The organism is Enterobacter sp. 168J2 (assembly GCF_034107265.1).
GTDB classification, from domain to species: domain Bacteria; phylum Pseudomonadota; class Gammaproteobacteria; order Enterobacterales; family Enterobacteriaceae; genus Enterobacter; species Enterobacter nematophilus.
The window spans coordinates 1-115343 of record NZ_JAWNEB010000004.1; the positions used below are offsets into that span (position 1 = coordinate 1).

105 protein-coding genes and 6 tRNA genes (1 of these 111 running past the window's edge) are annotated in these 115343 nt (G+C 55.3%); 64 read left to right on the plus strand and 47 right to left on the minus strand.

What is annotated here, in order from left to right; translation table 11 throughout:
- Nucleotides 1-18 precede the first annotated feature (18 nt).
- From USG84_RS12375 to USG84_RS12385, 3 genes are read right to left on the minus strand one after another with little or no spacing between them, the layout of a single operon-like run.
- Nucleotides 19-216 carry a YpfN family protein gene (locus tag USG84_RS12375; RefSeq protein ID WP_013098222.1) on the minus strand — a complete coding sequence of 66 codons (198 nt, stop codon included), beginning with the start codon at nucleotides 214-216 and terminating at the stop codon, nucleotides 19-21.
- Between the two features lie 24 nt (nucleotides 217-240).
- On the minus strand, nucleotides 241-1368 hold the full coding sequence (dapE, locus tag USG84_RS12380; protein ID WP_061097436.1) for a succinyl-diaminopimelate desuccinylase: 1128 nt from the start codon (nucleotides 1366-1368) through the stop codon (nucleotides 241-243).
- Nucleotides 1369-1371: 3 nt separating this feature from the next.
- Nucleotides 1372-1728, minus strand: a complete 357-nt coding sequence (locus tag USG84_RS12385; protein WP_045261161.1) for an ArsC family reductase — start codon at nucleotides 1726-1728, stop codon at nucleotides 1372-1374.
- A gap of 387 nt (nucleotides 1729-2115) precedes the next feature.
- Here USG84_RS12385 and ypfM point away from each other — a divergent pair, with 387 nt between their 5' ends.
- A complete protein-coding gene (ypfM, locus tag USG84_RS12390) occupies nucleotides 2116-2175 on the plus strand; it encodes a protein YpfM (RefSeq protein WP_015572204.1) in 60 nt (19 codons plus the stop codon).
- A 108-nt stretch (nucleotides 2176-2283) separates the two neighbouring features.
- On the opposite strand, the gene acrD is transcribed toward ypfM, so the two are convergent.
- Both acrD and narQ read right to left on the minus strand, forming a co-directional pair.
- The gene (acrD, locus tag USG84_RS12395; RefSeq protein ID WP_061097437.1) at nucleotides 2284-5397 is read right to left on the minus strand and encodes a multidrug efflux RND transporter permease AcrD; all 3114 of its coding nucleotides are present in this window, start codon (nucleotides 5395-5397) and stop codon (nucleotides 2284-2286) included.
- 142 nt (nucleotides 5398-5539) lie between these two features.
- Complete coding sequence (gene narQ / locus USG84_RS12400; protein WP_151414126.1) at nucleotides 5540-7234, minus strand: nitrate/nitrite two-component system sensor histidine kinase NarQ; 1695 nt, start codon at nucleotides 7232-7234, stop codon at nucleotides 5540-5542.
- A 233-nt stretch (nucleotides 7235-7467) separates the two neighbouring features.
- On the opposite strand from narQ, the gene nudK reads away from it, so the two are divergent.
- Together nudK and USG84_RS12410 are read left to right on the plus strand one after the other, a co-directional pair.
- Nucleotides 7468-8058, plus strand: a complete 591-nt coding sequence (nudK, locus tag USG84_RS12405; RefSeq protein WP_061097438.1) for a GDP-mannose pyrophosphatase NudK — start codon at nucleotides 7468-7470, stop codon at nucleotides 8056-8058.
- A 109-nt stretch (nucleotides 8059-8167) separates the two neighbouring features.
- Entirely contained in the window at nucleotides 8168-9211 is a 1044-nt protein-coding gene (locus USG84_RS12410; protein WP_253542925.1) for a DUF1176 domain-containing protein, read from the plus strand.
- Nucleotides 9212-9289: 78 nt separating this feature from the next.
- Here the strand turns inward: USG84_RS12410 and tkt are convergent, their stop codons facing one another.
- Nucleotides 9290-11278, minus strand: coding sequence for a transketolase (gene tkt, locus USG84_RS12415; protein WP_061097440.1), 1989 nt, complete (start codon nucleotides 11276-11278; stop codon nucleotides 9290-9292).
- A 19-nt stretch (nucleotides 11279-11297) separates the two neighbouring features.
- A complete protein-coding gene (tal, locus tag USG84_RS12420) occupies nucleotides 11298-12248 on the minus strand; it encodes a transaldolase (RefSeq protein WP_028014009.1) in 951 nt (316 codons plus the stop codon).
- A 289-nt stretch (nucleotides 12249-12537) separates the two neighbouring features.
- On the opposite strand from tal, the gene maeB reads away from it, so the two are divergent.
- Entirely contained in the window at nucleotides 12538-14817 is a 2280-nt protein-coding gene (maeB, locus tag USG84_RS12425) for an NADP-dependent oxaloacetate-decarboxylating malate dehydrogenase (RefSeq protein WP_061097441.1), read from the plus strand.
- Nucleotides 14818-14881: 64 nt separating this feature from the next.
- On the opposite strand, the gene hemF is transcribed toward maeB, so the two are convergent.
- Nucleotides 14882-15781 carry an oxygen-dependent coproporphyrinogen oxidase gene (gene hemF, locus USG84_RS12430; RefSeq protein ID WP_061097442.1) on the minus strand — a complete coding sequence of 300 codons (900 nt, stop codon included), beginning with the start codon at nucleotides 15779-15781 and terminating at the stop codon, nucleotides 14882-14884.
- The gene (amiA, locus tag USG84_RS12435) at nucleotides 15781-16656 is read right to left on the minus strand and encodes an N-acetylmuramoyl-L-alanine amidase AmiA (RefSeq protein WP_061097443.1); all 876 of its coding nucleotides are present in this window, start codon (nucleotides 16654-16656) and stop codon (nucleotides 15781-15783) included. Before amiA ends, hemF begins: the two co-directional genes overlap by 1 nt.
- Before the next feature lie 212 nt (nucleotides 16657-16868).
- Between amiA and USG84_RS12440 the strand changes: the two genes are divergently transcribed.
- The 10 genes from USG84_RS12440 (at nucleotide 16869) to pdxK (ending at nucleotide 25161) form a co-directional block, all read left to right on the plus strand.
- A complete protein-coding gene (locus USG84_RS12440) occupies nucleotides 16869-17294 on the plus strand; it encodes a GNAT family acetyltransferase (protein WP_003861292.1) in 426 nt (141 codons plus the stop codon).
- Nucleotides 17281-17730 (plus strand): DUF2919 domain-containing protein, encoded by a 450-nt coding sequence (locus USG84_RS12445; protein ID WP_151414086.1) that lies wholly within the window; start codon nucleotides 17281-17283, stop codon nucleotides 17728-17730. The genes USG84_RS12440 and USG84_RS12445 overlap by 14 nt, the downstream gene beginning before the upstream one ends.
- Before the next feature lie 63 nt (nucleotides 17731-17793).
- Entirely contained in the window at nucleotides 17794-18369 is a 576-nt protein-coding gene (locus tag USG84_RS12450; RefSeq protein WP_151414085.1) for an RpoE-regulated lipoprotein, read from the plus strand.
- A gap of 92 nt (nucleotides 18370-18461) precedes the next feature.
- Nucleotides 18462-19361, plus strand: a complete 900-nt coding sequence (locus USG84_RS12455; protein ID WP_061097447.1) for a Dyp-type peroxidase — start codon at nucleotides 18462-18464, stop codon at nucleotides 19359-19361.
- A gap of 173 nt (nucleotides 19362-19534) precedes the next feature.
- On the plus strand, nucleotides 19535-20548 hold the full coding sequence (locus tag USG84_RS12460) for a sulfate ABC transporter substrate-binding protein (protein WP_151414084.1): 1014 nt from the start codon (nucleotides 19535-19537) through the stop codon (nucleotides 20546-20548).
- Nucleotides 20548-21381 (plus strand): sulfate/thiosulfate ABC transporter permease CysT, encoded by an 834-nt coding sequence (gene cysT, locus USG84_RS12465; protein ID WP_061097449.1) that lies wholly within the window; start codon nucleotides 20548-20550, stop codon nucleotides 21379-21381. The genes USG84_RS12460 and cysT overlap by 1 nt, the downstream gene beginning before the upstream one ends.
- A complete protein-coding gene (gene cysW / locus USG84_RS12470; protein ID WP_151414083.1) occupies nucleotides 21381-22256 on the plus strand; it encodes a sulfate/thiosulfate ABC transporter permease CysW in 876 nt (291 codons plus the stop codon). The genes cysT and cysW overlap by 1 nt, the downstream gene beginning before the upstream one ends.
- Nucleotides 22246-23340, plus strand: coding sequence for a sulfate/thiosulfate ABC transporter ATP-binding protein CysA (gene cysA / locus USG84_RS12475; protein WP_253542924.1), 1095 nt, complete (start codon nucleotides 22246-22248; stop codon nucleotides 23338-23340). The genes cysW and cysA overlap by 11 nt, the downstream gene beginning before the upstream one ends.
- A gap of 67 nt (nucleotides 23341-23407) precedes the next feature.
- The gene (gene cysM, locus USG84_RS12480) at nucleotides 23408-24319 is read left to right on the plus strand and encodes a cysteine synthase CysM (protein ID WP_151414082.1); all 912 of its coding nucleotides are present in this window, start codon (nucleotides 23408-23410) and stop codon (nucleotides 24317-24319) included.
- Nucleotides 24320-24324: 5 nt separating this feature from the next.
- On the plus strand, nucleotides 24325-25161 hold the full coding sequence (pdxK, locus tag USG84_RS12485) for a pyridoxine/pyridoxal/pyridoxamine kinase (protein WP_151414081.1): 837 nt from the start codon (nucleotides 24325-24327) through the stop codon (nucleotides 25159-25161).
- A gap of 44 nt (nucleotides 25162-25205) precedes the next feature.
- Here the strand turns inward: pdxK and crr are convergent, their stop codons facing one another.
- The 5 genes from crr to cysZ all read right to left on the minus strand — a co-directional run bounded on the left by crr (nucleotide 25206) and on the right by cysZ (nucleotide 29999).
- Nucleotides 25206-25715 (minus strand): PTS glucose transporter subunit IIA, encoded by a 510-nt coding sequence (gene crr, locus USG84_RS12490; RefSeq protein ID WP_003861316.1) that lies wholly within the window; start codon nucleotides 25713-25715, stop codon nucleotides 25206-25208.
- 40 nt (nucleotides 25716-25755) lie between these two features.
- Entirely contained in the window at nucleotides 25756-27483 is a 1728-nt protein-coding gene (ptsI, locus tag USG84_RS12495) for a phosphoenolpyruvate-protein phosphotransferase PtsI (protein ID WP_008501604.1), read from the minus strand.
- 44 nt (nucleotides 27484-27527) lie between these two features.
- Complete coding sequence (gene ptsH / locus USG84_RS12500; protein ID WP_000487600.1) at nucleotides 27528-27785, minus strand: phosphocarrier protein Hpr; 258 nt, start codon at nucleotides 27783-27785, stop codon at nucleotides 27528-27530.
- A 317-nt stretch (nucleotides 27786-28102) separates the two neighbouring features.
- Entirely contained in the window at nucleotides 28103-29074 is a 972-nt protein-coding gene (gene cysK, locus USG84_RS12505; RefSeq protein ID WP_008501603.1) for a cysteine synthase A, read from the minus strand.
- A 163-nt stretch (nucleotides 29075-29237) separates the two neighbouring features.
- Nucleotides 29238-29999, minus strand: a complete 762-nt coding sequence (gene cysZ, locus USG84_RS12510) for a sulfate transporter CysZ (RefSeq protein WP_061097455.1) — start codon at nucleotides 29997-29999, stop codon at nucleotides 29238-29240.
- A 230-nt stretch (nucleotides 30000-30229) separates the two neighbouring features.
- On the opposite strand from cysZ, the gene zipA reads away from it, so the two are divergent.
- From zipA to USG84_RS12525, 3 genes are all read left to right on the plus strand, one after another.
- Nucleotides 30230-31213 carry a cell division protein ZipA gene (gene zipA, locus USG84_RS12515; RefSeq protein ID WP_151414080.1) on the plus strand — a complete coding sequence of 328 codons (984 nt, stop codon included), beginning with the start codon at nucleotides 30230-30232 and terminating at the stop codon, nucleotides 31211-31213.
- A 69-nt stretch (nucleotides 31214-31282) separates the two neighbouring features.
- Nucleotides 31283-33298, plus strand: a complete 2016-nt coding sequence (ligA, locus tag USG84_RS12520; protein ID WP_253542923.1) for an NAD-dependent DNA ligase LigA — start codon at nucleotides 31283-31285, stop codon at nucleotides 33296-33298.
- 1 nt (nucleotide 33299) lies between these two features.
- On the plus strand, nucleotides 33300-33515 hold the full coding sequence (locus tag USG84_RS12525) for a DUF3820 family protein (RefSeq protein ID WP_003861328.1): 216 nt from the start codon (nucleotides 33300-33302) through the stop codon (nucleotides 33513-33515).
- Here the strand turns inward: USG84_RS12525 and USG84_RS12530 are convergent.
- Nucleotides 33512-34507 (minus strand): bile acid:sodium symporter family protein, encoded by a 996-nt coding sequence (locus tag USG84_RS12530; protein WP_151414079.1) that lies wholly within the window; start codon nucleotides 34505-34507, stop codon nucleotides 33512-33514. The two genes, USG84_RS12525 and USG84_RS12530, sit on opposite strands and share 4 nt — an antisense overlap.
- Before the next feature lie 89 nt (nucleotides 34508-34596).
- On the opposite strand from USG84_RS12530, the gene USG84_RS12535 reads away from it, so the two are divergent.
- Nucleotides 34597-35532, plus strand: coding sequence for a LysR family transcriptional regulator (locus tag USG84_RS12535; protein ID WP_320738293.1), 936 nt, complete (start codon nucleotides 34597-34599; stop codon nucleotides 35530-35532).
- Here the strand turns inward: USG84_RS12535 and USG84_RS12540 are convergent.
- The 4 genes from USG84_RS12540 to USG84_RS12555 all read right to left on the minus strand — a co-directional run bounded on the left by USG84_RS12540 (nucleotide 35529) and on the right by USG84_RS12555 (nucleotide 36298).
- The gene (locus USG84_RS12540) at nucleotides 35529-35870 is read right to left on the minus strand and encodes a FlxA-like family protein (protein WP_061097460.1); all 342 of its coding nucleotides are present in this window, start codon (nucleotides 35868-35870) and stop codon (nucleotides 35529-35531) included. The two genes, USG84_RS12535 and USG84_RS12540, sit on opposite strands and share 4 nt — an antisense overlap.
- A gap of 155 nt (nucleotides 35871-36025) precedes the next feature.
- A tRNA-Lys gene (locus USG84_RS12545) sits at nucleotides 36026-36101 on the minus strand.
- A gap of 4 nt (nucleotides 36102-36105) precedes the next feature.
- Nucleotides 36106-36181 (minus strand) — tRNA-Val (locus tag USG84_RS12550).
- A 41-nt stretch (nucleotides 36182-36222) separates the two neighbouring features.
- Nucleotides 36223-36298, minus strand: a tRNA-Val gene (locus USG84_RS12555).
- Between the two features lie 258 nt (nucleotides 36299-36556).
- Here USG84_RS12555 and gltX point away from each other — a divergent pair.
- Nucleotides 36557-37972: a glutamate--tRNA ligase gene (gltX, locus tag USG84_RS12560; protein ID WP_061097461.1), complete on the plus strand. Its 1416-nt coding sequence runs from the start codon at nucleotides 36557-36559 to the stop codon at nucleotides 37970-37972.
- Between the two features lie 52 nt (nucleotides 37973-38024).
- On the opposite strand, the gene USG84_RS12565 is transcribed toward gltX, so the two are convergent.
- Nucleotides 38025-38408, minus strand: coding sequence for a YfeC-like transcriptional regulator (locus USG84_RS12565; RefSeq protein WP_151414078.1), 384 nt, complete (start codon nucleotides 38406-38408; stop codon nucleotides 38025-38027).
- 1 nt (nucleotide 38409) lies between these two features.
- Nucleotides 38410-38772: a YfeC-like transcriptional regulator gene (locus USG84_RS12570; protein WP_151414077.1), complete on the minus strand. Its 363-nt coding sequence runs from the start codon at nucleotides 38770-38772 to the stop codon at nucleotides 38410-38412.
- Between the two features lie 217 nt (nucleotides 38773-38989).
- Here USG84_RS12570 and USG84_RS12575 point away from each other — a divergent pair.
- The 3 genes from USG84_RS12575 (at nucleotide 38990) to USG84_RS12585 (ending at nucleotide 41586) form a co-directional block, all read left to right on the plus strand.
- Nucleotides 38990-39065 (plus strand) — tRNA-Ala (locus USG84_RS12575).
- A 41-nt stretch (nucleotides 39066-39106) separates the two neighbouring features.
- Nucleotides 39107-39182 (plus strand) — tRNA-Ala (locus tag USG84_RS12580).
- A gap of 214 nt (nucleotides 39183-39396) precedes the next feature.
- The gene (locus tag USG84_RS12585; RefSeq protein ID WP_253542917.1) at nucleotides 39397-41586 is read left to right on the plus strand and encodes an EAL domain-containing protein; all 2190 of its coding nucleotides are present in this window, start codon (nucleotides 39397-39399) and stop codon (nucleotides 41584-41586) included.
- A gap of 33 nt (nucleotides 41587-41619) precedes the next feature.
- On the opposite strand, the gene USG84_RS12590 is transcribed toward USG84_RS12585, so the two are convergent.
- Both USG84_RS12590 and USG84_RS12595 read right to left on the minus strand, forming a co-directional pair.
- On the minus strand, nucleotides 41620-42948 hold the full coding sequence (locus tag USG84_RS12590; RefSeq protein ID WP_320738294.1) for an IS4 family transposase: 1329 nt from the start codon (nucleotides 42946-42948) through the stop codon (nucleotides 41620-41622).
- Between the two features lie 120 nt (nucleotides 42949-43068).
- Nucleotides 43069-44256 carry a NupC/NupG family nucleoside CNT transporter gene (locus USG84_RS12595; protein ID WP_061097466.1) on the minus strand — a complete coding sequence of 396 codons (1188 nt, stop codon included), beginning with the start codon at nucleotides 44254-44256 and terminating at the stop codon, nucleotides 43069-43071.
- A 346-nt stretch (nucleotides 44257-44602) separates the two neighbouring features.
- On the opposite strand from USG84_RS12595, the gene USG84_RS12600 reads away from it, so the two are divergent.
- Nucleotides 44603-45841, plus strand: coding sequence for an Nramp family divalent metal transporter (locus USG84_RS12600; protein WP_253542909.1), 1239 nt, complete (start codon nucleotides 44603-44605; stop codon nucleotides 45839-45841).
- 32 nt (nucleotides 45842-45873) lie between these two features.
- Here USG84_RS12600 and USG84_RS12605 read toward each other — a convergent pair whose 3' ends face one another.
- Nucleotides 45874-46224: a DUF2502 domain-containing protein gene (locus USG84_RS12605; protein ID WP_061097468.1), complete on the minus strand. Its 351-nt coding sequence runs from the start codon at nucleotides 46222-46224 to the stop codon at nucleotides 45874-45876.
- 127 nt (nucleotides 46225-46351) lie between these two features.
- Nucleotides 46352-47350, minus strand: a complete 999-nt coding sequence (mgrA, locus tag USG84_RS12610) for an L-glyceraldehyde 3-phosphate reductase (RefSeq protein WP_253542907.1) — start codon at nucleotides 47348-47350, stop codon at nucleotides 46352-46354.
- A 185-nt stretch (nucleotides 47351-47535) separates the two neighbouring features.
- Between mgrA and ipdC the strand changes: the two genes are divergently transcribed.
- A complete protein-coding gene (gene ipdC, locus USG84_RS12615; RefSeq protein WP_151412987.1) occupies nucleotides 47536-49194 on the plus strand; it encodes an indolepyruvate decarboxylase in 1659 nt (552 codons plus the stop codon).
- On the opposite strand, the gene USG84_RS12620 is transcribed toward ipdC, so the two are convergent.
- Complete coding sequence (locus USG84_RS12620; RefSeq protein WP_061097471.1) at nucleotides 49195-50430, minus strand: ion channel protein; 1236 nt, start codon at nucleotides 50428-50430, stop codon at nucleotides 49195-49197.
- Between the two features lie 205 nt (nucleotides 50431-50635).
- On the opposite strand from USG84_RS12620, the gene glk reads away from it, so the two are divergent.
- Nucleotides 50636-51601: a glucokinase gene (gene glk / locus USG84_RS12625; RefSeq protein WP_253542906.1), complete on the plus strand. Its 966-nt coding sequence runs from the start codon at nucleotides 50636-50638 to the stop codon at nucleotides 51599-51601.
- A gap of 38 nt (nucleotides 51602-51639) precedes the next feature.
- Here glk and USG84_RS12630 read toward each other — a convergent pair whose 3' ends face one another.
- Nucleotides 51640-52371, minus strand: a complete 732-nt coding sequence (locus USG84_RS12630) for a LytR/AlgR family response regulator transcription factor (RefSeq protein ID WP_151412986.1) — start codon at nucleotides 52369-52371, stop codon at nucleotides 51640-51642.
- Between the two features lies 1 nt (nucleotide 52372).
- Nucleotides 52373-54079 carry a LytS/YhcK type 5TM receptor domain-containing protein gene (locus USG84_RS12635; RefSeq protein ID WP_253542905.1) on the minus strand — a complete coding sequence of 569 codons (1707 nt, stop codon included), beginning with the start codon at nucleotides 54077-54079 and terminating at the stop codon, nucleotides 52373-52375.
- Nucleotides 54080-54465: 386 nt separating this feature from the next.
- Between USG84_RS12635 and alaC the strand changes: the two genes are divergently transcribed.
- Nucleotides 54466-55704 carry an alanine transaminase gene (gene alaC, locus USG84_RS12640; RefSeq protein WP_320738295.1) on the plus strand — a complete coding sequence of 413 codons (1239 nt, stop codon included), beginning with the start codon at nucleotides 54466-54468 and terminating at the stop codon, nucleotides 55702-55704.
- 54 nt (nucleotides 55705-55758) lie between these two features.
- Here alaC and ypdK read toward each other — a convergent pair whose 3' ends face one another.
- Together ypdK and lpxP are read right to left on the minus strand one after the other, a co-directional pair.
- Nucleotides 55759-55830 (minus strand): membrane protein YpdK, encoded by a 72-nt coding sequence (gene ypdK / locus USG84_RS12645; protein WP_099458937.1) that lies wholly within the window; start codon nucleotides 55828-55830, stop codon nucleotides 55759-55761.
- A 357-nt stretch (nucleotides 55831-56187) separates the two neighbouring features.
- A complete protein-coding gene (gene lpxP, locus USG84_RS12650) occupies nucleotides 56188-57144 on the minus strand; it encodes a kdo(2)-lipid IV(A) palmitoleoyltransferase (RefSeq protein ID WP_414146790.1) in 957 nt (318 codons plus the stop codon).
- A 751-nt stretch (nucleotides 57145-57895) separates the two neighbouring features.
- On the opposite strand from lpxP, the gene tssB reads away from it, so the two are divergent.
- The 25 genes from tssB to USG84_RS12775 all read left to right on the plus strand — a co-directional run bounded on the left by tssB (nucleotide 57896) and on the right by USG84_RS12775 (nucleotide 86931).
- Entirely contained in the window at nucleotides 57896-58393 is a 498-nt protein-coding gene (gene tssB, locus USG84_RS12655; RefSeq protein ID WP_061097476.1) for a type VI secretion system contractile sheath small subunit, read from the plus strand.
- A gap of 32 nt (nucleotides 58394-58425) precedes the next feature.
- Nucleotides 58426-59970 (plus strand): type VI secretion system contractile sheath large subunit, encoded by a 1545-nt coding sequence (tssC, locus tag USG84_RS12660; protein WP_061097477.1) that lies wholly within the window; start codon nucleotides 58426-58428, stop codon nucleotides 59968-59970.
- A 17-nt stretch (nucleotides 59971-59987) separates the two neighbouring features.
- Nucleotides 59988-61328, plus strand: coding sequence for a type VI secretion system baseplate subunit TssK (tssK, locus tag USG84_RS12665; protein ID WP_151412984.1), 1341 nt, complete (start codon nucleotides 59988-59990; stop codon nucleotides 61326-61328).
- The gene (gene tssL / locus USG84_RS12670; RefSeq protein WP_151412983.1) at nucleotides 61325-62014 is read left to right on the plus strand and encodes a type VI secretion system protein TssL, short form; all 690 of its coding nucleotides are present in this window, start codon (nucleotides 61325-61327) and stop codon (nucleotides 62012-62014) included. Before tssK ends, tssL begins: the two co-directional genes overlap by 4 nt.
- Nucleotides 62011-63723, plus strand: a complete 1713-nt coding sequence (locus USG84_RS12675; RefSeq protein WP_151412982.1) for an OmpA family protein — start codon at nucleotides 62011-62013, stop codon at nucleotides 63721-63723. Before tssL ends, USG84_RS12675 begins: the two co-directional genes overlap by 4 nt.
- Before the next feature lie 4 nt (nucleotides 63724-63727).
- Nucleotides 63728-64219 (plus strand): type VI secretion system effector Hcp, encoded by a 492-nt coding sequence (gene hcp, locus USG84_RS12680; protein WP_151412981.1) that lies wholly within the window; start codon nucleotides 63728-63730, stop codon nucleotides 64217-64219.
- Nucleotides 64220-64389: 170 nt separating this feature from the next.
- Nucleotides 64390-67044 carry a type VI secretion system ATPase TssH gene (tssH, locus tag USG84_RS12685; RefSeq protein WP_253543504.1) on the plus strand — a complete coding sequence of 885 codons (2655 nt, stop codon included), beginning with the start codon at nucleotides 64390-64392 and terminating at the stop codon, nucleotides 67042-67044.
- Nucleotides 67041-69419 carry a type VI secretion system tip protein VgrG gene (locus USG84_RS12690; protein WP_320738296.1) on the plus strand — a complete coding sequence of 793 codons (2379 nt, stop codon included), beginning with the start codon at nucleotides 67041-67043 and terminating at the stop codon, nucleotides 69417-69419. Before tssH ends, USG84_RS12690 begins: the two co-directional genes overlap by 4 nt.
- Nucleotides 69420-70205 carry a DUF4123 domain-containing protein gene (locus tag USG84_RS12695; RefSeq protein ID WP_151412980.1) on the plus strand — a complete coding sequence of 262 codons (786 nt, stop codon included), beginning with the start codon at nucleotides 69420-69422 and terminating at the stop codon, nucleotides 70203-70205. It begins immediately after the preceding gene.
- A 56-nt stretch (nucleotides 70206-70261) separates the two neighbouring features.
- A complete protein-coding gene (locus USG84_RS12700; protein WP_253542898.1) occupies nucleotides 70262-70795 on the plus strand; it encodes a DUF3304 domain-containing protein in 534 nt (177 codons plus the stop codon).
- Nucleotides 70783-70932, plus strand: coding sequence for a hypothetical protein (locus USG84_RS12705; RefSeq protein ID WP_320738297.1), 150 nt, complete (start codon nucleotides 70783-70785; stop codon nucleotides 70930-70932). Before USG84_RS12700 ends, USG84_RS12705 begins: the two co-directional genes overlap by 13 nt.
- Nucleotides 70933-71027: 95 nt before the next feature.
- Entirely contained in the window at nucleotides 71028-71558 is a 531-nt protein-coding gene (locus USG84_RS12710) for a DUF3304 domain-containing protein (protein WP_253542893.1), read from the plus strand.
- Complete coding sequence (locus USG84_RS12715) at nucleotides 71546-71695, plus strand: hypothetical protein (RefSeq protein ID WP_266178651.1); 150 nt, start codon at nucleotides 71546-71548, stop codon at nucleotides 71693-71695. The genes USG84_RS12710 and USG84_RS12715 overlap by 13 nt, the downstream gene beginning before the upstream one ends.
- Nucleotides 71696-71790: 95 nt before the next feature.
- Nucleotides 71791-72321 carry a DUF3304 domain-containing protein gene (locus USG84_RS12720; RefSeq protein ID WP_151412978.1) on the plus strand — a complete coding sequence of 177 codons (531 nt, stop codon included), beginning with the start codon at nucleotides 71791-71793 and terminating at the stop codon, nucleotides 72319-72321.
- Nucleotides 72309-74756 carry a DUF2235 domain-containing protein gene (locus tag USG84_RS12725; RefSeq protein ID WP_320738298.1) on the plus strand — a complete coding sequence of 816 codons (2448 nt, stop codon included), beginning with the start codon at nucleotides 72309-72311 and terminating at the stop codon, nucleotides 74754-74756. Before USG84_RS12720 ends, USG84_RS12725 begins: the two co-directional genes overlap by 13 nt.
- A gap of 18 nt (nucleotides 74757-74774) precedes the next feature.
- Nucleotides 74775-75032 (plus strand): PAAR domain-containing protein, encoded by a 258-nt coding sequence (locus USG84_RS12730; RefSeq protein ID WP_151412977.1) that lies wholly within the window; start codon nucleotides 74775-74777, stop codon nucleotides 75030-75032.
- On the plus strand, nucleotides 75029-76168 hold the full coding sequence (locus USG84_RS12735; RefSeq protein ID WP_253542887.1) for a hypothetical protein: 1140 nt from the start codon (nucleotides 75029-75031) through the stop codon (nucleotides 76166-76168). The genes USG84_RS12730 and USG84_RS12735 overlap by 4 nt, the downstream gene beginning before the upstream one ends.
- On the plus strand, nucleotides 76152-79592 hold the full coding sequence (locus USG84_RS12740; RefSeq protein WP_253542885.1) for an ImcF-related family protein: 3441 nt from the start codon (nucleotides 76152-76154) through the stop codon (nucleotides 79590-79592). The genes USG84_RS12735 and USG84_RS12740 overlap by 17 nt, the downstream gene beginning before the upstream one ends.
- Complete coding sequence (tssA, locus tag USG84_RS12745) at nucleotides 79589-81190, plus strand: type VI secretion system protein TssA (RefSeq protein WP_151412976.1); 1602 nt, start codon at nucleotides 79589-79591, stop codon at nucleotides 81188-81190. Before USG84_RS12740 ends, tssA begins: the two co-directional genes overlap by 4 nt.
- 41 nt (nucleotides 81191-81231) lie before the next feature.
- A complete protein-coding gene (gene tssF / locus USG84_RS12750; protein WP_151412975.1) occupies nucleotides 81232-82986 on the plus strand; it encodes a type VI secretion system baseplate subunit TssF in 1755 nt (584 codons plus the stop codon).
- Complete coding sequence (gene tssG, locus USG84_RS12755; RefSeq protein WP_253542881.1) at nucleotides 82950-84035, plus strand: type VI secretion system baseplate subunit TssG; 1086 nt, start codon at nucleotides 82950-82952, stop codon at nucleotides 84033-84035. The genes tssF and tssG overlap by 37 nt, the downstream gene beginning before the upstream one ends.
- Entirely contained in the window at nucleotides 84013-84558 is a 546-nt protein-coding gene (tssJ, locus tag USG84_RS12760) for a type VI secretion system lipoprotein TssJ (RefSeq protein WP_151412974.1), read from the plus strand. Before tssG ends, tssJ begins: the two co-directional genes overlap by 23 nt.
- Nucleotides 84558-85013 carry a type VI secretion system baseplate subunit TssE gene (gene tssE, locus USG84_RS12765; protein WP_151412973.1) on the plus strand — a complete coding sequence of 152 codons (456 nt, stop codon included), beginning with the start codon at nucleotides 84558-84560 and terminating at the stop codon, nucleotides 85011-85013. Before tssJ ends, tssE begins: the two co-directional genes overlap by 1 nt.
- A 14-nt stretch (nucleotides 85014-85027) precedes the next feature.
- Complete coding sequence (locus tag USG84_RS12770; protein ID WP_151412972.1) at nucleotides 85028-85498, plus strand: hypothetical protein; 471 nt, start codon at nucleotides 85028-85030, stop codon at nucleotides 85496-85498.
- A 104-nt stretch (nucleotides 85499-85602) separates the two neighbouring features.
- Nucleotides 85603-86931, plus strand: coding sequence for a VasL domain-containing protein (locus USG84_RS12775; RefSeq protein ID WP_253542880.1), 1329 nt, complete (start codon nucleotides 85603-85605; stop codon nucleotides 86929-86931).
- Nucleotides 86932-87474: 543 nt separating this feature from the next.
- Here the strand turns inward: USG84_RS12775 and USG84_RS12780 are convergent.
- The 9 genes from USG84_RS12780 to USG84_RS12820 all read right to left on the minus strand — a co-directional run bounded on the left by USG84_RS12780 (nucleotide 87475) and on the right by USG84_RS12820 (nucleotide 95868).
- Nucleotides 87475-88914, minus strand: a complete 1440-nt coding sequence (locus USG84_RS12780; protein ID WP_151412971.1) for a toll/interleukin-1 receptor domain-containing protein — start codon at nucleotides 88912-88914, stop codon at nucleotides 87475-87477.
- 652 nt (nucleotides 88915-89566) lie between these two features.
- Entirely contained in the window at nucleotides 89567-90379 is an 813-nt protein-coding gene (locus USG84_RS12785; RefSeq protein WP_125358061.1) for a hypothetical protein, read from the minus strand.
- Between the two features lie 19 nt (nucleotides 90380-90398).
- The gene (locus USG84_RS12790) at nucleotides 90399-90671 is read right to left on the minus strand and encodes an ogr/Delta-like zinc finger family protein (protein ID WP_048958009.1); all 273 of its coding nucleotides are present in this window, start codon (nucleotides 90669-90671) and stop codon (nucleotides 90399-90401) included.
- Entirely contained in the window at nucleotides 90671-91432 is a 762-nt protein-coding gene (locus tag USG84_RS12795; protein WP_125358063.1) for a septation initiation protein, read from the minus strand. Before USG84_RS12795 ends, USG84_RS12790 begins: the two co-directional genes overlap by 1 nt.
- 401 nt (nucleotides 91433-91833) lie before the next feature.
- Nucleotides 91834-94506 carry a DUF927 domain-containing protein gene (locus tag USG84_RS12800; protein WP_320738299.1) on the minus strand — a complete coding sequence of 891 codons (2673 nt, stop codon included), beginning with the start codon at nucleotides 94504-94506 and terminating at the stop codon, nucleotides 91834-91836.
- Nucleotides 94503-94886 carry a DUF5375 family protein gene (locus USG84_RS12805; RefSeq protein WP_125358067.1) on the minus strand — a complete coding sequence of 128 codons (384 nt, stop codon included), beginning with the start codon at nucleotides 94884-94886 and terminating at the stop codon, nucleotides 94503-94505. The genes USG84_RS12800 and USG84_RS12805 overlap by 4 nt, the downstream gene beginning before the upstream one ends.
- Entirely contained in the window at nucleotides 94883-95167 is a 285-nt protein-coding gene (locus USG84_RS12810; RefSeq protein WP_048958069.1) for a hypothetical protein, read from the minus strand. Before USG84_RS12810 ends, USG84_RS12805 begins: the two co-directional genes overlap by 4 nt.
- Nucleotides 95168-95198: 31 nt before the next feature.
- Nucleotides 95199-95558 carry a hypothetical protein gene (locus USG84_RS12815; RefSeq protein ID WP_125358069.1) on the minus strand — a complete coding sequence of 120 codons (360 nt, stop codon included), beginning with the start codon at nucleotides 95556-95558 and terminating at the stop codon, nucleotides 95199-95201.
- Nucleotides 95551-95868: a host cell division inhibitor Icd-like protein gene (locus USG84_RS12820; RefSeq protein WP_320738300.1), complete on the minus strand. Its 318-nt coding sequence runs from the start codon at nucleotides 95866-95868 to the stop codon at nucleotides 95551-95553. The genes USG84_RS12815 and USG84_RS12820 overlap by 8 nt, the downstream gene beginning before the upstream one ends.
- A gap of 46 nt (nucleotides 95869-95914) precedes the next feature.
- Here USG84_RS12820 and USG84_RS12825 point away from each other — a divergent pair, with 46 nt between their 5' ends.
- Entirely contained in the window at nucleotides 95915-96100 is a 186-nt protein-coding gene (locus USG84_RS12825; RefSeq protein WP_048958014.1) for a YlcI/YnfO family protein, read from the plus strand.
- Nucleotides 96101-96309: 209 nt separating this feature from the next.
- On the opposite strand, the gene USG84_RS12830 is transcribed toward USG84_RS12825, so the two are convergent.
- The 5 genes from USG84_RS12830 to USG84_RS12850 form a co-directional block, all read right to left on the minus strand.
- Complete coding sequence (locus USG84_RS12830) at nucleotides 96310-96504, minus strand: helix-turn-helix transcriptional regulator (protein ID WP_151412969.1); 195 nt, start codon at nucleotides 96502-96504, stop codon at nucleotides 96310-96312.
- Nucleotides 96505-96608: 104 nt separating this feature from the next.
- Nucleotides 96609-97487 carry a hypothetical protein gene (locus USG84_RS12835; RefSeq protein WP_151412968.1) on the minus strand — a complete coding sequence of 293 codons (879 nt, stop codon included), beginning with the start codon at nucleotides 97485-97487 and terminating at the stop codon, nucleotides 96609-96611.
- Nucleotides 97477-98778 carry a tyrosine-type recombinase/integrase gene (locus USG84_RS12840; RefSeq protein ID WP_205914952.1) on the minus strand — a complete coding sequence of 434 codons (1302 nt, stop codon included), beginning with the start codon at nucleotides 98776-98778 and terminating at the stop codon, nucleotides 97477-97479. The genes USG84_RS12835 and USG84_RS12840 overlap by 11 nt, the downstream gene beginning before the upstream one ends.
- Nucleotides 98779-98968: 190 nt before the next feature.
- Nucleotides 98969-99040: transfer RNA gene (locus USG84_RS12845), tRNA-Arg, on the minus strand.
- A gap of 75 nt (nucleotides 99041-99115) precedes the next feature.
- A complete protein-coding gene (locus USG84_RS12850) occupies nucleotides 99116-100045 on the minus strand; it encodes a formate/nitrite transporter family protein (protein WP_253542879.1) in 930 nt (309 codons plus the stop codon).
- Between the two features lie 315 nt (nucleotides 100046-100360).
- Here USG84_RS12850 and mlaA point away from each other — a divergent pair, with 315 nt between their 5' ends.
- Entirely contained in the window at nucleotides 100361-101113 is a 753-nt protein-coding gene (gene mlaA / locus USG84_RS12855; protein ID WP_061097503.1) for a phospholipid-binding lipoprotein MlaA, read from the plus strand.
- A gap of 44 nt (nucleotides 101114-101157) precedes the next feature.
- Here the strand turns inward: mlaA and fadL are convergent, their stop codons facing one another.
- Nucleotides 101158-102438 (minus strand): long-chain fatty acid transporter FadL, encoded by a 1281-nt coding sequence (gene fadL, locus USG84_RS12860; RefSeq protein ID WP_061097506.1) that lies wholly within the window; start codon nucleotides 102436-102438, stop codon nucleotides 101158-101160.
- 372 nt (nucleotides 102439-102810) lie between these two features.
- Here fadL and USG84_RS12865 point away from each other — a divergent pair, with 372 nt between their 5' ends.
- From USG84_RS12865 to sixA, 4 genes are all read left to right on the plus strand, one after another.
- Nucleotides 102811-103095, plus strand: coding sequence for a YfcZ/YiiS family protein (locus USG84_RS12865; protein WP_028013973.1), 285 nt, complete (start codon nucleotides 102811-102813; stop codon nucleotides 103093-103095).
- 237 nt (nucleotides 103096-103332) lie between these two features.
- On the plus strand, nucleotides 103333-104643 hold the full coding sequence (gene fadI, locus USG84_RS12870) for an acetyl-CoA C-acyltransferase FadI (protein ID WP_061097508.1): 1311 nt from the start codon (nucleotides 103333-103335) through the stop codon (nucleotides 104641-104643).
- Nucleotides 104643-106790 carry a fatty acid oxidation complex subunit alpha FadJ gene (gene fadJ / locus USG84_RS12875; protein WP_151412967.1) on the plus strand — a complete coding sequence of 716 codons (2148 nt, stop codon included), beginning with the start codon at nucleotides 104643-104645 and terminating at the stop codon, nucleotides 106788-106790. The genes fadI and fadJ overlap by 1 nt, the downstream gene beginning before the upstream one ends.
- 209 nt (nucleotides 106791-106999) lie before the next feature.
- Nucleotides 107000-107485: a phosphohistidine phosphatase SixA gene (gene sixA, locus USG84_RS12880; RefSeq protein WP_003861375.1), complete on the plus strand. Its 486-nt coding sequence runs from the start codon at nucleotides 107000-107002 to the stop codon at nucleotides 107483-107485.
- Nucleotides 107486-107531: 46 nt separating this feature from the next.
- Here the strand turns inward: sixA and smrB are convergent, their stop codons facing one another.
- On the minus strand, nucleotides 107532-108083 hold the full coding sequence (smrB, locus tag USG84_RS12885; RefSeq protein ID WP_008502613.1) for an endonuclease SmrB: 552 nt from the start codon (nucleotides 108081-108083) through the stop codon (nucleotides 107532-107534).
- A 145-nt stretch (nucleotides 108084-108228) separates the two neighbouring features.
- Here smrB and prmB point away from each other — a divergent pair, with 145 nt between their 5' ends.
- From prmB to USG84_RS12915, 6 genes are read left to right on the plus strand one after another with little or no spacing between them, the layout of a single operon-like run.
- Nucleotides 108229-109161, plus strand: a complete 933-nt coding sequence (gene prmB, locus USG84_RS12890) for a 50S ribosomal protein L3 N(5)-glutamine methyltransferase (protein ID WP_253542878.1) — start codon at nucleotides 108229-108231, stop codon at nucleotides 109159-109161.
- Between the two features lie 60 nt (nucleotides 109162-109221).
- On the plus strand, nucleotides 109222-110307 hold the full coding sequence (gene aroC, locus USG84_RS12895; RefSeq protein ID WP_061097511.1) for a chorismate synthase: 1086 nt from the start codon (nucleotides 109222-109224) through the stop codon (nucleotides 110305-110307).
- 2 nt (nucleotides 110308-110309) lie between these two features.
- Nucleotides 110310-111134 carry a penicillin-insensitive murein endopeptidase gene (gene mepA / locus USG84_RS12900; protein ID WP_253542876.1) on the plus strand — a complete coding sequence of 275 codons (825 nt, stop codon included), beginning with the start codon at nucleotides 110310-110312 and terminating at the stop codon, nucleotides 111132-111134.
- On the plus strand, nucleotides 111134-111943 hold the full coding sequence (locus USG84_RS12905; RefSeq protein ID WP_061097513.1) for a sulfite exporter TauE/SafE family protein: 810 nt from the start codon (nucleotides 111134-111136) through the stop codon (nucleotides 111941-111943). Before mepA ends, USG84_RS12905 begins: the two co-directional genes overlap by 1 nt.
- Complete coding sequence (locus tag USG84_RS12910; protein WP_253542874.1) at nucleotides 111943-112488, plus strand: elongation factor P hydroxylase; 546 nt, start codon at nucleotides 111943-111945, stop codon at nucleotides 112486-112488. Before USG84_RS12905 ends, USG84_RS12910 begins: the two co-directional genes overlap by 1 nt.
- Before the next feature lie 13 nt (nucleotides 112489-112501).
- The gene (locus USG84_RS12915; protein ID WP_028013966.1) at nucleotides 112502-112777 is read left to right on the plus strand and encodes a YfcL family protein; all 276 of its coding nucleotides are present in this window, start codon (nucleotides 112502-112504) and stop codon (nucleotides 112775-112777) included.
- A 62-nt stretch (nucleotides 112778-112839) separates the two neighbouring features.
- Here USG84_RS12915 and mnmC read toward each other — a convergent pair whose 3' ends face one another.
- Nucleotides 112840-114837: a bifunctional tRNA (5-methylaminomethyl-2-thiouridine)(34)-methyltransferase MnmD/FAD-dependent 5-carboxymethylaminomethyl-2-thiouridine(34) oxidoreductase MnmC gene (gene mnmC, locus USG84_RS12920; RefSeq protein ID WP_253542873.1), complete on the minus strand. Its 1998-nt coding sequence runs from the start codon at nucleotides 114835-114837 to the stop codon at nucleotides 112840-112842.
- Nucleotides 114838-114995: 158 nt separating this feature from the next.
- Here mnmC and fabB point away from each other — a divergent pair, with 158 nt between their 5' ends.
- Nucleotides 114996-115343, plus strand: partial view of a beta-ketoacyl-ACP synthase I gene (fabB, locus tag USG84_RS12925; RefSeq protein ID WP_014832795.1) — the start only. 870 nt of this gene lie beyond the right edge of the window; 348 of the gene's 1218 nt are visible here — the first part of the coding sequence; it begins with the start codon at nucleotides 114996-114998; its stop codon lies off the right edge, out of view.

The window sequence follows — 115343 nt, forward strand, 5'->3', positions numbered from 1 at the left end:
GGGCCGGGGGTGAGGGGATTACTTCTTCTGGTCTTTCTTCGGCCAGTCGTCGTCATCGTCCCACTTGTCGTTAAAATCACGGTGCGGCGGGAGATCCGGCTTATTCGCGAGAAACTTTTTGTGGTCCACGCGCTTAAGGTCTTTAATCACGTTCAGCAGTACGCCGACCAGAAATACCAGCACCAGAATCCACCAGTACTTTGCAAGCCAATCCATTCGCTATTCCTCTCTGAGCGTTCGTCAGGCGACGAGTTGCTCCATAATACGTTGATACATGCGGGCCAGCAGTTGTAAATCGGCTGCGTTCACACACTCGTTGATTTTGTGAATCGTCGCGTTAACCGGACCCAGTTCGACAACCTGTGCACCCATGCGGGCGATAAAGCGTCCGTCTGAGGTGCCGCCCGTCGTCAGCAGCTGCGGCTTAATTTCATTATAGTGCTCAATGGCGTTCACCACCGCATCCACCAGCTTGCCGCGCTGCGTCAGGAACGGCTGGCCGGAAAGCCACCAGTCCACGGTGTAGCGCAGGCTGTATTTTTCCAGCAGAGCGACAACGCGCGCTTTGATCGTCTCGTCGGTCAGTTCGGTGCTGAAGCGGAAGTTGAACTGGACGAAAAGATCTCCCGGGATGACGTTGTTGCTGCCGGTTCCGGCCTTGACGTTCGCAATCTGCATGCTGGTCGGCGGGAAGAACTCGTTGCCTTTATCCCACTCGATGCCCACCAGTTCGTTCAGCATTGGCGCAGCGCGGTGGACCGGATTATCGGCCAGATGCGGGTAGGCCACGTGCCCCTGAACCCCATGTATGGTCAGGTTACAGGTCAGCGAGCCGCGGCGACCGTTTTTGACGACATCACCCACCACTTCGGTACTGGACGGCTCGCCGACCAGACAGTAGTCAAGACGCTCGTTGCGCGCCATCAGCGCCTCAACGACCTTCACGGTACCGTTATGGGCGCTGGCTTCTTCGTCGGAGGTGATCAAGAACGCGAGACGGTTTTTGTGATTCGGATGCTGAGCCACAAAGCGCTCTGCCGCCACCACCATCGCCGCCAGCGAGCCTTTCATGTCTGCCGCACCGCGGCCGAAGAGCATGCCGTCGCGGATGGTTGGCTCAAACGGCGGGTTAATCCAGCGATCGGCGTCACCTGCGGGAACAACGTCAGTGTGCCCGGCAAAGGCCAGCGTTTCGCCCTGGCCCCGCCACGCCCAGAAGTTCTGGGTGTCGCCAAAATCCATGCGCTCAACGGTAAAACCGATAGCGCGCAGGCGCTCAATCATTAATGCCTGACAACCTGCGTCGTCCGGGCTAAGGGAGGGACGGCGAATAAGCTGTTGAGTCAGCTCAATGACCGGGCATGACATACACTACACCTCAACGAAAAAGTCAGAATAAAGGGTTTCACTGAAACCCAGCAGCATAGGCTGACCTGGCTTGCAGAGCAATGGGCGTTTGATAATTGCCGGCATATCGAGCATCAGCTTTGCCGCGCTGTCGGCGTCAACGATGCTGGCGCGCACGGATTCGTCCAGCTTGCGCCAGGTGGTGCCGCGGGTGTTCAGCAGCGCCTCCCAGCCCAGTTCGTTAATGGCGGTATGCAGAAATTCTGCATCAAGCCCGTCGGCACGGTAATCGTGGAAGCGGTACTCGACGTTATTGGTTTCCAGCCAGCGGCGCGCTTTTTTGATGGTGTCGCAATTTTTAATGCCGTACATCACAACCATGTTGAATCCTTTTGCTCTTATGGCGATTAAATGTTCAGTAAATTCGAAGATATATCTTTAAGCGGAATATAACACATTCAGGAATCGTCTGGATTCACGCTTCTTCTTAATTCAACTCACACTTGTACGCTGAATATACTTTCACCATTTAAGCATAGATGTCCACCGGGTTTAAATTCCCAATAAACTCAGCGCGTAAAATAAAACTCAGCCGTTCGCAGGGTTATTTCAAAATATTGCTGGCCGTCACACAAAATTTAAGCCCCTCCGTTCATATTTATCATAAATCCCCAACGGTGGCGGGGTACAATCACAGCGATTGGTTAAACGGTCTTCACAATGATGATACGTTTTCGTAGAATGCGCATAATAATAAGAGAGGTTGTTATGATTGAACGTGAACTGGGGAACTGGAAAGATTTTATCGAAGGCATGCTTCGTAAATGACATTCAGTAAGAATTGCAAGAGCACTAAAATAAGTAAAATAACCATAGTGTGAATTAATCACACAATAAAAAGGCGGCCGAGTAAGCCGCCTTTTTTATGGCTGCGGGTTATTCCTGACGCTCCCGGAGCGGGAAGCGACGACGCACCAGCACAAAGAACAGCGGCACAAAATAAATCGCCAGGATGGTGGCCGAAATCATCCCCCCCATGACGCCGGTACCCACCGCATGCTGGCTGCTTGAGCCTGCACCCGTGCTGGTCGCCATCGGCAGTACGCCAAAAATAAACGCCAGCGAGGTCATCAGGATCGGACGTAAGCGCTGGCGGCAGGCGTGCAGCGTGGCGGCCATCAGCTCATGGCCTTTGGCATTCATCTCGTTGGCAAACTCAACGATCAGAATGGCGTTTTTCGCCGACAGGCCGATCACCGTAAGTAGCCCCACCTGGAAGTAAACGTCATTCTCCAGGCCGCGCATCCAGGTCGCCAGCAGCGCACCGATAACCCCAAGCGGCACCACCAGCATGACCGAGAATGGAACCGACCAGCTCTCATACAGCGCGGCAAGGCAGAGGAAGACCACCAGCAAAGAAAGCGCATAGAGGGCAGGGGCCTGCGCGCCGGAGAGGCGCTCCTGGTAAGACATGGCCGTCCATTCCAGACCAAACCCGGCGGGCAGCTGCTGCACCAATTTTTCCATGGTGTCCATGGCGGTACCGGTGCTGACGCCCGGCGCGGCTTCCCCGACGATTTCAACTGCCGAATAGCCGTTATAGCGCTCCAGGCGCGGCGAACCGCTCTCCCAGCGCGACGTGGCAAAGGCGGAGAAGGGGACCATCCCGCCGGAGTTATTGCGTACAAACCAGCGGTTAATATCATCCGGCAACATGCGGAACGGCGCGGCTGCCTGGACATACACTTTTTTCACGCGGCCGCGATCCATAAAGTCATTGACGTAGCTTGAGCCCCATGCGGTTTGCAGGGTGTCGTTGATATCGTCGATCGAGACGCCCAGCGCCTGCGCCTTACGCTGGTCGATATCCACCTGAAGCTGCGGGCTGTCGTCAAGACCGTTGTGACGAACGCGGGTCAGGCCGGGATCTTTCCCTGCAAGTTCCAGCAGCTTGTCGCGCGCGGCCATCAGCGCCGAGTGGCCCGCGCCGGCGTGATCCTGCAGCTCCATATCAAACCCGGCGGAACTGCCCAGGCCGCTGATCGCGGGCGGGCTGCTGGCAAAGACGCGCGCCTCTTTAATGCGTGCAAACGCTTTGGTTGCCCGTTCGATGATGGCGAACGAGGTTCCCGTTCTGGCGTCGCGTTCGTCCCAGTCTTTCAGGCGGACAAACATGCGGGCGACGTTCTGCCCGTTCCCGCCCGGGCCGGAGCCGACGGTAGAGAAGACCGAGACAACGTTATCTTTCTCTTTGGTGAAGAAGTACTGCTCAACGTTCTGAACCACCTTCAGCGTCTGCTGCTGCGTGGAGCCGCTCGGGAGCTGCACCGAGGTGATGAACATCCCCCGGTCCTCCTGCGGCAGGAACGAGGTGGGAAGATGCAGGAACAGCCACACCATGCCGCCCAGCAGCACAACGTAAATCATCATCCAGCGCAGGCTGCGGTGCAGCACTTTACCGACGGCAGATTCATACCGCTCGGCATTGCGGTTGAACATACGGTTAAACCAGCCGAAGAACCCTTTCTGGCCGTGATGTTCCCCTTTGTGCAGCGGCTTGAGGAGGGTGGCACAGAGCGCGGGGGTGAGGATCAGCGCCACCAGCACGGAGAGCACCATTGCCGAGACGATGGTGATTGAGAACTGACGGTAAATCGCCCCGGTTGTACCGCCAAAGAAGGCCATCGGGATAAAGACCGCCGACAGCACCATCGCGATACCGACTAACGCCCCCTGAATTTGTCCCATTGATTTGCGCGTCGCCTGACGCGGGGAAAGCCCCTCTTCGCTCATGATGCGCTCAACGTTTTCGACCACCACGATGGCATCGTCCACAAGCAGGCCAATCGCCAGCACCATGGCAAACATCGTCAGGGTGTTGATGCTGTAGCCGAACGCGTAAAGCACCGCAAAGGTGCCCAGCAGCACCACCGGGACGGCAATGGTGGGGATCAGCGTGGCGCGGAAGTTTTGCAGGAACAGGTACATGACCAGGAACACCAGGGCGATCGCTTCCAGCAGGGTTTTGACCACGTCCTCAATCGAGGCTTTAACGAAGGAGGTGGTTTCATAGGCGACTTTGTACTCCAGCCCGTGCGGGAAATACTGCGACAGCTCGTCCAGGCGGTCTAATACCAGCTTCGCCGTCGCCATTTCGTTTGCGCCGGAGGCCAGCTTGATCCCCAGACCGGAGGCCGGGTTGCCGTTAAAGCGGCTCAGGTAATCGTATTTCTCCGCACCCATTTCCACCGTAGCGACGTCGCCCAGACGCACTTCCGAGCCGTCCTGATTCACGCGCAGGGTGATGTTGCGGAACTGGTCCGGGGTCTGAAGCAGAGATTGCGAATTAATGGTGGCGTTCAGGGCCTGTTTATCGACGGAAGGCGTTCCCCCCAGTTGCCCTACGGCGATTTGGGCGTTCTGGGCTTTGATGGCGTCCGTTACGTCGGTTGCCGTCATCTGATAGCTGTTCAGCTTGTTGGGATCCAGCCAGATACGCATCGAGTACTGTGAGCCGTAGGCGTCGATATCCCCCACGCCGTTAATACGGCTGAGCGGGTCCTGAATATTACTGGCGACGTAGTCCGCAATGTCCTGTTTATCCATTGAGCCATCGGTGGAGACAAACGCGATGGTCAGAATATTGGTATCACCGGTTTTACGCACGGTGACGCCCTGGTTCTGCACGGCCTGGGGCAGCTTACGCATGGCCGACTGCAGCTGGTTTTGTACCTGCTGCACCGCTTCGTCCGGGTCGGTGCCCGCCTCAAAGCTCAGGGTAACCGTGGCCTGTCCCGTGGCGCTGCTTTGGGAGGACATGTACATCAGATTATCCAGACCCGTCATGTTCTGCTCGATAACCTGCGTCACGGTATTTTCCAGCGTTTGTGCGGAGGCGCCGGGGTAGTTTGCTGTGATACGCACGTTAGGCGGTGCCAGATCGGGGTATTGCTCAACGGGAAGAGAAGTAATCGCCAGGACACCTGTCAGACACAACAGGATGGCAAGCACCCAGGCAAAAATGGGGCGATCGATGAAAAAATTCGCCATGAAAGTGTGACCTCGTTTTGCTGCACGTCATTATTGTTTATTGCCCGCATCACTTTAGCGGTAAGGCCCAGGCCAAACGTGGAGAAATAAAGGAGATAATGTAAATTATCATGCGCTTTTCCCTGCGCTTCCCCCTTTACCGTTATTTACCTGTTAACGGCGCGGGGGCGGGGAACGTCACGCTGACCTGCGTGCCGCCGTTTTGCGGCTGCGAGAAGTTCAGTACTCCGCCGAGCCGCTGCGCGCGTTCTCGCATAATGTTCAGCCCGTAGTGTCCCGGCGGCTCGCTGGCCTCGCCAATCCCGATGCCGTTGTCGCGAATGCTGACGCTGTGCGTGCCGTCCACGGCGGTCACGCAGCTGACGGCGATCTCGCTGGCCTGCGCGTGCTTAATCGCATTCAGGACGGCTTCCCGCACAATCTGCAGCAAATGCACCTGCTTCTGCGCGTCAAGCGCCAGGGAGGAGAGGCGGCAGTCGAGGTGCAGCTTCGCCTGCGTCTGGCTCTGCAGGGCATCGAGGGACTCCTGAAGCGCCGCGGGTAAATTCGCATGGTTTAGCGTCAGGCGGAAGGTGGTCAGCAGCTCGCGCAGCTGCTGCCAGGCGTTGTTCAGCTCGCGGGAGAAGTCGGTGATGATCGTCTGCGCGGGGGCATTTTCCGCCGGCACGGCGTGCTTAAGCAGCGTGAGCTGGATCCGCAGATAGGAAAGCACCTGCGCCAGCGAATCGTGCAGCTCGCGGGCGATGGTGGCGCGCTCCTCCATCAGCAGCAGCTGCTGGTAATGCTTCTGCGCCTGGTTAAAGTACAGCCCGCGTCCGAGCATGGTCGCCACGCTTCTCATCAGCGGAAGCGGAACGCTGCCCGTCTCGCTTTGCCAGCGCAGCTCGCCGTAGAGGGTGTCCTGCATCAGCACCGGCAGGGTTTGCAGGGAAATGCCGTTCACCTCTGTTCCTTCACACAGCCGCCAGTCGTCGCTGGTGCGTAGCTCCAGGTAATTCATCTGCGTGTATTCATGCACAATCTGCAAGATATGCCGGAAGCACAGGCTGTCTATCTGCCCGGTATTGAGCGCCTGGGAGCATTTGAACAGCATGTCGAGCTGCTGGTGGGCTTCATGCAAATGCCGCGTCTTTTCCGCGACGGAGGCTTCGAGCGACCGATAGAGCGTATGTAGCTCGCCCGACATATGGTTGAAGGCGCGGGAGAGCTGGCCCAGCTCGTTGGGGAGCGCGGTGTCCGGCGCCGGAGTGGTAAATTCCCCTCGCTCAATCCGTTCGCTGGCGGCCACCAGGTTGTTCAGCGGCAACACCACCTGGCGGCGGATGCGCCGCAGGGTAAACAGCGTCAGGAGCAGGATACCGATCGCGCCAGCCAGAGAGAGGAGGGTCACCGTCTGGATTTTATTTTCGGTGTAGTGCTGGAGGGCGAGCACAAAGGCATCAATGCGGCCGACAAAATCCTCAATGTGAGCGTCATACCATGCGCTGTCGCCGCGGGCGATGTGCTTGTCCATGTCCAGCCAGGCAACATGCAGCTGCTGATAGCGCGCCTTGACGTTGTCCGGGACGTACCAGCGGTTCAGCTTCTCCAGGGAAGGCGCGCTTAACGTTCGCTGCCAGTTCTCGCGATGCGCCATAAGGGAGGGGCTGTTGCGCTGCATCTCGTAGCCGAGGCGGTAGCTCTGCATGCGCAGCGAACCCGCAATGTTGATAGCTTCGGCGTCACGCTGGCTGCTCGCAAGCGTCAGCAGGGCGACGGTGCTGGTCAGTACGGACAGGGCAATAATCGAAAAGAAAGCCCAGGCAAGGCTTCCGGAAACGGGGCGTTTAACGGTCACGGAACGGATCTCTGCATAAAATGGCTCAGCCACAGGTCACGGGCAGTTGTACATTGCCTGATAACGCGGTAGCGAGCAAATAGCTTATTCATACTAAAGATAAGGTTATCGGGTTAAGGCCTGTGGGCATTAACCTGAAATCTGGTGGGAAGAGACGCGCTGCCTGAGCCGACGGACGACAAAGCGGGCTTCACGGGGTAGTATAAACAGACTCATTTAGCCGTGGAGCCCGTATGTCCCTGAACATTACCGTTATCAAAGACAAAATCCTTTCTGAAAATTACTTTGTCCTGCGTAACATCACTTACGATTTAACCCGTAAGAACGGTGACGTGATTCGCCACAAACGCGAAGTCTACGACCGGGGCAATGGCGCAACCATTCTGCTGTATAACCGTGAAAAGCAGAGCGTGGTGCTAATTCGCCAGTTTCGGGTCGCGACCTGGGTCAACGGCAACGCGGACGGGCGTCTGATTGAAACCTGCGCCGGCCTGCTTGATGACGATGAGCCGGAAGTCTGCATCCGCAAGGAGGCCGTTGAGGAGACCGGTTTTGAAGTGGGCGAGGTGCAAAAAGTCTTTGAGCTTTTCATGTCCCCAGGCGGGGTGACCGAGCTGGTTCATTTCTTCATTGCGGAATACACCGATGCCCAACGCACGCATCGCGGCGGCGGCGTGGAGGATGAGGACATTGAAGTGCTGGAAATGCCTTTCACCCAGGCCGTTGAGATGGTGAAAAGCGGCGAGATCCGCGACGGTAAAGCGGTGATCCTGTTGCAATATCTGCAAACCAGCGGCTTGATGAACCTCAAACCGATGCCGTGATAACCTGCATTTCAGATAAATCTATCCGATAAATCCGATTGAGCCCGCCCGCCCTGGGCACGAAGATACGCCCCAGATTGACCTTTTCGTTTCCGGGGCTGTGCCATTCATGCGCTACTGCGTTTTGCTTCTCTTCTTTTTCTGCGTGCTACCCGCGCCTCTGGTGTGGGCTGCACCTGCGCAGCAGTCTTTTTCAGACTGGCAGGTTACCTGCAATAACCAAAATTTTTGTGTTGCCCGGAATACCGGCGAGCATCGCGGTCTGGTCATGACGCTGAGCCGTAGCGCAGGGGCGAAAACGGACGCCAGCCTGCGCATCGATCTCGGCGGGCTTTCGGCCCCGCCGGTTAAAGAGCCTGATATTGCCCCGCGCCTGCTGCTCGACAACGTTCCGTTAAAGCTCAATTCGCAGCACTGGCAGTTAACCCCCTGGCATCTCAAAACTGACGATACGGGTACCATCACCACGTTTCTGAAAACCATTCAGGAAGGGCAGGCGCTGACCCTGCGCGGGGGGAAGCAGACGATCTCGCTGGTCGGCCTTAAGGCGGCGCTGCTGTTCATCGACGCCCAGCAGAAGCGCGTTGGCAGCGAAACGGCGTGGATTAAAAAAGGGGATAGCCCGCCGCTGAGCGTGCCTCCTGCACCGGCATTAAAAAAGGTGGCCGTGGTGAACCCGACGCCGACGCCGCTGACGCATAGCGAGCTGAACGATCTGCTGGATTATGGGACGTGGCGGATGAACAACAGCCAGTGCTCGCTGGATCCTAACCGCCGTGAAGTACGCGTCACTGCATTAACGGATGACAAAGCGCTGTTGATCGTCAGCTGTGAAGCGGGGGCCTATAACACGGTCGATCTGGCGTGGCAGGTATCACGTAATAAACCGTTCGCCGCCCGCAGCGTCAGGTTACGTTTGCCGTTTACCCCCTCCAGCCAGAGCAGCGACATGGAGCTGATGAACGCTCGCTTCGATGAGAAAACGCGCGAGCTGACGACGCTGGCGCTGGGACGCGGTATCGGAGACTGTGGGATCCAGACGCGCTGGCGTTTTGACGGCCAGCGCTTCCGCCTGGTGCGCTATGCGGAAGAGCCAAGCTGCGATAGCTGGAATGGGCCAGACGCCTGGCCCACGCTGTGGATCACGCGGTAGTTTTACCGGGTGGCGGCTTACAACACCTCGAACCGTAGGCCCGGTAAGGCGAAGCCGCCACCGGGCACGAAGACCGCACTACAGCACGCTCAGCGCCTTCTCCACCACGTTCTCAACGGTAAAGCCGAAGTACGGGAACAGCTTGTCGGCAGGGGCCGATTCACCGTAACCCCGCATGCCCACAATTGCCCCTTTCAGCCCTACGTACTTATACCAGTAGTCGGCAATACCCGCTTCCACCGCCACGCGCGCCGCAACGCTGGAAGGCAGCACCGATTCCCGATACGCCTCGTCCTGGGCGTCAAAAATATCCGTTGAAGGCAGAGATACCACGCGCACCGCGTGGCCTTCGGCGGTCAGTTTCTCCGCCGCTTTCACCGTAATCTCCACCTCAGAGCCGGTGGCAATCAGGATCACGTCCGGCTTGCCGCCGCTGTCTTTCAGGATGTACCCGCCGCGGGCGATGTTTTTTACCTGCTCCGGCGTGCGCTCAATCTGCGTAAGGTTCTGGCGCGACAGGATCAGCGCCGTGGGTCCGCTGTGGCGCTCAACCGCCAGCTTCCAGCCCACCGCCGCTTCCACCTGGTCGCACGGACGCCAGGTGCTGAAGTTTGGCGTTAAGCGCAGGCTCGCCAGCTGCTCCACCGCCTGGTGCGTTGGCCCGTCCTCACCCAGCCCGATGGAGTCGTGGGTGTAAACCATGATCTGCCGGGCCTTCATCAGCGCCGCCATACGCGCCGCGTTTCGGGCGTACTCGACGAACATCAGGAATGTGGCGGTATAGGGCACGAAGCCGCCGTGATGGGCGATGCCGTTGGCAATCGCGGTCATCCCGAACTCGCGCACGCCGTAGTGAATGTAGTTCCCGGCAATATCTTCCTTCAGGGATTTAGAGCCGGACCAGATGGTCAGGTTGCTTGGCGCCAGATCCGCCGAGCCGCCGAGCAGCTCAGGCAGGATCGGGCCGATGGCGTTGAGGGTATTTTGCGACGCCTTACGGGTAGCGATTTTCGCCGGGTTGGACTGCAGGTTTTCTATCAGCGCCTGGGTTTTATCGTCCCAGTCCTCCGGCAGGCCGCCGCTCATGCGGCGGGAAAACTCGGCGGCCAGCTCCGGGTGCGCTTTTTTGTAGGCGGCAAATTTTTCGTTCCAGGCCTGCTGCGCTTTTTCACCCGCTTCGCGCGCATCCCAGGCTCTGTAGATCTCTTTCGGGATCTCAAACGGCGGATATTTCCAGCCCAGCTTCTGGCGGGTTAACGCCACTTCCTCTTCGCCCAGCGCCGCGCCGTGCGCCTCTTCTTTGCCCGCTTTGTTCGGCGAGCCGAAGCCGATGGTGGTGCGGCAGATAATCAGGGACGGTTTGTCCTTCACGCTCTGCGCTTCCTGAATCGCTTTTTTCACCGCCTCAGGATCGTGGCCGTCGATCTCGTGCACCACGTGCCAGTGATAGGCCTCAAAGCGTTTTGCCGTGTCGTCGGTAAACCAGCCCTCGGTTTCCCCGTCGATGGAGATGCCGTTGTGGTCGTAGAAGCCAATTAGCTTGCCGAGCCCCAGCGTGCCGGCCAGAGAGCAGACCTCGTGGGAGATCCCCTCCATCAGGCAGCCGTCACCCATAAAGACGTACGTATAGTGGTCGACAATCTCGTGGTCCGGCTGGTTAAACTGTGCGGCCAGCGTGCGCTCGGCAATCGCCAGCCCGACCGCATTCGCCAGCCCCTGGCCCAGCGGCCCGGTAGTGGTTTCCACGCCCGGGGTATAGCCGATTTCCGGGTGGCCCGGCGTTTTGGAGTGCAGCTGGCGGAAGTTTTTTAGCTCCTCAAGCGGCAGATCGTAGCCGGAAAGGTGCAGCAGGCTGTAGAGCAGCATCGAGGCGTGGCCGTTAGAGAGAATAAAACGGTCGCGGTCGTACCAGGTCGGGTCAGTGGGGTTGTGCTTCAGGAAGTCGTTCCACAGCACTTCGGCAATATCGGCCATCCCCATCGGGGCGCCAGGGTGGCCGGAATTGGCTTTTTGTACGGCATCCATGCTGAGGGCGCGAATGGCGTTGGCGAGCTCTTTACGGGACATAGTTCACTCCGTGGCAAGGTTAAAGTTTGGCGGCGAGAAGATCTTCAAGTTTGCGCTGGTCGACGGCGAACTGGCGGATGCCGTCAGCGAGTTTTTCCACGGCCATAGGGTCCTGATTGTGCTCCCAGCGAAACTCCGCTTCGGTCATGGCTTTCGGTTTTGGCAGTACGGTAGAGGTCGGCACCAGCTTGCGGATCACCGTTTCGTCGCTCTCCTGCAGCTTTTTCAGCAGGTCAGGGGAGATGGTCAGACGGTCGCACCCCGCAAGCGCCAGGATCTGCTCGGTGCGGCGGAAGCTGGCACCCATCACGATGGTCTCGTAGCGGTGCTGCTTGTAATAATCGTAGATATTACGCACCGACTTCACGCCGGGGTCTTCCTCTACCACGTACGGGTCCATCGGCTGTTTCGCCTGATACCAGTCGTAAATGCGCCCGACAAACGGCGAGATCAGGAACACGCCCGCTTCGGCACAGGCGCGCGCCTGGGCAAACGAGAACAGCAGCGTCAGGTTGCAGTGGATCCCCTCTTTTTCCAGCACCTCTGCCGCGCGGATGCCTTCCCATGTGGACGCGAGCTTGATCAGAATGCGTGACTTATCGATACCCTGCTCCTGGTAGAGCTCCACCAGGCGGCGCGCTTTGTTAATACTCTTTTCCTGGTCGAATGAGAGGCGGGCGTCCACTTCGGTCGACACGCGCCCCGGAATGCTTTTCAGAATTTCCGCACCAAAATTAACCGCCAGCTTGTCGCTGGCTTCAGCAACCTGCTGCTCCTGCGTTTTCCCGCGCTGTTTACCGTAGGCAATCGCGTCATCAATCAGATGGCTAAAGTGGGCAAGTCCCGCCGCTTTCAGAAGCAGCGAAGGGTTGGTGGTCGCGTCCTCCGGCTGATAGTGGCGAATCGACTCGATATCGCCGCTGTCTGCAACCACGGTGGTGAATTGTTTGATGCCGTCTAGCTGGTTCATAAATAATTACTCCTTGGAAATAAAAGAGTTAGATGAGTGCGTTAGTTCACACTTCTGAGAAAATCATGATGGACTTAACAAAAAAGCATAGCAGACGGGGCAGGCATTGCTTTTGAGACGGGTAACATGGCTGTTATAAATTGATAACAATTTTTAATGTGTGATGGTGAGAGTTTGGCAGCCTTCAAAGTTTATGCGCTGTCCTGAGGCGATACTAGGCGGCACACCAGGGTGTGCATCAGGATCGCTTACGTCACCCTTTTGATCGATACGTGAAAGGAAAAATAAGATGGATGAGCAGTTGAAACAGAGTGCCCTCGATTTTCACGAGTTCCCAGTCCCCGGTAAAATTCAGGTCTCCCCAACCAAGCCGCTGGCGACGCAGCGCGATCTGGCGCTGGCCTACTCGCCGGGCGTGGCGGCGCCGTGTCTGGAAATCGAAAAAGACCCGCTGGCGGCCTACAAATACACCGCGCGCGGCAACCTTGTCGCCGTTATCTCTAACGGTACGGCGGTGCTGGGCCTGGGCAACATTGGCGCTCTGGCCGGTAAGCCGGTGATGGAAGGGAAGGGCGTACTGTTTAAGAAATTCGCCGGTATCGACGTGTTCGATATCGAAGTGGACGAACTCGATCCCGATAAGTTCATCAACGTGGTTGCCGCGCTGGAGCCGACCTTCGGCGGGATCAACCTGGAAGACATCAAAGCGCCGGAATGTTTCTATATCGAGCAGAAGCTGCGCGAGCGTATGAACATTCCCGTGTTCCATGACGACCAGCACGGGACGGCGATTATCAGCACCGCCGCCATTCTGAACGGCCTGCGCGTGGTGGAGAAAAACCTCTCCGACGTGCGCATGGTGGTCTCCGGCGCGGGCGCGGCGGCCATCGCCTGTATGAACCTGCTGGTGGCGCTGGGGATGCAGAAACACAATATCGTGGTCTGCGACTCTAAGGGCGTTATCTACAAAGACCGCGAGCCGAACATGGCGGAAACCAAAGCGGCGTATGCGGTGGAAGATGACGGCAAGCGCACGCTTGAGGACGTGATTGACGGCGCGGATATCTTCCTCGGCTGTTCAGGCCCGAAAGTGCTGACCCAGGAGATGGTGCAGAAAATGGCGCGGGCGCCAATGATCCTGGCGCTGGCGAACCCGGAGCCGGAAATTCTGCCGCCGCTGGCGAAAGCGGTGCGTGAAGACGCCATTATCTGTACCGGCCGTTCGGACTACCCGAACCAGGTGAACAACGTGCTCTGCTTCCCGTTCATCTTCCGCGGCGCGCTGGACGTTGGCGCGACGGCGATCAACGAAGAGATGAAGCTGGCCGCCGTTCACGCCATCGCCGAGCTGGCGCACGCCGAGCAGAGCGAGGTTGTCGCCTCCGCGTACGGGGATCAGGACCTGAGTTTTGGCCCGGACTACATCATTCCAAAACCGTTCGACCCGCGTCTGATTGTCAAAATTGCGCCAGCCGTCGCCAAAGCGGCGATGGACTCCGGCGTGGCGACGCGTCCGATTCAGGATTTCGACGCTTACGTCGATAAGCTCACCGAGTTTGTCTACAAAACCAACCTGTTTATGAAGCCGATCTTCTCTCAGGCCCGCGCCGACGCGAAGCGCGTGGTGCTGGCGGAAGGGGAAGAGGCGCGCGTGCTGCACGCCACGCAGGAGCTGATCACCCTAGGACTGGCGAAGCCGATCCTGATCGGTCGCCCGAGCGTGATCGAGATGCGCATTCAGAAGCTGGGCCTGCAGATCAAGCCGGGCGTCGACTTTGAGATCGTTAACAACGAATCCGATCCGCGCTTTAAGGAGTACTGGAACGAATACTACGCGATCATGAAGCGTCGCGGGATCACCCAGGAGCAGGCGCAGCGGGCGGTGATCAGCAATACCACGGTCATCGGCGCGATCATGGTCCATCGCGGCGAGGCGGATGCGCTGATCTGCGGCACCATCGGCGATTATCACGAGCACTTTAGCGTGGTGCAGGAGATCTTCGGCTATCGCGACGGCGTCCATACCGCCGGAGCGATGAACGCGCTGCTGCTGCCGAGCGGCAACACCTTTATTGCGGATACCTACGTGAACGACGACCCGACCCCGGAGGAGCTGGCGGAAATCACCGTGATGGCGGCCGAAACCGTGCGTCGCTTTGGCATTGAGCCGAAGGTGGCGCTGCTGTCGCACTCTAACTTTGGTTCGTCTAAATCCGCGGCGGCCTGCAAAATGCGCCAGACGCTGGAGCTGGTGCGCGAGCGTGCGCCGGAGCTGATGATTGACGGGGAAATGCACGGTGATGCCGCGCTGGTGGAGAGCATCCGCAACGAACGTATGCCGGACAGCCCGCTGAAGGGATCGGCGAACATACTGATTATGCCGAACGTGGAAGCGGCGCGTATCAGCTACAACCTGCTGCGCGTCTCCAGCTCTGAAGGTGTGACCGTAGGACCGGTGCTGATGGGCGTGGCGAAACCGGTGCACGTGTTAACGCCGATAGCCTCCGTGCGCCGCATCGTGAACATGGTGGCGCTGGCGGTGGTTGAGGCGCAGACGCAGCCGCTTTAACTTCCTTACGCCTCACCCTAACCCTCTCCCCTTTGGGGAGAGGGCCGGGGTGAGGGGGGTATGATTACACCCAGTCCCGAACCTGAATAAACTCTTTTAAGGCAGCCTCCGGGCTGCCTTCTTTTGGTTCGTAGCAGTACTCCCAGCGCACCAGCGGCGGCATCGACATCAGAATCGACTCCGTGCGTCCGCCGGTCTGCAGCCCGAACAGCGTCCCCCGATCCCACACCAGGTTGAACTCCACGTACCGCCCGCGACGATAAAGCTGGAACTCACGCTCGCGCACGCCGTAGTCGGTGTTTTTACGGCGTTCGACGATGGGCATATAGGCATCGGTAAAGCCTTCGCCCACCGCGCGCATAAAGCTGAACGCGGTGTCAAAATCCGGCGCGTTGAGATCGTCAAAGAACAGCCCGCCGATGCCGCGCTGCTCGTCGCGGTGCTTCAGGTAAAAGTAGTCGTCGCACCACTTTTTAAATTTCGGGTAGACGTCCTCGCCAAACGGCAGGCAAAGGTCGCGCGCGGTGGTGTGCCAGTGCACGGCGTCTTCTTCAAAGCCGTAGTAGGGCGTGAGGTCGAAACCGCCGCCAAACCACCAGACCGGATCGGCCCCCGGTTTTTCTGCAATGAAAAAGCGCACGTTGGCGTGGCTGGTCGGCACGAACGGGTTGTGCGGGTGGATCACCAGCGAGACGCCCATCGCTTCAAAGCTGCGGCCCGCCAGCTCCGGGCGGTGCGCGGTCGCAGACGCGGGCATGGCGTCGCCGTGAACGTGGGAAAAATTCACGCCCGCCTGTTCGAAAATGCCGCCGTTTCGCAGCACCCGGCTGCGCCCGCCGCCGCCGGCTTCGCGCTGCCAGCTATCTTCCTGAAATTCACCGCCGTCTGCGGCGGCCAGTTTCCGGCAAATCTCATCCTGCAGCTGCAGCAGGAACGTTTTGACCAGCTGTGCATTGGGTTTCATCAACGTTTCCTGGAATGCGCTTTTTGGTTATCGAACCAGTTGAAGTAGCTGATAATGCCGGAGGCGATGGCGTTGGCGATCTTCTGGCGAAACGCCGTGGTGCCGAGCAGCCGCTCTTCTTCCGGGTTGGTAATAAAGGACGTTTCCACCAGCACGGACGGGATTGACGGCGACTTCAGCACCACAAACGCCGCCTGTTCGGTGCTTTTACTGTGCAGACGGTGCACCGGCTTAATCCGCTTGAGGATATGCGAGCCGAGCGTCAGGCTGTTTTTGATAGTGTCCGTTTGCACGAGATCGAACAGCACCTGCTGCAACAGATGATCTTTATCCGTAGCTTTCTTACCGGCCACTTCATCCGCCCGGTTTTCGCGATCGGAAAGGTATTTCGCCATCGCGCTACTGGCGCCGCGGTTGGAGAGGGCAAACACCGACGCGCCCGCGGCTGACGGGTTGGTAAAACCGTCCGCGTGGATCGACATAAACAGATCTGCGCCGTGCTTATGGGCGATCTCGACGCGGTCGTACAGCGGAATGAACGTGTCGCCCGTGCGCGTCAGGCGGGCGTCAATGCCGTTGCTGCGTAAAATCGATCGCACATTTTTTGCAATCGCCAGCACGACGTGTTTCTCTTTCGACCCGTTTCTGCCGATGGCGCCGGTATCAATACCGCCGTGGCCCGGATCGAGCATCACCAGACGCTTTGCGCCCGGCTTTTTGGTTTTCGGCTTACTGTGTCCGTTACTGGTTTTGAGCGTGCTCTCTTCTTTTGCCTGAGCCTGCTTAGCGATGCCCGTTAACGTTAAGGCCGCCAGCCCCGCTTTGAGAACCTGACGACGCGATGTGAGTGCTTTTAATGGTTTGAATGTGCTCATGCGGCCTGAATACTGAAAAATGGGGTCCTGGTGTTATATCGTATCGTGTTTCCCGTTACGACAGTCCTTATTGAGAATTGTTTTACTTTTCATTTCAATACGTGACAAAGTGACATTATGCCAAATTTTGGCGAGATTTTCCCCGGTTATTGGCTAAACGCCCCGTTCACGCCATAATCACTGTTTTTAAACCCGAAAAGGCGGTTAATACCATGGAGATACGCGTTTTTCGCCAGGAAGATTTCGAAGAGGTGATCACCCTTTGGGAGCGCTGCGATTTGCTGCGTCCGTGGAACGATCCGGAAATGGATATCGAACGTAAGGTGAATCACGACGTTAGCCTGTTTCTGGTCGCGGAAGTGAACGGCGAGGTCGTCGGTACGGTGATGGGCGGCTATGACGGACATCGCGGCTCGGCCTATTATCTGGGCGTCCACCCGGAATACCGGGCGCGCGGCATCGCCAACGCGCTGCTCAATCGTTTGGAAAAGAAACTTATTGCTCGCGGCTGCCCGAAAATCCAGATCATGGTACGGGAAGATAACGACGTGGTGCTGGGCATGTATGAGCGTCTGGGCTACGAGCACGCCGACGTGCTGACGCTAGGTAAGCGTTTGATCGAAGATGAAGAGTACTGAGATCCACCCGGCTGACTATGACGCGCAGGGCCGCGTCAGGCTGCCGTTTTTATTCTGGTGCGTTCTGCTGCTTCAGGCCCGTACCTGGGTACTGTTTGTGATGGCCGGCGCGTCGCGCGGGCAGGGCGATACGCTGCTGAATCTCTTTTATCCCGATCACGATGCCTTCTGGCTCGGCTTATTGCCGGGCGTACCGGCGGTGGTGGCTTTTTTGTGCAGCGGTCAACGGCATGTAATCCCGCGTCTGTGGCGTGCGCTTCGCTGGCTGCTGATCCTCGCCCAGATTGCGCTGCTGTTCTGGCAACCCGTGCTCTGGTGGTTGGGTGAACCGCTTTCGGGTATCGGCATCGCGCTGGTGGTGGCGGATATCGTGGCGCTGCTGTGGCTGTTGACGAATCCCCGCTTACGCGCCTGTTTTACGCAAGAGTCAGATTAGCGCGGCACTTTTTGGCGATGCCGCACTCCAACAAGCGTTGATTTAATTAGAAAGGACGTTTCAATGAAATCGCTGCGTTTACTTTTATGCGCTCTCCCGCTGGCGTTAACCGGCTGTTCGACGCTCTCTTCCATTAACTGGTCCGCCGCGTATCCGTGGAACTGGTTTGGCTCTTCCACCGAAGTGACCGAGCAGGGCGTAGGAAAAATTACCGCGTCGACCGCGCTCGATCAGGACGCTATTCAGGATGCCCTGAGCAGTGACTATCGCCTGCGTAGCGGGATGAAAACCGAGAATGGCAACATTGTGCGTTACTTTGAAGCGCTGAAGGGCGACAAGCTGGCGCTGGTGATCAACGGTGACAAAGGCACGGTAAACCGAATTGCCGTGATGGATGAAGATATTCCGACGGCGAGCGGTGTGAAAGTGGGTACGCCGTTTAGCGACCTTTATAAACAGGCCTTTGGCAACTGCAGCAGCGCCCCTTCGGACGATGGCGTTGCGGTGGAATGTAAGGCGGAAGGCAGCCAGCACATCAGCTATGTCTTCACCGGAACCTGGAGCGGTCCGGAAGGATTGATGCCCTCTGACGACACGCTGAAGAGCTGGAAAGTGAGCAAAATAGTCTGGAAGCAGTAATTTGCGCCTGAACAAACCGCCTCGCTGAAATCCGGGTATAATAGCCGCCATCAATGCCACGCTGACGTGGCATCTTTATTTCAGGAGGAGCGATGTCTCAGGTTCAGAGTGGCATTTTGCCAGAACATTGCCGCGCGGCGATTTGGATTGAAGCCAATGTTAAAGGGGACGTGGATGCCCTGCGCGCGGCCAGCAAAGTTTTCGTTGATAAACTGGCCACCTTCCAGGCCAAATTCCCGGACGCCCATCTGGGCGCCGTTGTCGCTTTCGGCAATAACGTCTGGCGTCAGCTGAGCGGCGGCGAAGGTGCGGAAGAGCTGAAGGACTTTATCCCTTACGGCAAAGGGCTTGCGCCAGCTACCCAGTACGACGTGCTGATCCACATCCTCTCTCTGCGTCACGACGTGAACTTCTCCGTTGCACAGGCGGCGGTTGAAGCGTTTGGCGACAGCATCGACGTGCAGGAAGAGGTTCACGGCTTCCGCTGGGTGGAGGAGCGCGATCTGAGCGGCTTCGTTGACGGCACCGAAAACCCGGCGGGTGAAGAGGTTCGTCGCGACGTGGCGGTCATCAAAGACGGCGTGGACGCAGGCGGCAGCTACGTGTTCGTCCAGCGCTGGGAGCACAACCTCAAGCAGCTTAACCGCATGAGCGTGCACGACCAGGAGATGATGATTGGCCGCACTAAAGAAGCCAACGAAGAGATTGACGGCGATGAGCGTCCGGTGACCTCTCACCTGTCCCGCGTTGACCTCAAAGAGGACGGTAAAGGGCTGAAGATTGTTCGTCAGAGCCTGCCGTACGGCACGGCAAGCGGCACGCACGGCCTCTACTTCTGCGCCTACTGCGCGCGCCTGCACAATATTGAGCAGCAGCTGCTGAGCATGTTCGGTGATACCGACGGCAAGCGCGACGCCATGCTGCGCTTCACCAAACCGGTGACCGGCGGCTACTACTTTGCGCCGTCCGTTGAGCGTCTGCTGGCGCTGTAATAGCCTTTCTCCCTCTCCCTGTGGGAGAGGGACGGGGTGAGGGCATCAGGTCGCACCCCTTATTCTCTTTTCTGCTTGTAAATCACCAAACGGTATATAAAACCGTTACTCCTTTCATCCCCGTTATAAATATTATGACTATAAGATAGTCATCACATTTATAAGGGTGCGCAATGGCCGTTACTGTACTGAAAAAAGGAACTCTGGCACTGGCAGGTTTACTGATGGTGGCCCAGGCGCAGGCGACCGAGCTGCTGAACAGCTCGTATGATGTCTCCCGCGAGCTGTTTGCCGCCCTTAACCCACCCTTCGAGCAGCAGTGGGCGAAAGAAAACAATGGCGATAAGCTGACCATCAAGCAGTCCCACGCCGGTTCATCCAAGCAGGCGCTGGCGATTTTGCAGGGGCTGAAAGCAGATGTCGTGACCTACAACCAGGTGACTGACGTGCAGATCCTGCACGACAAGGGCAAGCTGATCCCGGCTGACTGGCAGAGCCGCCTGCCTAACAATAGCTCGCCGTTCTACTCCACCATGGGCTTCCTGGTGCGTAAGGGTAACCCGAAGAACATCCACGACTGGAGCGACCTGGTGCGTTCCGACGTGAAGCTGATTTTCCCGAACCCAAAAACCTCCGGTAACGCGCGCTACACCTATTTAGCCGCGTGGGGCGCGGCGGACAAGGCTGACGGCAACGACAAAGCCAAAACCGAGCAGTTCATGACCCAGTTCCTGAAAAACGTCGAAGTGTTTGATACCGGCGGCCGCGGCGCGACCACCACCTTCGCCGAACGCGGTCTGGGTGACGTACTGATCAGCTTTGAATCCGAAGTAAACAACATTCGCAAGCAGTATGAAGCGCAGGGCTTCGAGGTGGTTATCCCGAAAACCAACATCCTGGCCGAGTTCCCGGTGGCGTGGGTGGATAAAAACGTGCAGGCGAACGGCACCGAGAAAGCGGCAAAAGCCTATCTCAACTACCTGTACAGCCCGCATGCGCAGACCATCATCACCGATTATTACTACCGCGTGAACAACCCGGACGTAATGAACAAACTGAAGGACAAATTCCCGCAGACCGCGCTGTTCCGCGTGGAAGATCATTTCGGCTCCTGGCCTGAGGTGATGAAAACGCACTTTGCCAGCGGCGGTGAGTTAGACAAATTGCTGGCGGCGGGGCGTAAGTAATGTTTGCAGTTTCGACAAAACGCGTGCTGCCGGGCTTTACCTTAAGCCTCGGGACCAGCCTGCTGTTCGTCTGCCTGATCCTGCTGCTGCCGCTCAGCGCGCTGGTAATGCAGCTTGCTCAGATGAGCTGGGCGCAGTACTGGGAGGTCATCACCAACCCGCAGGTGGTGGCGGCCTATAAGGTGACGCTGCTGTCGGCGTTTGTCGCCTCCATTTTTAACGGCGTGTTTGGCCTGCTGATGGCGTGGATCTTAACCCGCTATCGCTTCCCGGGCCGCACGCTGCTTGATGCCCTGATGGATCTGCCGTTTGCGCTGCCGACGGCGGTTGCGGGCTTAACCCTCGCGTCGCTCTTCTCCGTGAACGGGCTGTACGGCGAGTGGCTGGCGAAGTTTGATATCAAAGTGACCTACACCTGGCTCGGGATCGCGGTGGCGATGGCCTTTACCAGCATCCCGTTTGTGGTCCGTACCGTGCAGCCGGTGCTGGAAGAGCTGGGTCCGGAATACGAAGAAGCGGCGGAAACGCTGGGCGCCACGCGTTGGCAGAGCTTCCGTAAAGTGGTTCTGCCCGAGCTCTCTCCGGCTCTGATGGCGGGCGTCGCGCTGTCGTTTACACGCAGCCTGGGTGAGTTCGGCGCGGTAATTTTTATCGCCGGGAACATCGCCTGGAAAACGGAAGTCACCTCGCTGATGATTTTCATCCGTCTGCAGGAGTTTGATTATCCGGCGGCGAGCGCCATTGCCTCGGTGATCCTGGCGGCCTCGCTGCTGCTGCTGTACTCGATTAACACTCTGCAAAGTCGCTTTGGTCGACGTGTGGTAGGTCACTGATGGCGGAAGTTACGCAATTTAAGCGATACGATGCGCCCCGCATCAACTGGGGTAAATGGTTTCTGATTGGCGTGGGCGTGCTGGTGTCCGCCCTCATTCTCGTCGTGCCGACGATCTATATCTTCGTTCAGGCTTTCAGCAAGGGGCTGATGCCCGCGCTGGAAAACCTGGCAGACCCGGATATGCTGCATGCCATCTGGCTGACCGTGTTGATTGCGTTGATCACGGTACCGGTGAACCTGGTGTTCGGTACCCTGCTGGCCTGGCTGGTGACGCGCTTTAACTTCCCGGGACGTCAGATGCTGCTGACCCTGCTGGATATTCCGTTTGCCGTGTCGCCTGTTGTTGCCGGTCTGGTTTACCTGCTCTTTTACGGCTCCAACGGCCCGCTGGGCGGCTGGCTGGATGAGCATAACCTGCAGATCATGTTCGCCTGGCCGGGCATGGTGCTGGTGACCATCTTCGTAACCTGTCCGTTCGTGGTGCGCGAGCTGGTGCCGGTGATGTTAAGCCAGGGCAGCAACGAAGACGAAGCGGCGGTGCTGCTGGGCGCATCCGGCTGGCAGATGTTCCGTCGCGTCACGCTGCCGAACATTCGCTGGGCGCTGCTTTACGGCGTGGTGCTGACCAACGCCCGCGCGATCGGAGAGTTCGGTGCCGTTTCCGTCGTCTCCGGATCCATCCGTGGTGAGACCCTGTCGCTGCCGCTCCAGATTGAGCTGCTGCAGCAGGACTACAACACCATCGGCTCGTTTACTGCCGCAGCGTTGCTGACGCTGATGGCCATTTTGACCCTGTTTTTGAAGAGTGTGGTGCAGTGGCGTTTAGAGAATCAGGAAAAACGTCAGCATCAGGAGGGAAATCATGAGCATTGAGATTGCCAATATTAAGAAGTCTTTTGGTCGCACCCAGGTGCTGAATGATATCTCGCTGGATATCCCTTCCGGACAAATGGTGGCGCTGCTGGGGCCGTCTGGCTCGGGCAAAACCACGCTGCTGCGTATTATCGCCGGTCTTGAGCACCAGACCAGCGGGCACATCCGCTTCCACGGTACCGACGTGAGCCGACTGCACGCCCGCGATCGTAAAGTGGGTTTTGTGTTTCAGCACTACGCGCTGTTCCGCCACATGACCGTGTTCGACAACATTGCGTTTGGCCTGACCGTGCTGCCGCGTCGCGAGCGCCCGGATGCGGCAACCATTAAAGCGAAAGTGACCAAACTGCTGGAGATGGTGCAGCTGGCTCACCTGGCGGACCGTTTCCCGGCCCAGCTTTCCGGCGGGCAGAAGCAGCGCGTGGCGCTGGCGCGCGCCCTGGCCGTTGAGCCGCAAATTTTGCTGCTTGATGAACCGTTTGGCGCGCTGGATGCGCAGGTGCGTAAAGAGCTGCGCCGCTGGCTGCGTCAGCTGCATGAAGAGCTGAAGTTCACCAGCGTCTTCGTGACCCACGACCAGGAAGAGGCGATGGAAGTCGCGGACCGCGTGGTGGTCATGAGCCAGGGCAACATCGAGCAGGTTGACGAGCCGGAACAGCTCTGGCGCGAGCCGGCGACCCGCTTCGTGCTGGAGTTTATGGGCGAGGTGAACCGTCTGCAGGGCACCATTCGCGGCGGGCAGTTCCACGTCGGCGCGCACCGCTGGCCGCTGGGCTACACCTCCGCGCATCAGGGGCCGGTCGATCTGTTCCTGCGCCCGTGGGAGGTGGACGTCAGCCGTCGAACCAGCCTGGACTCCCCGCTGCCGGTACAGGTGCTGGAAGCTAGCCCTAAAGGGCACTTCACCCAATTGGTGGTACAGCCGCTGGGCTGGTATACCGAGCCGCTGACCGTGGTCATGCGCGACGACGTGCCGCCTCACCGGGGCGAGCGCCTGTTTGTCGGGCTGCAGCATGCGCGCATCTATCACGGTAACGAGCGGATTGAGGCGCGCGAGGATATTGCTCTGGCGGAGTCAGCCTGATAGGTTATTGAGTATGTTTTTCGCCCGGTGGCGTGATGCTTACCGGGCTTTTTATTGAGTAAAAAACGTGAATACACTCGAACAAACCATCGGCAACACTCCTCTGGTCATGCTTCAGCGCATGGGGTGCGACAACGGCAGCGAAATCTGGGTCAAACTCGAAGGCAACAACCCGGCGGGATCGGTGAAAGACCGCGCGGCGCTGTCGATGATTGTCCAGGCCGAGAAACGCGGTGAAATTAAGCCCGGCGACGTGCTGATTGAAGCCACCAGCGGCAACACCGGCATCGCGCTGGCGATGATTGCGGCGCTGAAAGGCTACCGCATGAAGCTGCTGATGCCGGACAACATGAGCCAGGAGCGCCGCGCCGCCATGCGCGCCTACGGGGCCGAGCTGATTCTGGTGACCAAAGAGCAGGGGATGGAAGGCGCGCGCGACTTAGCGTTAGAGATGGCCGAGCGCGGCGAAGGTAAGCTGCTCGATCAGTTCAATAACCCGGACAACCCGTACGCGCACTACACCACCACCGGGCCGGAAATCTGGCAGCAAACCGACGGGCGCATTACCCATTTCGTCTCCAGCATGGGCACCACCGGCACCATTACCGGCGTGTCGCGTTTTCTGCGCGAGCAGGAGAAAGCCGTCACCATCGTTGGCCTGCAGCCGGAAGAGGGGAGCAGCATTCCGGGCATTCGCCGCTGGCCGGCGGAGTATATGCCGGGCATCTTTAATGCGCAGCTGGTGGATCAGGTGCTGGATATTCATCAGCGCGAGGCGGAAAATACTATGCGTGAACTGGCCGTGCGTGAAGGCATCTTCTGCGGGGTCAGCTCGGGGGGCGCGGTAGCGGGTGCGTTGCGCGTGGCGCAGGTAAACCCCGGCGCGGTCGTGGTGGCGATTATCTGCGACCGCGGCGATCGCTATCTGTCTACCGGCGTCTTTGGTGAAGAGAGTTATTCGCAGGGGGCGGGGATTTAAGCGTCATGGAGATGATTCTATTCCGGGATAACACCCGGGCGCAGCAAACCGACATTGTCGCGGTGCAGTCGCAGGTGGTTTACGGCAGCGTGGGGAACAGCATTGCGGTGCCCAACATTCGTACCCACCGGCTGAACGTCACCGCCGTGCCGACGGTGCTGTTTAGCAACACGCCGCACTACGACACCTTCTACGGCGGGGTGATCCCCGACGAGTGGTTCAGCGGCTACCTGAAGGCGCTGGAAGAGCGCGAGATCCTGCGCGAGCTTAAAGCGGTCACTACTGGTTACATGGGCAACGCCAGCCAGATCGCGCTGTTGGCGCAGTGGCTGAAGGCGGTCAAAGCGCAGCATCCTGACCTGCTGGTGCTGGTCGACCCGGTTATCGGCGATATCGACAGCGGAATGTACGTTAAGCCCGATATTCCGGAAGCCTACCGGGAGCACCTGCTTCCGCTGGCGCAGGGGATTACACCAAACGTTTATGAGCTGGAAGTGTTAAGCGGTAAGGCGTGCCGGACGCCGGAAAGCGCTATTGCCGCCGCGCAGGGATTGCTCTCTGACACTCTGAAATGGGTGGCGATCACCAGCGCGCCGGTCGCTGACGATCCGCAAAACATCCACGTGGTGTTGGTGACGCATGAGGGCGTTACCGTCAGCGCGCATCCGCGCGTAGAAACCGATCTGAAAGGGACGGGGGATCTATTCTGTTCAGAGCTGGTGAGCGGGATTGTTGAAGGGAAAACCGTTGCCGATGCCATTCGCATGGCCGGCGATCGGGTGACTGACGTAATGCTCTATACCCAGTCGAAAGGCTACGACGAGCTTATCCTTCCTGCATAAACAAAAATGGCGCCCGAAGGCGCCATTTTACCGTGCGGCAAGAATTACTTCTTGATGCGGATAACCGGGGTTTCACCCACGGTGACGCTGCCAGACAGTTTGATCAGTTCTTTGATTTCGTCCATGTTGGAGATAACAACCGGCGTCAGGGTAGACTTGGCTTTTTCTTCCAGCAGTGGCAGATCGAATTCAATCACCGGGTCGCCAACTTTAACACGCTGGCCTTCTTCCGCGATACGTTTGAAGCCTTCGCCTTTCAGTTCAACGGTGTCGATACCGAAGTGAACGAACAGTTCGATACCGCTATCAGATTCGATAGAGAACGCATGGTTGGTTTCAAAAATTTTACCGATGGTGCCGTCAACTGGAGCAACCATTTTGTTGCCAGTTGGTTTGATAGCAATGCCATCACCAACGATTTTCTCAGCAAACACTACATCCGGCACGTCTTCGATGTTGACGATCTCGCCGGAGAGCGGAGCAACAATCTCAATAGTTCCGGAGTCTTTCTTATCATCAGAAACCAGAGATTTCAGTTTATCGAACAAACCCATGATCTTCTCCTAAGCAGTAATTTGGGCCGCATCTCGTGGATTAGCAGATTGTTTTTTCTTCAATGAACTTGTTAACCAGCGTCATTAACTCGTCCGTTGTCGGTTGAGCAAGAGCCTGCTCTGCTAACACCTTCGCATCTTCGAAGTTCGTGTTACGGATAATCTTCTTAATGCGCGGGATGGAAATGGCGCTCATAGAGAATTCGTCCAGACCCATACCCAGCAACAGAAGTGTAGCACGTTCGTCGCCTGCAAGCTCACCACACATGCCAGTCCATTTACCTTCTGCATGAGAAGCATCAATAACTTGCTTGATCAAGTTCAGTACGGACGGTGACATTGGCTGGTAGAGATGTGAAATCATATCATTACCACGGTCAACTGCCAGGGTGTACTGCGTTAAATCATTGGTGCCGATACTAAAGAAATCAACTTCTTTGGCTAAATGACGCGCAATGGTCGCCGCCGCTGGTGTTTCCACCATCACGCCGATCTCGATTGACTCGTCAAATGCTTTACCTTCGTCGCGCAGTTCCTGTTTGTAGATTTCGATCTCTTTCTTCAGTGCACGCACTTCTTCAACAGAGATGATCATCGGGAACATGATGCGCAGCTTACCGAAAGCGGAGGCACGCAGGATAGCGCGAACCTGGTCACGCAGGATCTCTTTACGATCCATCGCGATACGCACGGCACGCCAGCCCAGGAACGGGTTCTCTTCTTTCGGGAAGTTCATGTACGGCAGCTCTTTGTCGCCACCGATGTCCATGGTGCGGACGATAACCGCCTGTGAGCCACACGCTTCTGCGACGGCTTTATACGCAGCAAACTGCTCTTCTTCAGTTGGCAGCGCGTCACGGTCCATGAACAGGAATTCTGTACGGTAGAGACCTACCCCTTCCGCACCGTTGCGCTCAGCGCCATCAACGTCGCGTACGGTACCGATGTTTGCGCACACTTCCACCTGATGGCCGTCCAGCGTGATGGCTGGCAGGTCTTTCAGCTTAGCGAGTTCCGCTTTTTCAGTCGCAACCTGCTCCTGAACCGCGCGCAGTTTTTCGATCTCTTCATTAGTTGGGTTGACGTAAACCAGATTGTTTACGGCATCCAGAATCAGATAGTCGCCGTTTTTCACCTGAGAGGTGACGCTACCGGTACCCACGATGGCAGGCAGTTCCAGAGAACGCGCCATAATAGAGGTGTGGGAGGTACGGCCACCCGCGTCGGTGATGAAACCGAGAACCTTTTTCAGGTTCAGCTGTGCGGTTTCAGACGGGGTGAGGTCAGCGGCAACCAGGATCACTTCATCCTGAATCGCGCTCAGGTCGATGATGGCCAGGCCCAGGATGTTGCGCAGCAAGCGCTTACCGATGTCACGTACGTCAGCCGCACGCTCTTTCAGGTATTCATCATCCAGCTCTTCCAGGGCAGTTGCCTGACCTTCGATAACTTCATGCGCAGCCGCGTCGGCCGTCATGCCTTTATCTTTAATCAGGGCTATGATTTCCTGCTCCAGCTCCTCATCTTCGAGCAGCATGATGTGCCCTTCGAAGATGGCTTCTTTTTCTTCACCGAAAGTTTCGCCAGCTTTAGTTTTGATCGCTTCCAGTTGCGCAGATGCCTTGGCACGACCGCTCAGAAAACGTTCAACTTCCTGATCAACCTTGTCGGCAGAAATTTTTTTCCGGTCGATGACGATCTCGTCTTCTTTCAGCAGCAGTGCTTTGCCGAAAGCGATACCCGGGGATGCTAAAATGCCTGAAATCATAACCCTACCTTACTTGTGACTGATATTTAAAAGAACCCGTAAACTTACTCGAGCTCAGCCATCAGTTTAACCAGATGCTCAACTGCTTTCTGCTCGTCTTCACCTTCAGCAGAGATGGTGACAACGGTGCCCTGAGTCAGGCCCAGAGTCTGCAGTTTGAACAGGCTTTTTGCGCTAGCGCTTTTGCCGTTGGAAGTTACAGTGATTTCAGAAGTGAAGCCTTTCGCTTCTTTAACAAACTGAGCAGCAGGGCGGGTGTGCAGACCGTTCGGAGCGGTAATGGTAACTTCTTGCTGGAACATTGTATTTCCCCAACTTATAGGTTTAGTGTTGTGGAACTAAAGTCTAGCCTGGCGGCTCAACTTTAGCCTGTATTGTTAGCGCTGACGTTTCAATCGTCATTAAACATTATGCAGCGAAAGGAAGACTTGAACCAAATCATAAAATCGATTCAGCAAGGCTATTTCGTTCACTGATTAATTTCACGCTTCAAAATAATTGCTGGTTTAAATACCAGACACAACGGGGTGAAGCAATGCCAGGAGGGGCAAAAGTTTGAAGCAGGCCACAAAAAAGCACCCGAAAAGGTGCTTTTTTACGCGTTATTAACATACTGGCACTACTGTTGCAGCTCTTTTTCCGTGAACAGATCGGCAAACAGTGCGGTGCTCAAGTAACGCTCACCCGAGGACGGAAGGATAACCACAATATTCTTATTGGTAAAGGCTTCATCTTCCTGAAGTTTGAGCGCTGCCGCAACGGCCGCCCCGGAAGAGATACCCGCCAGAATGCCTTCTTCATCCATCAGACGACGTGCGGTAGAGATGGCTTCTTCGTTCGTGATAGTGACCACTTTATCGATCAGCTTCAGATCCAGGTTACCCGGAATAAAGCCTGCGCCAATACCCTGAATTTTATGCGGGCCTGGCTTGAGCTCTTCACCCGCCAGCGCCTGGGTGATAACCGGTGAGTCGGTTGGTTCAACGGCAACGGTAATCAGCTCTTTTTTACCTTTTGTGCCTTTAATATAGCGAGACACGCCGGTCAGCGTGCCGCCGGTACCGACGCCGGAGATAAATACGTCAACCTGGCCGTCAGTATCTTCCCAGATTTCCGGGCCGGTGGTCTTCTCGTGAATTTCCGGGTTAGCCGGGTTGCTGAACTGCTGCAGCAGCAGATATTTCGCCGGATCGCTGGCCACGATCTCTTCCGCTTTCTGAATGGCACCTTTCATGCCCTTCGCGCCTTCGGTCAGGACCAGGTTCGCCCCCAGCGCTTTGAGCAGTTTGCGACGTTCGATGCTCATGGTTTCCGGCATAGTCAGGGTCAGCTTGTAGCCGCGGGCGGCTGCAACATAGGCCAGAGCGATACCGGTGTTACCGCTGGTCGGTTCCACCAGCTCAACGCCAGGCTTCAGCACGCCGCGTTTTTCAGCATCCCAAATCATGTTTGCACCGATGCGGCATTTTACGCTGAAGCTCGGGTTGCGTGATTCGACCTTCGCCAGAATGCGTCCATTACCGATACGGTTCAGTCGAACCAGGGGCGTATGACCGATAGTCAGCGAGTTGTCTTCATAAATCTTACTCATGGCCTGTCCTTAACTGTATGAAATTGGGATACCGACCCAGCATACCTTCTAAGCAGGTAGGGGGAAGTAAGGAATTCGCATATCTATATACTGCAAGGAAATAATGGGGATCAGTATGGAATAAGGGGCGGCATAAGCCACCCCTGCTTTACACATTTTTGCATTATTTCCATAACGCGTGCTTAGCACGGTAGCAGTCCACCCACATCGCCGTCGCGCCGCAAACCGCAACCGGCATGATGAACAGGTTAAGGAAGGGAATCATGGTGAACAGGCTGGTCAGCGCGCCGAACTGCATATTGGCGACCTTCCGGGTGCGCAGGGCCGTGCGCATCGCTTTAAACGGCACCTTGTGGTTATCAAACGGATAGTCGCAGTACTGGATGGCCAGCATCCAGGCGCTGAACAGGAACCACAGCACCGGCGCAACCGTCTGGCCAATGCCGGGGACAAAGTAGAGGGCAAGCAGTACAACCGCGCGGGGGAGGTACCAGGCAAACTTCTGCCACTCGCGCTTCATAATGCGCGGGATATCTTTCACGATCCCCAGTACGCCCGTGTCCGGTGGCGTCGCGCCGGTAAGCCGCGCCTCCAGCTGTTCCGCCAGCAGGCCGTTAAACGGCGCGGCTATCCAGTTCGCAATCGTTGAGAATAAATAGCCGAATACCAGCAGCACGGAGATAACCGCCACCGGCCAGAGCAGGTAGTTAAGCCACTGCAGCCAGTCCGGCACGTGGCTCATCAGCGACGGGATCCAGCTTTCAAGCTTTGTGAACAGCCACCAGAACGCGCCGCCCATCAGAATGATGTTGATCAACAGCGGCAGAATGACGAAGCGACGGATACCCGGCAGTGAAACCAGTTTCCAGCCCTGAGAGAAATACCAGACGCCGCTGCGCGGGGGAGAAGACGATGTTGAAACCATAACCAGGCTGTACTCCTTTTTTCACAACCAGTGGAATTGCCCGCCTATATTATCCACTTGCGGACCAATGACCAGTTCGGAAATGTTCGAAAAACCAGCAAAAAGCACAATTTACTTCATCTTTATGCTGCGAATGCTCTGCACACACTTGCACTTGACGTAAACGGCAAATACTCTTAGTGAGTAAATGTTTGCCGTGGTGGCAAGGTGTTAGAACAACAGAGAATATAATGATGCAGGATTTGCGTCTGATATTAATCATTGTTGGCGCGATCGCCATAATCGCTTTACTGGTACATGGTTTCTGGACCAGCCGTAAAGAGCGTTCCTCGATGTTTCGCGATCGCCCACTGAAGCGCATGAAGTCCAGTCGTGATGATGATGACACTGAAGATGACATCACCGGTAGCGACGACGACGGCGTGGGTGAAGTTCGTGTTCATCGGGTCAATACTGCGCCCGGCGCGGCTCATGGGGAGCATGAAGCCCCCCGCGCTCCGCAGCACCAGTATCAACCGCCGTATGCCTCTGCCCAGCCGCGCCAGCCAGCGCCGCAGCCAGTGGAAGAACCTGTGCGTCAGCCGCCGCAACCGCCTGTGCAACAGCAGCCCGCTGCGCCACAGCCGGTTCAACACCAACCTGTGCAGCAGCCCGTGCAACAGCAGCCTGCGCAGCCGGTACAACAGCCGCAGCAGCCTGTTCATGTACAGCCTGCTCCGCAGCCCGCTCCGGCTCCGCACGTTGAGCCAGAGCCGGTCGTCGAGCCTGAACCGGTTGTTGAAAAGCCCCAGCGTAAAGAAGCGGTGATCATCATGAACGTGGCCGCGCATCACGGCAGCCATCTCAACGGTGACGTGCTGCTCAACAGTATTCAACAGGCAGGCTTCAAGTTTGGCGATATGAATATTTTCCATCGCCACCTGAGCCCTGACGGTAGCGGCCCGGCGCTGTTTAGCCTGGCCAATATGGTCAACCCAGGCACCTTCGATCCGGAAATGACCGGTGATTTTGTGACGCCGGGTGTCACTATCTTTATGCAGGTGCCGTCCTACGGCGATGAGCTGCAAAACTTCAAGCTGATGCTGCAGTCCGCGCAGCACATCGCTGATGAAGTAGGTGGTGTGGTGCTCGACGATCAGCGTCGAATGATGACCCCGCAGAAGCTGCGCGAGTATCAGGACCGCATCCGCGAAGTTAAGGAAGCCAACGCGTAATCGTCGCGTTTACTTCAACTCCTCCTCAACCCCCGCCTGTCGGGGGTTTTTTCTCATTGATGGTGCGATATGGACTCAATCGAACAACAACTCACTGAACTGCGAACCACGCTTCGCCATCATGAATATCTCTATCATGTTATGGACGCACCGGAAGTGCCGGATGCGGAGTATGACCGGCTGATGCGCGAGCTGCGCGAGCTGGAGGCGCAGCACCCGGAACTGATTACGCCGGATTCCCCGACCCAGCGCGTCGGCGCCGAGCCGCTGGGGGCATTCAGCCAGGTGCGTCACGAAGTACCGATGCTGTCGCTGGATAACGTCTTTGATGAAGAGAGCTTCCTCGCGTTTAACAAGCGCGTGCAGGACCGTCTGAAAAGCAGCGATTCCCTCACCTGGTGCTGCGAGCTGAAGCTCGACGGCCTGGCGGTCAGCCTTCTCTATGAAAACGGCGTGCTGGTGCGTGCCGCCACGCGTGGCGACGGCACGACGGGGGAAGACATCACCACCAACGTGCGCACCATTCGCGCGATCCCGCTGAAACTGCAGGGGGACAACATTCCTGCGCGTCTGGAAGTGCGCGGGGAAGTATTCCTGCCCCAGGCGGGCTTCGAAAAGATCAATGAAGAAGCGCGTCGCACCGGTGGAAAAGTGTTTGCTAACCCGCGTAACGCGGCGGCAGGCTCTCTGCGCCAGCTTGACCCGCGCATTACGGCGAAGCGACCGCTTACTTTCTTCTGCTACGGCGTCGGTATTCTGGAGGGCGGCGAACTGCCGGATACGCACCTCGGGCGTCTGCTGCAGTTTAAAGCCTGGGGCCTGCCGGTGAGCAACCGCGTTCAGCTCTGCGACTCGCCGGAATCGGTGCTGGCGTTCTACCACAAAGTGGAAGAGGACCGCCCGACGCTCGGCTTTGATATCGATGGCGTTGTTATCAAGGTCAACTCCCTGGCGCTGCAGGAGCAGCTGGGTTTTGTGGCGCGCGCGCCGCGCTGGGCGGTGGCGTTTAAGTTTCCTGCCCAGGAGCAGATGACCTTCGTTCGCGACGTGGAGTTCCAGGTGGGCCGTACGGGCGCGATTACCCCGGTCGCACGGCTGGAGCCGGTGCAGGTCGCGGGCGTGCTGGTGAGTAACGCTACGCTGCACAACGCCGATGAAATCGAACGCCTCGGCCTGCGCATTGGTGACAAAGTGGTGATTCGCCGCGCGGGCGATGTTATCCCACAGGTGGTGAACGTTGTTGAGTCAGAGCGTCCTGACGATACGCGCGAGGTCGTCTTCCCGACCCACTGCCCGGTATGCGGCTCTGACGTAGAGCGCGTGGAAGGCGAAGCGGTGGCCCGCTGTACGGGCGGCCTGATCTGCGGCGCGCAGCGTAAAGAGTCGCTTAAGCACTTCGTCTCCCGTCGTGCAATGGACGTTGACGGCATGGGCGATAAGATTATCGATCAGCTGGTTGAGAAAGAGTATGTCCATACGCCAGCGGATCTGTTCAGGCTGACGGCGGGCAAACTGACCGGTCTGGATCGCATGGGGCCGAAGTCAGCCCAGAACGTGGTTAACGCGCTGGAAGCGGCGAAAGAGACGACCTTTGCCCGCTTCCTGTACGCGCTGGGCATTCGTGAAGTCGGCGAAGCGACGGCGGCAGGTTTAGCCGCGTACTTTGGTACGCTGGAGGAACTGGAAAAGGCAAGCATCGACGAGCTGCAGAAAGTGCCGGACGTCGGCATCGTCGTCGCCACGCACGTCTTTAACTTCTTTGCCGAAGAGAGCAACCGCGAGGTCATCGGCAAGCTGCTGGAAGAGGGCATTAAATGGCCCGCGCCGGTGGTGGTCAACGCCGAAGAGATCAACAGTCCATTTGCCGGTAAAACCGTGGTGCTAACCGGTAGCCTGAGCCAGCTTTCACGCGACGATGCAAAAGCGCGTCTGGTGGCGCTGGGGGCCAAAGTGGCGGGCAGCGTGTCGAAGAAAACCGACCTGGTGATTGCCGGGGAAGCGGCGGGGTCGAAGCTGGCGAAAGCCCAGGAGCTCGGCATTGAAGTTATCGACGAAGCGGAAATGATGCGTCTGTTAGGAGAGTAACGTGGAGAAAGAGCAGCTCGTTGAGATAGCCAATACGGAGATGCCGTTCGGTAAATATAAGGGCCGCAGGCTGATCGATTTGCCGGAGGAATATCTGCTGTGGTTTGCCCGTAAGGATGAATTTCCGGCAGGGCGACTGGGCGAGCTGATGGCTATCACGCTACTGATTAAAACCGAGGGGCTGACCCAGCTGGTGCAGCCCCTGAAGCGTCCTTAAGCCTTCGCGGCGCGGGTCTCTTCCTGCGCCAGTTTTTCCGTCTGGCGCTTGTAGCGACGCGCCAGCACCGCGCAGACCATCAGCTGGATCTGGTGGAAAATCATCAGCGGCAGCACCATCATCCCGATCATCGAGGTGGGGAACAGAATGTTCGCCATTGGGATGCCGTTCGCCAGGCTCTTTTTGGAGCCGCAGAAGACAATGGTGATCTCATCGGCTTTGTTGAAGCCGCATTTGCGCGCCACAAAAACGTTTACCGCAATGACAATTGCCAGCAGAACGAGGCTGACCACCACGATAAACAGCAGCGAGCCTGCGCCCACCTTGTGCCAGATCCCGTTCACGACCGCTTCGCTGAAGGCGGAATAGACTACCAGCAGAATCGACGACTGGTCGGTTTTGGAGATCCATTTCTTGTGCTTCGCCACAAACGCCCCGGTCCACGGACGCGAGAGATGCCCGAGAACAAACGGCAGCAGCAGCTGCAGGCAGATTTTGCCGACCTGCTCAAGGTTACCTTCCGCGCCGTGCATGTTCATCAGCAGGCCCACCAGCAGCGGGGAGACGAAAATCCCTAACAGGCTGGATGCCGATGCGGAGCAGACCGCAGCCGCAACGTTCCCTCCGGCAAGAGAGGTAAAGGCAATAGCGGACTGCACGGTGGCCGGGAGAATACAGAGATACAGGAAACCGGTGTAAAGCGCCGGGTCGACGTTAACCGGCGCCCACCAGGCAAACAGCACCCCGAGGATCGGGAACAGAATGAACGTGCTGCACATCACCCAGAGGTGCAGTCGCCAGTGGCTACCGCCAGCGATAATCGCTTCGCGGGAGAGTTTTGCGCCGTGCATAAAGAACAGCAGCGCGATGGCGGCCGTCGTCAGCCCCTCAAAAAACGGGACGAAACCGCCGCGGGCGGGGAAGAACGAGGCCAGTAAAACGGTAGCCACCAGCGTAAGCGTAAACGGATCAAGAATACGAAATAGTTTCATAATGACTCCTGAAAACAGATGTCGCTATTGTGCTTTTTTCCATTTGAGAAATAAAATTGATTTATTGCATCCATTCATGAATTAAACAGATGAATTATTCCCTATGCCAGCTTCGTATTTTCGTCACCGTCGCCCATGCCCGTAGCTTCAGCCGGGCAGGGGAGATGATTGGCCTGAGCCAGTCGGCGGTCAGCCACAGCGTGAAAGAGCTGGAAAATCAGACCGGCGTTAGGCTGCTTGACCGCACCACGCGCGAAGTGGTTCTGACCGAAGCGGGACAGCAGCTGGCCCTGCGCCTCGAACGGCTGCTGGATGAGCTCAACAGCACGCTCAGAGACGTGGGAAGGCTGGGACAGCAGCTGTCGGGCACCGTGCGGGTTGCGGCCAGCCAGACGATATCCGCGCACCTTATTCCGCAGTGTATCGCCGAGGGAAACCATCGCTACCCTGATATTGATTTTGTTCTGCATGACAGGCCGCAGCAGTGGGTGCTGGAGAGCATCCGCCAGGGGGATGTAGATTTTGGTATTGTGATCGACCCCGGCCAGGTGAGCGATCTGGAATGCGAAAGCGTTCTTTCTGAGCCCTTTTTGCTGCTCTGCCGTGACGACGACCCGCTGGCAGCGTTGCCGGAGGTCAGCTGGCAGTCCCTGCAGGGGGCGAACCTGGTATTGCAGGATTATGCCTCGGGCAGCCGCCCGCTGATTGATTCCGCGCTGGTGAATCAGGGCGTTAACGCAACGATCGTGCAGGAGATAGGTCACCCGGCCACGCTGTTTCCCATGGTGGAAGCCGGGATTGGCATCAGCGTGCTGCCCGCCCTGGCGCTTCCCCTGCCGCAGGGAAACCGGCTGGCGGTGAAGCGGCTGACGCCCGTTGTCGAGCGAAAGCTGATGCTGGTGCGGCGAAAAAATCGCTCACTCTCGGGAGCGGCGCAGGCTATCTGGGAAGTGGTGCGTATCCAGGCACAACGATTAACCGAGGCCCGCATACGCGACCCACTGTTTAACGCATCAGACGATTAGATGTAGATATCAATCTGATGATTGTCTGACGGGCTGTTAACCCCTTCCACTTTACCCATCTTTTGATCCTGCTTTTTCTGGGCCTCTTCGGCCTGCTGGCGCTGCAGCGCCGCGAGCTGCGCCTGCAGCACTTTGATCTGGGTCTGAATCAGTTCCTGCTGCTTCTTCTTCTCATCTGCACTGCCGGAGCTGTTTGCCAGCTCTTTTAACTGCTGGGTCAGCTTTTTGATCTTATCGGTAATGCGGCTGATTTGCGCCGCGATATCGTTACTGCCGGAAGCGCCGCTTCCGCCGCTGCTGGTTTGAATGGGTTGGGTTGAAGCCTGAATGGTCGTCATACTTTTTCCTCGCGCTATAAAACAGAGGTATCGGCACCGACGGGATTAGCTTGAGGAAAACTGCCATATCTGGGGAGTTGGTTCGGGGCTTATACGATCAACACCCGATTATATTACAGATAGCAAAAAAGCGCCTTTAGGGCGCTTTTTTACATTGGTGGGTCGTGCAGGATTCGAACCTGCGACCAATTGATTAAAAGTCAACTGCTCTACCAACTGAGCTAACGACCCGAAATGGTGGGCGATGACGGGCTCGAACCGCCGACCCCCTCCGTGTAAAGGAGATGCTCTACCAACTGAGCTAATCGCCCAATCTCAATTCTTATCTACACTGCGAGTCTACCTAAGTAGATGGTGGGTGATGACGGGCTCGAACCGCCGACCCCCTCCGTGTAAAGGAGATGCTCTACCAACTGAGCTAATCACCCCCGCTGTGTGGAGTCGCATTATAGGGAGAGTTGAAAATGAGTCAACGCATTTTCTAAAGTTTTTATTCGTTCGTCGTAAAATTAAACAAAACGATCGCAAAACGGGCGGTGGCGCATGATTTCTAAACAAAAACAGCAAACTCCGCCACGATAAAGGGATCGACATTGAGGAATCCCCCCACAGTGATAGAATATTGCCCATCGTTTTTTCCCCGGGATTTGCCGATTGCCGGCATCTTTATAACGTAAGGCCATTTCATGAAAATCAAAACTCGCTTCGCGCCGAGCCCGACAGGCTATCTGCACGTCGGTGGTGCTCGTACTGCTCTCTATTCCTGGCTTTTTGCACGCCACAACAAAGGTGAGTTCGTGCTGCGTATAGAAGACACCGATCTTGAGCGCTCCACGCCGGAAGCAATTGAAGCCATTATGGATGGTATGAACTGGCTGAACCTGCAGTGGGACGAAGGCCCGTATTTCCAGACCAAACGTTTTGACCGCTATAACGCTGTCATCGATGAGATGCTGGTCGCGGGTACGGCGTATAAGTGCTACTGCTCCAAAGAGCGTCTGGATGCGCTGCGTGAAGAGCAGATGGCGAACGGTGAAAAACCGCGTTATGACGGCCGCTGTCGCCACGACCATAGCGAGCATGCCGCTGATGAGCCTTGCGTGGTGCGTTTTGCTAACCCGCAGGATGGCTCGGTGATTTTCGACGACCAGATCCGTGGCCCGATCGAATTCAGCAACCAGGAGCTGGACGATCTGATCATTCGCCGCACCGACGGATCCCCAACCTATAACTTCTGCGTTGTGGTTGATGACTGGGATATGGAAATTACCCACGTTATCCGCGGTGAAGACCATATCAACAATACCCCGCGTCAGATCAACATCCTGAAAGCGCTGAATGCACCTGTTCCGGTCTACGCGCACGTCTCCATGATCAACGGCGACGACGGTAAAAAGCTGTCTAAACGTCACGGTGCGGTCAGCGTCATGCAGTATCGCGACGATGGCTATCTGCCGGAAGCGCTGCTGAACTATCTGGTGCGTCTGGGCTGGGCTCACGGCGACCAGGAGATCTTCAGCCGCGAAGAGATGATCGAGCTGTTCTCTCTGAGCTCTGTGAGCAAATCTGCCAGCGCATTCAACACCGACAAGCTGCTGTGGCTGAACCATCACTACATCAATACCATGCCGCCGGAATATGTGGCGACGTACCTGCAGTGGCACATTGAGCAGGCAAATATTGATACCCGCACCGGCCCTGAGCTGGCGGATCTGGTGAAACTGCTCGGCGAGCGCTGCAAAACGCTGAAAGAAATTGCCGAAAGCTGCCGCTACTTCTATGAAGAGTTTGATGAGTTTGACGCCGACGCCGCGAAGAAGCACCTTCGCCCGGTTGCGCGTCAGCCGTTGGAAGTGGTGCGTGACAAGCTGGCTGCGCTCACCGAGTGGAACGCTGAGAATGTGCATCACGCCATTCAGGCGACCGCAGACGAACTGGAAGTGGGCATGGGTAAAGTCGGTATGCCGCTGCGCGTTGCGGTAACCGGTGCGGGTCAGTCTCCGGCGCTGGACGTGACTGTCCATGCCATCGGCAAGTCACGCAGCGTGGCGCGCATCAACAAGGCGCTGGATTTTATTGCAGAACGTGAAAATCAGCAGTAATTAAGCCATCTATAAGAAAAACGGCAGGGTATCCTGCCGTTTTTTTTGCCTTTCATTCAGCAATACCCAGACGAGCAAGAAACCCGCGTATGCCTTCGCGCTTCAGTAAGGTATCCAGACGCTGCTGTTCAAGCTCGGTCATACTCTCCAGCGTTTCGATAATGCCCGGACGCAGACGTGAAGGCTGTTCATTGTAGGATGAGGTTACCTCGGCCAGATGATAAACCGCCTGGCGGTTACGGATAGCCGGGAGGCTCATAATATGCTCCTTCACGCGCGCATCAACGTGAATGAGCCGCGCCCGACCGCCTTTTACGCCATTGAGTCCTTCGGTTTTCCACCCCTGTTGCCGTATCCAGCGATTTACGGTTTGTCTGGCAACACCCAAATTCTCCGCCAGCTCTTCCGTGGTCATTTTGCTACGTAGTCTTTTCATATTAATTCTGGTCGCGAATCCCTAAACGTTGCAACAAACCGGTAATCCCTTCCCGCAATAGCAGCGATGTCATCTGCTTCTGCTCTTCCGGCGTCATTTCATTGGCCAGCGTCACGAGTAGGGTATGAAGCGAACCGTCAGTGCTGATGCCGTCAGGCATAGCGGATGTTTCCGTTGCCCGGCGTGCGCTGCGGATAAAGTCACGCACCTTTTCGTTCACATGCACCAGGCGTGCTTTACCCCCCTGGACGCCGGGCTTAGGTGACGTTATCCAACCCTCTTTGCGTACCCATTTATTGATGGTCTGTCGGCTATAGCCAGTGAGCAGGGCTAACTCTTCCGGCGTCATTCGTTCCTTGAACATGCAATTTCCTGAATATCCGTGGGGTTAATTAACGGCTCATTTTATAGCACCGTTTTACATGAAAACGTGACAGGCTTAACTCATGACTGCGAGCAGGCTCGCAAAGTGATTCATTTGCATGATTTTTCGGCGATTGAACCGCAGTCATTGATTTTGCCGTTGACACTCCGCGGCGGAATTCATATTATGCCGCCCGTCAACATGACAGCTTTACGATGGGGCTATAGCTCAGCTGGGAGAGCGCCTGCATGGCATGCAGGAGGTCAGCGGTTCGATCCCGCTTAGCTCCACCAAACTCTGAACCCAACAGAGTGCGGTTAGTAAAGTCAAATGTGGGGCTATAGCTCAGCTGGGAGAGCGCTTGCATGGCATGCAAGAGGTCAGCGGTTCGATCCCGCTTAGCTCCACCAAAATTTTAAACCCTCGTCAAAAGACGAGGGTTTTTTTTATCCGTTTGTAAAATCCTTCCCCGCTTTTGTTATCAAAAAGAAGGTATTCCTGTACCTGACCTCAATCGAAATCAATAAACCAGTCTATAAATAGACTTCAACTTGATTCGTGCAATTAATAAACCTATTATCCATGCGGTCAATAAAATGAACGGATAATAATCTCATCAGCTTAATGAATAGAAAAACGTACAATAATGTAAAGATATTTATAATTGCCCTGGCGATATGCCTGATTGCGGTACCTTTTTCCCGTTATCTCTCTCCCCGCGCAATGGTAAATGGTCACGACGTTTATTTAGCGTGGTTACCCTTGAGCGTAATGCTGGCGGTAATACTGTTATTTGGTCGCCGGGCCGTTCTTCCCATTTTGTTAGGTTTTACTGTCACTAATTTATTTTATGTTAATTTAGCGCCGCTACAATATTCAGTATTACTGTTTTGTCAGACCTTTGCATTGTTCACGGCGTGTGGCCTTCTGCGCCTCATGCTGGGCAAGCGCTGGCGCTACTGCATCCCAAACAAGCACGTCGGGTTACGTATATTCTGGCTCGGTTTTATCGTTCCCGTCGGCATTAAGCTGTCGATGTATTTGGCAGGCTATTTATTTGATTTCCCGGTAACTATCTCCACTTTCTTCGGCGAAGGAACGGTAATTTATAACGTCGTGGATATTCAAAGCCTGATTTGCGCGGCGCTGATTTTTACCATGATGTTCTATTACCCGTTAAGAATGATAATTAATCCCCGCTATGCCATCACCTTCTGGCGTAGAAGCGTGAAGCCCGTGTTTTTCCACAAAAATTCATTATATATATTTGTCTGGCTGATGCTTTTAGGCTTCAGCCTCGCCGTTTTATGCGCGCCTTTTGAATCACCTGTTATTGCGGGCTATTTAATGCCGCTGATTTTTATTCTTTTTACCCTTGCGATAAGCCGCCTGACCTACGCGCTTATCTCTCTGCTGTGGGCCGCTTCAGCGCTTCTGCTGTTGACCTACAACTATAACTTCCTGAACGGGGTGGAAACAGGCCATTCGCTCTCCTTTATTCTGTCCGTGCTGATCTCTTTTGCCATCTGCTTGCTTTACATGTCGCGGATTTACCAGCGCAGCGAGTGGCTGAAGCGGGGGTGGCAGGGCAGGGCGCTCACCGATCCGCTGACCGGTTTACCCAATATCCGTGCGCTGGAAGAGCATCTTGAGATGCATCCGGAGGCCAAAGTCTGTTTGTTGCGCATGGATAACCTGGAATTTTTGAGTCGCCACTACGGGATCCTCATGCGGGTCCATTGCAAACGAACGATTGCCACGTCGCTGCAGCCGCTTTTGCAAAAGAACGAGATGCTGTTCCAGTTGCCCGGAAGCGAGCTGGTGGTGGTATTGCTGGGGCCCGAAATTGCAGAGCGTCTCCAGCATATAGTCGATCGGCTGAACAGCCGTAAGATTTTCTGGAACAACACCGGGCTGGATATTGAGTTTGGTGCATCCTGGGGGATGGTGGAAAACGGTGAAAATTTACATCACACGCTGGGGCAGCTGAGCTGGCTGGCCGAGCAATCTTGCGCGGGGCACAACGTGCTTGCGCTGACGAATAGCCTGGAGGCAGCATCGGGACAAACAACGGAGCGTGTTCTGATGTTAGCGCGGATTAAGCATGCCCTGGAGACGGATCGGTTCCATTTATACGTGCAGCCGATCCAGAAGGCAGACGGTAGCGGCTACTATGAAATTCTGACGCGCATGGAGAGCGAAGGGGAGATCATTACCCCGGATCGCTTTATTCCGCTGGTTGCCCAGTTCAACCTCAGCCACCGGTTTGATATGTGCGTCATGGAAAAATTACTGCAATGGCTGCGCGATCACCCTGCGAAGCAGGCTGGGGCCCGTTTCTCCGTTAATCTGATGCCGCTCACGCTGATGCAACAGGAGGTAGCGACCGAGATTTGTACGCTTTTTGAGCGCTACGGCGTTGCGCCTCAGACCGTGGTGATTGAGATCACTGAAGAGCAGGCCTTCTCTAATTCCGGCAGCAGCATCAACAATATTCAACAGCTGAGGGATTACGGTTTCCGGATTGCCATTGATGATTTTGGCACCGGCTATGCCAACTACGAGCGTCTCAGACGTCTGCAGGCAGATATCATTAAAATTGACGGCTGCTTTGTTAAAGATATTTGCACTGATGATATGGATGCGATGATCGTCCAGTCGATGTGTAATCTGGCGAAAACGAAATCGCTGTGCGTCGTAGCGGAATATGTAGAAACACCGGCGCAGCGGGAGATGCTGCTGCGCTTCGGCGTGGACTATCTGCAGGGTTACCTGATAGGAAAACCCAAACCGCTGAAAGAATTGCGGGCATAAAAAAACCGGGAGCCAGGCTCTAATGCCAGTCAGTTAAGCAACTGACTGGCTTTTTTTCGGGGCTGTGGGGTATCTCCAGGGCCTTTCCTTTACCACCCTCGGGAAGGCCCTTTCCCTTCTTGTCGGTAACTTTACCAGTTGCGCCATGCTTTCAAGATCACGCATCAGCTCCGGGATACGCCCTGGTGAAGCGCCCTGCAGTGTCATCAGCATTCTCATGACCATGCCGCATGATTCTGAGAAGCTCAGCTGATTCGGCCAGTATCCTTTCAGATGGCCCGCCATTTTAATCATCTGATATCGCACCAGATTATACGCCAGTAACACGCCCCATAACTCCTGCTCCACAAGCTCCGGCTTTTTACTTCTCAGCGTCAGCCTGCTCAGTTGCATCGTTTGTTTTATCTCCCTGTACCCCAGCTCTATTTCCCAGCGATGGCTGTACAGGTCTGCCATTTCTCCTCCGGGATAGCGCATGGCGTCCGTCATCGACGTCAGCAGATGGCTGACTTTCCCTTTGCGCGTTACGGTCAGCAGGCGGGCTGTCATTTCATCTCCCAGACCCGGCCATTTTTTTCGTGCCTGTGGGCTGGTTTTCAGCTTCACCAGATAGTCGCCTTTACCCAGCTTTCTGACCTCTTCATACTGTGCTCCCTTTCTGAGAGGGAGCATCCAGTGACGGTGTTCTCCCGCCTGGCTCCACGCATTCAGCAGCCCCAGCGAGTAATAGCCTTTATCCATTAACGTCAGGGTGTTATCGCCGGTCTGCTCTATCAGTTGCTCCGCGAGCTCATTTTCGCTGTTTTTCATCGTGCCGAAGGCCGCCGCTGTCAGCAGATGGCTGGTCAGCTCCATCTGGCAGACCATTTTTACCTGCGGGTAGAGTGCCGGGTTTCCGCCATGCGTCTGGCGGGGAAAGGCGCTGTCGTTTTCCGGCGTATCCGGTGTGCGCCAGAACACACCATCGATGGCCAGCAGGGGCAGACCACACCAGTGCGGATGCGGCGTGGTGTTATGCCAGAGCTGAGCTGTTTGCGTGAACACACGGCGGACAGCCTCGCTGCCCAGCCTCTGTCGGGCCTGGATAACGGCGCTGGGTGCGACAAAGGGACGACTGCCCGGCAGCATGATGTCCAGACGGTTCACGATCTGATGAAGGGGTTCTTTACGTTCAAGCGCCATACCGACAATGCACCAGACCATCATTTCCAGCGGCAGACGACGCTTGCGCAGGGTGACGATACCGGCTTCGGTCAGACATTGAGAAATCAGTTCCGGGTCCAGATAGTCGCCCAGAGAAGTCAGAGGGTTACGCAGAGAATCGTAACGGGATATCAGATCAAGAGCCTGTCCAATATGCATAAAAAAATCCGGAAACGGGTGAGCATTTCCGGATTCTTACACAGCCACTGGATCGGTCAACTGATCCTTAACTGATCGGCATTAGAGCCAGGCTCCCGGTTTTTATTTTAACGGTAAACGTTACAGTACCAGTGCTGCGATAGAAGCAGACAGAACGCTCACCAGGGTAGAGCCGTAAACCAGCTTCAGGCCAAAGCGAGAAACCACGTTACCCTGTTCTTCGTTCAGGCCTTTAATCGCGCCCGCGATAATGCCGATGGACGAGAAGTTGGCGAAGGAAACCAGGAATACGGACAGAATGCCTTCCGCGCGCGGAGAAAGCGTGCTGGCGATTTTCTGCAGATCCATCATCGCAACGAATTCGTTAGAAACCAGCTTGGTCGCCATGATACTGCCTACCTGCAGCGCTTCGTGAGCCGGAACACCCATCACCCATGCAACAGGATAGAAGATGTAGCCCAGAATGCCCTGGAAGGAGATACCCAACACCGCAGCGAACAGGGCGTTCAGCGCAGAAATCAGCGCAATGAAGCCGATCAGCATGGCGGCAACGATAATCGCCACTTTGAAACCGGCCAGAATGTACTCACCCAGCATTTCGAAGAAGCTCTGACCTTCGTGCAGGTTAGACATCTGGATGTTCTCTTCGCTGGCGTCAACGCGGTACGGGTTGATAATCGACAGAACGATAAAGGTGCTGAACATGTTCAGTACCAGCGCTGCAACCACATATTTTGGCTCCAGCATGGTCATATACGCGCCCACGATAGACATGGAAACGGTAGACATTGCGGTTGCCGCCATGGTGTACATGCGGTTACGGGACATTTTGCCGAGGATATCTTTATACGCGATGAAGTTCTCAGACTGACCGAGGATCAGGGAGCTTACGGCGTTGAAAGATTCCAGTTTGCCCATGCCGTTCACTTTGGATAACAGGAAACCAATTCCACGAATAACGAACGGCAGAACGCGGATATGCTGCAGAATACCGATGAGCGCGGAGATGAAGACGATGGGGCACAGTACCTTCAGGAAGAAGAACGCCAGGCCTTCGTCGTTCATTTTACCGAAGACAAAGTTTGTCCCTTCGTTGGCGAATCCGAGCAGCTTTTCGAACATTTCGGAGAAGCCTTTCACGAAGCCGAGGCCTACGTTGGAGTTCAGGAAGAACCACGCAAGTAAAACTTCAATGACCAGCAGCTGGACAACATAACGAATACGAATTTTTTTGCGGTCTGTGCTGACCAGCAATGCGAGTGCAGTAACGACAACAAGTGCCAGGACAAAATGAAGGACGCGGTCCATATTTGCTCCAAATATGAGGCAGGTTTAATTTTCGTGCACATTCTATGTAACAAGCGAAAAGAAAACGAGATCAAGGGCACACTATAGTTACATCCTGTGACGAGTCTCAAAATTAGTGATCCACAATACATTTTTGTTATGTTAGGTAAATGAGTGAAAAGTTAAGTTTGTGTGCTACTCTTCACAAATGACCGTGCATTTTCACATTCTGTGATGTCGCACCACCTGCCCATCTATCGTTCTTAGCTATCAGAGAAATCATTTCAAACCATTCAAATGATCTTGATAATCATTCTCATTTTGATAGCATTAAACATAGCAAAGGCTATATTTCCAGAGGCAGAGAATGACAAACAGTCGCGTAGAGGGTAGCAGTGGCAGAGCAGCGCGCAAGTTGCGGTTCGCATTAATGGGACCTGCGTTCATTGCTGCCATCGGCTATATCGATCCGGGTAATTTTGCGACCAATATTCAGGCCGGCGCCAGCTTCGGCTATAAGCTGCTGTGGGTGGTCGTCTGGGCTAACCTGATGGCGATGCTGATTCAGATGCTCTCTGCAAAGCTGGGGATTGCCACGGAGAAAAACCTTGCGGAGCAAATCCGCGACCACTATCCGCGTCCGGCGGTCTGGCTCTACTGGGTTCAGGCTGAAATTATTGCCATGGCAACCGACCTCGCTGAGTTTATCGGCGCGGCGATCGGCTTTAAGCTGATTCTGGGCGTATCGCTGTTACAGGGGGCGGTACTGACCGGGATTGCCACGTTCCTGATCCTGATGCTGCAGCGTCGGGGGCAAAAACCGCTGGAGAAGGTCATTGGTGGTCTGCTGCTGTTTGTCGCTGCGGCGTACATTGTTGAGCTGATTTTCTCACAGCCGAACCTGGCGCAGCTCGGTAAAGGCATCGTGATCCCAAGCCTGCCAACCTCGGAAGCGGTGTTCCTGGCCGCCGGGGTACTTGGCGCGACCATCATGCCGCATGTCATCTATTTGCACTCCTCGCTGACCCAGCATCTTCACGGCGGGACGCGCAAAGAGCGGTATTCGGCAACCAAGTGGGACGTGGCTATCGCTATGACCATTGCGGGTTTTGTGAATCTGGCGATGATGGCCACAGCCGCCGCCGCTTTCCACTTTAACGGTCATACCGGTATTGCCGATCTCGATCAGGCGTATCTCACGCTGGAGCCGTTGTTGAGCCATGCTGCTGCCACGATATTTGGTCTGAGCCTGGTCGCTGCCGGCCTCTCTTCCACGGTAGTGGGGACGCTGGCAGGGCAGGTGGTGATGCAGGGTTTTGTGCGTTTCCATATTCCGCTGTGGGTGCGTCGTTTTGTCACCATGCTGCCGTCATTTGTTGTGATTCTGATGGGGCTCGATCCCACGCGAATTCTGGTGATGAGCCAGGTGCTGCTGAGCTTTGGTATTGCGCTGGCGCTGGTGCCGCTGCTGATTTTCACCAGCAACAAAACTCTGATGGGCGAACTGGTTAATACGACGCTGGTAAAACGAACCGGTTGGGCGATTGTGGTGGTGGTCGTAGCGCTAAACCTATGGCTGTTGATTGGTACAGCGCTGGGGCTATAAAAGAAAAAGGAGCCGGGAGGCTCCTTTTTGCATTAATGGCGACCGTGGCCGTGACCACCGCGTCCTTTTCCGCCGTGACCCCAGCCGCCGCGGCGGTCGTCACGATCGTTCCAGCCTTCGCGGTAGCCGCGTTCATAGGCGTTATTTTTATACCAGCCGCGATGCAGGCCGTTATCATGCCTGCGCCAGCGGTCTCCGCGCCATTCATAATGACGGTTCCAGTAGTCACGGTCGCGCCAGTAGCCACCGTCCCAGTATCTGCCGTAGTCGTCACGATCGCCAATTTGTAATTTTACTGATGGCAACAGGGTGATTTCGCCCGCAGTGGCGACGAGCGGGGCTGAAGCCAGTAATACCGCTGCAAGAATCAGTGACCTGAACATACTCTTTCTCCTTCACGATCGGGGCCTTCGTGGGGCCTGTTAACGCAATATTACGAGTTGGTAAAGCCTCGTTTCATCGCCTCAACTCCGAATTGCTGAATGAGAGCACTTTTTGCTAAAAATGGTTTTATTTTGAGCTATTCAGGATTTCGTTAATACGCGCCAGCTCCTCAGCGGAAAAATGGCGGTTTTTCAGCATGCCCACGGCGTCATCAATCTGAGCCGCTTTACTTGCCCCAATCAGCACCGAGGTCACCTCCTCATGGCGTAACACCCAGGCCAGCGCCATCTGCGAGAGTTTCTGGCCGCGGCTTTCCGCCAGGGCGTTTAGCTTGCGTACCTTCTCCAGCTTCTCTTCGGTGATCTGATCCGGATTAAGGAATTGACTGCCGCTTGCCGCACGGGAATCGGCGGGAATACCGTTAAGATACCGGTTGGTCAACTGTCCGCCTGCAAGGGGCGAGAAGGGAATACAGCCGACCCCTTTTTCCTGCAGAACATCCAGCAAACCCTCTTCCGGCGCACGTTCGAACATCGAGAATTTAGGCTGGTGGATCAGGCAGGGTGTGCCCAGATCGTTAAGGATATCAATCGCTTTTCGCGCCAGCTCGGCAGGATAGTTGGATAACCCGACATACAGGGCTTTGCCCTGGCGCACCAGATGGTCAAGCGCTTTCATGGTTTCCTGCAGCGGCGTTTGCGGGTCAGGACGGTGATGATAAAAGATATCGACATACTCCAGCCCCATGCGCTTCAGGCTTTGATCGAGGCTTGCCAGCAGATATTTGCGCGATCCCCAGTCGCCGTAAGGGCCGTCCCACATGGTATATCCCGCTTTCGTGGAGACGATCAGCTCGTCGCGCCAGGGCAGGAAATCCTCCTGCAAAATACGGCCGAAATTACGCTCGGCGGACCCCGGCGGGGGACCATAGTTATTGGCAAGGTCGAAATGCGTAATACCCAGATCGAACGCGCGCTGTAAAAGTTGACGGCTGTTTTCGAGAAGCGTGGCGTCACCAAAATTATGCCACAGCCCGAGCGAGACGGCGGGCAACCTGAGCCCGCTTCGCCCGCAGCGGCGATACTCCATTGTCTGATAACGACTTTTGTCCGGCTGATAACCCATTTTTATGACCCCTCGCGCTGAAGAGAACAAACAGTGTATACGTTTACATTAACGTGAAAAAAAGCAGCATAGCGCAGCCTTTTTTGTAAAGCATTCTTTCCATAGCCTTCTTGTCGGCAATTCTGGACAGCCATCACGCTTATTTAATACTCAAGGTGAGGTCAACATTAGAAGGATACCTGTTTATGCGTACCCCGTACTGCGTCGCCGATTACCTGCTGGACCGTCTTACAGATTGTGGAGCCGATCATCTGTTTGGCGTGCCGGGCGACTATAACCTGCAGTTTCTCGACCACGTAATAGACAGCCCAGATATCTGCTGGGTGGGCTGTGCCAACGAATTAAACGCCTCTTATGCCGCTGACGGATATGCCCGCTGTAAGGGCTTCGCCGCGCTGCTGACGACGTTTGGCGTAGGAGAGTTAAGTGCCATGAACGGCATTGCGGGCAGCTATGCCGAGCACGTTCCGGTACTGCATATCGTTGGGGCGCCGGGTACGGCTTCTCAGCAAAGAGGGGAGCTGCTGCACCATACGCTGGGCGATGGTGAGTTCCGTCATTTTTACCATATGAGCGAACCGATCACCGTTGCACAGGCCATCCTGACCGAACAAAACGCCTGTTATGAAATCGACCGGGTATTGACGACGATGCTCCGGGAACGTCGCCCCGGCTATCTGATGTTACCTGCCGATGTGGCAAAAAAAGCCGCCACGCCGCCTGTAAACGCTCTCACGCTTCGGCATGCCCATGCCGATAGCGCCTGCCTGAAAGCGTTCCGGGATGCCGCAGAGAATAAACTGGCTGTCAGCAAGCGTACCGCGCTGTTAGCGGATTTCCTTGTTCTGCGCCACGGGCTGAAGCAGGCGCTACAGAAGTGGGTGAAGGACGTGCCGATGGCGCACGCCACGATGCTGATGGGCAAAGGTATATTCGACGAACGTCACGCCGGTTTTTACGGCACCTACAGCGGTTCGGCAAGCGCCGGCCCGGTAAAAGAGGCGATAGAGGGAGCGGACACGCTGCTGTGCATCGGCACGCGATTTACCGATACCCTGACGGCTGGCTTCACCCATCAGTTAACGCCGTCGCAAACGATAGAGGTTCAGCCTCATGCTTCACGCGTCGGTGATATCTGGTTTACCGGCATCCCCATGCTTCAGGCAATTGAAACGCTGGTGGAGCTGTGCAAACAGCACGTGCACGAGAAGCCAGCTCCGTTGTCCCATAGCCCGCTGGACTTCCCTCAGCCTGAAGGATCGCTTACCCAGGATAATTTCTGGAAAACGCTGCAAACGTTTATTCGTCCGGGAGATATCATCCTTGCCGATCAGGGAACCTCGGCCTTCGGCGCGATTGACCTGCGTTTGCCTGCCGACGTGAATTTTATCGTCCAGCCGCTGTGGGGCTCGATCGGCTACACCCTTGCCGCGGCGTTCGGCGCACAAACGGCTTGCCCGAACCGGCGCGTGATTGTGCTGACTGGGGATGGCGCGGCGCAGCTGACCATTCAGGAGCTCGGGTCAATGTTGCGTGATAAACAACACCCCATCATTCTGGTGCTCAACAACGAAGGGTACACGGTTGAAAGGGCAATTCACGGGCCGGAGCAGCGTTACAACGACATTGCGCTATGGAACTGGACGCAAATCCCGCAGGCCCTGAGCCTCGATCCTCAGGCTCAGGGCCTGCGGGTCAGTGAAGCGGAGCAGCTGGCGGACGTGCTGGAAAAAGTGGCGCACCACGAGCGGCTCTCGCTAATTGAGGTGATGCTGCCAAAAGCGGACATCCCGCCGCTGCTGGGGGCGATTACCAAAGCGCTGGAAGCGCGCAATAGCGCCTGATTACTTGTCGTTTCGCCAGGCCATCATCATCGGTTTGCCCGCCAGCAGGAGCCAGGCGGGCAACATCACGATGCAAAGCAGCGGGAACAGTGTCGAATCCGGCACTACTACCGCCGCCATAAACAGGCTCAGCCACGCATCGCGCGTCACCACCAGTACCAGCCCCAGAATAGAGCAGGAAACGGTAATCGCCGCCGGAACCGCGTCGACGTGCTCGTGCAGCATCAGCCCCAGCGCCACGCCGACAAACACCGCCGGAAAGATGCGTCCACCTCGGAAACCGCACGCGGCTGCGACGACCAGCGCCGCCAGCTTGATGACGGCAAACAGCAGGTAATCGGAAACGCTAAACACCTGGCTGAAGGCCAGCTGCTGCATCTCGTCCAGACCTTTGAACAGCGTCACCGTTCCGCCAATTGAGCCTAAAATCCCGAGGATTAATCCCCCTGTACCCAGTATCAGCACCGGATGCTTGAGTTTATGCATCAGCCGGTGCAGGCGCGGAAGACACCATACCGCCACCATCCCCAGCGCGATGGCTATCGCGACGACGATGGCGCCGCTGAAAATATCCGCTATCTGCATCTCTCCGTAGTGGGGCAGAGAGAGGGAGAAATGGGGATGGAAAAACAGGCTGGTCGTCAGCGCGCCGGCTGCCGCGGCCATCAATGGAGCAAAAAGTTTATCCCAGAGCGGGGCATCATCATTGCTGGTGAGCGTCTGTGAAAAAATCAGAGCGGCGGCAACAGGCGTGCCGAAAAGCGCCCCGATGGTGCCAGCGGAGGCGAGGATGGTCCAGTCCAGCGCGCCGACGCGCGGCAGAATGCGTGAGCCAAGGTAAACCGCCAGGCCAATATTCACCGCCATAATCGGGTGCTCGGGGCCCAGACTGACGCCGCCTGCCAGGCCCACGATCAGCGCGACGATCAGCCCCGGCAGTGCTGAGGGGGAAACCGGGGCGCCAATCAGGGGTTCCAGCGCCGGGTCCGGTCCGGCGTGGCCGGGACTAAAACGGATGGCCAGGCCCACCGCAATACCGGTTAACGTCAGCATCAGGATGATCCACGCAGACGAATCCGCGGTGACCCCCAGTTTTGCCGGAAGCGCCGTCCATAAGAGAGTTTGCAGCACCGACGCGACTTTCATCACGACAATAAGTACCAGGCTTGAGGCCACGCCGATGATCAGCGCCGGAATGGCCAGCAACAGCATGGTTCTGGCTCGCGGGTGGAGCATGATGATTTCCTTGTACAAAACGCAATGACGTTACTTTGCACATTAAGCCTTATGGCAATAGTGCAAAAGGTGCTGAAACGGTAAAGTTATTCTGTGACGAAGATCGATAATCCACGGGCATTCACCTTCCGGTCGTTGTTGTTATCACGCCTTGAATTTACAGTGTCCCAAAGATTTATTCTGACTTTAGCGGAGCAGTAGAAGAATGACAAAGTATGCTTTGGTAGGCGATGTGGGCGGCACGAACGCGCGTCTCGCATTATGCGATGTAAGTAGCGGTGAAATTTCCCGGGCGAAAACCTACTCAGGGCTGGATTACCCAAGCCTTGAGGCCGTTGTTCGCGTCTATCTGGAAGAGCATCAGGTGAGCGTCGAAGACGGCTGCATCGCCATTGCTTGCCCGATAACCGGCGACTGGGTCGCAATGACCAACCATACCTGGGCATTCTCCATCGCAGAGATGAAAAAGAATCTCGGTTTTGCGCATCTGGAAATCATCAATGATTTCACCGCTGTGTCCATGGCGATCCCGATGCTGAAGCCGGAGCACCTGATTCAGTTTGGCGGCGCTGAGCCGGTCGAGGGCAAGCCGATTGCGGTTTACGGCGCCGGTACCGGCCTGGGCGTGTCGCACCTGGTGCATGTTGCTCAGCGCTGGGTGAGCCTGCCGGGTGAAGGCGGCCACGTGGACTTTGCGCCAAACAGCGAAGAAGAGGGCATTATCCTCGAAGAGTTACGCGCTGAGCTCGGCCACGTTTCCGCCGAGCGCGTCCTGTCAGGACCGGGGCTGGTGAACCTGTACCGTGCGATTGTGAAATCGGACGGTCGTCTGCCGGAAAACCTGCAGCCGAAAGACGTCACCGAACGCGCGCTGGCGGACAGCTGCATCGACTGCCGTCGCGCTCTGTCGCTGTTCTGCGTCATTATGGGGCGGTTCGGCGGCAACCTGGCGCTGACGCTGGGCACCTTTGGCGGGGTCTATATTGCGGGCGGGATCGTGCCGCGCTTCCTCGACTTCTTTAAAGCCTCCGGCTTCCGCGGCGGGTTTGAAGATAAAGGGCGTTTCAGAAGCTACGTACAGGACATTCCCGTTTATCTCATCGTGCATGATAACCCAGGCCTGCTGGGCTCGGGTGCCCATCTGCGTCAGGTTCTCGGTCAAATCCTCTGACGCATCATTACCCTCTCCCGCGGGAGAGGGCTCTTTCTCTACAGGTGCATCAGCTGGCGGAACTCTTTCACCTTGCTGCGGCTCACCGGCACCTGAAAATCCAAATCCTTCAGACGCAAGATGTAGGTGTTGTTAAACCACGGTTCGATCTCACGGATCTTATTTAAATTGACGCAAAACGAACGGTGGCAGCGGAAAAAGTGGGCTGCCGGCAGCTTGCTGCAGAATTCGGTAATGTTCATCGCCATCACGTACGATTCACGCCGCGTATAGACAAACGTCATCTTTTCGTGCGCTTCGGCGTAGTAGATATCGTTGACCGGGGTCACGATGATGCGCTCATCTTTGACCAGATTAATGGTGTCGTTTTCGCGTATCGTCGGGCTGGCGGCCGCCGGGGCGCTCTGCTGCTGCCATGCGGCCTCCAGCTTTTGCAGCATGCTGACAATCCGCGACTCCTGGTAAGGCTTCAGAATATAGTCAAACGCCTCCAGCTCGAAGGCCTCTACCGCGTGCTCTTTCCAGGCGGTAACGAAAACGATAAACGGCTTATGGGCAAACTGATTGATGTTTTGCGCCAGCAGCACGCCATCCAGCGAGGGAATATTGATATCGAGAAAAATGGCGTCGACCCGGTTATGCTGCAAAAACTTCAGCACGTCCAGACCATCATCAAACGTACCCACAATCTCCATCTGGCTGTGATTTTTGATAAGCCAGGTGAGTTCCTGTTGAGCCAGGAATTCATCTTCAACGATGATGACTTTCATATTACTCACCCTGAGGTAACAAAGATGTCGCCGCATGAACAGGGGAGCGTTCATTCGGGACGTAAAAAGCGATTTCAGTGCCTGGTTCAAGACGGTGAATATGCAGTCCGTCGCCGTAAAGCAGCTTGACTCTGTGATGCACGTTCAGCAGCCCAATTTTATTCCCGGGCATCTCGTTAGACTCCACGCGCTCGATGACTTTTGGATCAATCCCGTGGCCGGTATCGCGCACGGCAATTCGCACCCGGTTGCCGCTTTCGGTGATGCTGATGGTGACCACCCCTTTGCCTTTACAGGGCTGAATACCGTGAACAATCGCGTTTTCGACCAGCGGCTGGATCAGCAGGCTCGGGATCACGCAGTTGACCTCTTCATCAATATCGTAAATCACCGTGAGCTTGTCGCCAAAGCGCGCCTGCTCAATCGCGATGTAGTCCTTGATCTGATATAGCTCTTTTTTAATGTCGATCTGCTCGTCATCTTTCAGTTCGATGTTGTAGCGCAGATAGCGCGACAGGTTAAAAATCAGCTGGCGCGCGGTGTCCGGATTCAAACGAATGGAAGAGGAGATAGCGTTCAGCGCGTTAAACAGGAAATGGGGATTAATTTTGCTCTGTAGCGCGCGCAGCTCTGCCTTATTTGCCATCTCGCGCAGCTGTTCTGCCCGGGAGACTTCAAGCTGGGTAGAGATAATCTGCGACAGGCCGATGGCCATCTCCTGCAGCGTGGAGGTGATCTGATGCGCGTGGCAGTAATAAATTTTCAGCGTGCCCGTCACAACGCCTTTCTCCCATAGCGGGATCACCAGCATCGAGTGAATCTCCGGCGTTCGGTGAGCTTCATCATTGTTTTTAATAATGATTTTGCCGTAGTTAATCGCCTGTCTGGTGGTCGGACTAATGGTGTCATCACTGTCGCGATAGTTGTGTTCCCCAACGCCAACGTAGGCCAGAACGTGGTCGATATTGGTGATGGCGACGGCATCAGCGTGAATGTCGTGGCGGATAATCTCGCAGACCTGGCGCAGCGACTCCGCGTTAACGTGGCGAAAGAGCGGCAGCGTTTTGTTGGCAATATCCAGCGCCAGCTTGGCCTGACGGGCGGCGCTGGCCTCTTTTTCCCCTTCAACGCTCTGCACCAGCAGCACGATAAAACCGATGCAGACGCTGCCCAGGATCATGGGAATACCGATTTTCGAGACGATATCCAGCCCCAGCGCGGTGGTGGGGGCCCAGACGACGACCAGGATCATGGTCAGCGTTTCGCACACCATGCCCGCAGCAATCCCGGCGCGCCAGCGCTGTTTTTTGGGGATCTTGCAGCTGATCCAGCCGGAAAGCACCCCGGCGATAATGCTGGTGATAAAGCACGGCACCGCCGTTACGCCACCGATATCAATCAGGTAGCGATGGGTCCCGGCAATCACGCCGGTGATGACACCCACCCACGGGCCAAACAAAATTCCGCCGGACATGACGGCGATAATGCGCACGTTAACCAGCGAACCCTCTACCGGCACCCCGGACCAGGTGCTGAACAGGGCGAACAGGGAAAAGATGGCGGTAACGGCCAGCAGCTCTTTGGGCGAATGAGCAGATTTATGCAACAGCTCGCGAAACAGGCGAATGCGAATGAGGAAGAACAGGCAAATCAGCATTAATGCCGCACGGTCAAAAACCGCCAGCAGCATAGTGAATATCTCGTGCACGGAGCAGACCTGGGAAAACGGGAAAGAACCATGATAAAAAACCTGGGGCGTATTGACCAGCTATCCGTCGGGTTTATCAAATGAGGAAAAACCATAATTTACAAAGGGGATTGTCAGGTGGGGATTGATGCGACCCGATTTTTTCTCAGCGCCATATCGGCAGGTAACTGTTTTGATATCAGCGTGTTAAATAATGGCTAACGGAAAGCCGATATCAGAACCCTGCCTCCACTTTCAGGCGCTCTCGTGTTCCGGTTTTCGCGCGGGGGCTTTTTTTTCATTTCCCTCTCGACAGCATGAATTTTTTCAGGTTATTTTCTAAGCACGCCACATCGGTGGCAGCGTCGCTCGGACGGTCCGGGCGCTAACGTTAATCTGAGGAATCTATGGCTGAATTCAGTCCTGAACGCCGTTTTACGCGTATCGATCGTCTCCCCCCTTATGTTTTCAATATCACTGCTGAACTGAAGATGGCTGCGCGTCGGCGCGGCGAAGATATTATCGATTTCAGCATGGGTAACCCTGACGGCCCCACGCCACCGCATATCGTTGAAAAGCTCTGCACGGTTGCCCAGCGCCCGGATACGCACGGCTACTCAACCTCGCGCGGTATTCCCAGGTTACGTCGCGCGATCTCGCGCTGGTATCAGGATCGTTATCAGGTTGATATCGATCCGGAAAGTGAAGCCATTGTCACCATCGGCTCGAAAGAGGGGCTGGCACACCTGATGCTGGCCACGCTGGATCATGGTGATACGGTGCTGGTACCCAATCCAAGTTACCCAATCCATATCTACGGCGCGGTGATTGCCGGGGCGCAGGTGCGCTCTGTGCCGCTGGTGGAAGGTGTCGATTTCTTTAACGAACTGGAACGTGCCATTCGCGAAAGCTACCCGAAACCTAAGATGATGATCCTCGGTTTCCCGTCGAACCCAACGGCGCAGTGCGTGGAGCTTGATTTCTTCGAGAAAGTTGTCGCTCTGGCCAAACGTTATGACGTGCTGGTGGTTCATGATTTAGCCTATGCCGATATTGTCTATGACGGCTGGAAAGCCCCGTCGATAATGCAGGTTCCGGGCGCGCGTGACGTGGCGGTGGAGTTCTTCACCCTGTCGAAAAGCTACAACATGGCGGGCTGGCGTATTGGCTTTATGGTGGGTAACAAAACGCTGGTAAGTGCACTGGCGCGCATCAAGAGTTACCACGATTACGGTACCTTCACGCCGCTGCAGGTTGCCGCTATTGCCGCTCTGGAAGGCGATCAGCAGTGCGTTCACGACATTGCTGCCCAGTATAAACGTCGCCGCGACGTGCTGGTAAAAGGGTTACATGAGGCCGGCTGGATGGTGGAGATGCCGAAAGCGTCCATGTACGTCTGGGCGAAAATTCCGGAACCGTACGCAGCGATGGGGTCGCTGGAGTTTGCTAAAAAGCTGCTGCAGGACGCGAAGGTATGTGTGTCCCCAGGCATTGGCTTTGGTGATTATGGCGACACACACGTGCGCTTTGCTTTAATCGAAAACAGCGACCGTATTCGTCAGGCGGTAAGGGGCATCAAGGGTATGTTCCGGGCCGACGGTCTTCTCACCTCAAAGAGCGTTGCTGAAAACCTCGCGTCATCATGACATAAAAAAACAGGAGCCCCGATGGCTCCTGTTTTTTTGACTGCATGTTCTTCACTAGATCATGAGGGCAAAGGTTCCGGCCCAGACTAAAACGATCACCGAAATGCCCATAAAGAAATATTTCACGTTTCATCGCTCCGCGTATCTTGTGGTACGCACTTAAAAACAGAGTCCAACTGATTATAGAGAGCTGAAATCCGGCCAAACCAGAAATGAGAATTTTCCCGTTACGCCGCCGACTCCAGCTCAGAATTCTGTGCTTTCCTGTAGCCAGACGGCGCTAATGTACGCCTAAAAATGAGGGGTGGCAAGAGGGATTTTTTCAAATAATTTCCGGCACTTACGAGTGTCGGGGAACGGCGACAGTTTGATTTCACAGCGTAATAAATTCGCTTTGAGCGACGCTATAAAAATTGCTTTCCAACTGGATGACAGGTAATTGAAAAGGTTAGTTTCTTAGCGAAACTAACCTTCATGAAGGGCTTAGATATAGAGTGAGGCTTCACCAAGGGGGCGCGTTTTGAAACGGCGATGCATCCACAGATACTGCTCAGGCGCGCGCATGATTTCTGTTTCGATGACCTTATTGATAAACGCTGCCGCTTCACACTCGTTTTCCGGATAGTTAGCCATTTCAGGAGAGATGTGCAGACGATAGCCTGACTTATCCGCTTTTCTCACCATTGTTACGGTCAGCATGGAGGCACCTGACAAACGCGAAATGACAAAAGTCCCGTTGGTCGTCGCTACGTCTTTCACGGCAAAGAAGGGGGCAAAGCTGCTGCCTTTGCGTCCGTAATCCTGATCGGGAGCGAACCAGACGGCTTCGCCTTTCTTCAGAGCCCCGACCATTCCACGCAGGTTATTACGGCTGATCATCGCCTTATTGGAACGCATGCGGCCTCGCGTTTGTACCCACTCCATCAGCGCACTGTTGTGAGGTCTGTAGGTCGCCATCATCGGCTGACAAAGGCCCATCACCCTTCCACCCAGCTCCAGCGACATAAAGTGAACACCAACAACCATCACGCCGCGTTTTTGCAGCTGTGCACGTTTAAGGTTATCCAGCCCTTCTACATCAAACCACTTGCGGACGCGTTCATCCGGCCAGAACCAGGCCATACCGGTTTCGAGCAGCGCCATTCCGATGGATTTAAAGTTTTCAGAGATCAGTTTTTCACGTTCTTCAGCATTGTACTGAGGAAAGCAAAGCTCAATGTTTTTGCGCGCGATGGATTCACGACGCTTCAGGAAATAGCGGGATACGCTGCCCAGTTTCGACCCCAGCATACGCAGCACAGGGTAGGGGAGTTGAACCAGCAGCCAAAGAATGCCAAGACCAAACCATGTAAACCAGTAACGCGGGTGTAAAAATGCGCGTTTGAAATTGGATTGAGACAAAATAGAGAAACCTATGTAGAGCCGGTGAAAGTAACGCATAGTGCGATACCACGTGCCTATTAGACCGTAGTACAAGGTCATGGTTGCAGGCTTTACCGATCTTTACGGCGTTACCTGGCCATAGCTGACATTGGGTGGGCGGCATAATGTAACACCGTTATACGATATGTGCTATTACTCGTTTTTGATTAAAAAAGCGGCAATCAGGGAGGTGCTTGATTTTACAGTTTTTATATTACGTGCTGTCAGAGTATCTCTCCAAATGCGTGGCGATAGAAACATCTCCATAAGAGGGGCGGATCGAATAAAAGCGCCACGGGTAAATTTGTGGCAGGTCACTTAGCTGAGAAAATTATTTAATGCGACAGGTAAATGAATAGGAATATTCCCTGCGATATTTCTTATGTGTTATTCATGTAATCAATAAAATCGTGTGTTTTCATTATTTCTTAACGTCTTTATTTTATCTTGGAACAATAAGGCTTGGCTGCGCATTTATTGTTTTGGATATCATTGTTATGATGCAAATCAAGACAGGATGTTTTTGTGAGTGTTTATCTGCCTGAGATCGTTTATTCGATACAAATCTTCGTTTTATATGCCATAAGTAGCGTCTTTTTCTGGGTTAGTCAGGCATTTCGCAATAATGTTTTAGTGGAAAATTCTTAAGAAATATCCGATTGCGGATAAATGATCTGCACATTTGATTTTGTGTCGATCATTATTCTATTATTGCGCATCAAGAACGATACCGTGAAGTTTGCATAGCAAAACAAAGAGGGATGATTAGATGGCTGACAGTTTTCAGAATGAGGTGCCTAAGGCACGTATTAACCTGAAGCTTGACCTGCATACTGGCGGAGCAAGCAAGAAAATGGAATTACCATTAAAACTGCTTGTTACGGGTGATTTCAGCAATGGGCAGGAATCTGCGCCAATATCTGAGCGTGAAAAGGTTAACATTAACAAAAATAATTTTGATAGTGTTCTTTCCGAATATTCCCCAAAAGTTAATCTGACCGTTAAAAATACGCTGTCTGACGATGGTGGTGAAGACAATATTCAGCTGACTTTCCAGAGCATGAAGGATTTCACGCCAGAGCAGGTTGCTGCCCAGATACCGCAGTTGAAGGCGATGCTGGCGATGCGCAACTTGCTGCGCGATCTGAAGGCCAACCTGTTGGATAACCAGACTTTCCGAAAAGAGCTGGAAAAAATCGTTCTTGACCAGTCTCTTAGCGCTGAGTTGCGAAATGAATTATCAGCACTGGCATCAAAAAAACCTTAACCATCAAGCTGTTTTAACGGATTAATCAAGGAATGCTCATGTCTGTACAAAATAATATTGCTGGCGGTGAAAGCGTGGTGCTGGAACGTCCTGCTGCAGGTGGGGTTTACGCTTCCCTGTTTGAGAAAATCAATCTGAGCCCTGTCTCTGAGCTGAGCGCGCTGGATATCTGGCAAGATGCCCAGGCGATGTCAGATGCGACCGCTGATGAGCGTCTGACTGCAGGTATGCAGGTGTTTCTGGAGTGTCTAACCAAAGCTGGCTCGAAAGTCGAAAAACTGGATAAAAGCCTGATTGATCACCATATCGCTGAGCTTGATTACCAGATCAGCCGCCAGCTGGACGCTGTAATGCACCATGATGAGTTTCAGGCGGTTGAGAGTCTGTGGCGCGGTGTGAAGTCGCTGGTGGATAAAACCGATTTTCGCCAGAACGTGAAAATTGAGCTTCTGAGCATGTCTAAAGAAGACCTGCGGCAGGACTTTGAAGACTGTCCGGAGGTGATCCAGAGTGGTCTGTATAAACACACCTACATCGACGAATATGATACCCCGGGCGGCGAGCCGATTGCGGCGCTGATTTCTGCTTACGAATTCGACGCTTCAGCGCAGGATGTCGCTCTGCTGCGCAATATCTCTAAAGTATCCGCTGCGGCACATATGCCGTTTATCGGCTCGGCAGGTCCGAAATTCTTCCTCAAGGAGTCCATGGAAGACGTCGCTGCAATTAAAGATATTGGTAACTACTTTGACCGCGCAGAGTACATCAAGTGGAAATCCTTCCGCGATACAGACGACGCGCGCTATATCGGCCTGGTAATGCCTCGCGTGCTGGGTCGTTTACCGTATGGCCCGGATACCGTTCCGGTTCGCAGCTTCAATTATGTCGAAGAAGTCAAAGGTCCGGATCACGACAAATACCTGTGGACCAACGCATCGTTTGCCTTTGCTTCCAACATGGTGCGTAGCTTTATCAATAATGGCTGGTGTGTACAGATCCGTGGGCCACAGGCCGGTGGTGCGGTTCAGGACCTGCCAATCCATCTGTACGATCTCGGTACTGGCAATCAGGTAAAAATCCCGAGCGAAGTGATGATTCCTGAAACCCGTGAGTTCGAATTCGCGAATCTGGGCTTCATTCCTTTGTCCTACTACAAAAACCGCGACTACGCCTGTTTCTTTTCGGCTAACTCCACTCAGAAACCGGCGCTGTATGACACCGCAGATGCAACGGCGAATAGCCGCATCAACGCCCGTCTCCCGTACATCTTCCTGCTGTCGCGTATCGCCCACTACCTGAAGCTGATTCAGCGTGAAAACATTGGTACCACTAAGGATCGCCGACTGCTGGAACTGGAGCTGAATACCTGGGTCCGCAGTCTGGTGACCGAAATGACCGATCCGGGCGATGAACTGCAGGCGTCGCATCCACTGCGTGATGCGAAAGTGGTGGTGGAAGACATTGAGGACAACCCGGGCTTCTTCCGCGTGAAATTGTACGCGATCCCGCACTTCCAGGTAGAAGGCATGGACGTGAACCTGTCGCTGGTCTCCCAGATGCCGAAAGCGAAATCGTAAAAACGGGCAGGAAGCCGATGAAAACGGAACAACCGTTATGGGGCAGGGGCATAATGGTCTCTCCCCAGCACTTTCAGCAGCAGGTCGCGTATGCGGCCTGGTCTGTCGAATGTATTGCCCGGCTGGGGCTCACCTCACCCTGGGGAGTCATTGACGCCACTTTCGAACCGGAATCTCTCAGGCTCGGACGTCTGCAGGCCCGTCATCTGCATGTCCGTTTTCAGGACGGTACGCTGATTGATACGGACAATGCTGATTCTCTGCCGCCGGTGCTGTCGCTTGAAAGCGAATCGCAGGCGGTGACGGTCGTGCTGGCTCTTCCGCTGCTGCGGGCAAACGGCGGCAACTGCCTGAAACCCGATGAAGTGGCCGAGCGCCCGGTGCGGTATCGCCAGCGCTGGCGGGATGTGCGCAATACCTTCGGGGAAGACACCCGTCAGATTGCGGTAATGCAGCCGGAACTGACCCTGCGTTTTGCCCACCAGAACAACAGCGATTATCTGACCTGCCCGATCGCCCGACTGCAGCAAGACTCGCAGGGTATATGGCAACTTGATGAGACGTTTCTCCCACCGCTGTTGGCCCTTCAGGGCAGCCACTGGCTGGTTACCCAACTGGAACAGCTGATGACCCAGCTGCGGGCTCGTCTCTGTCGTTTGATGGCAATGCGTCGTGAAAGCAATGAGCGTATGGCGGACTTCGCCGTGGCAGATGTCTCGCTGTTCTGGCTGCTCAATGCGCTGAACAGTGCAGAGCCCGTGCTTGGGCAGTTCCAGCGTAACCTGCAAAGCCCGCCGGAACGTCTGTATCCGGAACTTTCTCGCCTGGCGGGGAGCCTGCTGACCTTCTCTCTGGAGCATCAGGTGAGCGCCATTCCAGTCTGGAATCATGAGCAACTCAACGCGGTATTTCCGCCGCTGTTTGATTTGCTTGGCGATTTGCTTGAAGCCAGCCTGCCGTCCCGCGTGGTGTCTTTGCCACTTGATTATGATCCGCGACTGCACTTCTGGCAGGCTCGGCTGCATGACCCGCGACTGCGCGAAGGGGCTGATTACTATCTTTCTGTGCGTTCACCGATCCCGGTGGCGCAACTGCAGGAACAGTTTCCGCGCCAGTGTAAGGTGGGCAGTCCTGACCATGTGCGTGGGATCGTCAACTCTTCCCGCGTGGGCGTGCCGTTGACGCCACTGCGCCACGTGCCAGCCGCTATTCCACTGCGCCTGGAAAATCAGTATTTCAGTCTCGATCTCTCCCATCCTCTTGCAGCGGACATGCTCCAGAGCGGGACATGTATGTTCTACGTCCCGGGCATGCTCGGCGAGCCAGAACTTGAACTCTTTGCGGTACTGAGAACATGAGTGAGCGTAAACGCGGCACTGCCGTGTCTGTTGATATTGATGCTTTGCTGCAGGATACCTGGCTTCAGGTCATCAGCCTCCGCCATGGCCCGCAGTTTCAGGAAGGTGAAGGCCGACTCCTGTGGGAACGCTGTATCGCTGATGTGGAGCGCGTTCAGCGTGAACTGAAAGCGAGCGGGATGGATGAGACCAGCTGTGAGCATATCCTCACTGCACAATGCGCATTGCTTGACGAGGCGGTTAAAGGCCGTGGTGTGGAGGATGACGCCTGTGTTCAGTGGTATGACATACCCCTGCAGGGGCATTTTCTCGGCACGATGGATGCCGGCGACACCCTGTGTGACAGGATGCGCGATGTTCTGCACGAACCTGCACCGGATAATGCCGTTCTGACCTGCTTCCAGCGGGTAATGATGCTCGGGTTCCTGGGAAGCTTTCGCGCGCTGAACGACCCGGAACGCCAGAAGCTGGTTAGTGCACTCAGTGAACATGTTACGCCGTTCAGCTATCCGCAGACCCATCCTGTACTGGCAGAAAGCCGTGCCGGGCGGGGAATGGGCGGATGGCTGGGCTCATGGCCCGTGCGTATTGGGCTGAGCGTGGTTGTTCTCGCAGCACTCTGGTGGGGGCTGGATCGCTGGCTCGATCGGATGCTGCTGTCCCTGTTGCCGGGAGTCATAAAATGAGTTCTGCACAACAGCGTGGACTTGCGCTGTGGGCAGCCCTGCTGAGTGCCGTGGTCTGTCTGGGTTTTCTGCCGGTATCCCGGCTGGTTTCGGTGCTCGTTCTACTGGCAATGCTCGGGCTTGTCATCGCGTTCTGGTATATCGCCAGACCTCGTGCTGAACACGACGCCACCCTGTGTCTGGACGATCTTCCGGAAGCTATTTACCGTCAACCCGTGGTGCTGGTTTGTGGCGATTTGCCGCTGACCTGGCCGCAACAGTCACCGGTACTGACCGTTACGCAGGGATGCTGGATCCGCGTTGAGGACTATCAGGATCTGGAGCAGGTTGCTCGTCAAATACTATGGCAGCGCCCGGACTGGGGGCGTCAGCTGTCGGTGATGGTCAGTGTCTGCCCGCAAAAACACGCCGACAGCGAAGCCCTGACAAGCCATCTGCTGGCTCTGCGCTGGCAGATCAGCCAGCTGCGTAAAGAAACGGGACATTCTGTGCCATTGATTTTGAATGGACAGATCGGCAGTGCGATGACGGATGACATGCTCTGGCAGGCAGCAATTCCGGGTGAAGAGAGGCGCGTCTGGCGTGAATCGAACGCGCCTTGTTCTATCGCCGCGTGGGTCAACCACGGCGGTGCGCCTGTGATGCAGCAGCAGGTGCTGATGAACAGCCTGATGAACTGGTTCCATCAGCATGTCCAGGCGGTATTTATCGATGAGAACCCTGATGTTCCGACTATCGCACCTGCAGCGGTGCTGTGGGGAATGGGGCCGATTCTTGCCGGGAGCCTCGCCTCATCGGCATGGACGGCGTGGTTGTCTCGTCATACTGCCATGCAGCAGGTGGTCGGCTGGCAGCCGGTAGGTACGGACAGTACGGTGATTTCGCCCTTGCCGGATTTCGTCCTGCCGCTGCTGCCGGAGGGCTGCGGGCTCACTCCGCGGGCCCGCACCTGGCGCTGTGCCCTGTGGATTTTTACCCTGGCGGCCATCGCTGCGCTGCTCAGCAGTGGCTGGAACAATCGGCAGCTGCTGCATCGCGTGAGCTTCGATATCGTCCGTTACAACGGCATCTCTATGGATGATTTCGGTCCGAAAGCCAGCGCCGTTACGGTTCTTCGCGAGGATGCGGCGCTGCTGGATGATTATGCACGTAACGGCGTACCGACCCGGCTGGGGCTGGGGCTTTATCAGGGGGAGCGTTTACGGATGCCGGTACTGGAAGCGATCCGCTCGTATGTGCCGCCACCTCCGCCACCCAAACCGCAGCCGAAGCCCAAGCCGGTACCGAAAATTGTGCGCCTCGACAGCATGTCATTGTTCGATTCCGGCAAGTTCGTACTGAAAGCAGGCTCCACCAAAATGCTGGTGAATTCACTGGTTGGCATTAAAGCGAAGCCGGGGTGGCTGATTGTCGTGTCCGGGCATACCGATAACACCGGCAATCCGCAACTAAACCAGACGCTATCTCTGAAACGTGCTGAAGCGGTACGCAACTGGATGCGCGACACCGGCGACGTGCCGGAAAGCTGTTTTGCGGTGCAGGGCTATGGCGAAAGTCGTCCTGTCGCAACCAATGACACCCTGGAAGGGCGTGCGCTCAACCGTCGTGTCGAAATCAGTCTGGTACCGCAGGCTAACGCCTGTCAGATACCCGGCAAACACCCGGTGCCATCGCAGGATGATGGCGCATCACAATTAAATGGAGAGTAATTCCATGGCAATTCCTGTTTATCTTTGGCTGAAAGACGACGGCGGCGCGGACATTAAAGGGTCTGTAGACGTTCAGGATCGCGAAGGCAGCATCGAAGTGGTCGCTCAGGAACACAATCTGTACATCCCGACCGATAACAATACCGGCAAGCTGACCGGCACGCGTATCCACACGCCGTTCCTGTTCACGAAGGAAATCGACTCCTCAAGCCCGTACCTTTACAAGGCCGTGACCACCGGTCAGACCCTGAAGTCTGCTGAATTCAAGTGGTACAAAATTAACGACGCGGGTCAGGAAGTGGAGTATTTCAACACCAAACTGGAAAACGTGAAGGTGGTGAAAGTGAATCCTGAAATGTACGACATCAAGGATTCTTCTAAAGAGAAGCACAACCACCTTGAGCGCATTGAACTGCGTTACGAAAAAATCACCTGGACCTACAAAGACGGCAACATTATTCATTCCGATTCCTGGAACGAACGCGCCACCGCGTAAGTCGCAAGCGGGCAGGTTTCCCCTGTCCGCTTTTCTTTTTTGCTGAACGTCCGCAGCGGCGGGCGCTGAGCAAAGAAAACATCCTATCACGGAAATAGACCTTATGGGCCTTGGTAACGGTCAGGGGCGGTAGCGTGCCTGAAAGGTCCTCAACAGTGAGTAAAATCAACATGGAAAACCCGGCAATCCTCCTTCGACGTCTTAATCCATACTGCGCTCGAGCGCTGGAAGGCGCTGCTTCGCTCTGCCAGACGCGCGCCCATGCAGAAATTCTGCCGGAGCACTGGCTGCTGAAGCTGCTGGAGCAGGGCGAAGGTGACCTGACGGTGCTGGCGCGTCGCTACGAATGGGATATGGATAGCATTTGGCAGGATTTGCTCGGCTGGCTCGATAAACAGCCTCGCTCTGTTCGCCACCGGCCTCAGCTGTCTGACCAAATTGAGGCTCTGATGCAGCAGGCCTGGCTACTTGCTTCACTCAACGAAGAGGAGCAGATTCGCAGCGTCCATCTGCTGATGGCCCTGGTGGAAAAACCGAAACTGGCACGCTGTGACGGCCTTTGGCCGTTGTTAACGCTTGGTCAGAACCAACTGGAGCGCCTGCGACCGTTGCTGGATGCGCAATCGGATGAGCGTCTGGAAATACAGCATGAAGCTGAACTGACGCAGAGCCTCGGTGGCGAGGTGGAGTTTGTTGGGCGTCCGGCCGGAGTGGAAATGAAAGAGGGGGAACTGAGCCCTGCGCTACAGAACGCGCTGGACAAATTCACCCTTGATGTCACCGCAAAGGCAAAGGAAGGGAAGATCGATCCGGTCTTCGGTCGCGATACGGAAATCCGTCAGATGGTCGACATCCTCTCCCGTCGCCGTAAAAACAATCCGATCCTGGTCGGTGAGCCGGGCGTGGGAAAAACCGCACTGGTTGAAGGCCTGGCGTTGCGTATAGCCGAGGGTAATGTGCCGGAATCTCTCAAAACGGTCAGTTTGCGCACCCTTGACCTGGGCCTGCTGCAGGCCGGTGCGGGCGTGAAAGGTGAGTTTGAACAGCGCCTGAAAAACGTCATTGATGCGGTGCAGCAATCGCCTGTACCAGTCCTGCTCTTTATTGATGAAGCGCACACCATCATCGGCGCGGGCAACCAGGCGGGTGGCGCAGATGCCGCCAACCTGCTGAAACCGGCGCTGGCCCGTGGCGAACTGCGCACTATTGCGGCCACTACCTGGTCTGAATACAAACAATATTTCGAGCGCGACGCCGCCCTGGAGCGCCGTTTCCAGATGGTAAAAGTGGATGAGCCCGACGATGACACCGCCTGCCTGATGCTACGCGGTCTGAAATCCCGCTACGCTGACCACCACAATGTACACATTACCGACGATGCGGTTCGTGCGGCAGTTACCCTTTCGCGTCGTTATCTGACCGGACGCCAGCTTCCTGATAAAGCGGTCGATCTGCTGGACACCGCCGCCGCCCGCGTCCGTATGAGTCTCGACACCGTACCGGAACAGCTGATCCGTCTTCGCGCGAGTATCTCTGCGCTCGACATGGAGAAGCAGGCGCTACTCGAAGATATCGCCATAGGCAATCAGTGCCATGCCGGGCGTCTGAGCGAAATTGAGCAGGAAGAGGTGCGCCTGATTGTGGCGCTTGACGAACTGGAAACCCAGTACGGTCAGGAATTGAAGCTGACCGGTCAGTTGCTGGAAAGCCGTCGGGATATCTCGCGCCAAAGCGAAACTCAGCAGCTGCATCGGGAGCTTAACGAGATGCAGCACAGCAACCCGCTGCTCTCCCTTGATGTGGATGTACGCACCGTTGCCAATGTAATTGCCGACTGGACAGGCGTACCGTTGTCATCGCTGATGAAAGACGAGCAAACCGAACTGCTGACCCTCGAAAATGAAATAGGTAAGCGTGTGGTTGGGCAGGACGTGGCGCTCGAAGCCATTGCTCAGCGTCTGCGTGCGGCAAAAACCGGCCTCACGTCCGAGAACGGCCCGCAGGGCGTATTCCTGCTGGTGGGGCCGAGCGGCGTGGGTAAAACCGAAACCGCGCTGGCTTTAGCCGATGCAATGTACGGCGGCGAGAAGTCACTCATAACGATTAACCTCTCTGAATACCAGGAGCCGCACACGGTTTCTCAGCTGAAAGGCTCGCCGCCGGGCTACGTGGGCTACGGCCAGGGCGGTATCCTCACCGAAGCGGTGCGTAAACGCCCGTACAGCGTGGTGCTGCTTGATGAGGTGGAAAAAGCGCACCGCGACGTCATGAACCTGTTTTACCAAGTATTTGATCGGGGCTTTATGCGCGACGGCGAAGGGCGCGAAATTGATTTCCGCAATACCGTCATCCTGATGACCTCCAACCTCGGTAGCGACCACCTGATGCAGCTGCTGGACGAAAACCCGGAAGCCACCGAAGCAGACCTGCACGAACTGCTGCGTCCGATCCTGCGCGATCATTTTCAGCCCGCGTTGCTCGCCCGCTTCCAGACGGTGATTTTCCGTCCGCTGGCTGAAACTGCCATGCGGACCATCGTGGAAATGAAACTGGCACAGGTCAGCAAGCGCTTGCATCGTCACTACGGCTTGGCCACGCAGATTGATGAGAGCCTGTATGACGCCCTGACCGCCGCCTGCCTGCTTCCGGACACCGGCGCGCGCAACGTCGATAGCCTGCTGAATCAACAGATTCTGCCGGTGCTGAGCCAGCAGCTGCTGACCTGCATGGCCGCAAAACAGAAGCCGCGTTCGTTACGCCTGAGTTGGGACGATGAAGAAGGGATCGGCCTGGAGTTTGACTGGACTGAGGGGGACAACGCATGAGTACTAACCCCCCGATCAGATACAGCCACAACCATCACCTGCTCGTGGTGAAGGGCTGTGACGCAGAGCCCGACGTGCTGGCCTTTTCAGGCGACGAGGCCCTGAGCAGACCGTTCAGCTACCGCGTTGAGTTCACCAGCCGCGACCACGGCATCAGCAAAGAGATGATGCTGATGAAGCCCGGCTCGCTGACGCTCCAGGCCCCGGTTGACCAGGGTTACGGCATCAAAATCCGGCAGCCGCTGCGGGTGATTCAGGGGGTGGTGTCCGGTTTTGAACGCCTCGGCACATCAAAAGATGAAACGCATTACGCCCTGACGCTCCGGCCGCGTCTGGCACTGCTTGACCGTTCGCACCAGAACGCGATTTACCAGGACATGTCGGTCCCGCAGATTGTGGAAAAAATCCTGCGCGAGCGGCACGGCATGCGCGGTCAGGACTTTCTGTTCTCGCTCACAAAAGAGTATCCGCGCCGTGAGCAGGTGATGCAGTACGGCGAGAATGACCTGCACTTCATCACCCGCCTGCTGGGCGAGGTCGGCATCTGGTTCCGCTTCACCACCGACACGCGCCTGAACATCGACGTGGTGGAGTTTTACGACAGCCAGCAGGGGTACGAGAAAGGCCTGACCCTTCCGTCGGTGCCGCCGTCAGGGCAGCACTCGCAGGGCGTGGATTCGGTGTGGGGGATGGAGAGCCATCATAACGTGGTGCAGAAGCAGGTCAGCACCCGGGACTACAACTACCGTCAGGCCACAGAGGATATGAATACGCTGGTTGACGTCACCCGGGGGGACGCGACCACGTACGGGGAGGCGTACCACTATGCCGACAATTATCTGACGCCGGGCAGCGCGTATGAGCGTAATCCGGCGCCCGAGTCCGGGGCGTTTTATGCCCGCATCCGGCATGAGCGCTACCTGAACGGCCAGACGCGGACCCGGGCCACCACCAGCAGCCCGGCGCTCTCTCCGGGGATGCGGCTGTACGTTACCGGCGGGTATGAAGTGGCGGACGTGTTTGCGCACGGCGTGGTCATCACGGCGATGCAGACCCACGCGCGGCGGGATGAAGACTTCAGCCTTCATTTTGACGGCATTCCGGACAGCCCGGATTTCAGCTTCCGCCCCGAGCCGGGGACTCGCCCGGTGATGGCCGGGACGCTGCCGGCCCGCGTCACCAGCACCACCGAAAATGACGTCTACGGCCATATCGATAAGGACGGGCGCTACCGCGTCAGCATGCTGTTTGACCGTGACGGCTGGGAGACAGGGTTCGAAAGCCTGTGGGTGCGGCAGTCACGCCCGTATGCCGGGGAGACCTACGGCCTGCACCTGCCGCTGCTGGCGGGCACCGAAGTGGCTATTGGCTTCGAGGACGGCAACCCGGACCGGCCGTACATTGCCGGCGTGCTGCACGACTCGGCTCACGGCGACCACGTCACCATCCAGAATTATAAACGCAACGTCCTTCGCACCCCGGCGAACAACAAAATCCGCCTTGATGACGAGCGCGGAAAAGAGCATATCAAGGTCAGCACGGAGTACGGCGGCAAGAGCCAGCTGAATCTGGGGCACCTGGTCGACAGTGAAAAACAGCAGCGCGGCGAGGGCTTTGAGCTCCGGACGGACAGTTGGGGCGCCATCCGGGCGCAGAAAGGAATTTTTATCAGCGCTGACGGCCAGGCAAAGGCACAGGGCGACGTTCTGGCGATGGAGCAGGCGATTAGCCTGTTGAAAGGTGCGGTAAATCTGGTAGCAGAATGGGGAGAGGTTGCAAGGACCCACCAAAACTTCGCACCGGATACACAACCCCTTCAGGCGCTTGTTTCAGGAGCGAGCCTACTCAAAGAACCGACTTTGTTAATGTCTGCGCCGAAAGGTATTGCCGCCGTCACACTGCAAACAGCATTGCTGCACAGCGGAAAGGGTATGTATCTGCAAAGCCTTGGGGAGGTTAATATCAGCGCGGCGCAGCGTTACTCCGTCAATGCCAGTCAGGCTATCTCTATTCTGGCCCACCAGGAAGGTATGCGTCTGGTCTCTGCCAAAGGCCCGCTGGCGGTGGAATCCCACTCGGATACGCTGTCTATCACGTCGATGAAGGATGTCACGGTGCAGTCCACTCAGGGGCACCTGCAGCTGACGGCAAAGAATGGTATCACGCTTGCCTGCGGCGGTGCTTACATCAAGCTCACGCCACAGGGCGAAATCAACGTGCATGGTCCTGGCCTGTTAAGCCTTAAAGGGCAACATAAATTACAGGGCCCGGCGAGTGAGGATTATCCGCTGCCAGAATTGCCTTCGTCAGTGTGCAAAGAGTGTCTGAAAAAGGCGCAGCGGCTGGCACAGGGCTTTGTGCCAAGGGAGGCATAAGTGAACACGACCCATATCACTGACTGGGTGAATCTGCTTCAGCAAACCTGCGCTGATATAAGCATGACCCACCTTGATTTTATTCTCGACCAGTGCGGTATTGATTTTTCAGTCATCCCTGTACTGCGGGATTTTTCACCGCCTCTGGTATGGCAGTCTCTCTATAAGGGTTTGCCGGAAGATGCCCTGCCTGAAGAGTCGCCGCTGTTGATCAGGATCTCTTTAAACGATCCTCAGCAGAAGCAGTGGTTTATTGAACTGGCTCAGAAAGTACAAAAGACAGCCCCGCTGTTGGTGCTCTGTTCTCCCTGGTCTTTTACTACTCTGGCTGAATGGTTAACTGCCTGCACCGATGCGACACATGAGGGACGTGCAGGGCTGTTCAGATACTTTGATGCTCGTATTTTCCCTTATCTGTTTTCTCATATTCTGGAACCGGATCAGCAGGCCCAGCTGCAGCGTCCGGCTCTGTTCTGGAGCTGGCTGGATCTCGACGAAAAGCCGGGGTTGCTGATGGGGCAGGGAGCACAGCCCGCAATCAACGAGAAGTGTCAGAATATCGCTTTGCGTGATAGTCAGTTTGAAGCCCTGATGTGCATCTGCGACGTCAAGCTGATGCTTCGCCATCGGGATGTTCCTGATACTGGATTTGCCTCGCAGGATGAACGGTTTACTGCCTGCTTCAACGGTATGCTCTCAGCCACTGCCAAAGGGATGATATTGGATAAAGAGCGCGAGGATTGGGTTATTGGGACCCTGACCGGACGACCTTCGGCAGAAGTCTGAAAGTGGGATCATGAGGCTGTTGCCTTCCGGGGGAGCAGCTATACAAGGAATGCAAAATGAAAATACGACATTACCTCGTGGTTCTGGTTGCCCTGTTGCTGACGGGATGCAGTCAGCCGTCGGCGAAAGCTAAAACCCGGAGCGGCGGTGGTGGAACCATTGTTGCCATTAATCACACCAAATGGGCAATCAACCATTTCAGCGTCGACGGTCAGTCGGGGATTGATGCTATTGGTCCCTGGCAGGGCGGCGGCGGCGGCTGCTGCTATGGCGTGCCGGCGAAATGGCGGCCCGGAATGACGGTTAAGGTTGACTGGGAAAGCGGAGAAGCCTCAATGAAAGGTTTTCCTGGGTTTGCGGATACAGCTAAGTATCGGGCCTGGGAAAAAAAAATGAGTGCTAATAATCGGCAGCACAGCGCGTTGGTACCGGTTCCGGACTATACAGGGCAGGAAACCTGCGGGATCACGGTTCATTTTCTGCTCTGTGATGAAGTCAAGGTGACCACCAGTTGCGCCAACTATGGCCACCCGGAACACCCGATCAAAGAGCCTCTTAAGATGCCGGAGCCCAAAGTATGTTCGAAATAATCACCGATCTGGCGTGGTTCCCGCCGGCGTTTCCGGCTCAGGGGCGTTTATCCACTCAGGCTGCGCTGGTAGGCACAAACTGTGCGCAGCAGGACAACCACGAGCTGGCCTACCGGCAGGCGCTAATCACCGTTTGACGTTTTTTCCTTTCAGTAATGCTTAGCCATGCCATCGTGAAAAGTCATGGTTAAGCAAGACGCAGTAACCTGTTAATTCATAAAAGGAATGCAAAATGAAAATACGACATTACCTCGTGGTACTGGGTGCCCTGCTGCTGGCGGGCTGTAGCCAGCCGACGGCGAACGCAGAAAGCCGGGGTGGCGGCGGAACCATAGAGGCGATCAATCACACCAAATGGGCAATCAACCATTTCAGCGTCGATGGTCAGTCGGGGATAGACATTATCGGGCCGTATCAGGGCGGCGGCGGTGGCTGCTGCTATGGCGTGCCGGCGAGGTGGCGGCCGGGTATGACGGTGAAAGTCGACTGGGAAACAGGTGTTGGGGATATGGATGGGTTTCCAGGGTTTGACAAATGGGATGAGTATCTGGTCTGGGAAAAAAAAATGAAGGCCCAGAATAAGCAGCACAGCGCGGTGGTACCGGTGCCGGACTATACGGGACAGGAAATCTGCGGGATCACGGTGCATTTTCTGCCCTGTGATGAGGTGAAAGTGACGACCAGCTGTGCCAACTATGGCCACCCTGAACACCCGATCAAAGAGCCTCTTAAGATGCCGGAGCCCAAAGTATGTCCGAAATAATCACCGATCTGGCGTGGTTCCCGCCGGCGTTTCCGGCTCAGGGGCGATTACCCGCTCAGGCTGCGCTGGTAGGCACAAACTGCGTGCAGCAGGATAACCACGAGCTGGCCTACCGGCAGGCTCTAATCACCGTTTGACGTTTTTTCCTTTCAGTAATGCTTAGCCATGCCATAGTGAAAAGTCATGGTTAAGCAAGACGCAGTAACCTGTTAATTCATAAAAGGAATGCAAAATGAAAATACGACATTACCTCGTGGTACTGGGTGCCCTGCTGCTGGCGGGATGCAGTCAACTCGTGGCGAACGCAGAAAGCCGGGGTGGCGGCGGAACCATAGAGGCGATCAATCACACCAAATGGGCAATCAACCATTTCAGCGTCGACGGTCAGTCAGGCATTGATGCTATTGGTCCCTGGCAGGGCGGCGGCGGCGGATGCTGCTATGGCGTGCCGGCGAAATGGCAGCCCGGAATGACGGTGAGGGTCGACTGGGAGACAGGAGTGGGTGGCTCGAAGGGTTTTCCAGGTTTTGCAGATAGAGAGAAGTTCAAAAAATGGAAAAAAGATATGCAGGCCCAGAATAAGCAGCACAGCGCGGTGGTACCGGTGCCGGACTATACGGGACAGGAAATCTGCGGGATCACGGTGCATTTTCTGCCCTGTGATGAGGTGAAAGTGACGACCAGCTGTGCCAACTATGGTCACCCTGAACACCCGATCAAAGAGCCTCTTAAGATGCCGGAGCCAAAAGTATGTCCGAAATAATTACCGATCTGGCGTGGTTCCCGCCGGTATTTCCGGCTCAGGGGCGTTTACCCACTCAGGCTGCGCTGGTTGGCGCAAACTGCGCGCAGCAGGACAACCAAGAGCTGGCCTACCGGCAGGAGCTGTGCCTGGCCGCCGGGCGGCGCGTGGAGCCCCCCTGCTGTAAGACTTTGCATATCAGCTTTTTTTTTGACGGTACCGGTAATAACCTCAATCACGACTTATATATTGCTGACCCGAAGCACCCCACTAATATTGCCCGTCTGTTTCGCGCCACCATCGGGCAGGGTGCAGCCGGTGGAGTCACTAAAGGTGAAGAACTGCTGGATGCGGATGGTAGCGCTGAAGATAAGTACTACAAATATTATATTCCCGGTGTCGGGACGCCTTTTCCCGAGGTGAACGATCTGGATTTCAGCATGATGGGGCTGGCGGCAGCAACCCACGGGGAGGATCGTATCAACTGGGGCCTGCTGCGGATTATCGATGCCCTGAAGCGGACGACAACCAAGAAGAGCCTGTCGAACAGTGCGAGCTGGACGGCGGTGGACAAAATGGCGACCTCTATGGCGTCCTTTGGGCTGACCGGCAGCGCTAACCGTTATGAGACCTTCCAGAGCCTGCTGAAAGATATGGCACCAGCCCTGCAAAAGGCCCTGGTGCCTGTCGACCCCGGAAAGCCGAAGCTGTTGGGGATTAAACTGTACGTGTACGGCTTTTCGCGCGGGGCAGCGGCGGCGCGGGCCTTTGTCCGCTGGCTCAGCGAACTGTTACCAAAGCCTGCAGAGGGAAAAGACAAACCCGAGCAGTGCCTGGCGGTGGGGGGGCTGAAAATTCCACTCAGCGTGGAGTTTCTTGGCCTGCTGGATACGGTGGCCTCGGTGGGGGTGGCGCATATCGCCCCGGTTGCTGAAGGGCATATGGGCTGGGCGGACGGGACCCAGGAGCTGCCAGCAGAGAAGGTCTACGGGGGCTTGATTAAAAAGTGTGTCCACCTGGTCTCTTCCCACGAACAGCGGCTGTGTTTCCCGCTGGATTCGATCCGCCGCCCGGATGGTACGTATCCGGCGAACAGTCAGGAGGTTGTTTATCCGGGAATGCACTCGGATATAGGCGGTGGTTACCCGCCAGGGGATCAGGGTAAGGCAAATGGTGATGGCGATAGTTTGCTGTTGTCACAAATTGCGTTGAATGAGATGTATGCCGCTGCTTTTGAATCTGGAGCCCCTCTGAAAGCCCCCGAAGATAGTTTACCTGAAGATCTTAAATCTCAGCGCTGGAGGGTAATGGATGCCGATAGAATCTTAGAATTCGATATTGATACTGCTTTAGTCAATCGTTTCAATGCATGGCGCGAAATCACCCTCGGCCTGACAGCTCCCGATAAACCCATTCCCCCCGAACAGGCCGCAAAATACGATCCGCCGCGCGCGCCGGTCAGCCTGGAGAAAGCCCTTGAAGATCAGATGGGCTGGATCACCGCGTGGCGTATCAATCGCTATGCCGGGGGAACCTACAAGACCCAGCGCTTCTATGTTGATTCGGCGGCGAACGGGCTGGATAAAGACAGCGATCCGCTGGTCAGAAAGCAGTCTGAGGAAGCATGGAAAGAAGCAAAGAAAGAGGTTGACGATGCTCGGCGGGATATGAAGGCGAAACATAAACCTGAAGAGGGCTTCCTGATGCTCCCGCCGGGGCCGAAGGATTTTGACGCCGCGCTGGGGCAAACTCAGCTGCGCCAGGCCGCCGAAGAGTTCAGGGAGGATTACAGCGGCCTCTCCCGGTCGGATACCGGTAACTGGCTGTTTTCCGCCGTTGATTCAATGAGCAACGCCATCTTCCTGCTGAATCACGACAATGAGTACGGCGAATGGCTCAGCATGAAAACCGCCGGGGACGATCGCGTGAAAGTGCTTTTCCCGACAACCGGCGAAGCGAGTAACGCCTCTGAACCTGCCGGGCTGGTGCGGGCGCTGTTTGACGATCAGGTCCATGATTCCCGCGCGTGGTTTATGCACAACGCCTTCGGCTCCCGCGAACCCTGGGGCAGCTATTTCCTCTACCGGATGATCTACTTCGGCAGCCGCAGCAGTAAGCCGATGACGCCGTTGATGATTGCCGGGGCGGTGGTGGGGGTCGCGACCCTTGCCGCAGGCGCGGCCGTTATCATCAAACAGAAAAGCGCGAAGGGCAAACTCGCAGGGCTTGCCGGTACCGTGGGGGCCGTTTATCTCGAAACGCAGGCCATCGATCTGCTTTCCGGCAAACCGCTGCCGATGCTGCCTGATGCAGCACAGCTGCAGGCACCAACGATGGAGCCAGGCACGGTGGTTGCACAGCAAACGCAGGTCATCAGCGAGCAGCGGCTGGCGCTGGCAAAATCAATGATTGAGTCCAGCTGGGCGGAAAAACTTAAGGCGACCGTAACGGCCTGATTCAGGGAGGGATGAAGGATGAAAGCAGTGATACGCGAGGGCGACACCCTGCGGGAGTACGGCGGGAAAGTGCTGGGCGGGCATTATCTTTGCTTCGGGAAAGGAATTGCCTGCAGAGGCGATGCGGTGAGGTGCAATAAACATGGCATGACGGTCATTATCGAAGGTAGCTCGATATCGGAAGTGGACGGACAGCCGGTGGCGCTGCACGGTCACCGTTGTGCCTGCGGCTGCACGCTGGTGAGCTCCTTTCCCGATTGCGGCATTGAGCTGTGAGGCCGTTACCGGAGTATCCACCCTACCGGGTCGCGCGCCCTCCTGATGGCAAGCGATGGCTGTCAGCGGGCGCGCTGATGGTATTGCTGTGCGGGGTGGGCGGCGCGCTGCTTCGTTCTGCCGGGAGCGGTGCAGAGCTGGTTATAAAAGGAATGGCCTGCGCGTTGGTTGTGATGGGCGTGCTCTGGTTAATACGCCTGCTGTATTACCGGATGTCGGCCCATAACGCCCGATATTATGAACAACTGGTTGAGCAGCAGCAGCAGGCCTGGTGGGAGCAGCATCAATACCGTTTCGCGCTCAGTGATATGGTGCTGCTGGGCCCGGCCGGAACCGATACGCCACACTGGCTGCGGCTGCTAAAGCGGGAGCATCGGGTTCCTGAGATAAAAAATGAGCCGAGCGGGAAAGCGCTGCGTATCGGTCGAACGCTGGTCGATACGGTGGCTGAACGTGAAGCTTTGCTGGCAAAAATGCTGGTGCTGCAATGGCAGACGCAACGCGCAGATTCCTCCCTCCCACAATTATGGCGATGCTACTGGCAGGGTTCTCTGAAGGGCTGGCGTGCATTCTGTACTCAAATGCAGATTTCATTTCCGGACGTGGCGCTTCCTGAAAAACCGGAGGCATGGCAAGGCGAAGAGACGCTGTCTGCACTTGCCGCAACGGCTCAAACGCTCTCTGAAAAAACGGTCATTCTTGTCGCTGGGTGTCATTCGATAGCTGCTTCGTTTAACTCAGCGCAGCCTGCCGGTGAGTCCGCTGCACTGTGTCTGGTCGCGCAGAGAGGGCTAGTCAGCCTGACCCGGGGGGAGGTTTATGATATCGCCGGGAAAGAGGTTTTAACCGCAGTCTGCGAGCGAGCTGAGCAGCAAAGTGAACTCGAAAATCCGCCTGATGCCTGCATGCTGTTCTCACAGCCGACGCTGCCCGCCCTGGCGCAAAGCGGCTGGAATGTAACCCATCACGTTCAGGACCTCAACTGGGGGAACCCCGGTGATATGGAAATGCTTATCGTGCTGCTTCTGGCGGCCCTTTACGCAAAAAATAATCAAGAACCCTGCGGCTGGATAGCCAAAGATCCTCTACACACTCTCGCACTTGGAATTATTAAACCTTATGGTGAAGGAAAATAAACCCGCTGAATTTTCTGTGCTTGCCACGGCGGTGTTGTTTGTTGCTACTGTCACGCTGCTTGTGCTGGCAGGTGGGTTGCTGTGGTGGTATTGGGGGGAAGATCTCTCCACTGAATGGGACGTGTTACGTCGAATCATAACGGCCTGTTTTGTTGTCTGGGGAGTGTCACTTTGCGTACTGGTGCTGGGGTTTATCGCTTTTCATTTAATGATTCGGGATAAAGTTATGGGAGAAGTTTCTTCCAGGCCGGTCAAAAAGAAAAGAACGCCCGGGCTGCCGCTCAAGGTGGACATCAGCAGCCATCTCCGTCGCCGCTATAGCCTCTTTTGGCGAAGTAAAGCTCGCCTGCTGTTAGTCACAGGCGATGAGAACGCCATCGCTCAGTTGGTGCCCAATCTGCAAGCCCGTCAGTGGCTGGAAGGTAACCGCACGGTCTTGATTTACGGCGGCAGCCTGACCGCTGAACCCGACGAAAAAAAATATACTGCTCTGCGCAAGCTGCGACGTGGTCGTCCTCTGGACGGCATCGTGCGCGTAATTGGCGAAGGCCAGAGTATTACGTCGCAGATGAGCGATAGTGATCTGCGCGGGCTGGAAAAAATCAGCGAACTGCTGCGCTATTCCGCGCCGGTATGGTTATGGCAACTGCGAGACAGTAAGTGGTCGCAGGCTAAGCGTATTGAACAGCCGATCGGAGCCACTTTCCCGCTCCGAGCCAAAGCCGACGACATTACCCGCCAGCTTGAACTGATGCTGCCGACCCTGCGGACGCAGGGGGTGAGTCAGGTCGCAGAAAACAACCGCCACGACTTCCTGCTGCGTCTGGGCCAGCATCTCAAAGATGGCGGTATCGCCCGCTGGGCCCAGCAACTGCTGCCATGGCTCTCCGACGCTCAGCAGCGCGTTCCGCTGCGCGGCCTGATGTTCAGCCTGCCGGAGAATAAACCTGCTGAGATGTCAGGGGGAACAGCCGACGCTGAGAAATATATTCCGGAGTCACAACGCCATGCCCTCGCTCTGCCGGTGACATGGCAGGGGATCGTTGACGACTGCACCCGTGTACGTGGCCGCCGTGTCGGTATGGCATGGGAACAGACGCTCGCCTGGACGCTGGCGGCCATCATCGGTCTCTGGGGGGCGGGGCTGCTGGTCTCGTTTATGCTGAACTATGCACAAATTTCCTCTGTGGCAGGAAAAGCCCGCAATCTGGTTGAACATCCTTCGGTATCCGATTATCAGCTGACGGCACTGCATGAACTGCGAAACGATGCCGGGCGCATGTTGCACAATATTCAGGAGGGCACGCCCTGGTATCAGCGCTTCGGCCTCGACCATAATCAGCAGTTGCTAAACGCGATGCTGCCCTGGTACGGCGTGGCTAACAACCGGCTAATACGCGACCCGGCAAATGCTGCCCTGGCGCAAAAGCTCGCAGCGCTGGTCAATTCAGCGCCAAACAGCGACCAGCGGGTGCAGCTGGCGAAACCGGGTTATGACCAGCTTAAAGCCTGGCTGATGATGGCTCGCCCGGATAAAGCCGACGGTGCATTTTATGCACAAGCGATGAAAACCGTGCAGCCGACGCGTATGGGCATCTCAACCGGGCTGTGGCAGAGTCTGTCGCCGGATTTATGGGCCTTCTATATCGCTGAACTGCCAAAGCAGCCACAGTGGAAAATCACACCGGACGCGCAGCTGGTCAGCCAGAGCCGTCAGGTGCTGTTGCAGCAGATTGGCCGCCGCAACGCGGAAAGCACGCTGTATGAAAACATGCTCAAATCCGTACGCCGTAATTTCGCGGATGTGTCCCTGGAAGACATGACCAGCGGCACCGACGCCCGTCGCCTGTTCACCACCGATGAAGTCGTACCGGGCATGTTCACCCGCCAGGCATGGGAAGGGGGGATTCAGCAGGCCATTGAGAAAGCGGCCAGTTCACGCAAGGATGAAATTGACTGGGTATTGAGCGACTCCCGAAAAGCCGTATCGGCGGACCTTTCCCCGGAAGCGCTCAAAGCGCGCCTGACAGAGCGTTACTTCACTGACTTCGCCGGCAGCTGGCTGAACTTCCTTAACAGTCTGCGCTGGAATCCTGCGAACAATATTGCCGATGTCACCGACCAACTGACGCTGATGAGCGATGTCCGCCAGTCGCCACTGATTGCCCTGATGAATACCCTCGCCTGGCAGGGACAGACCGGCCAGAAAAGCGAAGGCCTTTCAGACTCAATCATCAAATCGGCTAAAGACCTCGTAGGCGGGAAAGACAAACCTGCGATTGACCAGTCAGCGTCAGGCCCACAGGGGCCACTTGATGAAACCTTCGGCCCGCTGCTTCAGCTTCTGGGTAAAAACAACGGCAGTAACGTCATGTCGGCTGACAACTCTCTTAGTCTGCAGACCTATCTGACCCGTATCACCCGCGTGCGCCTGCGCCTGCAGCAGGTGGCCAGCGCCTCAGACCCGCAGGAGATGATGCAGACCCTGGCGCAAACCGTATTCCAGGGCAAAAGCGTTGACCTGACCGACACCCAGCAGTACGGCAGCCTCATTTCGGCAAGCCTTGGCGAAGAGTGGAGCGGTTTTGGCAGCACGATGTTTGTGCAGCCGTTGGCCCAGGCCTGGGAGACCGTGCTTCAGCCGTCGGCAGCAAGTCTGAATGACAAATGGAGCCGCTCGGTTGTGGCGAACTGGCACACGGCATTTGACGGGCGCTTCCCGTTCGCCGCGAGCAAGAGCGATGCCTCCTTGCCCATGCTGGCCGAATTTATACGTAAGGACAGCGGACGTATTGAACGCTTCCTGACGACTGAACTCAGCGGTGTGTTGCACAAAGAGGGCAGCCAGTGGGTGCCGGATAAGGTTAACAGCCAGGGACTGAACTTTAACCCAACGTTCCTGCGGGCGATAAATCAACTGAGCGAGCTGTCAGACATTCTGTTTACCGATGGCAGTCAGGGCATCAGCTTTGAGCTGCAGGCACGTCCGGCACCCCAGGTAGTGGAAACTCAGTTGACCATTGATGGGCAAAAGCTGCACTACTTTAACCAGATGGCCGACTGGCAGTCCTTCCGCTGGCCGGGAGACACTTATAAACCAGGGACAATGCTGACCTGGACCTCGGTCAACGCCGGTGCGCGACTGTTTGGGGATTACAGCGGGACCTGGGGTTTTATTCGCTGGCTGGACCAGGGCAAGCGGCAGCAGCTTGACCGCAGTCAGTGGATGGTAAGTTTCACCGCCTCCGATGGTCGCACCCTGCAGTGGGTACTGCGTTCACAGCTGGGCAGCGGGCCGCTGGCATTACTGGCACTGCGCGGCTTCACGCTGCCGGATCGGATCTTCAGCATCGACAGCGCGGCCACGGCTCAGGCGCTGATGGCCAGCACGAAAAACAGTGACATGGACGGAATTGAAGAATGAGCAGTCTGCAGAATCTTGTTGCCGCCTGTCAGGCGGACGAAATTGAGCTACGGCAGCAGGCGCAGGCCCGCACGGAATGCTGGCAGCCCTGGCTTGCCCCGGTCAGCGACACCAATCCTACAGGGGAAGACCCGGGTTATGACGATGATTTCCAGCGTATCAGAGAGGAGGTAAATAAACTCTCCGGCATCGATACCGGGCTGATTTGTACGCTTGCCGAAAAACTGCTAACCACCACCGCCAAAGATATCCGGATTGCCACCTATTACTGTTGGGCGCGTCTGCATCAGGACGGGGAAACCGGCTTTGCCGAAGGGCTTGAACTGCTGGCAGGATTGCTGCAGCGCTATGGAGCGCAGCTTCACCCGCAGCGCGAGCGGAGCCGAAAACCTGCGCTTGAGTGGCTAGCTGGCTCTCGTCTGCTCGATAGCCTCTCCCTCTGGCCGGAAGTAGTTCGCAGCGATGCTCAGCGCACTGCGGGTGTGCTGCTGCTCATCCGCGACAGTCTGGAAACAGAGCCGGAAACGTCACGGCCGGAACTGAATGCGCTGTACAGCGCGCTGGAATCCCGCCTGATGAAGGCCGGTGGCGTGGATGCTTTGGTTCCTCAGAACGCCAGTAACTCGTCCCAGCCACAGATCTCATCGCACACGACAGAGCATGATGCACCCGTCCTGAGCCGCATTTCGTCCGGTCAGGATCTATTGACCCAGGCCCGTACTCTGGCGGGATATTTGCGTGAACAACCGGATGGATGGCTTCCCGCACACCGGCTGATGAAAAGCCTGCGACATGACACGCTGAGTGCTATTCCAGCCCCGGATGCCGAAGGGAAAACACGCATCGAACCGCCGCGGGCTGACCAGCGGGCCATGCTCAAACGCCTGTACCTGCAGCAGAGCTGGCTGGAGATACTGGAGCACGCCGACAGCACCTTCTCGCGCGGCGCCAACCACCTCTGGCTGGATTTGCAGTGGTATATCCATCAGGCCCTGGTGAAATTGGGCCAGGATGTGCTGGCCGATATCATCATTGCCGACCTGAAAGTACTGCTGCGTCGCCTCACCGGGCTTGAAACGCTGGCCTTCAATGACGGGACGCCGTTTGCCGATGAGGTCACGCTGAACTGGATAAATCAGAGCGTGCTGGATGATATGTCCGGCTGGCGTGATGAGCCGGTCAGTACTGTCAGTGGGACGGACAACGATATTCTGGCTCTTGAGCAGGAAGCGCTTGTGAAAGCGGACACGGATGGCCTGGATGCGACACTCCACTGGCTGCAGACCCGCCCGGGCACTGACACCACGAAAGACAAATGGCTGCTGCGCCTGCTGATGGCGCGCGTGGCGGAACAAAAGGGTAAGAACGAACTGGCCCTGCATCTGCTGGGGGAACTCGATGGTGCTGCACAGTCAATCACCCTCACGCAGTGGACGCCGGCGCTATTGTTTGAAGTCAAATCGCGCCGCCTCAGACTGCTGCGCATGAAAGCCACCCGCAGCGAGACCGATAAATCTCGGCTTCAGCCTGAGATGGACCAGCTTCTGGCCGGTCTGATCGCGCTCGATCCGGCAAGCAGCGCGGTGCTATGCGGGTAAAACGCCTGGCCTACCTTTAAAATTCATCTATTCAGGTTCTTATGGACGATTTAACCCTGCGTTATTACGACGCTGAAATGCGCTACCTGCTTGAAGCCGGCGAAGAATTTGCCCGCGCTCACCCCGAGCAGGCAGCAATGCTCAACCTCGATAAAGCGGGCGCGCGCGACCCTTACGTGGAACGCCTGTTTGAAGGCTTTGCCTTCATGATGGGGCGGCTTCGCGAGAAGCTTGATGATGACCTGCCTGAACTGACAGAAGGGCTGGTCAGCCTGCTTTGGCCACATTACCTGCGCACCATTCCGTCGATGTCGGTGGTGGAGTTCACACCCGACTGGCGTGAGATGAAAGAGCAGATGCGCATTGTCAAAGGCTTTGAGGTGCACTCGCGGCCGATAGGTGAAAAGGGGACGCGCTGCCGGTACACCACCACCAAAGAGATCATCCTTCAGCCTCTGTCGCTGGAGCACGCCCGCCTGTCTACTGATCCAGACGGGCATTCGGTTATCAGCCTGCGGTTTAACTGCAGCCATCTTGCCGACTGGGGCCGTGTCGATCTCAGCCAAATCCCGTTCTACTTCAACGCCGACGCGCCGCTCGCCTGCGCCATGCACGAAGCCTTCACCATGAATGTTGCCCGCCTCTGGCTGCGGATGCCTGGCGACATGGACAGAAGACCGCTCGACGGGTATTTCAGCGCGCTGGGATTTGGCGATGACGACGACCTGTGGCCGAAGGGCAGCAGCAGCTTTAGCGGCTATCAGCTGCTGCTGGAGTACTTCACCTTCCGCGAGAAATTCATGTTCACCGGCCTGTGTGGACTGGAGAGCGTCAACTTTCCTGCTGAACTCCCCTGGTTTGAAATTGACGTAGTGCTGGCGGAACGCTGGGAGCATGACTTCAGCTTTACCGAAAAGCATCTGCGCCTGAACTGCGTGCCCGTGATCAATCTGTTCCCACTGGAATCCGATCCGCTCACGCTAAATTCATTGCAGACCGAATATCTGCTGCGGCCGATGCGCGTACAGGATGGTCATACCGAGATTTACGCGGTCGATTCGGTGATGTCATCCAGCCAGCATACCTACGTGCCGTTCTCGAGCTTTCGACATAAAGGGGGAATGATGCGCCATGAAGCGCCGGAATATTACTATCACACCCGCGTGCGGCGCGGCCCGTCTGGGCTGCATAATACCTGGCTTATCCTGGGTGGCGAAGCCTTTGACAACCACACCGTCCCGGAAGACGAAAGCCTGTCCCTGACGCTCACCGGCACCAACGGCCAGCTACCGCGACGGGCGCTGCAAAGTACCGTGCTCGATACGGTGATGAAAACCACCTCGGCCAGCATCGCCGTGCGCAACCTGTGTGCGCCAACGCTGCCCTGTTATCCACCAGCGCAGGATCGTTTCCACTGGCGCGTGCTGAGCCATCTCGGCAGCGGATTTCTGTCGATGATGGATAATGCCGACGTGCTGCGGGGTACCCTGGCGCTGTATGAATGGACGGATAGCGAGATGAACCGCCGTCGCCTGGAAGCCATCATTGACGTGAAGCACAGTGAAACTGAACGATTTGAGCAGGGTTATTTGGTCCGCGGCGTGCAGATTGAAGTAACGCTGGACAGCCACGGTTTTGCCGGGCGCGGCGACATCTGCCTGTTCGGCGAGATGCTGAGCCGCTTCTTCGCGCTCTATACCGACATCTATCTGTTTAACCGCCTCATTATTATCCTGCAACCGACCGGAGAACGCCTGGAATGGCAAGAGAAGCACAACCGCCGCATTCCCGGCTGACGCCGCGGCTGGAGGCCGATCTTCACCGCATCAACTTTTATCGTTTATGCCAGCTGCTGGAGAAGCGCAATCCTGGAAGGCCGCTGATGGGCTCAACCAGTCATCCCGCCGATGACCCGGTACGTTTCGCGCCGCATCCGGGGATGGGGTTTCCGGTCAGCGAGCTGAGGGCCGTCGAGTATGGCGAAGACGATGACAATAAGCCTCCGGTTATCCGCACAACCTTTATGGGCATGTACGGCGTTGATTCTCCCTTACCGACGGCGTATCTCGATGACATTACCCAGCGCCGGGAAGGGCATGAGGCGCTGCAGGGCTTTCTGGATATTTTCAGCCATCGCATCCTGACGCAGTTTTACCGCATCTGGCGAAAATACTCCTACCCGGCCACGTTTGAGCCCGGCGGAACGGACAGCATTTCGCAGTCGTTACTGGGTCTGGTAGGGCTGGGGATACCGGGTACGGCAAATCATATTGCCACACCCGTGTCGCGCTTTCTGGCTCTGCTGGGAGTGCTGCAGCAGCCGGGCAAAACCCAGGAGGGGATGCAGGCACTGGTGAGCCTGCTGGCCCCCGATACGACGGTGCAGGTAAGTCCGTATTGTCTCCGGCCGGTAGAGGTCAATCAGCCGCTGGGTTTTTATGGCGATGATGATTTTCTGCTGGATGGCAATACGCCGTTAGGTGACGAAGCGATGGATGCCGGCAGCCAACTGCTGGTTGCACTCAAGACGGATAACGTACAGGAAGCGCAGGGCTGGAAGCCGGATGGCCAGCTGTACCAGGATTTCCTGGTGATGCTGCGGGTGTATCTGGGCTGGCGGTTCAAGGCCAGAATTACCCTGACTACTTCTGTCCGACTGCTGGCCGTACCACCGCTGGGTGAAAATCCTTTCTGGTTGGGAATGAACGGCGTGCTGGGCGCAGAGGGTGAGAGCCTTCCGGATGACATACCTGAAACCTTTACGACAGAGCTGGGCTATTACAGCGGGCTGGAGCCTGCGAAACCGCAACAAGGAAACCGACGTGTTACGTACAAGTTTAAATAAAGCCACTCGCTGGCTGGTACCTCTGATGGCGCTCACTTTGACAGGCTGCGGGGTGACGCAGAGCATCACCGACGGTACCAAATCGGCGTTTACTTCCGTGTTCTATAAAAAGATTAAAATACTGCATCTGGATTTCACCGCGCGTGAGGCGCTGAACACCGACTCCCGCGAAAATAACTCACTGTCAGAGCCTGTTGTGGTGCGGGTTTATCAGCTCAAAGACCGCAAAACCTTTGATAAGACGGTCTATCAGCAACTTCTTCAGGATGATGCCAGCATTCTGAAAGACGACATGCTGGCCAGTCGTGACGTCGTGGTGAAGCCGGGCGGGGATGTAAGCCTTGATATGCCGATGGAAGAAGAAGCGCAGTTTGTCGCGGTAGTGGGGCTGTTCAGGCACCCGGACATGACTAACGACACCTGGAAGCAGGTTATCAAGCGCAGCGATCTGGATCCGGACAAACCGCGCATTCTGGAAGCCGGCGAAAACCATCTGACGCTGCAATCGCTTAAGGATGACTGATGCCCCAGGGACATAACACACCTTCGCTGTATGAGATGCTGACCGGAAATTTTACCGGCGGCCTCGAGCTTAATCAGGTTGCTGAAGAAAACCAGGTCATCCTTTCGGTACTTGATAACATGCAGCGCGTTCTCAACTGTCGCGCCGGCACGCTGGCGCATCTGCCCGACTACGGGTTGCCCGATATGACAAAAATCCTGCAGGGCATGCCTGGAACGGCCCATGAGCTTATGGGCACATTGTCTGCCGTCCTGCTCAAATATGAGCCACGCCTGAAAAAAATAGACGTGGTTCTGCTGGAGCAGAATGTACCCGGCGAACTGCGCTATGCCATTGACGCCGAGCTCAAAGGGATTGGGCTGGTGCGCTATGGCACCGAGTTTATGCCCGAAGGACGGGTTCTGTTGAGGCACCTCAGGCAACAGCAGTATCTCGACACGTCAACCCGGATATAAGGTCAGTTAGCACCATGTCAATAAAATCACAGTTCCTGAAAAAATTGCAGGCCAGACAACCCGCCCCGGCTTTGCCTTGCAGCAAGAGTCAGTTGGATATAGCTGAGTTTCGCCTGCGAATGGAGCAACTTCAGACGCAGATGGATGAGTGGCTGACAGGTACCGGACTGAATGTAGAGCCGCTGACGGCATCCGTCCCTGACCTGCTGGTGGAGGGAGGGGTTTTTGAGATTACCGGTATCGTTCTGCGTTATGACAACCGGGCGGTAAAATTTATGCCGGTATTTCTGTATGGGCAGAGCGTGGCTGGTTGTGTCGAGGTGACTTTTTGCTCCGGAGAAAATGTGATTTCTCAAGGACGCCTGTTCATGCGGGTGGGGGGAGTGAGTCACTGGACTTATACTCCCCCTGATACATCGCCGCAGTCAGGACAGCTATTTGATGAAGGTATTTTTTTCGGCCTGATTTTAGCGCTGTTGTCATAGCGATAACTCTCATTCCTTCTGTTAGTCATTGCCATTCTAAATCGTAAAACACCTCACACATCAACTGACGACATTAACCGACACGGATATTCAGGCCTTCCAGGATGACCACACATAAAACGTTAAAAACCGGCGGCGACCCGCGCACGCTGCCGGAATATACATCCCTGCGTAACGAATTGAATAAACTAAGCCATCCGGCGCGCCCGGATGTGAACTGGGTATACGTTGAAAAGTGCTGCCTTTCATTATTCGAGCAAAACGGCGTTGAGCTGCAGACCGCAGCCTGGTACACCCTTGCCCGTACGCATCTGTCTCGATTAACTGGCCTGAACGAAGGGCTCGCTATCCTGGAGGCTCTGATTAGCCGTCAGTGGGATGTTCTCTGGCCGCAGTCGCTGCAGGTTCGTATGGAGATCCTGAGCAGCCTGAGCCAGCGCCTGCAGCAGCTCATGCGTATGCTTTCGCTAAACAACAGCGATCTTAGCGATCTTTACAACGCTGAAGAATTGCTTGCCAGCCTGGGGGCGGTGCTTCAGCGCCTTGAGCTCAAACACCTTAGCCAGTTTGATACGTTACGAATGGTGATACATTCAAGCGCAGCAAGGCTGGAAACCAGTAATGGCGTGACAGACTTGAATGGGAGCAGGCCCGACAGTGAATCGCCTTCGGAGAGGGCAGAGCCGATCGAACAGGTGAAATGGGTCTATGTTGTGCAGCAGGAAACTGAGCCGAATAGTGAAGGCCGTATGGCAGATCCCGGGTCTGTCAGACCATGGAAACCTTTTGTCGCTGGAGTGTGCTCTGCATTGGTGGTCAGCGTCGCCGTGGAGTGGGGATGGTGTTTTCTGTCCAGCCCCGATCCATTGACGGCTCAGGCCGTTGCCTCTACGGCACCGTTACCTGAAGTGCTCACGTCCGTTCAGCGGGACGCCATATTACAGCGAGATACGTTACCCGCCACGTTTATCACAGATACGCAACGGCAGCTTGACCGACTGGATAAACTGCCTCCTGACTGGAGTATTTCCTATAGCCTTCAGCTGTTAGAACAACTCCAGACATTGCGACCTGAAGAGGCTAAGGCGCTGTTAATACAGTGGCAAAAAAAGTTTAACGCGACGGCGTTGCCGGTAGGCGCAATGAACAGCTGGTATCAGGGGATGATGAAGCTTCAGCAACTGAGTGATCGGCTGAGTAGTCTGGATGAGCAAAAGGGAAAATATATCACCGTAAGTGAGCTTAAATCCGTGGTTTTTTCGACTATGCAGTCATTTAACCATGCGATACCCGCTGAAGAGCAGCTCAGGCGCCTGTCGCAGTATCCTGCAGGAAATGCGCTCCCTGAAGCTGAAAAGACCCAGCTTGAGCTGCATCTAAAGCAACTGGCTGCGCGTTATGCTCAAATAAAGCAGGATGCTTCTGCTCAATGAGTTTTTGCAGCGAACGGGCTAATTTGGGTGAAAACAGAGGAAGATAGAAGTGTCCCCTGCAGGAATCGAAAATTTAGTTAATTATTTGTTTTTTAAGTATCTATTCCCATGATTTTTTTGGGATACCATCATGGATACCATCAGTTGATAAAAACGTCTCATTGAAACCATAGGAATCAGCTTGTTTCATTAGTTCAAATAACGCACAGATGAGTTGAAGAGCTATGGAACAGTGGGCCGTCAAATTTGCAAGGATGCTGAAAAAACGCCCAAAAAGTTATCACACCCTACGCATTATAAAATGCAATTTACCACTCAGCGCCAGCTCTGGAAGCGAGGGGTATAAATGTAAACCTGAAGGGCTTTAAATTTCCGCTAGTCCGCACCATAACAGGATTTAAAAGTGTATTCCATCGCCCTTTATGACATAAAGATATTCTATCTCTAAAAGCGTTTGTCGAATCGAATTTGAAAAAAAGACTGTCCGCAGTAGGCAGACAGTCATGAAAATTGTTATTAACGGCACAAAAAATTTCAGATATCTTATTTTAAAGTGTCAATGTTGCCAATGTTCATCAGCGTTTTATAACTTGCCGGGCCTCTTCCGTACCCATAATTTTGTTTTTCATGCAGTGCTTGTTTCTCTTGTATTTTGTATCTGAAGTCGTCAGCACTATCAATCCCAAGTGCTTCTTTCAGCTTTATAAAACCTTTATGCTGTGTTGCCCGTAAGAAAATATTAGGGACCGCATTGTAGCCAGCGTAAGGTGTGGTGGCTGCGTACCAATATATTCCATCATGACAACAAGAATATGCCAAGCATAATATGTCAGCTTCTATGATGTCAGTGAAGGTAATGTCGCTTCGATCTGCATTTCGCTTAATGAACTCAATCACTGGGCTATAAAATTTTCTTTCCGTGCTCAAAGCGTGTTGTATTGTGTTTGAACTTGTGAAAAACGAATCAAACGAAACGAAATCTTGTTTGCTGGATAATTCACTTTCTTGAGCTAAAAAGTGAGTGGAAAGAATTTCATTTATTAATTTAAATTTACCTTTCTTTATCATGCTTGCAATAAAATAAAGGAAAGCCTCATAAATAAATATGCTTTGAGCATCAAACCAATTTGTTTGGTATGTGCCAATGCCTGCTGGGACTATAGGCAAAGTAAGCAACCTTTCCAGGAACGAAACAAAGATATCAGTTAAATCTTTTTCCTCTGTAAATTCTGCCTCTAATAGAAACCACTCACAATAAAGGTTTCTAATTGGCTTCATGGCTGCAGTATCATTAACAATTTTATTAGCTAAAAATTCATATGTTGAAGATTCTGGAGCTGTTCTGACTCTTAAATCATCAAGGTATGAAAATGCAGATGCTAAAAAATCATTTCGATAATGAGTAATTCCTTTTTTATTTTGTAGTAATGCCTGTTTAAGACCGTTAAATTTTGTTAGAGGCTCGCTTGTAGGTTCATACCGTGTTTCATTAAGAAAAGAGGGACGTGGGCCTAACTTAGGTTTTTTATGTAACGGTTGACCATGCAAAAGCCTTACTAACTGTTCCCAATTTTCATTTTCTTTTTCTGGGGATGAAAAATCTATCCCAATCAAGGAACTCATAAATACAGGTAGGTATGGCTCTCCATGCTCATCAAGCTCACATAAAATTGGAATGAATTTAGTTTGCGCGACCTTAGTGTACACTTGTTGAGAGATTATTTGAGATTCGGTTCCAACCCCTCTTATTTTTTGGTCTGCCTTTTCGGTGTAAGCTTTGTCGCACATGACAAGTACATTAGTAATGGTGCTGTCGACAACAAGCTTTTCCATAAAAGCGTTTTTATCGTGGCCCTCTTTCAGATCATAAATATCTATTATTACATCAACGCCATCGCCGATTAACCTGTCGGCAATCTGCTTAACTCGTTCTCTATGTGCCAGTGAAGACCAGCTGTATGAGATAAAAATCTTTGGTTCCATTATCGTCCCTTAACACGAGCTATCTTTTGTAACATACAATACTTCCACTCTGAACATGGAACAAGTATGAAAAATGGATTGAGGGTCACACTTTTAATCTCATCAATTTAACCGTAACTTCCAGTGTAACGTGATAGTTTTTATACATATAAATGGGTTTAAGTAACGATAATCACTACCATGTGATTGAGAAAAACGACGGCAAGGAACAAACATCCTTGACTAAAATAAGACTTGCTGTCGAACTTTGTATGCAATCCAAAATTTTTTACTCTCCTTGTTATGCCATTATGACGCGTCAGAGCGTCTCTGAGTTCACTACATTGCCAGCCTCCGTTCAGTGATTGTCACATTGTTGTACCTTACCACCGCGCGTGTGCTGTGAGCATCATACTATGAACATCAACCGGCAGGGCTCAAACGCACACTCCAACCCGAAATCTCGCACTCGTAGCCCCGCCACGCCTGCCCGCTTTATGTAGTGGTTTTCATGCACCTGCATGAGTGTCGTTGGGTCGCGCCGTGGCTGTTCTGACGTACATTCACTGTTTGCATGAGACTCATGCGTTTTCATGCAGTATAGACATGCACTCAGGCTACAGACATCAAAAACCCGGCACAGGCCGGGCTTAAGTGAGCTGTTCTGTTCAGATCAAAACAGTTTTCTTTTTTTCCTGTCATCATGTGAGCCTGATACCGGCGCTGAACCGGCCAGGCTCATCACGTCGTCCCGGAATCTCAGCGGCAATATTTCGCTCGTCCATTTCAGCATGAGATTCAGGATGAATTCACGATACAGTGTATCTGCATCATTTGTACCTTCAATAATCCCCGGTATATGTGCTGAGCTATCACGTTCAAACTGTCTGTACTTCATCCTGAGCAGGCTGCTCAATTCAGCACCGTTGAAAATAAAAAAGTCACGCAGAAGCTCATCAATACGCTCTTCCGTGATGCCATGATGGCAGTTTACGTAGGCGTTTGCCTTACGACCGGTCGCGTCAGCCAGTACCGGCAACTGCTCTTCTTTTTCAGTAATCAGACCGGCCAGCTCGGCGGCTGTTTCCTGTTGTTCCAGATACTCAGCCCGAAGAGCTTTCATCTCTGGGGTCACGATACCGCCGTTCTGGCTAAGCAATTCCCTGAACTGGACCCGATTGTCTTTGCTCGCCTGTTCAGTTTCGGCCTGATGCTGACGCAGAGCCCTGAGATTCTCAATAGCTGCATCTTCGGCCTGTCTGGCTTCCACCCAGACCTGCATTTTTTGGTAAAGGTCAATAATCCGGGACTGCCAGCCGGAGGCAAGACCTTTTGTCAGTGTTTCTGTCTGGCGGGTGATTTCATCTGCAGGCAACCGCATGAGCCAATCCGCATCCTGAAGTGGTTTTTTTGCTCTGGCGAGGAGTGTTACTACGTGTCCGGTTGCTGCCTGAATCTGGTTTTCCGTCAATTGTTGTTCTGTCATATTATGGTTCCTCCCCATTTTATTGTGCATGACGGTCTTTGAGGGTACAGGCCGAACCGTAGCGGCCCAGCGTCTGCGGCTTACGTGCGGGAGAATCATCCTGCGACTCAGGTTCAGATGGCACGGGTTTATGCGGCTTCATAATTATCGTGTCAACGCTTTCCAGCGCTGTAAATGTGCAGGAACATTCAAGATTCTGGCACTGATACCATGAGCGTTTAACGGAAGGTGCTTCATAAGAACTGGTTCTGGCATGGGCCATAGTGCCGCATTCAGGACATTTCAGCGCCATTACAAACCCTCCGATACACTATTGTTTTTTTGCAGCAACTTCTGTTCCTGACGTATCTTCATCTTATGCAGGGCTGCAGGGGATAGTTGCTTACTGAAATCCAGACGGGCCGCATAATCCGGGGCTACGCCCGCCAGTTTAAACACAGGGTCCTGGTCCGGCATCACATCGTTAGTGAGAGCCGGTTTGGTGATATTTTTATGAATAAAGTCTTTCAGCAATGTGTCCGGGTCATTAACTGAATGCACCACACCGACAACTGCGCTGGCTTCCCGGCCCATTGTGGATTTCAGCAGGCTCAGTGTCTGGATTAGGGCTTTACCATGCAACTGCATAAAATCCTCCCAGATTTGTTTTGCGCGAATACCCACAAGGGCGTCGTGCGCGTGGATGTACTTTCCGGCTAATTCCGCAGCCTCCTGCGGCAAAAGTGCATTCTCACATTCCTGAGCCGCCAGCAGATCGTCAAAATCCTCAAGCGTTTCACGCCCCAACGCAATTTCCGCGCGCAGTTTTTTCATTTCCTTTGAGACTACGCCCTGGCTTTTACGAAACAGCGTACGCCACTCCTCACTCAGTGCGTTCGTTGTGGCTTCCATTTCAGCGCGACGCTGGCGGATTGCCGCAATATTATCCGCCGCCGCTTTCTGCTTACGACGTGCATCAATCCATGCGTTTCTGGCTGTGTTCAGGGTTTCCAGTGCCCGCTGCGTTACAGCCGGAAAAGTGGAAAGGTTGTTATTTTCTACGATGTTGTTCATGACTTCTCCTGTCGGGTTGGTTCGCTACGTCAATTGTGTCGTGGCTGACACAAGCTCACTATCAGTGCTCAGTGTGTGGTGGCTGGCACATCGCACGTTTGCGGTTACTCGGACGTGGCTATGAAAGCCAGCCAGATAAAAATGCCCTCTGTTTCAGTCTGCTTTATGTCCCCGATGCGGTGGAACAGGTGAAACATGTGTTACAGCATTGTTTTATAAGCTATTTATATGCCCAGCCCAGGTGGAACATTGCAGGTAACAAGGTGGAACAGCGGATCGGCTGGCGTTCCACCTGTTCCACCTCACTATTTCAGAAGGTGGAACAGGTTCAGCCCCTGTAAAATACGGTTGTTCCACCTGTTTCACCTGTTACCCTTAATAAATAAGACTCACGCAAAGCCTTATCCCGGCACCTCGCTGTTGAAGACATAGAGCCTGCGGGGATTCATCTCTGGCGGGCGAATGGTTGTCTGGAGCTTTCCGTCGGCAGAAGGCAGCAGATATCCACGATCCGCGCACAAACGCGCCACCTTGCGCGGGTCAAATCCCCGGCAGATTTCTTTCCAGCCGGACGGCATGACGTAGAACGTGGTGAAGGCTTCCGTGCCCTGTGCGGTACTCCCTTTCTCAACCCTGCGCCAGCCCACCATATTGCCGGGGCGGTTGCGTTCGTCGTGCCAGTCTGCAAAGCGGCTGTACTGATTCGCGGTAAAGAAACTGCGTACCTGCTCCAGTGCGGCAATATCTTCCTGGTTGGCGGTGTGCCCGCGATCTTTCAGCCATGCGTTCAGGCAGACGCGGGTTGCCCGCAGGGCTTCCCCCTCAGGCCAGCCGGTGATACCCAGACGGGTTGCCAGCTCGCCCGCCATCGCCACCAGTGCAAAGCGGTTCACTGCCCGGCCCACCTGATTGCCCGCATCTTTCGGGGTCAGGGCGGCGGTATATTCCTTCATCAGTGACTTTGCCTGTGCCGTCAGCCCGTTAAGGTCAGCGGTCAGGGCTTTCAGCCACTCCCTGAACGGCGAACCGTAATAGCTGGACGTGGCCCACTCCAGATGTTCCGCCAGCGCCTTGCCGCTGTCGAAGCCGTGCAGCTCCTCAAATACGCCAAACTTCCCGGAATCGCTGGGGATCTGGATCATCCTGACTTCCATCCCGGCAAAGGTACGCTCACCGGCTTTTGCCGCATGTTCAGTCAGTGACAGCTCGCCGGTTGAAAAGAACAGCAGCCGCCACTGCTTACGGGTGCGCAGTTCACCGTCCGTACCGGCACGGCCCTTCCCCTGACCGTTTGCCAGCATGTAGGCGATATTGCCTGCCTCGCGTCCGTCCACCTCCCGGATCTCATCAAGCATCATGGCGGCATCGTTGCGGCGGCTGGCGCATCCCTCCAGCGCGTTGCCGGTTGCCCGCCACGTCTGCCAGTAGTCAGGCCCGCCGCAGACGGAAGTTGCCGCTTTCATGGTGGTGGTCTTACCGTCCGTCGATTCCCCCTTTAGGTGGTAGCCGCCGCCGTCCATACCAACCAGCCGTAACAGGGGGGCAGCAAAGGCCAGACTGACGGCAAACGCCACGCGGGAGTTGCCGGTGCAGTAGCGGGAAACGTGCTCCCGCCATTCCTCCGTTGTACCTGACACACGGAAATCGCGCCCCTGCACGGAAGTGGTCTGGAGAATGACACCCTCAGCACCTTCACCGCTGACCTCATCCTGCAGGACATAAACCTGACCATGCCAGCCAGTGCGGCTGACGCAGGTCACGCGGCGTTCCGGTTTACAGAGCGAGATATATTCCATCAGGCGGGCGCGGGCCTCACCGGTGGTGCTGATATAGGACAGCCCGTTAACCAGCAGTACCCGGCGCAGCTCCTCACCGCTGCCGCTCAGCATTTCCATCGGCATCGCCCAGCGGCGGCGCTCTCCCCACGTATCTTCCCACTCCAGCAGTCGCCCGAAGTTACCGCCATCAGCATCGCAGGTGATTGCCGTTACGCGCAGCGGGTTGCATATTTTGACGTTCTGGATTTCCGTCTCACCGTTGCGCTGTACCTGTTTTTCATACCAGAGATATTCCTGGGTTAGACGGAACCCGTACGGCAGCTGCGTGCGTCCCTCCCCGCACAGCACCAGACCGTTGCGAAAGGCTTCACGGGCACGGGTAATACCGTGCTCCCGATGGAAATCATTCCAGTCGGTCTTAATCTCTCCCGGTGGCAGCGTCATCCAGCCGCCAACGGCTTTTGCCGCCCGCTCAGCAAAGGATCTGCCGGGATTTTCGCCCCCGTCATGAAAATCGTTATCACCGGCGATGATAATTTTCACCTCAGGCCAGCGTGCCCGCAGCGATTGCGCCACGTTAGGCAGGTTGCCCGCCGATATGGCCGCCACAACGCATCCGGCGGTGAGCTGGCTTACCGTCAGCGCCGTGGCATAACCTTCGGCAATCACCACCTGTACCGGCGGTTCAGACGGTAACGGGCTGAGCGCCACAAACGCGCCTTTCATCGTGCTGCCGGGCAGTATGCTTTTTTCACCCGCCGGGGCGATAAGCTGCGCACCGGTCACGGCTCCGGTGTTGGTCGTGAGCGGTAACAGCAGGGAACCGGCAGGAAAATCCTTACCGCTGATATGCTGCGCGCTACCGGTGAGGGAGGCCGGGTATCCGGCGAACCCTTTTCCGGTCAGATAGGGGCTTTCTCCCAGGCGGCTATCTTTCATAAGCGCCGCCACAGTAAGACTCATGTCGCGTTTAGGAGCTTTTTGCCTGGCGGGCTTAACGGGTAGTTCCTGCACATCCGACGCATTAAGCACCTGCGCCACCTCCTGCGCAGCCTTTCTGACGCCGTAACCGGTCATGAGCTTAACCAGATCCAGACCGTCACCATTGCCGCACTGGCTGCAAATCCACGTCCCACGCCCGTCAAGGTCATCGAGGCGAAAACGATCCTTGCCCCCACATTTCGGACATGGACCGTGCCTGCCGTTTTCAGGTATATCAATACGCAGCATCTGCAGAATAACGGGCCATTTCCCCCGAGCTGCGGCTGAAATCTGCGTAACCGTCTGTGTTGTCATACTTCCCCCTGATACAGCGCCACACCCGTGCTGCAGAAATCATCAAAGGCCGCCGGAAGCGTGCGGTACAGCTCCGCCATCACTTCACAGCCGCGCACGGTCAGTACCGGCGGTGCTGTCAGCAGTGACGGCTCCAGCATGTCGGTCAGCAGTGCCAGCGCGACAGCGGCGCCCTGTGCTTCGCCGTACTCTTTAATCAGTGCGCACTCGATATGCAGGGCAATGGCCATTTCAATACGCTCAACCGTCAGGCTGTGCGGACCATACTGATCGCTGCTGGTTTCGTTCAGCATTTTCTGACGCCATGCCGAAGCAATTGCCCGACGGTACAGCGCGGTGGTCATTTCTGCCGGAAAAATGGAAACCTGCGGCTGGTTCATTGGATGCCTCCTTCAATCAATGCGCAGCTCTGCGCGATATCCGTCAAATCTGCCCTCAGGTACTCCATCAGCGCGGCGATGCCTGGCGCACAGCCTGCATCCAGCGTTCCGCCCTGACACGGGTATTCAGAAAAGAGAAGCTGGAGCATGTCGCAGGCATTTCTTGCGCGGGTCAGCTTTCCGAAACCGTCCTCTGACAACCCATAGGAAAAAGCACCGGTATTGTGTTTTTCAGGCAAAGCGTGGCCCTGAGCACCGTTGTGCCCGTTTGAGATATTCATCATGGATTACTCCGTTTTCAGCGGTGTTTTGTCAGAGAAACTTTGAATAGTGTTTGTCGTCAGGTTCAGCAGAACGCCGTATGCTGCGCTCCCGCCAGCGGGTAAATGCCACAGAAGGATGCAGTGTCAGCGGGCCGGAGCCACTGCCGCCTGCCGGAGCTGGCGAAGGCTTGAAAAGTGGCGCATCAAACAGGCGAGTATACTGCTGCTCAAACCATGCCAGAGGGCAGGAAGAAAGCTTATTGTCGCTGTCATGACGAATCAGCACTTCGCAGCTGAATTCAGGGTTAACCAGCGCCACGGAGGGCGATGCTTCAATTAATCTCATAATCGTGACGGTCCAGCCACGTTCATGCTGCCAGCGTTCGCCGGGCTGAGGATAACTACGCATGGTTACCTCCACACGGAATACGCCCGGCAAAGCTCAGCACATAGTCAGGAGCAAGCCTGAGACGAGCTGAACACTCTCTATCTGCCGTGATCCTCAACGTCTGAGGGCGTGCACTACGCTGGCTGCGGTTGAACGCGGTAAATAACCAGGTACACTTCTGTTTAGCCATTTTCGTTACCTCATATAACGGATTGGTCAGAAGCCCGGCTAGTGTTTCAGCACTACCGGGCTTCGCGCTCACAAGGTGAATCGCACCTTCTTTTTTAAAGCTACCCCCAAGTGAATCGCACTTCAAGTCTTTTATTATCATTTTTTTTGCGTATACTGAATCGCACTTACTATAAGGAGATCCAGTAATGGCAACAGGTTCAACCAACAACAAGTCACAACAGCTTAATGCTCGATTCCCACATGATGTGGTTGCCGAATTAGAAAGCAGCCTCGAAGATGGTGAGACTAAAGCGCAATTTATTGTTACAGCTGTTAAGGGCGAGATTAAGCGCCGCCAGCGTAGGAAAGCAAAGCTGGCACCGGAAAGCTGAATGACGTAATGCACAATGACAGAAACCTCTTGGCTGATTTCACTAAACAAACATCCTTGCGAGGCCATCAGTATTTTCTGTTGGTCTTTTTTGTGATGATGATTTTGGCCTCCTCGCGCTGCATTAATTTGTCCTCAGATATATTGATTCACTTCCAACTGAGGTAATTGAGCCAGATTTTCTACGCTTGATAGCTTTCATTCTGTAGATTAATTGTGTTTTTTAGCTGCCAACCAGGCACGTATCTCTGCAGCATCATAAACAGAGACACGTTCTGAGAGTCGGGTAGATTTTGGGAAGTCGGGTTTGCTTCTTTCCCAGCGCCAGAGAGTGACAGTGGTAACTTTAAGAAAGTCAGCTGTTGCTTTGGGTCTGGCATGACCTTGTTGAGGATATGTGTGCATATGTATTTACCTGCCGTGTTAAGTTATCTAAGTGATTAACACAGCAGATTTAAATACGTTTTTGACTTAAACTGTTCTAAATTTTCAACTGTTTATTGAAAATTTTAAAGATTTAGATAGCGCTCAAGTGTGGGTGAAGATGGGATGTCATAATCAATCTCAGTTCCTTTTGACTTCAAATCCTCAAGATATTCCCTTAAGATTTTGTGTCTATTGTTTGCTGTAGTTGATAGTATGTTTTTATTTATTGTTGGGTTTGATTGTATTAGGAATCTAATAAAATTAGATAGTTTCTCTTTGTGAGGTAAGATCTGCTTAATATCATGGCTTTCATTTTCATCAGGATTAATTAAATCCTCCATGAATGGTAGTGGTTTTCCACTTAGTGCATGTGTGTAAATTTTATCGATTGTCTCTTTAGTTATAAAGATATTGTCTAGGTTTATCACCGGTCTTTCATCTATCTCAGGCTGGAAACTATTCGACAATATTTTGTCAGAGGGTGTCAAGGCACTCAGTTTTGTTTCTTCAAACACATTACCTGTATCTTTAAGTAGAACGGATAAATTCCTTGAGTCGATAGACCATATATCGCTGATAAAGCAATTAAATTCATAAGTTGTTGAAAGTGTATTTTTGTGAATCAAAGGGAGGATTAGGTCATCTTTTGCTGTTATGAGTTTGTACACTTTTGAGTGACGGGACCATATCTTATTGATTCGAGTCAATTCGTTAAAGGTTAAATTTCCATCAAAATATAGTTGTAAGGGATTGTCTTCTGCGTTGTGATTCCCTATCTTAATTCTTAAAACACCTTTTGTTTTTTGTAGGTTAATACCCAAAGTTATAACACCAACATCATGCCAATGTAGAAAATCCTCAATTTCACAGTTGAGTAATTTTGCTGCTCGTGATATTGAACAATATTCAAGGGGGGGTATTTTATTAAGTACCCAAATATTCTTTTCATTTTTATGGCTCATCAGATGTATTCCCTATCAATAATGCTGTGTTTTTAAGCCCCATATCGTACGGAGCGACATATCTCTCTGTATTGAACGACAGGTAATCAGACCACCACTGCATCATCTGGCGGCGTTCCTGCATGTGTTGTGCAAGATGCACATATGCTGCCCGTACTTCATTCCTTTCCTGATGGCTCATCTGCCTTTCAACCGCATCACGAGACCAAAGCCCTGATTCCGTGAGGGCAGAACAGGCCATTGCCCGGAATCCATGCAGGCAAACATCAGCCTGAGTATCGTAACCCATCGTTCGCAGGGCCTTGTTTACGGTGTTCTCACTCATTGGTTTGTACGGATTGCTGTCACCTGGGAATACCAGCAAATATTCACCACTGATCTTTTGGATATCCTCCAGTACTTTAATAGCTTGGGTAGAAAGCGGGACGTAATGTACCGCCCCCATCTTCGCACCACGATCTGAATATTTTACCCCAGAGATCTTTTCCCGTTGCCCAGGTATTGTCCAAAGACCGTTTTCAATGTCGATCTCTTCCCACCGGGCATGGCGAAGTTCGCTGGAGCGTACGAAAGTGTGCAAGGAAAAGAGAACTGCCAGCCGCGTTAATGGTCTGCCAGTATAATTTATCGCTTTAGCTATCAGCTCTGGTAAACGTTCGAGCGGTAGGGCAGGGCGATGCCTTACTTTGGGATTGGTAATCGCACCTTTCAGATCGTGGGCTGGATTGTAATCGACAATCCCACGCTGGACGGCATAACGAAAGATACTACCCATAGTGGTTTTCACCCGTCCAGTGGTCGCACCAATGCCTTGTCTGGTCATCTCAATCAATATTGGAAGAAGGTCACGTGTTTTTAGCGTATCAATGGGCTTTGAACCTATAGCCGGAAACAGATGATTTTCCATTTCCCGTAGAATTTTGGTGCGGGTAATTTCCTTCCATTCAGGATGCCCCATCGTCCCACTATGCCATTCTCTGGCTACTTCCTCGAATTTGGGGGACGCTGGTCCGTCCTTTTCAGACTTTTTTGCTTCACGCGGGTCACGGTCATCTGCCAGTAGTTGTCTAGCTTCGTCACGACGCTTTCGCGCTGCAGCAAGCGGAACGTCCGGGTAAACCCCTAATGCCAACGTAGCTTGTTTACCATTAAAGCGGTAATTCATTCTCCATGCCTTGGTCCCATTCTTTTTGACCAACAGATAAAGGCTTCCACCATCCGTTAGTTTGTAGTCAGCATCCCTAGGCTTTGCGTTCTCGATTTTTTTAGGCGACAGCTCGTTTAAAGCCATATGCAGTAAGCCTCTGACAGTACATTGATGGTATCGGGATATCGAACCGACGAATACCATCAAAGATACCATCAGAGAGATGTAATGTCATGAAATGACCTGAAATGAATAATGGGCCTACATGGCGCTAAATTGCTGGATTAGAGAGGATTTGTGTAATGACGTGAAATGCTGTGAAAGAACTTTAGATTGTCCCCTGCAGGAATCGAACCTGCAACTAGCCCTTAGGAGGGGCTCGTTATATCCATTTAACTAAGGGGACGAGGCGGCACGAGTATAGCGTTATTTACACTTTGCGTTAAGCGCATCGCCGCCTGACTGCTCAAAGAGTCACCATTCAGGTTGATTTTTTTGCCGCTTTATCCTTATTTGCCTGCGCCTTAAGCTCGGCTTTGCGTTTATTCGACATGTCGTTACGGATTTGGGCATGGCTTAGCAGCGCAAAGATAAACGTTCCGCCGCAGATATTGCCTGCCAGCGTCGGAATGGCGAACGGCCAGAAAAAATCGCTCCAGTGAAGCGTGCCGTTAAAGACCAGGTAGAGTATCTCAACGGTACCGACCACGATATGCGTGGTATCCGCCAGCGCAATCAGCCAGGTCATCAGGATGATCACCACGATTTTAGCGCTACCGGCAGAAGGGAACATCCACACCATTGTGGCGATAATCCACCCGGAGATGATGGCATTAGAGAACATTTCGACCGGCGTGTTTTTCATGACATCCATACCGATCTTCACAAACGCGTCCCGGGTGGGCTCATCAAATATCGGCATATATTCGAACGCCCAGGCCGCAATGCCCGTGCCGATGATATTTCCCAGCAGAACCACGCTCCAGAGCCTCATCAATAAACCGAAATTACCGAGGGTAGGGTTTTGCATTACCGGCAGAACGGCGGTCACGGTGTTCTCAGTAAAAAGTTGCTGGCGGGCCATGATGACGATAATAAAGCCGAAGGTGTAGCCGAGGTTCTCCAGTAAAAATCCGCCGGGCACGCCCTCCAGCTGCACATGAAATATCCCTTTCGCGAGCAGCGAGGCGCCCATTGAAAGTCCCGCCGCGATAGCTGACCAGAAGAGGGCCATGGCATCGCGCTCCATCTCCTTTTCGCCGTCCTGGCGTATATGTTCGTGGATGGCCATCGCACGGGAGGGGAGGCGATCCTCATCAATCTCTATCTCCTCACCGCGCGCTTTCTCCTCGCTTTCGATTTCATGTTCCTCATTATTTTCGCCAATTTTGTCTTCATCCACTTCTTTCATATCTGCTCCCGGAGGTTGATCTTTCTTTTAAGCGTAGCGGCTTTTATCGGGATGCCTGTGGGGATGCTCTTAAATTGGCGGGAATGACAACAAAGGTGATACATCTCGTTCAAAGACATTATAAAATTGCCAGCGAAACGAATTCCAAAAGTCCGGCTATGCTGAGATCAGAGTCACGGTGATTACTGCCCGTAATTGTACTCATAGACATCGGTAAACGTGCTGTTACAATCACTTGCACGTTTTCAGACGGAGCGCCAGATGCTCCGTTACGGATGGCAATCAACGATAGCCATACTGCACAGGGAGATATTTATGAAACTTCGGCTGTCGGCGCTTGCGCTGGGCGCGACGATGCTTGTGGGCTGCGCCAGCTCCGGGGAGCAAACGGGACGCTCCGATCCTCTCGAAGGATTTAACCGTTCTATGTATAGCTTTAACTACAACGTGCTGGACCCGTACGTGGTTCGCCCGGTGGCAGTAGCATGGCGCGATTACGTTCCACAGCCTGCGCGTAACGGGTTAAGCAATTTTACCAGTAACCTGGAAGAGCCTGCGGTGATGGTCAACTATTTCCTGCAGGGCGATCCGTATCAGGGGATGGTGCACTTTACGCGCTTCTTCCTGAACTCCCTGCTGGGGATGGGTGGCTTTATCGATGTCGCAGGTATGGCAAACCCGAAACTGCAGCGTGAACAGCCGCACCGTTTCGGCAGTACGCTGGGGCATTATGGCGTCGGTTACGGCCCTTACGTTCATCTGCCGTTCTATGGCAGCTTCACCGTGCGTGATGATGGCGGCGATATGGTGGATACGCTGTATCCGGTTCTGTCGTGGCTGACCTGGCCGCTGTCGATTGGTAAATGGACGGTGGAGGGGATTGAAACCCGCGCGCAACTGCTTGATTCAGACGGCCTGCTGCGCCAGTCGTCCGATCCGTACATTATGGTGCGTGAAGCGTACTTCCAGAACCATGACTTTATCGCCAACGGCGGCAAGCTGAAGCCGGAAGATAATCCAAACGCGAAGGCTATTGAAAACGAACTCAAAGATATTGATTCGGAATAAATAAAAAAGGTGAGCAACGCTCACCTTTTTTGATCCCTGCGCGATTAGAACGCGTAGTTGAAGTTAGTACCGAACAGCCAGGCTTTACCTTCAGAGGTAAACTCGTACGGGCCTTCCTTGAAGGTCACTTTCTGACCATGCATATAAGAAACGCCCGCATCGACAGAAGCATTCTCGTTGAACGCGTAGGTTGCGCCAGCACTCACCCAGAAGCGGTCCTGATCCGGAATGGAGATGGAGCGCTTATCAGCCGGCACCGGGCTGTCATCGAATGCGATACCGGTACGGAACGTCCAGTTGTCATCCATATAATAGGTGGTACCCAACGCAATGCGATAGGCGTCGTGGAAGCTCTCGTCCTTATAGAACAGCGTTTGACCGTTGGTGCCGGTCGCTTTCAGCTCCTGGAACTGGCTCCAGCTGGTATAGGCCAGGCTATAGTGAATAGCCCACTGTGGCGCAACGCGGTTGTAACCGGAGACTTCCCACATTTCTGGCAGATGCAGCGACAGTGAGCCAGGGACAGTTTGACCGGAAGTCCCCCACGGGATGGTGGTGCCCGCGCCCGGAACCAGGTTGTTGACCGGCGTCAGGATGCCGCTCTTGTAATCGCCGTCGAAGTCAATTTTCACTTCGGAACGATAGGTCAGGCCCCAGCGGTTGTTTTTGTCCAGTTCGTACAGGATACCGGCGTTCCAGCCATAGCCCCACTCATCGCCCTTCAGGCTGGCAATTTTGTTGCTGTTTTTCGGCAAGCGAGCCGTTTGTTCACCGGAGTAACGCTCAATTTTTGCATCAGCGTAGACGGCATCAAAGCCCAGACCGAAGCTCCAGCTGTCGTTCAGACGATAAGCACCGCTCAGGTTCAGGTTCAGCGTTGTCAGGTCTGTTTTACCGCCGTATTCGCCTGCCGGGTAGTTGTTGTTGAACTCGGTAGCAAGGCCATAGTTAGACGTGACGGATGCGCCCCAGCCAAACTGTTCATTGATCGGTGCAACGAAGTGCAGGTTAGGTACCCACGCCGTTGGCGCAATGTTATCTGCTTTCAGGCTCGCACCAGAAGGTGACGTGCCGGAAATGTTGACATCAGGATCGATATACACCGCACCAGCAGAGAAGGTCGGGCGATCGAACATCATGATTAATGCAGGGTTACGGCTTGCGTTACCAGCATCATCAGCGATTGCACCTTCCCCTGAATACGCACGGCCAAGGCCAGAGGAAGAAAATTCGTTTAGCTGAAAGCCCGCTGACCAGGCGGAAGTAGAGACGATTGCCACTGCGACTGCCAGCGCAGTCTTGTTGAACAGGGTTTTCTGGCTCATGACCATAACCTCATTGAGTTATTTTTATTCAATAATTGTTACATACCGTAACAGGAGCGCGAAGTGTAGGGTCTGAGGTATGACAGACAAATCAGACCAGTGGCCAGAGTATAGGTCCGACCAGCCTGAATGTTGCAAGTTTGTTTATTAATATTTTCAAACATGTTTCTTGAAACGAGATCTGGTTGGCAAAATTGTGACCATCGCGGCTCACTCAAAAGGGTGGTTTTTGTTTTAGATCATTTTTTAGTGTGATATCGGTCACTTATCCGATTTTGCGCCATTAACGGCTGGAGAGAGCCAGCGCTGGGGCGTAAAATATCAGCATCGTGTTTATCTCGCGCGCTGCGCGAATACAGAGGAAATTGAGCTATGAGTAAATGCAGTGCTGATGAAACCCCGGTTTGCTGCTGTATGGATGTTGGCACCATCATGGACAACACCGATTGCACCGCGTCTTACAGCCGTGTGTTCACCAACCGCGCCGAAGCCGAAGAAACGCTGGCCGCGCTGAGCAAGCGCGCGCGTGATGTGGAGTCCGATCCGTGTGAAATCAAATCTACCTTCACGGAAGTGGACGGTGGCGTGAAGCTGGATATCGACTTTGTGTTTGCCTGCGAAGCTGAAACGCTGATTTTCCAGCTGGGTCTGCGTTAATTCCTGCGGTCTGGTGCCCTCACCCCAACCCTCTCCCACGGGAGAGGCCGCAAACACTAAAAACGGTAACCTACGGGTTACCGTTTTGCTTTTACCCTGGGCATTTTCTTTTTCTTCTCTGTGTTTTACCTCGCATTTTTATGCTTCCCTGATTGGCTGAATGTAAAAAAATGGTTAAGACTGTTATCAGGTCAGACCACTTTATGTTCATGTAAAATTTTTTCACAGGGGAAGGTTATGAGTCAGGCATTACCGCTAATCACCCGACAAGGTGACCGCATTGCCATTGTCAGCGGTCTGCGTACGCCGTTTGCGCGTCAGGCGACGGCGTTTCACGGTATACCGGCTGTCGATCTGGGGAAAATGGTAGTGGGTGAGATGCTGGCTCGCAGCGAAATTCCGCCTGAGGTCATCGAACAGCTGGTCTTCGGCCAGGTGGTGCAGATGCCTGAAGCCCCCAACATTGCGCGGGAAATTGTTCTCGGTACCGGCATGAACGTTCATACCGACGCCTACAGCGTCAGCCGCGCGTGTGCGACCAGCTTCCAGGCGGTAGCAAACGTGGCGGAAAGTCTGATGGCAGGCACCATTCGCGCCGGGATCGCAGGCGGCGCCGATTCTTCCTCCGTACTGCCGATTGGCGTCAGTAAAAAGCTGGCCCGTATTCTGGTGGATGCCAATAAAGCCCGCACCACCGGTGCGAAGCTCAAACTCTTCTCGCGTTTGCGCCTGCGCGATCTCATGCCCGTGCCGCCTGCCGTAGCGGAATACTCCACCGGCCTGCGAATGGGCGATACCGCCGAGCAGATGGCGAAAACCTACGGTATCACCCGCGAGCAGCAGGATGCGCTGGCGCATCGCTCGCATCAGCTGGCTGCGAAAGCCTGGTCGGAGGGCAAACTCATCGATGAGGTCATGACCGCCTACACGCCTCCCTATCGAGAGCCTCTTACTGAAGACAACAATATTCGTGGCACCTCGACGCTGGCGGATTACGCCAAACTGCGCCCGGCGTTTGACCGCAAGCACGGCACCGTGACGGCGGCCAACAGTACGCCGCTGACCGATGGTGCTGCTGCGGTGATCCTGATGACGGAGTCGCGTGCCAAAGAGCTGGGCATCACGCCGCTGGGCTATTTGCGCAGCTATGCCTTCACCGCCATTGATGTCTGGCAGGACATGCTGTTAGGTCCGGCGTGGTCCACGCCGCTGGCGCTGGATCGCGCGGGGCTGACGCTGGCGGATTTAACCCTGATTGATATGCACGAAGCCTTTGCCGCGCAAACCCTCGCAAACGTCCAACTGCTGGCAAGCGAGCGTTTTGCGCGCGACGTGCTGGGCCGCGCCCATGCCACCGGCGAAGTGGATCAGAGTAAATTCAACGTGCTGGGTGGCTCGATAGCCTACGGTCATCCGTTTGCAGCCACGGGCGCGCGTATGATCACCCAAACATTACACGAGCTACGCCGCCGCGGCGGCGGGTTTGGTCTCGTCACCGCCTGCGCGGCGGGCGGTCTTGGCGCAGCAATGGTTCTGGAGGCTGAATAATGGATATGCCATCTGCATTTAATCTGACGGTTCGCCTCGATAACGTCGCGGTTATCACTATTGATGTGCCTGATGAAAAGATGAATACCCTGAAGGCCGAGTTCGGCACTCAGGTTCGCGCCATGCTCAAGCAGATCCGCGAAAATAAAGCGATTCGTGGTCTGGTTTTTATCTCGGCCAAGCCGGATAACTTTATTGCCGGGGCCGATATCAACATGATCGCCCGAGCGAAAAGCGCTCAGGAAGCAGAAGACCTGGCGCGTCAGGGCCAGCAGGTAATGGCTGAAATCAACGCTTTGCCGGTCCCGGTTATTGCCGCGATCCACGGTGCCTGTCTGGGCGGCGGGCTGGAGCTGGCATTGGCCTGTCACAGCCGTATCTGCACCGACGATGCGAAAACCGTTTTAGGGTTGCCGGAAGTGCAGTTAGGCCTGCTGCCAGGCTCGGGTGGAACACAGCGTCTGCCGCGTCTGGTTGGGGTTAGCACCGCCCTGGAGATGATCTTAACCGGCAAGCAGCTACGCCCCCGTCAGGCGCTGAAAGTGGGGTTGGTTGACGACGTCGTTCCGCACACCATTTTACTGGACGCTGCCGTTGAACTGGCGCTGAAGGGACGTCAGACAAAACGTCCTCTCCCCGTGCGCGAGCGCGTGCTGGCAGGGCCACTGGGGCGCGCGCTCCTGTTCAACATGGTGGGCAAAAAAACCGAGCAAAAAACCAAAGGCAACTACCCGGCGGCAAAGCGCATTCTGGAAGTGATTGAAACAGGGTTGTCGCAGGGAAGCAGCAGCGGCTATGCCGCTGAAGCTAAAGCTTTTGGCGAACTGGCGATGACGCCGCAGTCGCAGGCGCTGCGCAGCATCTTCTTCGCCAGTACTGAGGTGAAAAAAGACCCAGGCAGCGAGGCAGAGCCTGCTCCGCTGCGCGCCGTTGGCGTGCTGGGCGGTGGGCTGATGGGCGGCGGCATCGCGTTTGTTACCGCCAGTAAAGGCAAATTGCCCGTGCGTATCAAAGACATCAACGCAAAGGGCATCAACCACGCGCTGCAGTACAGCTGGCAGAACCTTGATCGGAAGGTCAAACGCCGCCATATCAAGGCAAGCGAGCGTGATAAAACCCTGGCGACGATCTCCGGCACGACGGATTACAGCGGTTTTGCACACCGGGACCTGGTGATTGAAGCCGTATTTGAAGATCTGGCGCTTAAGCAGCAGATGGTGGCTGACGTGGAGCAGCACTGCGCACCGCACACCATTTTCGCCTCAAACACCTCGTCTTTACCGATTGGCGATATCGCGGCGAAAGCCGCTCGGCCGGAGCAGGTCATTGGTCTGCACTTTTTCAGTCCTGTCGAAAAAATGCCGCTGGTGGAGGTGATTCCGCACGCCACGACCAGCCCGCAGACCATCGCCACCGTGGTGAAGCTGGCGAAAAAACAGGGTAAAACCCCGATTGTGGTCGCGGACAAGGCTGGTTTCTACGTCAACCGTATTCTGGCACCCTATATCAACGAAGCGATGCGGCTGCTGACGGAAGGGGAGAAAATCGAGCACGTCGACGAGGCGCTCGTAAAGTTTGGCTTCCCCGTCGGGCCAATCCAACTTTTGGATGAGGTGGGAATAGACACCGGCACTAAAATTATACCTGTGCTGGAAGCCGCATATGGCGAACGTTTTACCCCGCCTGCAAACATTGTTTCTGCAATTTTGAAGGACGATCGCAAAGGCAGAAAAAATGAACGCGGTTTCTATCTTTACGGCGCGAAAGGGCGTAAAAGCAAGAAACAGGTCGACCCTTCGGTTTATGGGCTTATTTCGGCCACCGGTCAGGGAAAACTGTCTGCCGTTCAGTGCGCTGAACGTTGCGTCATGATGATGCTCAATGAAGCGGCGCGCTGCTTTGGTGAACAGGTGATCAAAAGCGCGCGCGACGGCGACATCGGCGCGGTATTTGGTATTGGTTTCCCGCCGTTCCTTGGCGGCCCGTTCCGTTACATGGACACTCTCGGCGCGGGTGAAGTGGTTGCCATTCTGCAACGTCTGGCCTCGCAATACGGTCCGCGGTTTACACCGTGTGACGAATTATTGCAGATGGCGGAGCGGGGCCAGACATTCTGGCCTGCAAGGGAAACTGATTTCGTAAACTGAAGTCAAAGAAGGGTAAATCCTGAGGTGAATGAACCTGTTCTGGCGATTTTGTAAACAGAGATTGACTATACTTACGCCATTGAGGTAAAAAACAGCGTTTCATTCACCGAATGGATCAGGCACAATGCCCGGCCATCGGGTTTTCTACCTCAGAGCATTAATCGCGGGTAGTTAACGCCGGTGATTCTGGTTAACAAAAGCGGTGCAATATGCAAGTTTTTATCATGCGTCACGGCGACGCGGCACTCGATGCCGCCAGTGACTCAGTACGTCCTTTAACCGTCTGTGGCTGTGACGAATCCCGTCAAATGGCGACGTGGCTTAAAGGTCAAAAAGTGGACATTGAACGCGTTCTGGTGAGTCCGTTCCTGCGTGCAGAACAGACGCTGGACGTGGTAGGGGAGTGTATGAACCTGCCATCCAGCGTGGACGTTCTCCCTGAGCTGACGCCATGCGGCGATGTCGGTCTTGTCAGCGCTTACCTTCAGGCGCTGTGCAATGAAGGTGTCGCTTCCGCATTGGTCATTTCCCACCTGCCGCTGGTCGGCTATCTGGTATCTGAGCTGTGCCCGGGCGAAACGCCGCCAATGTTCACCACTTCTGCCATTGCCAACGTCACTCTCGACGAAACCGGCAAAGGGGTCTTCAACTGGCAAATGAGCCCGTGCAACCTGAAGATGGCAAAAGCCATCTGACGTGACGTGTGACAGGGCGGGGTACTACGTATTACCCGCCCTTCTGTCAGGGCAACTCTGGCGGCTGCCACTCCTCAACTTCAATCAACACCAGCAATGCGGCATCTCCGCCGTACTCTTTCGGTGCCTGATGAAACGCCATCACGTGCGGGTGCTGAGCCAGCCACAGCGGCGTCTGTTGCTTCAGAATGTGTTTACCGTGGCCGTGCATCACGCAGGCGCAAAAAACGTGTTCGCGGCGACAGGCGGCAATCAACGCCCCCAGTTCCTGTTTCGCCTGCATCTGCGTTAAGCCGTGCAGATCGAGAAACAGCTCCGGCGAATAATCACCGCGGCGTAATTTCTTCAGTTCAAAATGGCTGACGTCTTCACGCACGTACTTCACAGCCCCTTGCGTATTGAGCAGCGGCTGAAATTCATCTGAAAAATAGTGGCTGTTATCCGCCTGCTCCTGCAGCAACCGTTTGACCGGGACTTCGCTGATTTTTTTACGCTGCGGGCGGTGGACAATCGTGTCCTGCGCAATTTTACGCGTCCCGGTCATCAGCTGGCGGAATAGAGCCTGATCCTCCTCGCTGAGCGATGTTTTCTTTTTCATTCGTCATTCTCATCTCGTATTTCCGATAGTGTACCCGACTAAACGCATTTTTTAACCTCAAGCGGTACGCGTCATTGCTGATTTATCGCCGTCTTCATGGCAAACTAGCCGCCGAAAATTATGCGAGCATGCCCTGGAGGAAAGAGTGGATAAAATATTTGTCGATGAAGCAGTAAACGAGCTGCATACCATACAGGACATGTTGCGCTGGTCGGTTAGCCGCTTCAGCGCCGCCAATATCTGGTACGGTCACGGTACCGACAACCCGTGGGATGAGGCCGTTCAGCTAGTGCTGCCGTCTCTTTACCTGCCGCTGGACATTCCGGAAGACATGCGCACCGCGCGCCTGACCTCCAGCGAAAAACACCGCATCGTTGAGCGCGTGATCCGTCGCGTAAACGAGCGTATCCCGGTCGCCTATCTGACCAACAAAGCCTGGTTCTGCGGCCACGAGTTTTACGTCGATGAACGCGTGCTGGTACCGCGTTCGCCGATTGGCGAACTGATCAACAACCACTTTGAAGGCCTGATTAACCATGAGCCGCAGCACATTCTGGATATGTGCACCGGCAGCGGCTGCATCGCGATTGCCTGCGCGTACGCCTTCCCGGACGCGGAAGTGGACGCCGTCGATATCTCCACCGACGCGCTGGCCGTGACCGAACACAACATCGAAGAGCACGGTCTGATCCATCACGTCACGCCAATCCGCTCTGACCTGTTCCGCGACCTGCCGACGCTGCAGTACAATCTGATCGTCACTAACCCGCCGTACGTCGATGCAGAAGACATGTCCGATCTGCCGAACGAATATCGTCACGAGCCGGAACTGGGCCTGGCGTCAGGCTCTGACGGCCTGAAGCTGACCCGCCGCATTCTGGCCTGCGCGCCGGATTACCTGACCGATGACGGCGTTCTGATTTGTGAAGTGGGCAACAGCATGGTACATCTGATAGAGCAGTACCCGGATGTGCCGTTCACCTGGCTTGAGTTCGACAACGGCGGTGACGGCGTCTTTATGCTGACTAAAGCGCAGCTGCTCGACGCGCGCGAACATTTCAGCATCTATAAAGATTAATCCAGCGGGCTTCGGCCCGTTTCACAACGCTCAAACACAAACAACAACATCGGAGCCGTGATGGCAGGAAACAGTATTGGACAGTTATTCCGCGTAACCACCTTTGGCGAGTCGCACGGGCTGGCGCTGGGCTGTATCGTTGATGGCGTACCGCCAGGCATCGAACTGACTGAAGCAGATTTACAGCACGACCTCGACCGCCGTCGTCCGGGCACCTCTCGCTACACCACGCAGCGTCGCGAGCCGGACCAGGTTAAAATTCTCTCCGGCGTCTTTGAAGGCCGCACCACCGGGACCAGCATCGGTCTGCTGATTGAAAACACCGATCAGCGCTCCCAGGACTACGGTGCTATCAAGGACGTGTTCCGTCCGGGCCACGCTGACTATACCTACGAGCAAAAGTACGGCTTTCGCGACTATCGCGGCGGCGGACGCTCTTCCGCGCGTGAAACCGCGATGCGCGTGGCCGCTGGCGCGATTGCCAAAAAGTATCTGCAGCAGAAATTTGGCATCGTTATCCGCGGCTGTCTGACCCAGATGGGCGACATTCCGCTGGCGATCAAAGACTGGGATCAGGTCGAGCAAAACCCGTTCTTCTGCGCCGATGCGGACAAGCTGGAAGCGCTGGACGAGCTGATGCGCGGCCTGAAAAAAGAGGGCGACTCCATTGGGGCGAAAGTTACCGTGGTGGCAGACGGCGTCCCGGCTGGCTGGGGCGAGCCGGTATTTGACCGTCTCGACGCCGATATCGCCCACGCGCTGATGAGCATCAACGCGGTGAAGGGCGTCGAGATTGGCGACGGTTTCGACGTGGTGGCGCTTCGCGGCAGCCAGAACCGTGACGAAATCACGAAAGCGGGCTTCCAGAGCAACCATGCGGGCGGCATTCTGGGCGGTATCAGCAGCGGACAGCAGATTATTGCCAACATCGCGCTGAAGCCAACCTCAAGCATCACCGTGCCGGGCCACACGATTAACCGCGATGGCGAAGAAGTTGAGATGATCACCAAAGGACGTCACGATCCGTGCGTGGGGATCCGCGCGGTGCCGATCGCAGAAGCGATGCTGGCGATCGTGCTGATGGATCACTTCCTGCGCCAGCGCGCGCAGAATGCGGACGTGACGACCACCATTCCACGCTGGTAAACATGAAAAAAACCGCAATTGCTCTGCTGGCGCTGCTGGCCAGTGGAGCCAGTCTGGCCGCCACGCCGTGGCAAAAAATCACCCATCCGGTGGCGGGAAGCGCGCAGTCCATCGGCGCCTTCTCTAACGGCTGTATTGTGGGCGCGCAGGAGCTGCCGCTGCAATCGGATACGTACCAGGTGATGCGTACCGACCAGCGTCGTTACTTCGGCCACCCTGACCTGGTGCTGTTCATTCAGCGACTGGGAAACCAGGTGCATAACCTGGGGCTGGGGACGATGCTGATTGGCGATATGGGGATGCCTGCCGGTGGCCGCTTCAACGGCGGGCACGCCAGCCACCAGACCGGACTGGATGTCGATATCTTCCTGCAGCTGCCGAAAACGCGCTGGACGTCTGCGCAGCTGCTGAAACCGCAGGCGCTGGATCTGGTCTCGGGCGACGGCAAACGGGTCGTTGCCTCCCGATGGTCACCGGAGATTTTCAGCATGATCAAGCTGGCGGCAGAAAATAACGACGTCACGCGGATTTTCGTCAACCCTGCCATCAAGCAGCAGCTCTGCCTGGATGCGGGAACCGATCGCGACTGGCTGCGCAAAGTGCGCCCGTGGTTCCAGCATCGTGCGCATATGCACGTTCGTCTGCGCTGCCCGGCGAACAGCCTGGAATGTGAAGATCAGCCGTTACCTCCGCCAGGCGATGGCTGTGGTTACGAACTGCAAAGCTGGTTTGAGCCGGCAAAACCTGGAACCTCTAAGCCTGAGAAGAAGACACCGCCTCCGTTGCCGCCTTCCTGCCAGGCGCTACTGGATGAGCATGTACTTTAATGGATAATTTCGTCGATCTGTTTATGGTGTCACCGCTGCTGCTGGTGGTGCTGTTCTTTGTGGCCATGCTGGCCGGTTTTATCGATGCGCTCGCGGGCGGCGGCGGGCTATTGACCGTGCCCGCGCTGCTGGCGGCAGGCATGAGCCCGGCGCAGGCGCTTGCCACCAACAAGCTTCAGGCCTGCGGCGGCTCGCTCTCCGCGTCGCTCTATTTTATCCGCCGTAAGGTGGTGAGCCTGGCCGATCAGAAGCTCAATATCCTGATGACCTTTATCGGCTCCACGTCGGGCGCGCTGCTGGTGCAGCACGTGCAGTCCGATATTTTGCGCCAGATCCTGCCGATTCTGGTTATCTGCATTGGCCTGTATTTTTTACTGATGCCGAAGCTCGGTGAGGAAGACCGCCAGCGTCGTCTGCACGGCCTGCCGTTTGCGCTGATTGCCGGCGGCTGCGTCGGTTTTTACGACGGTTTCTTCGGCCCGGGCGCAGGCTCGTTTTACGCGCTGGCGTTCGTGACGCTGGCCGGGTTTAACCTCGCCAAATCCACCGCCCACGCCAAAGTGCTGAATGCGACCTCGAACCTCGGCGGCCTGCTGCTGTTTATCATTGGCGGCAAGGTTATCTGGGCAACAGGTTTTGTGATGATGGCAGGGCAGTTTTTGGGCGCGCGCGCGGGCTCGCGTCTGGTATTAAGCAAAGGACAAAAGCTGATCCGCCCGATGATTGTTATCGTCTCGGCGGTGATGAGCGCCAAACTTCTTTATGACAGCCATGGACAGGAGATCCTCACCTGGTTGGGGATGAACTAATGAACAGTACGCATAAATACGAACAGCTGATTGAGATCTTTGACGGCTGTTTTGCTGATGATTTTAATACCCGTCTGATTAAAGGCGACGACGAACCGATCTATCTTCCTGCTGATGCAGAGATTCCGTATAACCGCATCGTCTTTGCCCACGGTTTTTACGCCAGCGGTTTGCACGAGATTTCGCACTGGTGCATCGCGGGGAAAGCGCGGCGCGAGCTGGTGGACTTCGGTTACTGGTACTGTCCGGACGGGCGTGACGCCGCCACGCAGGGCCAGTTTGAAGACGTGGAAGTGAAGCCACAGGCGCTGGAATGGCTGTTCTGCGTGGCGGCGGGTTTCCCGTTCAACGTGAGCTGTGACAACCTTGAAGGCGACTTCGAGCCAGACCGTATCGTCTTCCAGCGCCGCGTTCATGCGCAGGTGATGGAGTATCTTGAGAAAGGCATCCCGGAACGTCCGGCGCGCCTGATCGGGGCTTTACAGAATTATTACCACACGCCGGAGATCACGGCGGAATGCTTCCCTTGGCCGGAAGATCTTTAACAGAGGAAAGAAGATGATCGCAGAATTTGAATCACGCATTCTGGCGTTAATTGATGACATGGTGGAACACGCCAGTGATGATGAGCTGTTCGCCAGCGGTTATCTGCGTGGTCACCTGACGCTGGCGGTAGCCGAGCTGGAAGCAGGAGACGATCACTCTGCCGACGCCGTTCACGCTGAAGTCACTCGCAGCCTGGAGAAAGCCATTCTGGCCGGGGAGCTCTCTCCGCGCGACCAGTCACTGGTACTGGGCATGTGGGACAATTTGTTCCAGCAGGCTAAACGCTAAGCCGCCTTCTCTTCCCTCTCCCCTTTGGGGAGAGGGTCAGGGTGAGGGGATTCGACCGCACCCTACTTAACCCTTTTCCCCTTCAGCAGTTTCCGTACCCACAGTCGATTCGGGTTCAGCCCCGCAAGCGTGGTTCTGTCCAGCGGAACAGGCTCATTGCTCATTTGCGCGGCTAACGTTTCAGCCAGCAGCGGCGCGGAGCACAATCCTCGCGATCCTAATCCGCCCAGCATGAACAGTTCCGGATAAACCGGAGCACTCACCGCCGCATCCCGGTTTTCTGCCAGATCCTGGTAGGCCTCAAGCGTTGCCTCATAGTCCGGCACGTTTCCCGCCATTGGCAGATGATCGCGGGTCGCACAGCGCACGCCGCAGCGCGCTTCGCCCTCGCTGACGTTAACCTCTTTCGCCCACGCCGCATTCGGGAAACAGTCAATCAGGCGCTGGCGGTTTTGCTGCTGATCCGCTTCGCTGTAGCGCATATCCGCTTCGCCACGGTGGTAGCTGGCACCTATGCAGTGATGAGCATTTGACGGATTTTGCGGCGTTAGATAGCCGTCATAGCACAGCACCTGATGCAGCTTGCTCAGTTCGGGCGCGGTCGGGATATGGCTTACCTGGCCGCCGACCGGATAAACCGGCAACGTCTCTGTCTGGATAAACTGGCTGATGTTGTGCCCGTTTGTCAGCACAACGCTGGCATGGTGAGCCTCTTTACCATCAGCAAAACGCAAAGTCCATCGTTCTGACCGGCTGAGCGATTCAACTTTATGGGCATAATGCACCGTCAGCCCGCGTGACTGCGCCAGGCTAATCGCCGCCGCGGTCAGTTCAGCCGGGCACAGCCAGCCGCCGAGCGGATACTGAATGCCGCCACAGCCGGTTTCCACGCCAGCGGCGTCTGCCACCTCCTGCGCGCTGACCGCGCGGGCAATCTCCTCCGGCAAGCCCAGCGACAGCATCTGCGCGATTTTTTGCTGGCTCTTTTCATCCCAGCCGAGCTGCGTCACGCCGCACCAGTCGTGGTCGAATGCCACCGGCAGCGTGTCGTACAGGCGACGGGCGAAGGTAAAGGCCGCGGGGAAAAACTGGAACAGGGCCGGATCGTGCGCGCTTAAAAGCGGGTAAAGCGCGCCCTGGCGGTTGCCGGACGCGCCGCTGGCCGGCGCCTCGTCAGCGCAGTAGAGCGTCACCTGCCAGCCCCGGTGCAGCAGCGCGAGAGAGAGCAGGGCACTGGCGATCCCTCCGCCAACAATCGCCACTTCGCGCGATGCGCTGGCGCTGCGCGTAAACCAGGGAGCCCGAGCGGGAATGTCCAGCGTCTGCTCCATCGTGCCGACCAGCATGTCGCGCTTGCGGCCAAAGCCTTTGGTCTTCTGCATGGTGAAGCCCGCGTCCTGCAGGCCGCGGCGAACAAAGCCGGCTGAGGTAAAGGTGGCGAGCGTTGCGCCGGGACGCGCCAGCCGCGCCATCGCGCTAAACAGATGCTGGCTCCACATGTCCGGGTTCTTGGCGGGCGCAAAGCCGTCCAGGAACCACGCGTCCACCGTCTGGTTCATCGAGTCGTCGAGCGTATCGGTCAGATCGTTAATGTCGCCCAGCCATAAATCCAGCGTCACCCGTCCGCCGTCCAGAATCAGACGGTGACAGCCGCCGATATGCGGCGGCCACTGCGCCTGAAGCTGCTCCGCCCAGACTGCAAGCTCCGGCCAGCGCTGGTGGGCGAGCCGCAGATCGTGCGCGGTGAGCGGGAATTTTTCGAAACTGATGAAATGTAATCTTTGTAGCGTAGCCTCAGGGTGCGCAGCGTGAAACTGGTAAAACGCCTGCCAGAGGGTTAAAAAATTCAGCCCGGTGCCGAATCCGCTTTCCGCGACCACAAACAGGCTCCGCGGGTGCGTCGGGAAGCGGGCGCTGAGCTGGTTTCCGTCGAGGAAAACATAGCGGGTTTCTTCGAGTCCGTTATCATTAGAAAAATAGACGTCATCAAAATCTCGGGAAACAGGTGTACCCTCAGCGTTAAATTCGAGGTTGGCGGGTTGTATAGCGTTTTGTTTCACGTAAGTTACTCGTCTGACAGGCAGTGGCACGATCTTAACGATGTGAGTCCATCGGTGCAAATTTCCTCAGAAAATGTCTGATCGGACTTGTTCGGCGTACAAGTGTACGCTATTGTGCGACTCGAAACTTTTTATAGTGCGACTTACAGAGGTATTGAATGAAACGTGCAGTGATTACTGGCCTGGGCATTGTTTCCAGCATCGGTAATAACCAGCAGGAAGTCCTGGCATCTCTGCGTGAAGGACGCTCCGGGATCACTTTCTCTGAAGAGTTTAAAGATTCAGGTATGCGTAGCCACGTATGGGGTAACGTCAAACTGGACACCACCGGTTTGATTGACCGTAAAGTGGTTCGTTTCATGAACGATGCCTCTATTTATGCTTATCTCTCCATGCAGGAAGCGATCAAAGATTCTGGCCTGAGTGAAGAGGTTTATCAGAACAACCCGCGCGTGGGCCTGATTGCCGGTTCCGGCGGCTCGTCAAAAGCGCAGGTATTCGGTGCT

Coding starts and splice junctions, on each gene's coding strand:
- USG84_RS12375 (WP_013098222.1), bottom strand. CDS start 216: ATGGATTGGCTTGCAAAGTACTGGTGGATTCTGGTGCTGGTATTTCTG.
- dapE (WP_061097436.1), bottom strand. CDS start 1,368: ATGTCATGCCCGGTCATTGAGCTGACTCAACAGCTTATTCGCCGTCCC.
- USG84_RS12385 (WP_045261161.1), bottom strand. CDS start 1,728: ATGGTTGTGATGTACGGCATTAAAAATTGCGACACCATCAAAAAAGCG.
- acrD (WP_061097437.1), bottom strand. CDS start 5,397: ATGGCGAATTTTTTCATCGATCGCCCCATTTTTGCCTGGGTGCTTGCC.
- nudK (WP_061097438.1), top strand. CDS start 7,468: ATGTCCCTGAACATTACCGTTATCAAAGACAAAATCCTTTCTGAAAAT.
- USG84_RS12410 (WP_253542925.1), top strand. CDS start 8,168: ATGCGCTACTGCGTTTTGCTTCTCTTCTTTTTCTGCGTGCTACCCGCG.
- tkt (WP_061097440.1), bottom strand. CDS start 11,278: ATGTCCCGTAAAGAGCTCGCCAACGCCATTCGCGCCCTCAGCATGGAT.
- tal (WP_028014009.1), bottom strand. CDS start 12,248: ATGAACCAGCTAGACGGCATCAAACAATTCACCACCGTGGTTGCAGAC.
- maeB (WP_061097441.1), top strand. CDS start 12,538: ATGGATGAGCAGTTGAAACAGAGTGCCCTCGATTTTCACGAGTTCCCA.
- hemF (WP_061097442.1), bottom strand. CDS start 15,781: ATGAAACCCAATGCACAGCTGGTCAAAACGTTCCTGCTGCAGCTGCAG.
- amiA (WP_061097443.1), bottom strand. CDS start 16,656: ATGAGCACATTCAAACCATTAAAAGCACTCACATCGCGTCGTCAGGTT.
- USG84_RS12440 (WP_003861292.1), top strand. CDS start 16,869: ATGGAGATACGCGTTTTTCGCCAGGAAGATTTCGAAGAGGTGATCACC.
- USG84_RS12445 (WP_151414086.1), top strand. CDS start 17,281: ATGAAGAGTACTGAGATCCACCCGGCTGACTATGACGCGCAGGGCCGC.
- USG84_RS12450 (WP_151414085.1), top strand. CDS start 17,794: ATGAAATCGCTGCGTTTACTTTTATGCGCTCTCCCGCTGGCGTTAACC.
- USG84_RS12455 (WP_061097447.1), top strand. CDS start 18,462: ATGTCTCAGGTTCAGAGTGGCATTTTGCCAGAACATTGCCGCGCGGCG.
- USG84_RS12460 (WP_151414084.1), top strand. CDS start 19,535: ATGGCCGTTACTGTACTGAAAAAAGGAACTCTGGCACTGGCAGGTTTA.
- cysT (WP_061097449.1), top strand. CDS start 20,548: ATGTTTGCAGTTTCGACAAAACGCGTGCTGCCGGGCTTTACCTTAAGC.
- cysW (WP_151414083.1), top strand. CDS start 21,381: ATGGCGGAAGTTACGCAATTTAAGCGATACGATGCGCCCCGCATCAAC.
- cysA (WP_253542924.1), top strand. CDS start 22,246: ATGAGCATTGAGATTGCCAATATTAAGAAGTCTTTTGGTCGCACCCAG.
- pdxK (WP_151414081.1), top strand. CDS start 24,325: ATGGAGATGATTCTATTCCGGGATAACACCCGGGCGCAGCAAACCGAC.
- crr (WP_003861316.1), bottom strand. CDS start 25,715: ATGGGTTTGTTCGATAAACTGAAATCTCTGGTTTCTGATGATAAGAAA.
- ptsI (WP_008501604.1), bottom strand. CDS start 27,483: ATGATTTCAGGCATTTTAGCATCCCCGGGTATCGCTTTCGGCAAAGCA.
- ptsH (WP_000487600.1), bottom strand. CDS start 27,785: ATGTTCCAGCAAGAAGTTACCATTACCGCTCCGAACGGTCTGCACACC.
- cysK (WP_008501603.1), bottom strand. CDS start 29,074: ATGAGTAAGATTTATGAAGACAACTCGCTGACTATCGGTCATACGCCC.
- cysZ (WP_061097455.1), bottom strand. CDS start 29,999: ATGGTTTCAACATCGTCTTCTCCCCCGCGCAGCGGCGTCTGGTATTTC.
- zipA (WP_151414080.1), top strand. CDS start 30,230: ATGATGCAGGATTTGCGTCTGATATTAATCATTGTTGGCGCGATCGCC.
- ligA (WP_253542923.1), top strand. CDS start 31,283: ATGGACTCAATCGAACAACAACTCACTGAACTGCGAACCACGCTTCGC.
- USG84_RS12530 (WP_151414079.1), bottom strand. CDS start 34,507: ATGAAACTATTTCGTATTCTTGATCCGTTTACGCTTACGCTGGTGGCT.
- USG84_RS12535 (WP_320738293.1), top strand. CDS start 34,597: ATGAATTATTCCCTATGCCAGCTTCGTATTTTCGTCACCGTCGCCCAT.
- USG84_RS12540 (WP_061097460.1), bottom strand. CDS start 35,870: ATGACGACCATTCAGGCTTCAACCCAACCCATTCAAACCAGCAGCGGC.
- gltX (WP_061097461.1), top strand. CDS start 36,557: ATGAAAATCAAAACTCGCTTCGCGCCGAGCCCGACAGGCTATCTGCAC.
- USG84_RS12565 (WP_151414078.1), bottom strand. CDS start 38,408: ATGAAAAGACTACGTAGCAAAATGACCACGGAAGAGCTGGCGGAGAAT.
- USG84_RS12570 (WP_151414077.1), bottom strand. CDS start 38,772: ATGTTCAAGGAACGAATGACGCCGGAAGAGTTAGCCCTGCTCACTGGC.
- USG84_RS12585 (WP_253542917.1), top strand. CDS start 39,397: ATGAATAGAAAAACGTACAATAATGTAAAGATATTTATAATTGCCCTG.
- USG84_RS12590 (WP_320738294.1), bottom strand. CDS start 42,948: ATGCATATTGGACAGGCTCTTGATCTGATATCCCGTTACGATTCTCTG.
- USG84_RS12595 (WP_061097466.1), bottom strand. CDS start 44,256: ATGGACCGCGTCCTTCATTTTGTCCTGGCACTTGTTGTCGTTACTGCA.
- USG84_RS12600 (WP_253542909.1), top strand. CDS start 44,603: ATGACAAACAGTCGCGTAGAGGGTAGCAGTGGCAGAGCAGCGCGCAAG.
- USG84_RS12605 (WP_061097468.1), bottom strand. CDS start 46,224: ATGTTCAGGTCACTGATTCTTGCAGCGGTATTACTGGCTTCAGCCCCG.
- mgrA (WP_253542907.1), bottom strand. CDS start 47,350: ATGGGTTATCAGCCGGACAAAAGTCGTTATCAGACAATGGAGTATCGC.
- ipdC (WP_151412987.1), top strand. CDS start 47,536: ATGCGTACCCCGTACTGCGTCGCCGATTACCTGCTGGACCGTCTTACA.
- USG84_RS12620 (WP_061097471.1), bottom strand. CDS start 50,430: ATGCTCCACCCGCGAGCCAGAACCATGCTGTTGCTGGCCATTCCGGCG.
- glk (WP_253542906.1), top strand. CDS start 50,636: ATGACAAAGTATGCTTTGGTAGGCGATGTGGGCGGCACGAACGCGCGT.
- USG84_RS12630 (WP_151412986.1), bottom strand. CDS start 52,371: ATGAAAGTCATCATCGTTGAAGATGAATTCCTGGCTCAACAGGAACTC.
- alaC (WP_320738295.1), top strand. CDS start 54,466: ATGGCTGAATTCAGTCCTGAACGCCGTTTTACGCGTATCGATCGTCTC.
- lpxP (WP_414146790.1), bottom strand. CDS start 57,144: ATGCGTTACTTTCACCGGCTCTACATAGGTTTCTCTATTTTGTCTCAA.
- tssB (WP_061097476.1), top strand. CDS start 57,896: ATGGCTGACAGTTTTCAGAATGAGGTGCCTAAGGCACGTATTAACCTG.
- tssC (WP_061097477.1), top strand. CDS start 58,426: ATGCTCATGTCTGTACAAAATAATATTGCTGGCGGTGAAAGCGTGGTG.
- tssK (WP_151412984.1), top strand. CDS start 59,988: ATGAAAACGGAACAACCGTTATGGGGCAGGGGCATAATGGTCTCTCCC.
- tssL (WP_151412983.1), top strand. CDS start 61,325: ATGAGTGAGCGTAAACGCGGCACTGCCGTGTCTGTTGATATTGATGCT.
- USG84_RS12675 (WP_151412982.1), top strand. CDS start 62,011: ATGAGTTCTGCACAACAGCGTGGACTTGCGCTGTGGGCAGCCCTGCTG.
- hcp (WP_151412981.1), top strand. CDS start 63,728: ATGGCAATTCCTGTTTATCTTTGGCTGAAAGACGACGGCGGCGCGGAC.
- tssH (WP_253543504.1), top strand. CDS start 64,390: ATGGAAAACCCGGCAATCCTCCTTCGACGTCTTAATCCATACTGCGCT.
- USG84_RS12690 (WP_320738296.1), top strand. CDS start 67,041: ATGAGTACTAACCCCCCGATCAGATACAGCCACAACCATCACCTGCTC.
- USG84_RS12700 (WP_253542898.1), top strand. CDS start 70,262: ATGAAAATACGACATTACCTCGTGGTTCTGGTTGCCCTGTTGCTGACG.
- USG84_RS12705 (WP_320738297.1), top strand. CDS start 70,783: ATGTTCGAAATAATCACCGATCTGGCGTGGTTCCCGCCGGCGTTTCCG.
- USG84_RS12710 (WP_253542893.1), top strand. CDS start 71,028: ATGAAAATACGACATTACCTCGTGGTACTGGGTGCCCTGCTGCTGGCG.
- USG84_RS12715 (WP_266178651.1), top strand. CDS start 71,546: ATGTCCGAAATAATCACCGATCTGGCGTGGTTCCCGCCGGCGTTTCCG.
- USG84_RS12720 (WP_151412978.1), top strand. CDS start 71,791: ATGAAAATACGACATTACCTCGTGGTACTGGGTGCCCTGCTGCTGGCG.
- USG84_RS12725 (WP_320738298.1), top strand. CDS start 72,309: ATGTCCGAAATAATTACCGATCTGGCGTGGTTCCCGCCGGTATTTCCG.
- USG84_RS12730 (WP_151412977.1), top strand. CDS start 74,775: ATGAAAGCAGTGATACGCGAGGGCGACACCCTGCGGGAGTACGGCGGG.
- USG84_RS12740 (WP_253542885.1), top strand. CDS start 76,152: ATGGTGAAGGAAAATAAACCCGCTGAATTTTCTGTGCTTGCCACGGCG.
- tssA (WP_151412976.1), top strand. CDS start 79,589: ATGAGCAGTCTGCAGAATCTTGTTGCCGCCTGTCAGGCGGACGAAATT.
- tssF (WP_151412975.1), top strand. CDS start 81,232: ATGGACGATTTAACCCTGCGTTATTACGACGCTGAAATGCGCTACCTG.
- tssG (WP_253542881.1), top strand. CDS start 82,950: ATGGCAAGAGAAGCACAACCGCCGCATTCCCGGCTGACGCCGCGGCTG.
- tssE (WP_151412973.1), top strand. CDS start 84,558: ATGCCCCAGGGACATAACACACCTTCGCTGTATGAGATGCTGACCGGA.
- USG84_RS12770 (WP_151412972.1), top strand. CDS start 85,028: ATGTCAATAAAATCACAGTTCCTGAAAAAATTGCAGGCCAGACAACCC.
- USG84_RS12775 (WP_253542880.1), top strand. CDS start 85,603: ATGACCACACATAAAACGTTAAAAACCGGCGGCGACCCGCGCACGCTG.
- USG84_RS12780 (WP_151412971.1), bottom strand. CDS start 88,914: ATGGAACCAAAGATTTTTATCTCATACAGCTGGTCTTCACTGGCACAT.
- USG84_RS12785 (WP_125358061.1), bottom strand. CDS start 90,379: ATGACAGAACAACAATTGACGGAAAACCAGATTCAGGCAGCAACCGGA.
- USG84_RS12790 (WP_048958009.1), bottom strand. CDS start 90,671: ATGGCGCTGAAATGTCCTGAATGCGGCACTATGGCCCATGCCAGAACC.
- USG84_RS12795 (WP_125358063.1), bottom strand. CDS start 91,432: ATGAACAACATCGTAGAAAATAACAACCTTTCCACTTTTCCGGCTGTA.
- USG84_RS12800 (WP_320738299.1), bottom strand. CDS start 94,506: ATGACAACACAGACGGTTACGCAGATTTCAGCCGCAGCTCGGGGGAAA.
- USG84_RS12805 (WP_125358067.1), bottom strand. CDS start 94,886: ATGAACCAGCCGCAGGTTTCCATTTTTCCGGCAGAAATGACCACCGCG.
- USG84_RS12810 (WP_048958069.1), bottom strand. CDS start 95,167: ATGAATATCTCAAACGGGCACAACGGTGCTCAGGGCCACGCTTTGCCT.
- USG84_RS12815 (WP_125358069.1), bottom strand. CDS start 95,558: ATGCGTAGTTATCCTCAGCCCGGCGAACGCTGGCAGCATGAACGTGGC.
- USG84_RS12820 (WP_320738300.1), bottom strand. CDS start 95,868: ATGATAATAAAAGACTTGAAGTGCGATTCACTTGGGGGTAGCTTTAAA.
- USG84_RS12825 (WP_048958014.1), top strand. CDS start 95,915: ATGGCAACAGGTTCAACCAACAACAAGTCACAACAGCTTAATGCTCGA.
- USG84_RS12830 (WP_151412969.1), bottom strand. CDS start 96,504: ATGCACACATATCCTCAACAAGGTCATGCCAGACCCAAAGCAACAGCT.
- USG84_RS12835 (WP_151412968.1), bottom strand. CDS start 97,487: ATGAGCCATAAAAATGAAAAGAATATTTGGGTACTTAATAAAATACCC.
- USG84_RS12840 (WP_205914952.1), bottom strand. CDS start 98,778: ATGGCTTTAAACGAGCTGTCGCCTAAAAAAATCGAGAACGCAAAGCCT.
- USG84_RS12850 (WP_253542879.1), bottom strand. CDS start 100,045: ATGAAAGAAGTGGATGAAGACAAAATTGGCGAAAATAATGAGGAACAT.
- mlaA (WP_061097503.1), top strand. CDS start 100,361: ATGAAACTTCGGCTGTCGGCGCTTGCGCTGGGCGCGACGATGCTTGTG.
- fadL (WP_061097506.1), bottom strand. CDS start 102,438: ATGAGCCAGAAAACCCTGTTCAACAAGACTGCGCTGGCAGTCGCAGTG.
- USG84_RS12865 (WP_028013973.1), top strand. CDS start 102,811: ATGAGTAAATGCAGTGCTGATGAAACCCCGGTTTGCTGCTGTATGGAT.
- fadI (WP_061097508.1), top strand. CDS start 103,333: ATGAGTCAGGCATTACCGCTAATCACCCGACAAGGTGACCGCATTGCC.
- fadJ (WP_151412967.1), top strand. CDS start 104,643: ATGGATATGCCATCTGCATTTAATCTGACGGTTCGCCTCGATAACGTC.
- sixA (WP_003861375.1), top strand. CDS start 107,000: ATGCAAGTTTTTATCATGCGTCACGGCGACGCGGCACTCGATGCCGCC.
- smrB (WP_008502613.1), bottom strand. CDS start 108,083: ATGAAAAAGAAAACATCGCTCAGCGAGGAGGATCAGGCTCTATTCCGC.
- aroC (WP_061097511.1), top strand. CDS start 109,222: ATGGCAGGAAACAGTATTGGACAGTTATTCCGCGTAACCACCTTTGGC.
- mepA (WP_253542876.1), top strand. CDS start 110,310: ATGAAAAAAACCGCAATTGCTCTGCTGGCGCTGCTGGCCAGTGGAGCC.
- USG84_RS12905 (WP_061097513.1), top strand. CDS start 111,134: ATGGATAATTTCGTCGATCTGTTTATGGTGTCACCGCTGCTGCTGGTG.
- USG84_RS12910 (WP_253542874.1), top strand. CDS start 111,943: ATGAACAGTACGCATAAATACGAACAGCTGATTGAGATCTTTGACGGC.
- USG84_RS12915 (WP_028013966.1), top strand. CDS start 112,502: ATGATCGCAGAATTTGAATCACGCATTCTGGCGTTAATTGATGACATG.